The 111,642-nt window shown below is 74.7% G+C and carries 108 protein-coding genes and 2 pseudogenes (2 of these 110 cut by a window edge); 52 read left to right on the top strand and 58 right to left on the bottom strand.

Annotation, left to right across the window (positions count from 1 at the left end):
* The 5 genes from E4U92_RS15260 to E4U92_RS15240 all read right to left on the bottom strand — a co-directional run.
* Positions 1-400 carry the beginning of an elongation factor G gene (locus E4U92_RS15260; protein WP_137300913.1) on the bottom strand. The gene continues 1,580 nt to the left of window position 1, outside the view, so 400 of the gene's 1,980 nt are visible here — the first part of the coding sequence; its start codon is at positions 398-400; its stop codon lies off the left edge, out of view.
* 365 nt (positions 401-765) lie between these two features.
* Entirely contained in the window at positions 766-1,272 is a 507-nt protein-coding gene (locus tag E4U92_RS15255; protein ID WP_137300912.1) for a metallophosphoesterase family protein, read from the bottom strand.
* 138 nt (positions 1,273-1,410) lie between these two features.
* Positions 1,411-1,782, bottom strand: coding sequence for a DUF6479 family protein (locus tag E4U92_RS15250; protein ID WP_174863864.1), 372 nt, complete (start codon positions 1,780-1,782; stop codon positions 1,411-1,413).
* 91 nt (positions 1,783-1,873) lie between these two features.
* A complete protein-coding gene (locus E4U92_RS15245; RefSeq protein ID WP_168725120.1) occupies positions 1,874-4,321 on the bottom strand; it encodes a SpoIIE family protein phosphatase in 2,448 nt (815 codons plus the stop codon).
* A 307-nt stretch (positions 4,322-4,628) separates the two neighbouring features.
* A complete protein-coding gene (locus tag E4U92_RS15240; protein WP_137300911.1) occupies positions 4,629-6,002 on the bottom strand; it encodes a S1 family peptidase in 1,374 nt (457 codons plus the stop codon).
* A 192-nt stretch (positions 6,003-6,194) separates the two neighbouring features.
* On the opposite strand from E4U92_RS15240, the gene E4U92_RS15235 reads away from it, so the two are divergent.
* From E4U92_RS15235 to E4U92_RS15190, 10 genes are all read left to right on the top strand, one after another.
* Positions 6,195-6,608, top strand: coding sequence for a PaaI family thioesterase (locus E4U92_RS15235; protein WP_137300910.1), 414 nt, complete (start codon positions 6,195-6,197; stop codon positions 6,606-6,608).
* 398 nt (positions 6,609-7,006) lie between these two features.
* Positions 7,007-7,222 carry a type A2 lantipeptide gene (locus E4U92_RS15230; protein ID WP_137300909.1) on the top strand — a complete coding sequence of 72 codons (216 nt, stop codon included), beginning with the start codon at positions 7,007-7,009 and terminating at the stop codon, positions 7,220-7,222.
* A 94-nt stretch (positions 7,223-7,316) separates the two neighbouring features.
* On the top strand, positions 7,317-8,123 hold the full coding sequence (locus E4U92_RS15225; protein WP_137300908.1) for an HlyD family efflux transporter periplasmic adaptor subunit: 807 nt from the start codon (positions 7,317-7,319) through the stop codon (positions 8,121-8,123).
* Positions 8,120-10,342 carry an NHLP family bacteriocin export ABC transporter peptidase/permease/ATPase subunit gene (locus E4U92_RS15220; RefSeq protein WP_137300907.1) on the top strand — a complete coding sequence of 741 codons (2,223 nt, stop codon included), beginning with the start codon at positions 8,120-8,122 and terminating at the stop codon, positions 10,340-10,342. The genes E4U92_RS15225 and E4U92_RS15220 overlap by 4 nt, the downstream gene beginning before the upstream one ends.
* Positions 10,342-13,158: an NHLP bacteriocin export ABC transporter permease/ATPase subunit gene (locus E4U92_RS15215; protein WP_137300906.1), complete on the top strand. Its 2,817-nt coding sequence runs from the start codon at positions 10,342-10,344 to the stop codon at positions 13,156-13,158. Before E4U92_RS15220 ends, E4U92_RS15215 begins: the two co-directional genes overlap by 1 nt.
* Positions 13,159-13,248: 90 nt before the next feature.
* Positions 13,249-14,250, top strand: coding sequence for a Ppx/GppA family phosphatase (locus E4U92_RS15210; RefSeq protein WP_137300905.1), 1,002 nt, complete (start codon positions 13,249-13,251; stop codon positions 14,248-14,250).
* 40 nt (positions 14,251-14,290) lie between these two features.
* A complete protein-coding gene (locus tag E4U92_RS15205; protein ID WP_229862153.1) occupies positions 14,291-14,494 on the top strand; it encodes a hypothetical protein in 204 nt (67 codons plus the stop codon).
* Between the two features lie 79 nt (positions 14,495-14,573).
* Entirely contained in the window at positions 14,574-15,602 is a 1,029-nt protein-coding gene (locus tag E4U92_RS15200) for an iron-containing redox enzyme family protein (protein ID WP_137300903.1), read from the top strand.
* Positions 15,603-16,277, top strand: coding sequence for a HemK2/MTQ2 family protein methyltransferase (locus E4U92_RS15195; protein WP_137300902.1), 675 nt, complete (start codon positions 15,603-15,605; stop codon positions 16,275-16,277). It abuts the gene before it with no gap.
* Positions 16,258-16,455, top strand: coding sequence for a CDGSH iron-sulfur domain-containing protein (locus tag E4U92_RS15190; protein ID WP_067232900.1), 198 nt, complete (start codon positions 16,258-16,260; stop codon positions 16,453-16,455). Before E4U92_RS15195 ends, E4U92_RS15190 begins: the two co-directional genes overlap by 20 nt.
* A gap of 430 nt (positions 16,456-16,885) precedes the next feature.
* On the opposite strand, the gene E4U92_RS15180 is transcribed toward E4U92_RS15190, so the two are convergent.
* Entirely contained in the window at positions 16,886-17,317 is a 432-nt protein-coding gene (locus E4U92_RS15180; RefSeq protein ID WP_137300900.1) for a protease inhibitor, read from the bottom strand.
* Positions 17,318-17,760: 443 nt separating this feature from the next.
* Between E4U92_RS15180 and E4U92_RS15175 the strand changes: the two genes are divergently transcribed.
* Positions 17,761-18,930 (top strand): lactate 2-monooxygenase, encoded by a 1,170-nt coding sequence (locus E4U92_RS15175; protein WP_137300899.1) that lies wholly within the window; start codon positions 17,761-17,763, stop codon positions 18,928-18,930.
* A 9-nt stretch (positions 18,931-18,939) separates the two neighbouring features.
* On the opposite strand, the gene E4U92_RS15170 is transcribed toward E4U92_RS15175, so the two are convergent.
* From E4U92_RS15170 to E4U92_RS15155, 4 genes are all read right to left on the bottom strand, one after another.
* Positions 18,940-20,520, bottom strand: coding sequence for an RICIN domain-containing protein (locus E4U92_RS15170; RefSeq protein WP_137300898.1), 1,581 nt, complete (start codon positions 20,518-20,520; stop codon positions 18,940-18,942).
* A 480-nt stretch (positions 20,521-21,000) separates the two neighbouring features.
* The gene (locus tag E4U92_RS15165) at positions 21,001-21,378 is read right to left on the bottom strand and encodes a toxin Doc (RefSeq protein ID WP_137300897.1); all 378 of its coding nucleotides are present in this window, start codon (positions 21,376-21,378) and stop codon (positions 21,001-21,003) included.
* Positions 21,379-21,381: 3 nt separating this feature from the next.
* A complete protein-coding gene (locus tag E4U92_RS15160; protein ID WP_137300896.1) occupies positions 21,382-21,627 on the bottom strand; it encodes a hypothetical protein in 246 nt (81 codons plus the stop codon).
* An 85-nt stretch (positions 21,628-21,712) separates the two neighbouring features.
* Positions 21,713-23,953 (bottom strand): glycoside hydrolase family 9 protein, encoded by a 2,241-nt coding sequence (locus E4U92_RS15155; RefSeq protein ID WP_137300895.1) that lies wholly within the window; start codon positions 23,951-23,953, stop codon positions 21,713-21,715.
* 287 nt (positions 23,954-24,240) lie between these two features.
* Between E4U92_RS15155 and E4U92_RS15150 the strand changes: the two genes are divergently transcribed.
* The 3 genes from E4U92_RS15150 to E4U92_RS15140 all read left to right on the top strand — a co-directional run bounded on the left by E4U92_RS15150 (position 24,241) and on the right by E4U92_RS15140 (position 28,736).
* Entirely contained in the window at positions 24,241-26,607 is a 2,367-nt protein-coding gene (locus E4U92_RS15150) for a SpoIIE family protein phosphatase (protein ID WP_137300894.1), read from the top strand.
* A 67-nt stretch (positions 26,608-26,674) separates the two neighbouring features.
* The gene (locus E4U92_RS15145) at positions 26,675-27,316 is read left to right on the top strand and encodes a DUF4232 domain-containing protein (RefSeq protein WP_137300893.1); all 642 of its coding nucleotides are present in this window, start codon (positions 26,675-26,677) and stop codon (positions 27,314-27,316) included.
* Positions 27,317-27,419: 103 nt separating this feature from the next.
* Positions 27,420-28,736: an SLC13 family permease gene (locus tag E4U92_RS15140; protein ID WP_137300892.1), complete on the top strand. Its 1,317-nt coding sequence runs from the start codon at positions 27,420-27,422 to the stop codon at positions 28,734-28,736.
* Between the two features lie 12 nt (positions 28,737-28,748).
* Here E4U92_RS15140 and E4U92_RS15135 read toward each other — a convergent pair whose 3' ends face one another.
* From E4U92_RS15135 to E4U92_RS15120, 4 genes are all read right to left on the bottom strand, one after another.
* Positions 28,749-30,638 carry an RICIN domain-containing protein gene (locus E4U92_RS15135; protein ID WP_137300891.1) on the bottom strand — a complete coding sequence of 630 codons (1,890 nt, stop codon included), beginning with the start codon at positions 30,636-30,638 and terminating at the stop codon, positions 28,749-28,751.
* Positions 30,639-31,013: 375 nt separating this feature from the next.
* Positions 31,014-31,982, bottom strand: a complete 969-nt coding sequence (locus tag E4U92_RS15130; protein WP_137300890.1) for an aldo/keto reductase — start codon at positions 31,980-31,982, stop codon at positions 31,014-31,016.
* Between the two features lie 61 nt (positions 31,983-32,043).
* Positions 32,044-32,583: a flavoprotein gene (locus E4U92_RS15125; protein WP_137300889.1), complete on the bottom strand. Its 540-nt coding sequence runs from the start codon at positions 32,581-32,583 to the stop codon at positions 32,044-32,046.
* Positions 32,584-32,663: 80 nt separating this feature from the next.
* Positions 32,664-33,851 (bottom strand): abortive phage infection protein, encoded by a 1,188-nt coding sequence (locus E4U92_RS15120; protein WP_137300888.1) that lies wholly within the window; start codon positions 33,849-33,851, stop codon positions 32,664-32,666.
* A 206-nt stretch (positions 33,852-34,057) separates the two neighbouring features.
* Between E4U92_RS15120 and E4U92_RS15115 the strand changes: the two genes are divergently transcribed.
* Entirely contained in the window at positions 34,058-34,504 is a 447-nt protein-coding gene (locus E4U92_RS15115) for a nitroreductase family deazaflavin-dependent oxidoreductase (protein ID WP_137300887.1), read from the top strand.
* A gap of 105 nt (positions 34,505-34,609) precedes the next feature.
* Here the strand turns inward: E4U92_RS15115 and E4U92_RS15110 are convergent, their stop codons facing one another.
* Complete coding sequence (locus E4U92_RS15110; protein ID WP_229862050.1) at positions 34,610-35,617, bottom strand: cation diffusion facilitator family transporter; 1,008 nt, start codon at positions 35,615-35,617, stop codon at positions 34,610-34,612.
* 97 nt (positions 35,618-35,714) lie between these two features.
* Between E4U92_RS15110 and E4U92_RS15105 the strand changes: the two genes are divergently transcribed.
* Both E4U92_RS15105 and E4U92_RS15100 read left to right on the top strand, forming a co-directional pair.
* Entirely contained in the window at positions 35,715-36,734 is a 1,020-nt protein-coding gene (locus E4U92_RS15105; RefSeq protein ID WP_137300885.1) for a glutathione S-transferase family protein, read from the top strand.
* Between the two features lie 37 nt (positions 36,735-36,771).
* A complete protein-coding gene (locus E4U92_RS15100) occupies positions 36,772-37,071 on the top strand; it encodes a DUF4235 domain-containing protein (RefSeq protein WP_067232962.1) in 300 nt (99 codons plus the stop codon).
* 122 nt (positions 37,072-37,193) lie between these two features.
* Here the strand turns inward: E4U92_RS15100 and E4U92_RS15095 are convergent, their stop codons facing one another.
* Positions 37,194-37,586: a VOC family protein gene (locus tag E4U92_RS15095; RefSeq protein ID WP_137300884.1), complete on the bottom strand. Its 393-nt coding sequence runs from the start codon at positions 37,584-37,586 to the stop codon at positions 37,194-37,196.
* A 102-nt stretch (positions 37,587-37,688) separates the two neighbouring features.
* Positions 37,689-38,264, bottom strand: a complete 576-nt coding sequence (locus tag E4U92_RS15090; protein WP_137300883.1) for a TetR/AcrR family transcriptional regulator — start codon at positions 38,262-38,264, stop codon at positions 37,689-37,691.
* Positions 38,265-38,468: 204 nt separating this feature from the next.
* On the opposite strand from E4U92_RS15090, the gene E4U92_RS15085 reads away from it, so the two are divergent.
* The 3 genes from E4U92_RS15085 to E4U92_RS15075 all read left to right on the top strand — a co-directional run bounded on the left by E4U92_RS15085 (position 38,469) and on the right by E4U92_RS15075 (position 40,501).
* The gene (locus tag E4U92_RS15085; RefSeq protein ID WP_137300882.1) at positions 38,469-39,491 is read left to right on the top strand and encodes an aldo/keto reductase; all 1,023 of its coding nucleotides are present in this window, start codon (positions 38,469-38,471) and stop codon (positions 39,489-39,491) included.
* Between the two features lie 87 nt (positions 39,492-39,578).
* Positions 39,579-39,941, top strand: coding sequence for a DUF1304 domain-containing protein (locus E4U92_RS15080; RefSeq protein ID WP_137300881.1), 363 nt, complete (start codon positions 39,579-39,581; stop codon positions 39,939-39,941).
* Positions 39,938-40,501, top strand: coding sequence for a TetR/AcrR family transcriptional regulator (locus E4U92_RS15075; RefSeq protein ID WP_137300880.1), 564 nt, complete (start codon positions 39,938-39,940; stop codon positions 40,499-40,501). The genes E4U92_RS15080 and E4U92_RS15075 overlap by 4 nt, the downstream gene beginning before the upstream one ends.
* Positions 40,502-40,525: 24 nt before the next feature.
* On the opposite strand, the gene E4U92_RS15070 is transcribed toward E4U92_RS15075, so the two are convergent.
* Both E4U92_RS15070 and E4U92_RS15065 read right to left on the bottom strand, forming a co-directional pair.
* A complete protein-coding gene (locus E4U92_RS15070; RefSeq protein WP_308433292.1) occupies positions 40,526-41,296 on the bottom strand; it encodes a hypothetical protein in 771 nt (256 codons plus the stop codon).
* A gap of 177 nt (positions 41,297-41,473) precedes the next feature.
* Positions 41,474-42,457 (bottom strand): GlxA family transcriptional regulator, encoded by a 984-nt coding sequence (locus E4U92_RS15065; RefSeq protein ID WP_137300878.1) that lies wholly within the window; start codon positions 42,455-42,457, stop codon positions 41,474-41,476.
* A gap of 72 nt (positions 42,458-42,529) precedes the next feature.
* Here E4U92_RS15065 and E4U92_RS15060 point away from each other — a divergent pair, with 72 nt between their 5' ends.
* The 4 genes from E4U92_RS15060 to E4U92_RS15045 all read left to right on the top strand — a co-directional run bounded on the left by E4U92_RS15060 (position 42,530) and on the right by E4U92_RS15045 (position 45,572).
* Entirely contained in the window at positions 42,530-43,480 is a 951-nt protein-coding gene (locus E4U92_RS15060) for an NADP-dependent oxidoreductase (protein ID WP_137300877.1), read from the top strand.
* 218 nt (positions 43,481-43,698) lie between these two features.
* Positions 43,699-44,079: an anti-sigma factor antagonist gene (locus E4U92_RS15055; RefSeq protein ID WP_137301124.1), complete on the top strand. Its 381-nt coding sequence runs from the start codon at positions 43,699-43,701 to the stop codon at positions 44,077-44,079.
* Between the two features lie 97 nt (positions 44,080-44,176).
* The gene (locus E4U92_RS15050; protein ID WP_137300876.1) at positions 44,177-44,860 is read left to right on the top strand and encodes a DUF4230 domain-containing protein; all 684 of its coding nucleotides are present in this window, start codon (positions 44,177-44,179) and stop codon (positions 44,858-44,860) included.
* Positions 44,861-44,987: 127 nt separating this feature from the next.
* The gene (locus E4U92_RS15045) at positions 44,988-45,572 is read left to right on the top strand and encodes a VanZ family protein (protein WP_137300875.1); all 585 of its coding nucleotides are present in this window, start codon (positions 44,988-44,990) and stop codon (positions 45,570-45,572) included.
* 85 nt (positions 45,573-45,657) lie between these two features.
* Here the strand turns inward: E4U92_RS15045 and E4U92_RS15040 are convergent, their stop codons facing one another.
* Both E4U92_RS15040 and E4U92_RS15035 read right to left on the bottom strand, forming a co-directional pair.
* Complete coding sequence (locus tag E4U92_RS15040; RefSeq protein WP_137300874.1) at positions 45,658-45,894, bottom strand: hypothetical protein; 237 nt, start codon at positions 45,892-45,894, stop codon at positions 45,658-45,660.
* A gap of 58 nt (positions 45,895-45,952) precedes the next feature.
* Positions 45,953-46,978 (bottom strand): DNA topoisomerase IB, encoded by a 1,026-nt coding sequence (locus E4U92_RS15035; RefSeq protein WP_137300873.1) that lies wholly within the window; start codon positions 46,976-46,978, stop codon positions 45,953-45,955.
* Positions 46,979-47,078: 100 nt separating this feature from the next.
* On the opposite strand from E4U92_RS15035, the gene E4U92_RS15030 reads away from it, so the two are divergent.
* The 4 genes and pseudogenes from E4U92_RS15030 (at position 47,079) to E4U92_RS15015 (ending at position 50,757) form a co-directional block, all read left to right on the top strand.
* Positions 47,079-48,116 carry a PHP domain-containing protein gene (locus E4U92_RS15030; RefSeq protein ID WP_137300872.1) on the top strand — a complete coding sequence of 346 codons (1,038 nt, stop codon included), beginning with the start codon at positions 47,079-47,081 and terminating at the stop codon, positions 48,114-48,116.
* A gap of 48 nt (positions 48,117-48,164) precedes the next feature.
* Positions 48,165-48,323: pseudogene (locus E4U92_RS15025) on the top strand (HAD family hydrolase); the annotation flags it as partial.
* A gap of 296 nt (positions 48,324-48,619) precedes the next feature.
* Positions 48,620-49,624, top strand: coding sequence for an SDR family NAD(P)-dependent oxidoreductase (locus E4U92_RS15020; protein WP_229862047.1), 1,005 nt, complete (start codon positions 48,620-48,622; stop codon positions 49,622-49,624).
* A gap of 116 nt (positions 49,625-49,740) precedes the next feature.
* Positions 49,741-50,757: an SDR family oxidoreductase gene (locus E4U92_RS15015; RefSeq protein ID WP_137300871.1), complete on the top strand. Its 1,017-nt coding sequence runs from the start codon at positions 49,741-49,743 to the stop codon at positions 50,755-50,757.
* Between the two features lie 140 nt (positions 50,758-50,897).
* On the opposite strand, the gene E4U92_RS15010 is transcribed toward E4U92_RS15015, so the two are convergent.
* Both E4U92_RS15010 and E4U92_RS15005 read right to left on the bottom strand, forming a co-directional pair.
* Positions 50,898-51,182, bottom strand: a complete 285-nt coding sequence (locus tag E4U92_RS15010) for a hypothetical protein (RefSeq protein WP_137300870.1) — start codon at positions 51,180-51,182, stop codon at positions 50,898-50,900.
* 155 nt (positions 51,183-51,337) lie between these two features.
* A complete protein-coding gene (locus E4U92_RS15005; protein ID WP_137300869.1) occupies positions 51,338-52,627 on the bottom strand; it encodes an ROK family transcriptional regulator in 1,290 nt (429 codons plus the stop codon).
* Between the two features lie 283 nt (positions 52,628-52,910).
* On the opposite strand from E4U92_RS15005, the gene E4U92_RS15000 reads away from it, so the two are divergent.
* From E4U92_RS15000 to E4U92_RS14985, 4 genes are all read left to right on the top strand, one after another.
* A complete protein-coding gene (locus tag E4U92_RS15000) occupies positions 52,911-53,405 on the top strand; it encodes an FBP domain-containing protein (RefSeq protein ID WP_067233009.1) in 495 nt (164 codons plus the stop codon).
* Between the two features lie 140 nt (positions 53,406-53,545).
* Entirely contained in the window at positions 53,546-54,793 is a 1,248-nt protein-coding gene (locus tag E4U92_RS14995; RefSeq protein WP_137300868.1) for an FUSC family protein, read from the top strand.
* 77 nt (positions 54,794-54,870) lie between these two features.
* The gene (locus E4U92_RS14990; protein WP_137300867.1) at positions 54,871-55,947 is read left to right on the top strand and encodes a hypothetical protein; all 1,077 of its coding nucleotides are present in this window, start codon (positions 54,871-54,873) and stop codon (positions 55,945-55,947) included.
* 103 nt (positions 55,948-56,050) lie between these two features.
* Entirely contained in the window at positions 56,051-57,313 is a 1,263-nt protein-coding gene (locus E4U92_RS14985; RefSeq protein WP_137300866.1) for a lactonase family protein, read from the top strand.
* Here the strand turns inward: E4U92_RS14985 and E4U92_RS14980 are convergent.
* The gene (locus tag E4U92_RS14980) at positions 57,281-58,006 is read right to left on the bottom strand and encodes a DUF2470 domain-containing protein (protein ID WP_137300865.1); all 726 of its coding nucleotides are present in this window, start codon (positions 58,004-58,006) and stop codon (positions 57,281-57,283) included. The two genes, E4U92_RS14985 and E4U92_RS14980, sit on opposite strands and share 33 nt — an antisense overlap.
* A 77-nt stretch (positions 58,007-58,083) precedes the next feature.
* Entirely contained in the window at positions 58,084-58,689 is a 606-nt protein-coding gene (locus E4U92_RS14975) for a TetR/AcrR family transcriptional regulator (RefSeq protein WP_137300864.1), read from the bottom strand.
* Positions 58,690-58,819: 130 nt separating this feature from the next.
* On the opposite strand from E4U92_RS14975, the gene E4U92_RS14970 reads away from it, so the two are divergent.
* Positions 58,820-60,367, top strand: a complete 1,548-nt coding sequence (locus E4U92_RS14970; protein ID WP_137300863.1) for a cytochrome P450 — start codon at positions 58,820-58,822, stop codon at positions 60,365-60,367.
* Here the strand turns inward: E4U92_RS14970 and E4U92_RS14965 are convergent.
* The 3 genes from E4U92_RS14965 to E4U92_RS14955 are packed head-to-tail and all read right to left on the bottom strand — an operon-like array spanning position 60,329 to position 63,509.
* Positions 60,329-61,171 carry a pentapeptide repeat-containing protein gene (locus E4U92_RS14965; RefSeq protein WP_137300862.1) on the bottom strand — a complete coding sequence of 281 codons (843 nt, stop codon included), beginning with the start codon at positions 61,169-61,171 and terminating at the stop codon, positions 60,329-60,331. The genes E4U92_RS14970 and E4U92_RS14965 overlap by 39 nt on opposite strands.
* Before the next feature lie 15 nt (positions 61,172-61,186).
* Entirely contained in the window at positions 61,187-62,182 is a 996-nt protein-coding gene (locus E4U92_RS14960) for a sigma-70 family RNA polymerase sigma factor (RefSeq protein ID WP_137300861.1), read from the bottom strand.
* 22 nt (positions 62,183-62,204) lie between these two features.
* Positions 62,205-63,509 (bottom strand): alpha/beta fold hydrolase, encoded by a 1,305-nt coding sequence (locus tag E4U92_RS14955; RefSeq protein WP_137300860.1) that lies wholly within the window; start codon positions 63,507-63,509, stop codon positions 62,205-62,207.
* Between the two features lie 319 nt (positions 63,510-63,828).
* Here E4U92_RS14955 and E4U92_RS14950 point away from each other — a divergent pair, with 319 nt between their 5' ends.
* From E4U92_RS14950 to E4U92_RS14940, 3 genes are read left to right on the top strand one after another with little or no spacing between them, the layout of a single operon-like run.
* A complete protein-coding gene (locus E4U92_RS14950) occupies positions 63,829-64,584 on the top strand; it encodes a (Fe-S)-binding protein (RefSeq protein WP_137300859.1) in 756 nt (251 codons plus the stop codon).
* Positions 64,581-66,059, top strand: a complete 1,479-nt coding sequence (locus tag E4U92_RS14945; protein WP_137300858.1) for a lactate utilization protein B — start codon at positions 64,581-64,583, stop codon at positions 66,057-66,059. Before E4U92_RS14950 ends, E4U92_RS14945 begins: the two co-directional genes overlap by 4 nt.
* Positions 66,056-66,685, top strand: a complete 630-nt coding sequence (locus E4U92_RS14940) for a LutC/YkgG family protein (RefSeq protein ID WP_137300857.1) — start codon at positions 66,056-66,058, stop codon at positions 66,683-66,685. Before E4U92_RS14945 ends, E4U92_RS14940 begins: the two co-directional genes overlap by 4 nt.
* A gap of 25 nt (positions 66,686-66,710) precedes the next feature.
* Here the strand turns inward: E4U92_RS14940 and E4U92_RS14935 are convergent, their stop codons facing one another.
* Entirely contained in the window at positions 66,711-68,276 is a 1,566-nt protein-coding gene (locus E4U92_RS14935; protein WP_137300856.1) for an FAD-dependent oxidoreductase, read from the bottom strand.
* A 106-nt stretch (positions 68,277-68,382) separates the two neighbouring features.
* On the bottom strand, positions 68,383-68,802 hold the full coding sequence (locus E4U92_RS14930; protein ID WP_137300855.1) for a CBS domain-containing protein: 420 nt from the start codon (positions 68,800-68,802) through the stop codon (positions 68,383-68,385).
* 199 nt (positions 68,803-69,001) lie between these two features.
* Here E4U92_RS14930 and E4U92_RS14925 point away from each other — a divergent pair, with 199 nt between their 5' ends.
* Together E4U92_RS14925 and E4U92_RS14920 are read left to right on the top strand one after the other, a co-directional pair.
* Entirely contained in the window at positions 69,002-69,859 is an 858-nt protein-coding gene (locus E4U92_RS14925) for an AAA family ATPase (protein ID WP_137301122.1), read from the top strand.
* The gene (locus E4U92_RS14920) at positions 69,856-71,214 is read left to right on the top strand and encodes a vWA domain-containing protein (protein ID WP_137300854.1); all 1,359 of its coding nucleotides are present in this window, start codon (positions 69,856-69,858) and stop codon (positions 71,212-71,214) included. The genes E4U92_RS14925 and E4U92_RS14920 overlap by 4 nt, the downstream gene beginning before the upstream one ends.
* Before the next feature lie 109 nt (positions 71,215-71,323).
* On the opposite strand, the gene E4U92_RS14915 is transcribed toward E4U92_RS14920, so the two are convergent.
* Positions 71,324-71,686, bottom strand: a complete 363-nt coding sequence (locus E4U92_RS14915) for a cupin domain-containing protein (RefSeq protein WP_067233038.1) — start codon at positions 71,684-71,686, stop codon at positions 71,324-71,326.
* Positions 71,687-71,973: 287 nt separating this feature from the next.
* On the opposite strand from E4U92_RS14915, the gene E4U92_RS14910 reads away from it, so the two are divergent.
* Positions 71,974-72,792, top strand: a complete 819-nt coding sequence (locus tag E4U92_RS14910; protein WP_137300853.1) for an SAM-dependent methyltransferase — start codon at positions 71,974-71,976, stop codon at positions 72,790-72,792.
* A gap of 66 nt (positions 72,793-72,858) precedes the next feature.
* Here the strand turns inward: E4U92_RS14910 and E4U92_RS14905 are convergent, their stop codons facing one another.
* Both E4U92_RS14905 and E4U92_RS14900 read right to left on the bottom strand, forming a co-directional pair.
* Positions 72,859-73,773 carry a helix-turn-helix domain-containing protein gene (locus E4U92_RS14905; RefSeq protein ID WP_137300852.1) on the bottom strand — a complete coding sequence of 305 codons (915 nt, stop codon included), beginning with the start codon at positions 73,771-73,773 and terminating at the stop codon, positions 72,859-72,861.
* A gap of 138 nt (positions 73,774-73,911) precedes the next feature.
* On the bottom strand, positions 73,912-74,133 hold the full coding sequence (locus tag E4U92_RS14900; protein ID WP_067233545.1) for a DUF397 domain-containing protein: 222 nt from the start codon (positions 74,131-74,133) through the stop codon (positions 73,912-73,914).
* A gap of 138 nt (positions 74,134-74,271) precedes the next feature.
* On the opposite strand from E4U92_RS14900, the gene E4U92_RS14895 reads away from it, so the two are divergent.
* Both E4U92_RS14895 and E4U92_RS14890 read left to right on the top strand, forming a co-directional pair.
* Entirely contained in the window at positions 74,272-74,724 is a 453-nt protein-coding gene (locus E4U92_RS14895; protein WP_137300851.1) for an ATP-binding protein, read from the top strand.
* Between the two features lies 1 nt (position 74,725).
* Entirely contained in the window at positions 74,726-75,220 is a 495-nt protein-coding gene (locus E4U92_RS14890; protein WP_229862045.1) for a hypothetical protein, read from the top strand.
* A gap of 180 nt (positions 75,221-75,400) precedes the next feature.
* Here the strand turns inward: E4U92_RS14890 and argG are convergent, their stop codons facing one another.
* From argG to E4U92_RS14850, 8 genes are all read right to left on the bottom strand, one after another.
* On the bottom strand, positions 75,401-76,855 hold the full coding sequence (gene argG / locus E4U92_RS14885) for an argininosuccinate synthase (RefSeq protein ID WP_137300850.1): 1,455 nt from the start codon (positions 76,853-76,855) through the stop codon (positions 75,401-75,403).
* Positions 76,856-77,027: 172 nt separating this feature from the next.
* A complete protein-coding gene (locus tag E4U92_RS14880) occupies positions 77,028-77,384 on the bottom strand; it encodes a TcmI family type II polyketide cyclase (protein ID WP_137300849.1) in 357 nt (118 codons plus the stop codon).
* An 11-nt stretch (positions 77,385-77,395) separates the two neighbouring features.
* Positions 77,396-77,875: an SRPBCC family protein gene (locus tag E4U92_RS14875; protein ID WP_137300848.1), complete on the bottom strand. Its 480-nt coding sequence runs from the start codon at positions 77,873-77,875 to the stop codon at positions 77,396-77,398.
* Position 77,876: 1 nt separating this feature from the next.
* Entirely contained in the window at positions 77,877-78,146 is a 270-nt protein-coding gene (locus tag E4U92_RS14870; protein ID WP_067233049.1) for an acyl carrier protein, read from the bottom strand.
* Positions 78,147-78,176: 30 nt separating this feature from the next.
* Positions 78,177-79,430 (bottom strand): ketosynthase chain-length factor, encoded by a 1,254-nt coding sequence (locus E4U92_RS14865; RefSeq protein WP_137300847.1) that lies wholly within the window; start codon positions 79,428-79,430, stop codon positions 78,177-78,179.
* Between the two features lie 4 nt (positions 79,431-79,434).
* A complete protein-coding gene (locus E4U92_RS14860; RefSeq protein ID WP_137300846.1) occupies positions 79,435-80,700 on the bottom strand; it encodes a beta-ketoacyl-[acyl-carrier-protein] synthase family protein in 1,266 nt (421 codons plus the stop codon).
* On the bottom strand, positions 80,697-81,149 hold the full coding sequence (locus E4U92_RS14855; protein ID WP_137300845.1) for a cupin domain-containing protein: 453 nt from the start codon (positions 81,147-81,149) through the stop codon (positions 80,697-80,699). The genes E4U92_RS14860 and E4U92_RS14855 overlap by 4 nt, the downstream gene beginning before the upstream one ends.
* A gap of 72 nt (positions 81,150-81,221) precedes the next feature.
* Complete coding sequence (locus E4U92_RS14850; RefSeq protein WP_137301120.1) at positions 81,222-82,364, bottom strand: SchA/CurD-like domain-containing protein; 1,143 nt, start codon at positions 82,362-82,364, stop codon at positions 81,222-81,224.
* Positions 82,365-82,674: 310 nt separating this feature from the next.
* On the opposite strand from E4U92_RS14850, the gene E4U92_RS14845 reads away from it, so the two are divergent.
* Entirely contained in the window at positions 82,675-84,336 is a 1,662-nt protein-coding gene (locus E4U92_RS14845) for an FAD-dependent oxidoreductase (protein ID WP_137300844.1), read from the top strand.
* 118 nt (positions 84,337-84,454) lie between these two features.
* Here the strand turns inward: E4U92_RS14845 and E4U92_RS14840 are convergent, their stop codons facing one another.
* A complete protein-coding gene (locus E4U92_RS14840) occupies positions 84,455-84,895 on the bottom strand; it encodes a DUF7144 family membrane protein (RefSeq protein WP_137300843.1) in 441 nt (146 codons plus the stop codon).
* 200 nt (positions 84,896-85,095) lie between these two features.
* Positions 85,096-86,103, bottom strand: a complete 1,008-nt coding sequence (locus E4U92_RS14835) for a LacI family DNA-binding transcriptional regulator (RefSeq protein WP_137300842.1) — start codon at positions 86,101-86,103, stop codon at positions 85,096-85,098.
* Positions 86,104-86,266: 163 nt separating this feature from the next.
* Between E4U92_RS14835 and E4U92_RS14830 the strand changes: the two genes are divergently transcribed.
* Positions 86,267-87,421 (top strand): Gfo/Idh/MocA family protein, encoded by a 1,155-nt coding sequence (locus E4U92_RS14830; RefSeq protein ID WP_137300841.1) that lies wholly within the window; start codon positions 86,267-86,269, stop codon positions 87,419-87,421.
* Between the two features lie 7 nt (positions 87,422-87,428).
* Here E4U92_RS14830 and E4U92_RS14825 read toward each other — a convergent pair whose 3' ends face one another.
* Complete coding sequence (locus E4U92_RS14825; protein WP_137300840.1) at positions 87,429-89,612, bottom strand: ATP-binding SpoIIE family protein phosphatase; 2,184 nt, start codon at positions 89,610-89,612, stop codon at positions 87,429-87,431.
* A 51-nt stretch (positions 89,613-89,663) separates the two neighbouring features.
* Positions 89,664-91,298, bottom strand: a complete 1,635-nt coding sequence (pdxR, locus tag E4U92_RS14820; RefSeq protein ID WP_137300839.1) for a MocR-like pyridoxine biosynthesis transcription factor PdxR — start codon at positions 91,296-91,298, stop codon at positions 89,664-89,666.
* Positions 91,299-91,318: 20 nt separating this feature from the next.
* On the opposite strand from pdxR, the gene E4U92_RS14815 reads away from it, so the two are divergent.
* Both E4U92_RS14815 and E4U92_RS14810 read left to right on the top strand, forming a co-directional pair.
* Positions 91,319-92,293: a DMT family transporter gene (locus tag E4U92_RS14815; protein ID WP_137300838.1), complete on the top strand. Its 975-nt coding sequence runs from the start codon at positions 91,319-91,321 to the stop codon at positions 92,291-92,293.
* 29 nt (positions 92,294-92,322) lie between these two features.
* Positions 92,323-92,709, top strand: a complete 387-nt coding sequence (locus E4U92_RS14810) for a hypothetical protein (protein WP_137300837.1) — start codon at positions 92,323-92,325, stop codon at positions 92,707-92,709.
* A gap of 63 nt (positions 92,710-92,772) precedes the next feature.
* Here the strand turns inward: E4U92_RS14810 and E4U92_RS14805 are convergent, their stop codons facing one another.
* The 5 genes from E4U92_RS14805 to E4U92_RS14785 form a co-directional block, all read right to left on the bottom strand.
* Positions 92,773-94,176, bottom strand: coding sequence for a cellulose binding domain-containing protein (locus tag E4U92_RS14805; protein WP_137301119.1), 1,404 nt, complete (start codon positions 94,174-94,176; stop codon positions 92,773-92,775).
* A 191-nt stretch (positions 94,177-94,367) separates the two neighbouring features.
* Positions 94,368-95,993 (bottom strand): beta-N-acetylhexosaminidase, encoded by a 1,626-nt coding sequence (locus E4U92_RS14800; RefSeq protein WP_137300836.1) that lies wholly within the window; start codon positions 95,991-95,993, stop codon positions 94,368-94,370.
* 118 nt (positions 95,994-96,111) lie between these two features.
* Positions 96,112-96,930, bottom strand: a complete 819-nt coding sequence (locus tag E4U92_RS14795; protein WP_137301118.1) for a carbohydrate ABC transporter permease — start codon at positions 96,928-96,930, stop codon at positions 96,112-96,114.
* A gap of 74 nt (positions 96,931-97,004) precedes the next feature.
* Positions 97,005-97,985, bottom strand: a complete 981-nt coding sequence (locus E4U92_RS14790; protein ID WP_174863860.1) for a carbohydrate ABC transporter permease — start codon at positions 97,983-97,985, stop codon at positions 97,005-97,007.
* Positions 97,986-98,091: 106 nt separating this feature from the next.
* The gene (locus E4U92_RS14785; protein ID WP_137300835.1) at positions 98,092-99,366 is read right to left on the bottom strand and encodes an extracellular solute-binding protein; all 1,275 of its coding nucleotides are present in this window, start codon (positions 99,364-99,366) and stop codon (positions 98,092-98,094) included.
* Positions 99,367-99,686: 320 nt separating this feature from the next.
* Between E4U92_RS14785 and E4U92_RS14780 the strand changes: the two genes are divergently transcribed.
* On the top strand, positions 99,687-100,547 hold the full coding sequence (locus E4U92_RS14780) for a GntR family transcriptional regulator (protein WP_137300834.1): 861 nt from the start codon (positions 99,687-99,689) through the stop codon (positions 100,545-100,547).
* Positions 100,548-100,662: 115 nt separating this feature from the next.
* Positions 100,663-101,028 carry a gas vesicle structural protein GvpA gene (locus tag E4U92_RS14775; RefSeq protein ID WP_137300833.1) on the top strand — a complete coding sequence of 122 codons (366 nt, stop codon included), beginning with the start codon at positions 100,663-100,665 and terminating at the stop codon, positions 101,026-101,028.
* A gap of 178 nt (positions 101,029-101,206) precedes the next feature.
* Here E4U92_RS14775 and E4U92_RS36620 read toward each other — a convergent pair.
* Both E4U92_RS36620 and E4U92_RS14765 read right to left on the bottom strand, forming a co-directional pair.
* A pseudogene (locus E4U92_RS36620) lies at positions 101,207-101,425 on the bottom strand (flavodoxin family protein); the annotation flags it as partial.
* 175 nt (positions 101,426-101,600) lie between these two features.
* A complete protein-coding gene (locus E4U92_RS14765) occupies positions 101,601-101,933 on the bottom strand; it encodes a helix-turn-helix transcriptional regulator (RefSeq protein ID WP_168374604.1) in 333 nt (110 codons plus the stop codon).
* A 108-nt stretch (positions 101,934-102,041) separates the two neighbouring features.
* On the opposite strand from E4U92_RS14765, the gene E4U92_RS14760 reads away from it, so the two are divergent.
* The gene (locus E4U92_RS14760) at positions 102,042-102,443 is read left to right on the top strand and encodes an STAS domain-containing protein (RefSeq protein ID WP_137300831.1); all 402 of its coding nucleotides are present in this window, start codon (positions 102,042-102,044) and stop codon (positions 102,441-102,443) included.
* A 25-nt stretch (positions 102,444-102,468) separates the two neighbouring features.
* Here the strand turns inward: E4U92_RS14760 and E4U92_RS14755 are convergent, their stop codons facing one another.
* Positions 102,469-103,434: a pirin family protein gene (locus tag E4U92_RS14755; RefSeq protein WP_137300830.1), complete on the bottom strand. Its 966-nt coding sequence runs from the start codon at positions 103,432-103,434 to the stop codon at positions 102,469-102,471.
* Between the two features lie 184 nt (positions 103,435-103,618).
* On the opposite strand from E4U92_RS14755, the gene E4U92_RS14750 reads away from it, so the two are divergent.
* Together E4U92_RS14750 and E4U92_RS14745 are read left to right on the top strand one after the other, a co-directional pair.
* Positions 103,619-103,921, top strand: a complete 303-nt coding sequence (locus tag E4U92_RS14750) for a tetratricopeptide repeat protein (protein WP_137301116.1) — start codon at positions 103,619-103,621, stop codon at positions 103,919-103,921.
* 98 nt (positions 103,922-104,019) lie between these two features.
* The gene (locus tag E4U92_RS14745) at positions 104,020-104,664 is read left to right on the top strand and encodes a peptide deformylase (RefSeq protein ID WP_137300829.1); all 645 of its coding nucleotides are present in this window, start codon (positions 104,020-104,022) and stop codon (positions 104,662-104,664) included.
* A gap of 54 nt (positions 104,665-104,718) precedes the next feature.
* On the opposite strand, the gene E4U92_RS14740 is transcribed toward E4U92_RS14745, so the two are convergent.
* A complete protein-coding gene (locus E4U92_RS14740; RefSeq protein WP_137300828.1) occupies positions 104,719-106,137 on the bottom strand; it encodes a dihydrolipoyl dehydrogenase family protein in 1,419 nt (472 codons plus the stop codon).
* A 142-nt stretch (positions 106,138-106,279) separates the two neighbouring features.
* Here E4U92_RS14740 and trxA point away from each other — a divergent pair, with 142 nt between their 5' ends.
* The gene (trxA, locus tag E4U92_RS14735) at positions 106,280-106,663 is read left to right on the top strand and encodes a thioredoxin (protein WP_137300827.1); all 384 of its coding nucleotides are present in this window, start codon (positions 106,280-106,282) and stop codon (positions 106,661-106,663) included.
* A gap of 37 nt (positions 106,664-106,700) precedes the next feature.
* Here trxA and E4U92_RS14730 read toward each other — a convergent pair whose 3' ends face one another.
* The 3 genes from E4U92_RS14730 to E4U92_RS14720 all read right to left on the bottom strand — a co-directional run bounded on the left by E4U92_RS14730 (position 106,701) and on the right by E4U92_RS14720 (position 110,011).
* Positions 106,701-108,137, bottom strand: coding sequence for an aldehyde dehydrogenase family protein (locus E4U92_RS14730; RefSeq protein ID WP_137300826.1), 1,437 nt, complete (start codon positions 108,135-108,137; stop codon positions 106,701-106,703).
* A 68-nt stretch (positions 108,138-108,205) separates the two neighbouring features.
* Positions 108,206-109,255: a LacI family DNA-binding transcriptional regulator gene (locus E4U92_RS14725; protein ID WP_137300825.1), complete on the bottom strand. Its 1,050-nt coding sequence runs from the start codon at positions 109,253-109,255 to the stop codon at positions 108,206-108,208.
* 81 nt (positions 109,256-109,336) lie between these two features.
* Entirely contained in the window at positions 109,337-110,011 is a 675-nt protein-coding gene (locus E4U92_RS14720; RefSeq protein ID WP_137300824.1) for a TetR/AcrR family transcriptional regulator, read from the bottom strand.
* A gap of 120 nt (positions 110,012-110,131) precedes the next feature.
* Between E4U92_RS14720 and E4U92_RS14715 the strand changes: the two genes are divergently transcribed.
* Positions 110,132-110,695, top strand: a complete 564-nt coding sequence (locus tag E4U92_RS14715; protein WP_137300823.1) for an NADPH-dependent FMN reductase — start codon at positions 110,132-110,134, stop codon at positions 110,693-110,695.
* Positions 110,696-110,809: 114 nt separating this feature from the next.
* On the opposite strand, the gene E4U92_RS14710 is transcribed toward E4U92_RS14715, so the two are convergent.
* Positions 110,810-111,642, bottom strand: the 3' portion of a protein-coding gene (locus tag E4U92_RS14710) for an MFS transporter (protein ID WP_137300822.1). It continues 625 nt past the right edge of the window; 833 of the gene's 1,458 nt are visible here — the last part of the coding sequence; the start codon falls outside the window, past its right edge; the stop codon is at positions 110,810-110,812.

Here is a 111,642-nt window from a genome sequence, read left to right as displayed (position 1 = left end):
CGCGCCGGTCGATCTTGTTGACGAAGACGAGGGTGGGGATGCCCAGCCGCCTCAGGGTGCGCATCAGCACCCGGGTCTGCGCCTGGACGCCCTCGACGGCGGAGACCACCAGCACGGCGCCGTCGAGCACGCCCAGGGCGCGTTCGACCTCGGCGATGAAGTCCGGGTGGCCGGGGGTGTCGATGAGGTTGACGGTGGTGTCGCCGACGGGGAACGAGACGACGGCCGCCTTGATGGTGATGCCGCGCCGGCGCTCCAGCGCGAGGGTGTCGGTCCGGGTGGTGCCGGCGTCGACGCTGCCGACCTCGTCGGTGATCCCGACCCTGTGCAGCAGCCGTTCGGTCAGGCTGGTCTTACCGGCGTCGACGTGCGCGAGGATGCCGAGGTTGAGCAGGTGCACGGAGCGTCATGTCCTTGGGAGTGGGGTGGATTCCTTCCTGGATGGACAGCGACGCAGTGCGCACGGGGGCTCCTCGGGGGACGACGGCAAGGACTCCTGCAGTGCAGCAGAGCCGGGCGGGCGGCGGCAACGGATTAAAGAGCGCGGAACAAATCGAACAAATCGGTCGTCGAATGAGGGTTGGCCCCCTGCCGGAGGGGTAGGCGGCGCGTGACGGACGAGACATGCATGTCGGTCAGTCCTCTGTCCCCGAGCCGTGGGAAGGAGGTCCGTGACAGCGCACACTCACAGCGTCCGGGCCGTTTCCGGGGAGAACCAGCCGGGACGGCCCGGTCCGCTGCGCGGGGCGGGTCACGGCCTGCGGGTCACGGCCTGCGGGGCGGCAGACGGTGCAGGACCACGTCCGTGAGCCGGCCGTCCGTGACGGCGGCGGTCATGTACGTGCAGTGCGGCTGACGGCGGCGGTCCGTCGGTGAGCCGGGGTTGAGCAGGCGCAGCCCGGAGGGCGCGGTGGTGTCCCAGGGGATGTGGCTGTGCCCGAAGACGAGGACGTCCAGGCCGGGGAACCGGGCGGCGCAGCGGGTCTCGCGGCCCTGGGCGGGCCCGGTCTCGTGGACGACGCCGAAGCGCAGGCCGCCGAGGTCGGCGTACGCCACCTCGGGCAGCCGGGCGCGCAGCGCGGGCCCGTCGTTGTTGCCGTACACCGCGACGAGCCGGCGGCTGCGCTCCTCCAGCAGGTCGAGGGTGGCCGTGTCCACCCAGTCCCCCGCGTGCACCACGACGTCCGCGCGGGGGAGTTCGTCGAGCAGCGGGGCGGGCAGGGCCTTGGCGCGCTTGGGCAGGTGGGTGTCGGACACCAGGAGCAGACGCACGGCACCAGCCTACGGGCGGGCCCGGCGGGGCGCCGGGCCGCGAGGTGAGGGGCGTGGCGCGCGGCGTCGGCGTCCCACAGGACCGACGCCGCCGCGCGGCCGTCACGGAGGGTTCAGCGCCTCTCTGCGGTGGGCGGGTCAGCGGGCACCCGGTCCGCCACTGCCGAACCCGCCGCTGGAGCCGTCGCTCCACTGGGGCGGGGTCTGGTCGGCGCTGTCCCGGCCGCCGGTGGGGTTCAGCTCGTGCGGGGTCAGCCGGCTGCCGTCCTCGCTCCGGGGCATCTCGTTGGGTTCGCGCACCCGGCTGCTCTCCTGCACGGGGCCGTCCACGGGCCGCTGCGGCTGCTCGCTCGGCGCGGGCGGGCCCGGCTCGTTCTTGCGGACCTTGAACCCCAGGCGGAAGGCCCAGATCAGGCCGCCGACGAGCGCGAGGCCGACGACGATGAAGGCGACGGTGGCCAGGGCGGACCGGCCGGAGGCCGCCAGATAGGCAGTGGCGAAGGTGTCCATGCCCGGCGGGTACCCGGCGCGTCCGTGAGAACACGTCCCGGCGCGGGACGCGCCCCGTTCGGCGCACGGACCACCGGTGACGGGCAGCGGCTCAGCCGTCGAGCTGCAGCTCGCACCACACCTGTTTGCCGCCGCTCACGGGGACGGTCCCCCACGACTCCGCCATCGCCTCGACCAGCAGGATGCCCCGGCCTCCGGTGGCCTCCCAGCCGAGGCTGGTCGGCTTGACCGGGGTGCGCGGCGAGGAGTCGGTCACGGCGATGCGCAGCCGGTGGTTGATCAGCGTGAGGTCCAGGCGGACCCGGCCGTCGGTGTGCACGAGCGCGTTGGTGACCAGCTCGGACACCACCAGCAGGGCGGGGTCCATGACGTCCGGGCGGACGCCCCAGGCGAGCAGGGTGCGCCGGGTGAAGCGGCGGGCGTGGCGGGCGGCCTCGGGGACGCGCCACACGGTCCAGCCCTCGCGCAGCGGCCGTACGGCCATGCCGTCGTAGCGCATGAGCAGCAGTGCCACGTCGTCGCTGCGCGGGGCGTTGGCGAGCAGGGCGTCGGCGACCAGGCCGAGGTGGGAGGGGTCGGAGACGGCGAGTGCGTGGGCGAGGCGCCGCAGGCCGGTGTCGATGTCGCACTGCGCGGTCTCCACCAGACCGTCGGTGGTCAGGGCGACCACGGTGCCGGGCTGCAGGCGCAGCGGGGTCATCGGGAACTCGGCCTGGGTGAGCACGCCGAGCGGGGGGCCGCCCTCGGTCTCGGCGATGTCGGTCGAGCCGTCCGGGTACCGCAGCACCGGGGGCGGGTGCCCGGCGCGCACGCACCAGGCGGTGCCGGCCTCCATGTCGACCTGGACGTAGGCGCAGGTGGCGAACAGGTCGGTCTCCAGCTCCAGCAGGAGCCGGTTGGCGTGCGAGACCACCACGTCGGGCGGGTGGCCCTCGGCGGCGTAGGCGCGCAGCGCGGTGCGCATCTGGCCCATCAGGGTGGCGGCGGCCGTGCTGTGGCCCTGGACGTCCCCGATGACCAGGGCGACCTGGTTGTCGGGCAGCGGGATCACGTCGTACCAGTCGCCGCCGACCTCCAGGCCGGCCGTGGCGGGCAGGTAGCGGGCGACGGCGACCGCGCCGGGCAACTGGGGCAGGCGGCGCGGCAGGAGCTGGCGCTGGAGCATGCCGACCAGCTCGTGCTCGGCGTCGAAGGCGTGGGCGCGCGTCAGGGCTTGTCCGACGAGACCGGCGGAGGCGGTGAGCAGGGTGCGCTCGTCGGGCCCGAAGTCGTGCGGGGTGTCCCAGCCGATGAGGCAGGCGCCCGCCATCCGGCCGCCGGCGGGCAACGGCAGCACGGCGAGGCCGCCGGGGCCGACCTCGGCCAGCGCCGGCTCCAGCGCCGTCCCGGCGGGCCAGATCTGCGCGCGCCCCTCGCGCAGGGCGGCGGCCAGGGTGGGCATGGCCCGCACCGGCGCGTCGGGCCACTCGGTGCGCCACTCGGTCTGCCACAGCTCCGGCCACGCCTCGGCCTCCGGCGGGTCCAGGACGGTGACGACGAGCCGCTCGTTCTCCAGCTCGGCGAGCGCGATCCGGTCGGCGCGCAGCGGCACCCTGAGGGCGGCCACGACGGCCTGGCTGACGTCGCGCACGGTGCCGGCGGTGGCGAGGGTCGCCGCGAGGCGCTGCACCCGCGCCACGTCAGTGATCCCGCTGCGCAGGCTGGAGGCGTCGGCGACGGTGCCGACGAGCCGCGCCGGTCGGCCCTCCCCGCCGGGCAGCAGCCGGCCGCGCAGCCGCAGCCAGCGGGGCGGTCCGGTGGGCTGGAGCACGCGGAACTCCAGCTCGCGCTCCCCGATGGTCATGTGGTCGGCCTCCACGACCGACATCAGCGAGGGCAGGTCCTCGGGCACGGTCAGGCCGAGCAGGGTCTCCACCCGGCCGTCGAACTCCTCGCGGGTCAGGCCGAACAGGTCCAGGATCGCGTCGCCGACCTCGACCCGGCCGGTGTCCATGGCGAGGGCGAACGCGGTGCCGCGCAGCTCCTCGCCCTGCTCCACGGCGGCCCGGGCGGGGCAGGCGACGGCCCCGGCGACCAGTTCCAGGCAGTCGCGCTCCTCGGGGCCGAACCCGTCGGGGCTCTCGCTGACCGCGAGCAGACAGCCGCCGGTGCCGTCGGACACGGGCAGTGCCGCCAGATGGACGTCGCGGGAGGCCATGCGGCGCGCGTCGGCACCGTCGGCCAGGTCCTCGGGGCCCAGCCACACCGGACGCCGGGCGCGGTACGCCTCCGCCGCCGGCGAGTGCCCGTCCCTCGGATAGCTCTCGCGCAGCCCGTACACGGTGCGCGGCACGCCGGCGGACTCCACCAGGCGCAGCAGGCGCTCGCGGTCGTCGTCGGGCGTGTACACCGCGGCGAAGGACGCGCCCGCGAAGACGAGGGCCTGTTCCAGGACCCGACGCGTCCGTTCGGGTGAACGGGAGTCGGCAGCGACCGTCTTGAGGGCGACCTCGGCACGCACCGTCCTCGCTCCGCGTCCCGCAGCGCCCTGACTGACCACGTGGGTATTACAGCGCTTGTGGGGCGTCCGCGCAGCCCCTGTGACCGCCCCGCGCAGGCGGGAAGGCGATCGCGGGAGCCCCTTGCGCCCGGCGTCGCGCCCCCCGGGGCCGCGGTGTCCGTCCGTCGGGGGTCCTGGGCCGTCCGGGGCAGAGGGCGCGGGGCGCGTGCCCTCGCCGCCGCCCGCCCCCGCGCGGGGGCGGTCCGGTCCTCCCGCCGGAGGACCGGACCGTTCCACCACCGGGGCGCAGCCGCCGGTGGGGCTTCGCGGGCCCGCGGAGCGGGGAAGCGCGCGGGCCCGTGCCGGGTCAGTGGGTGTCGGTCAGCCCCGAGCGGCCGGACCGCCCGGCGTGCCCGGTGCCGGACGCCTGGCCGGTGCCGGAAGCCTGGCCGTTCGAGGCGTCCGCCCCGGACTGGTCGTCGGCCGCTCCTGAGCCGTCCGCGGAGCCGTCACCGGCGCCCGCGCCCGCCTCCTGGCCGCCGCCTGTCTGGTCGCCGCCCGCCTGCTGCCCGTTCCCGGCCTGCTGGTCGCCTCCGGCCTGCTGGCCGCCCGCGCCTGCGTCGCCCAGCGTCGCGCCCGTCGCCGCGAGGGCGGTGGTGACCGGCTGGAAGAACGTCTCACCGCCGGACGTGCAGTCGCCGCTGCCGCCGGAGGTCAGCCCGACGGCGCTGCCGTCCTGGGTGAACAGCGAGCCGCCGCTGTCGCCGGGCTCGGCGCAGACGTCGGTCTGGATGAGGCCGGTGACGGTGCCCTCGGGGTAGTTGACCGTGGCGTCGAGGCCGAGCACCTGGCCGTCGTGCAGTCCGGTGGTGCTGCCCATGCGGAACACCTGCTGCCCCACGGTCGCCTCGGCGGCCTGGAGGATCTGCACGCTCTGTCCGCCGCCGACGTTCACGTCGCTCGGCGCCTGGGTGTTCGGGTCGTCGTACTTCACGAGCGCGAAGTCACCGTTGCCGGGGAAGGTCGCCTGGTCGACGGTGGCGATCGGCGCGCCGTTCTGCGCGTCGGACCACTGCTGGGCGGCGACCCCGCAGTGACCGGCCGTCAGGAAGGCCGGGGAGCCGTCGCCGGCGGTGACGTTGAAGCCGAGGGAGCAGCGCGCGCCGCCGCCGAAGATGGCGTCGCCGCCGGAGGCGAAGGTCTTGAAGGTGCCCGCGGACTTCTTGACGGTGGCCATGCCGGAACCGAGGCCGTCGACGGTGGACTCCAGCCGGTCCCACCGGGCTCCGGTGACGGTGGAGTCGGCGGTGACGAGGATCTTGTTCGTCCGGGGGTCGACCGCCCAGGCGGTACCGGGGATGGTCGCCTTCGTCCTCAGCGTCCGCGCCGCCGCCTTCAGTTCGGCCGCGCTGTTGTCCACCTGGCGCACCTCGGCGCCGGCCTTCTTCGCCTGCACGATCACGTCGTCGTCGCCCGAGACGTCGGTGACGTCGACGACGAGCCGCCGGCTCGCGGAGTCGTAGTACGACCCGGCGAAGGCGTCACCGAGCAGTTTCGAGAGCTGTGCGGAGAGGTCGGAGGCGTCGTCCGCCTTGAGGGTCCTAGCGGTGGACGCGCCGCCCCCGCTGCCGCCGTCCTGGGACGCGTTCGCCTGGGGGAGCAGGAGGGCCGCCGCTCCGAGCGCCGCCACACCGCCGACGGCGATGGCGGCCTTGCGCTTCGGAATTCGCTTGTGACTCAACTTCTTCGACCTCCTGGGGGGGGACGGGGTCTCGTGCTGCCCGTGCGGCAGCCCGTACAGCGGCGCCTGGTTGGCCGTTGGTACGCATGCGCCGGGCGGTGCGTTCAACCCCGCCGGGGCGGCGTCCGGCGCGTGCGGCCGTTTCGGCCACGGTCCGCGTCCCGGGGTCGACACCGGGGAAGGATCGCCCCCATGACGATGACGACCGCCGAAGCCGACACGATCCTCGCCGACAACTTCGCGCCCTGGGTGCGGGCCCTGGGCCTGTCGGTCACGTCCCTGGGCCCCGACCGGGCCGTGCTGCGTCTTCCCTGGTCGGGGGCGCTGGCGCGGGAGGGCGGGGGGCTGTCGGGGCAGGCGCTGATGGCGGCCGCGGACACCGCCACGGTGATCGCCGTGTCCTCGGCCCGCGGCGCGTACGGCCCCATGACGACGGTTCAGCAGTCCACGTCGTTCCAGCGGGCGGTGACCGACTCGGACGTCCTGATCGAGGCGGTCCTGACCAAGCTGGGCCGGCGGATGGCGTTCGCGGACGTCGTGATGACCGCCGAGCGCACCGGGGAACTCGCCGCGCGGGCGAGCACCGTGTACGCACTCCTGGGCTGAGACGCACGGTGACCGGCACCTGACGCTGCGTCATGGATGGGCGCCCCACTCTTCGCTCCAGAGAATCTGCACAGCGAATGCCCAACGGGGTCACCGCGCACGGGGCTTCTGCACAACTCCCGGGCACCGCGGCACGCCTTTGGGGCGGGAGTGCCGGATTCGCGGTGCGTGTCGCCCGCGTGCCGGGGTGCCGTTGCCGCACGACCTGTGAAGGACTCGCCGGAAAGCCGTGGGCACACCGTCACCGTTTGCTGCCCCGCAGAGCCAAGTTCGCAGGTGGGGGGCCGGGTTGAGTGGCTGTGCGGGGCGCGGACCTGCTTACATCCAACGCACCGCGGGAGCACCGCTCAGCGCTCCGGCGGCCCCTTGTGAATATCCATAGGAAGGGAAGTTCCCCCATGAACTCCACCCCCCAGGTCGAGACCGTCGAGATCTCCGACGCCGAGCTCGACAACGTCTCCGGCGGCCTGTCGCTCAACACCCTGAACACCGTCACCGGTGCGGTGGACGGCATCGCCCCGGTCACCGGCCTGGTCGACACCGCCGTCTCCACGGTCGAGGGTGTCACCGGCCTGAACGTGGCCCCGGTCACCAACCTGGTCGCCGGTCTCTGATCGCACCCGGTCGCCCTGAGTCCCGGAGCCGTGCGCGGTTCCGGGACTCACGGGTGCCCCGACAGCCGTCGCCCCCCAGGGCGTGGGAAGGTCCATGCAGTTTCGTCAACAGGCCCTCGCCAAGCTCCAGTCGCCCGAGGAGCTCGACCTGCCGGTGCGCTTCGCGCGTCCGCAGGGCTGGCTCGTGCTGTGCGTGACGGTGCTCGTCGTCGCGGCCGCGTCCGTGTGGGCGGTGACCGGCTCGGTCGCCTCCACGGTGAGCGCGCCCGCCGTCCTCACCCACGGGGAGGGCAGTTACGTCCTGCAGAGTCCCGCCGCCGGGCAGGTCACGGCGGTACTGGCGAAGGAGGGCGAACGGCTCCCGGCCGGCGCCCCCGTGCTGAAGGTGCGCACGGCCGACGGCGACACGGTCGTGCGGACGGTCGCCGCGGGCCGCATCACCGCCCTCGCGGCGAGCATCGGGCAGATCATCTCCACCGGCGCAGACGTCGCAGCCGTCGAGAAGGTCGCCCACGCCGACGACCCGCTCTACGCGACGGTCTACGTGCCCGCGGAGAACGCCGCCTCGATCCCCGCGGACGCGCCCGTCGACCTGACCGTGCAGACCGTCCCCGCGCAGCGGTACGGCGTGCTGCGCGGACGGGTGAAGGCGGTGGACCGCACCGCGCAGTCGGCCCGGCAGATCGCCGCGTTCCTCGGCGACAGCCAGCTCGGCGAGCAGTTCACCCGCACCGGCCGCCCGGTCGCGGTGCTGGTCCGGCTGGACGCCTCCGCCACGACGAAGAGCGGCTACCGCTGGTCCTCGCACGACGGACCGCCGTACGCCCTGACCTCCATGACCCTGGCCACGGGCTCGATCCGGCTGGCCGACCAGCGTCCCGTCGATTGGCTGCTGCCGTGACCACCGCCCAGGAGACCCGCGGTCGCCGGCGCGCCGCACCGCCGCGGCGGTCGGTCCCCCGCAGCCGGGAGAAGACGGTCCGCACCCCGACCGTGCTGCAGATGGAGGCCGTCGAGTGCGGCGCCGCGTCCCTCGCCATGGTGCTCGCCCACTACGGCCGGCACGTCCCGCTGGAGGAGCTGCGCATCGCGTGCGGCGTCTCCCGGGACGGCTCGCGCGCGAGCAACCTGCTGAAGGCGGCGCGCAGTTACGGCCTGACCGCCAAGGGCATGCAGATGGACCTGGCCGCCCTCGCGGAGGTGCGGGCGCCGGCGATCCTGTTCTGGGAGTTCAACCACTACGTCGTCTACGACGGCATGGGCCGCCGCTTCGGGCGGCGCGGGGTGTTCGTCAACGACCCCGGCAAGGGGCGCCGGTTCGTGCCGATGGAGGACTTCGACGGCAGCTTCACCGGCGTGGTGCTGGTCCTGGAGCCGGGCGAGGGCTTCACGCGGGGCGGGCGCCGGCCGGGTGTGCTGGGGGCGTTGCCCGCCCGGCTGCGCGGCACGGCGGGCACCCTGCCGGCGGCCGTGCTGGCCAGCCTGCTGCTGGTCGTGGTGGGCGCGGCGGTGCCCGCGCTGAGCCGCACCTACATCGACCTGTTCCTGATCGACGGCCAGACCTCGCTGCTCGGCGTGCTGTTCACGTCGATGGGCGCCTGCGTGCTGCTCACCCTGGTGCTCACCTGGCTGCAGCAGGCCAACCTGCACCACGGCCGGATCATCTCCTCCACCCTGTCCAGCGCCCGCTTCCTGCGCCATCTGCTGCGGCTGCCGGTGACGTTCTTCGCCCAGCGCAGCCCGGCCGACCTGGTGCAGCGGCTGCAGTCCAACGACGCGGTGGCCGAGACACTGGCCCGCGACCTGGCCTCGGCGGGCGTGGACGCGGTGGTCGTGGTGCTGTACGCGGTGCTGCTGTACAGCTACGACCCGCAGCTCACCTTCGTCGGGGTGGGGGTGGCGCTGCTGAACGTCGTGGCCATGCGGATCGTGGTGCGGCTGCGGGCGACGCGGACGGCGAAGCTGCGCGCGGACACGGCACGGCTGACCAACACGGCGTACACCGGGCTGCAGTTGATCGAGACGATGAAGGCGACCGGCGGCGAGGACGGCTACTTCCGCAAGTGGGCGGGGCAGCACGCCACCACGCTGGAGGAGCAGCAGCGGCTCGGGGTGCCGAGCGCCTGGCTGGGTGTGGTCGCGCCGACGCTGGCCACCCTCAACAGCGCGCTGATCCTGTGGATCGGCGGGCTGCGGGCGATCGAGGGGCACCTGTCGGTGGGGCTGCTGGTGGCGTTCCAGGCCCTGGTCACCCGCTTCACGGCGCCGCTGACCCGGCTCAACGGGGTCGCGGGCCGCATCCAGGACTTCGCCGCGGACGTGGCCCGGCTCAAGGACGTCGAGAGCTTCCGTGCCGACCCGTTGTACGACCGCCCCGGCGGCGCCGACGTCACGCGCCGGCTGCGCGGGCACGTCGAGCTGGAGAACGTCACCTTCGGCTACAGCCCGCTGGACGCGCCGCTGCTGAGCGGTTTCGACCTGACGGTGGGGCCGGGCCGGCAGGTGGCGCTGGTCGGCGGCTCGGGCAGCGGCAAGTCGACCGTGTCCCGGCTCATCTCGGGGCTGTACGCGCCGTGGGAGGGCGTCATCCGCATCGACGGGCAGCGGCTGGAGGACATCCCGCGCGGGGCGCTCGCCGCCTCGGTGTCCTTCGTCGACCAGGAGGTGTTCCTCTTCGAGGGCACCGTCCGCGACAACGTGGCGCTGTGGGACCCGTCGATCCCGGACGACGCCGTGGTCGAGGCGCTGCGGGACGCGGCCCTGTACGACGTGGTGACGCGCCGGCCGGGCGGCATCCACAGCCGGGTCGAGCAGGACGGCCGCAACTTCTCCGGCGGCCAGCGGCAACGCCTGGAGATCGCCCGGGCGTTGGTGCGCCGGCCGAGCATCCTGGTGCTGGACGAGGTGACCAGCGCGCTGGACGCGGAGACCGAGCAGGTCGTGATGGACAACCTGCGCCGGCGCGGCTGCGCGTGCGTGGTGATCGCCCACCGGCTCAGCACCGTGCGGGACAGCGACGAGATCGTCGTCCTGCAGCACGGCACGGTGGTCGAGCGCGGGCGGCACGAGGAGCTGGTGGCGCGCGGCGGCGCGTACGCGGCGCTGGTCGGGGAGCGGTGATGACGGCCGTCCACGAAGGTGACCTGGTGCTCGCCGCGCTCGGGCAGCTCGGCGCGCGCGTCGACTGCTCGGGCCTGACCCGGCTGGACCTGGAAGGGCCGCAGGTGCTGTGGCTGGTGACGTCCGGCGCGCTGGACCTGTTCGCGGTGGACGCGCGGCAGGAGGGCCACTGGCACCACCTGGGCCGGCTGGAGGCGGGCTCGCTGCTGCTCGGCCCGGTCACCGGAGCGGAGCACACGCTGGTGGCCCGCCCGCTGCGCGACTGCGTGGTGCACCGGATCGGGCTGCGCGAGCTGTACCAGCCGGCGCAGACCCAGACCTGGGCGTACGACGCGTACGGCAACCCCCAGTACGTGCCGCCGGAGACGAGCCCGCTGGAGTACGCGCTCGCCCTCGGCGTCGGGCGCGGTCTGTCGGTCCTCTTCCAGGCGCCGATGGGCGCGGAGCGGCCCGCGCACACCACGGACGACGACGTGTTCTGGATGCAGGTGCCGCCCGGCAGCGTCCGGTACGGCGCGCTGTACGGCGCCGAGGCGGCCGCCGACCTGCTGATGGACCCGGCGGTGTGGCAGGGCATGGTCGAGCAGCAGTACCGCCTGCTGACCACGCTGGACCGCTGGATCGAGCAACTGGAGCGCACCCACGAGACGCGGACGGCCGCCGGCATCAAGGCCGGTGAGGCGGTCCGTGCCCAGGCCGACCGGACGCTGCTCGCGGCGATCGTGGGGCCCGCGGGACAGCGGGCCACGGCCGCCGACGCGGACGCCACGTACGCGGCGTGCAAGCTGGTGGCGCAGGCCGCGGGGATCGCGCTGGCCGCGCCGGAGCGGATGGGCGCGGGCGGCGACCGGCTGGACCCGGTGGAGCGGATCGCGCTCGCCTCGCGGGTGCGCACCCGGGCCGTCCGCCTGGACGGCCGCTGGTGGCGGGACGACGTCGGCCCCCTGGTCGGCCACCGGGCGCTGTCCGGGGCGCCGGTGGCGCTGCTGTGGCGGCGCGGCGGCTACGTCGCCGTGCACCCGGCGACCGGGCGGGAGACACCGGTCGAGAAGGCCAACGCGCCGGAGTTCGAGCCGCGCGCGGTGATGTTCTACCGGCCGCTGCCCGACCGGGCGCCGAGCCCCTTGCGGCTGCTGCGCTTCAGCATGCGCGGCACCGGCCGGGACCTGACGAACCTGCTGCTCAGCGGGCTGGTGACGGTGGCGATCGGCGCGCTGGTGCCGCTCGCGACGGGCCGGGTGCTCGGCGCGTACGTGCCGCGGGCGCAGGAGGGCCCGATCGTGCGGGTGTGCCTGGCGGTGATGGTCGCCGGTGTCGTCGCGGCCGCGTTCATGCTGTTGCAGAACCTGACGATCCTGCGCCTCGAGGGACGGGTGGAGGCGACGCTGCAGCCCGCCGTGTGGGACCGTCTGCTGCGGCTGCCGACGCGGTTCTTCGCCGAGCGGTCGACGGGTGAGCTGGCGAGCGCCGCCATGGGCGTCAGCGCGATCCGGCGGCTGCTGGCGGGGCTCGGTCCTTCGGTGGTGCAGGCGTCGACGGTCGGCGCGGTCAACCTGGGGCTGCTGCTGTGGTTCAGCGTGCCGATGGCGCTTGCGGCGGTCGGGATGCTGGTCGTCGTCGCCGGGGTGTTCCTCGTGCTCGGCCTGTGGCAGGTGCGCTGGCAGCGCCGGCTGGTGGTGCTCACCAACAAGCTCAACAACCAGGCGTTCCAGACGCTGCGCGGACTGCCGAAGCTGCGGATGGCGGCGGCCGAGAACTACGCCTACGCGGCCTGGGCGGCGCAGTTCGCGCGCAGCCGGGAGCTGCAGCAGCGCCTCGGCCGGATCAAGAATCTGAACGCGGTGCTGGGCGCGGTGTACCTGCCGCTGTGCTCGCTGCTGATGTTCATGCTGCTGGCCGGCCCGGCGCGCGGTGCGCTGTCGGCGGCGGACTTCCTCACCTTCACCACCTCGATGACGATGCTGCTGACCTCGGTCACCTCGCTGACCGGGGCGTTCGTGGCGGCGGTGGCGGCGCTGCCGCTGTTCGAGGAGATCAGGCCGGTGCTGGAGGCGACGCCCGAGGTGCGGTCCGGGAGCACCCGGCCGGGTCCGCTGTCGGGCGCGGTCGAGGCGCGGCGCCTGTCGTTCCGCTACGCCGACGACGGGCCCCTGGTGCTGGACGACGTGTCGTTCGAGGCACGGCCGGGCGAGTTCGTGGCGGTGGTCGGGCCGAGCGGCTGCGGCAAGTCGACGCTGCTGCGCCTGCTGATCGGCTTCGACCGCCCGCTCTCCGGCAGTGTCCTTTACGACGGCCAGGACCTGGCCGCCCTCGACCAGTCGGCGGTGCGCCGGCAGTGCGGGGTGGTGCTCCAGCACGCGCAGCCGTTCACCGGCTCGATCATGGACGTCATCTGCGGCACCGAGGCGTACACGCCCGAGGAGGTGATGGCGGCGGCCGAGCTGGCGGGCCTCGCGGAGGACATCCGGCGCATGCCGATGGGGCTGCACACGATCGTCTCGGGCACCGGATCGGTCTCGGGCGGTCAGCGCCAGCGCCTGATGATCGCGCAGGCGCTGATCCGCCGGCCGCGCATCCTGTTCTTCGACGAGGCGACCAGCGCGCTCGACAACGAGACCCAGCGCACGGTCATCGACAGCACCCGGAAGCTCAACGCCACCCGCATCGTCATCGCCCACCGCCTGTCGACGGTGCTGGACGCGGACCGCGTCGTGGTGATGGAGCACGGCAAGGTCGTCCAGCAGGGCACCCCGGCCGAGCTCCTCGCGGACCCGGCGGGCCGCCTGCACGAGCTGGTGCGGCGCCAGTTCACCTAGTCACGCGGCCGTCCCCACCCGCGCTTTTGGCCGATGTTCGCCCCCACGCCACAGGCATGGGACGACGTGGGGTGGGTAACCCGCCAGGCCATGAGAATCAGCGTGGTGGACGTGGGATCGAACGCGGTCCGGCTCGTGGTGGCCGACGCGGCGGGCGGGGTGCCGCTGCCGGTGCACACCGCCAAGTGGCGGTTGCGGCTGTCCGAGGAGGTCACACCCGGTCTGCCCCTGCCCGAGGAGTCGGTGGAGCGGCTGGTCCAGGCCGTGGCCGCGGCGGACCGCACCGCCGCCGAGTGGGGTGCCGCCGGTCCGCTCGCCTTCGCGACCGCGGTGGTGCGCGGCGCGCCCAACCGGGGCGAGGTGCTGCGCACCGTGCGCGACCGCACCGGCGTCGCCCTGTGCACCCTGCCCGGCGAGGTGGAGGCGGAGCTGACCTTCCTCGGGGCACGGCGCTGGATGGGCTGGCGCTCGGGGCCGCTCGCCATGCTGGACATCGGCGGGGGCTCCTTCGAGGTGGCCTTCGGCCGCGGCAGGCTGCCCGACTTCGTCGCCTCGCTCCCGCTCGGCGCGGGCCGGCTGACGCACGAGTTCCTCGCCGGCCAGGACCCGCCCCACCCCGAGGCCGTCAGGGCGCTGCGGCGCCGGGTCCGCCACCAGCTCAGGGACGCGGCGGCCCGCATCCGCTGGGAGGGACCCCGTACCGCCGTGGCCACCTCGCGCACCTTCCAGCAGCTCGGCCGGCTGTGCGGGGCGGCACCCGGACGCCACGGGCCGTTCGTCGAGCGCACCCTGCGCCGCAGCGACCTGCGCACGGCGATCGACCGGCTGGCTCCGCTCACCGTCGCCGAGCGCGCCGAACTGCCCGGCATCTCCGCCCCGCGCGCCGCGCAGAGCCTGGCCGGCGCGGTGATCGGGCACACCGCCATGAAGCTGACCGACCTCAGGTCGGTCACCGTGTGCCCGTGGGGCATCCGCGAGGGCGTGCTGCTGCGGCACATCGAGGACGGCCCGTCCTGGTGGGCGGAGATGATCCGCCGCTCGGACGGCGCCGAGCCCGAGGAGCCCGTTCCCCTGCGCGTCGCGGGGAAGTGAAAGAAACAACGACGTGATGGACCCAAGGAAGGGAGACCCCGTGTCCGACACCGACCGCGAGCAGTCGCGCGAGCCCGAGACCGCGCTGCAGGAGGTGATGCGCGAGGTCGAGGACGCCGAGACCCGCGTCACCGACCGCGACGACCGCCACGGCGACCGCCGTGCCGGGGACGGCGACACCGGTGAGGCGGGCGAGGCGATCACCCCGAACACCCGGGCGCAGGAGGAGTCGCAGGGCGAGTGAACCCGCAGGTCACCGGGCCCGGGCGCCGGTGACTCGACCGGCAGGTGCGCTCCCGGGCCGTCCGGGGTACCCGCGCCCCATGGCACACGATCATGCGGAACCGCGGCTCCCGGCCGCCCGGGGCCCCCTGTCGGCGGCCGTCCAGGAGTACCTGCTGGGCGCGGGCCCCCTGCCGGACCTGGGGCCGGTCGGGGACGCCGACCCCTACGGCGACGACCTCCAGCTCGCCCTGTACCTCTGCTACGAGCTGCACTACCGGGGCTTCGCCGGGGTCCCGGCCGACGCCGAGTGGGACCCCGACCTGCTGCGGGTGCGGGCCGCTCTGGAGGAGCGCTTCCTGGCCGCGCTGCGCGCCGACACACAGGTCCCCGACACCGTGGACGAGGCGGTGGAGGCCCTGCTCGTCGAGCCCGTGGAGGGCAACGGCGTGAGCCACTACCTGCGCGACGAGGGCGAGCTGTGGCACCTGCGCGAGTACGCGGCGCAGCGCTCGGTGTACCACCTCAAGGAGGCCGACCCGCACGGCTGGGTGCTGCCGCGGCTGTGGGGCCGGGCCAAGGCGGCGATGGCCGCGGTCGAGTTCGACGAGTGGGGCGGCGGGCGCGCCGACCGCGTGCACGCCCGGCTGTTCGCCGACCTGATGGCCGACCTGGACCTGGACACGGCGTACGGCCACTACCTGGACGCCGTCTGCGCGGAGGCCCTGGCCACCGTCAACCTGATGTCCCTGTTCGGCCTGCACCGCTCGCTGCGCGGCGCGCTGGTGGGCCACTTCGCGTCCGTGGAGATCACCTCCTCCCCCGGCTCCCGGCGGCTGGCCGAGGCACTGCGGCGCACGGGTGCCGGCCCGGCCGCCGTGCACTTCTACGACGAGCACGTCGAGGCCGACGCGGTGCACGAGCAGGTCGTGCGCAACGAGGTGATCGCCGGTCTGCTGGAGGCCGAGCCGCACCTCGCGGCGGACGTGGCCTTCGGGATCGCCGCGACCGACACGGTGGAGGACCGGCTCGCCGCGCGGCTGCTCGCGGACTGGCGGGCGGGGCGCCCCTCGCTGCGCACCCCGCTGGACGCCCCGCATCATGCGCCTCAGTCTTCCCATAGTTTCTGAATGTCCGGGTACTCAACCGGCGTGAACCCGCTGGTGCTACCGGGCGTCTACGCCCCACAGGAGGACACCGCCCTGCTGACCGGGGCGCTGTCCGAGGAATCGCTCCCGCCGCACGCCGACGTCCTGGACGTGGGCACCGGCTCCGGAGCCCTGGCGCTGGAGGCCGCCCGGCGCGGCCTGCGCGTCACCGCCGTCGACGTCTCCCGCCGGGCGGTCTGGGCGGCGCGGCTCAACGCCCGGCGCGCCGGGCTGTCCGTACGGATCCTGCGCGGCAACCTGTTCGATCCGGTGCGCGGGCGCACCTTCGACCTCGTCCTCGCCAACCCGCCCTACGTCCCCGCCCCCGACCGGGGTGCGCCGCCGCGCGGCCGGGCCCGGGCGTGGGACGCGGGGCAGGACGGGCGGCTGGTGCTGGACCGCATCTGCCACGAGGTGCCGGGGATGCTGCGTCCCGGGGGCGTCCTGCTGCTGGTGCACTCCGCCCTCAGCGATCCGGAGAGCACCGTGAGCTGTCTGCGCGAGCGCGGCCTGAAGGCCGCCGTGACCCAGCGCCGGCACATCCCGTTCGGGCCGGTCCTGCGGGAGCGGCAGAACTGGCTGCGGGCGCGGGGCCTGCTCGCCTCCGACGACAAGAAGGAAGAGCTGGTGGTCGTCCGTGCCGAACGTCCCCTCTGACCGGCCCCGCCGGATCAGCGTCCAGCGTCAGGGACCGGTGCTCGTCGAGGGCCCGGTCGAGATCGAGCTCGAGGACGGCACCACCGTCTCCTCGGACCGCTTCCGCGTCGCACTGTGCACGTGCCGGCGCAGCCGCCGCTACCCGTGGTGCGACACCAGCCACCGCAAGCGCGGTTAGGGCCTGTCGTTTGGATCAGCCCGGCTGGGCCTGCGGCACCTTGGCGCCTACCCGAGCGGGGTCCGGTGCGTGCAGCTGCAAGGCGGAGGAGGGCGGCGACGCGGTGGGGGTCCCCCCGCGCGAGCTCGGCCGAGCGTGGGGGAGTCGACAACCGACGACAACGCCGCAGATGCGCGTGCCGGACCCCGCGACGCCGGGATGATCCAAACGACAGGCCCTGGGCGCGCGGCCGGCACGTGCGACATCCCCGGCAGCTTCTCCTTCTGCCGGGGATGTCGCACGTGCTGCCGTAGATGACCCCAGGGGCCGGCGGGCGGCCCCACTCCGCCCTTCCGGCCCCTGGGCAACGAGATCGTCGCGGTCCGTGGACGGGCTCGCACTCCCCAGTCACGAGCCCTCGCGGCGGCCACGGGTCCACACGATCCCGGTCCTAGAACGCGAAGACGCTGCTTCCGCTGGCGTTCTTCACGCACTCGTTGGCGAAGGTGCGCTCGTAGGAGACGCGCTTGCCCTGCCAGACGCCGTCGACGGTGATGACGACGGGTGCGTACTGCTTGGTACACACGGTGTCCGCCGGCCCGGCGAGGGCGTCGAGGTCGCCGCCGGCCGCGCGCAGCTCGGCGCACGCGAGGGCGGGCGCGGGGTGCGTGCCCGAGGCCGACGGCGCGCAGTTCAGCGTGACGGCCCGGGCCGGGCTCACCGCGGCCGCGCTCTCGCCGTGGCCCATGGTGAGCACCAGGGCCGACGGCGCGTAGAGCGACGTGGGGGCCGACGGGGTGGCGAGGGCGGGCCCGGCCAGGGGGGCGCAGACGGCGGTGGCCGTGAGGCCGAGGGTCGCTGCCCAGCGCGCGGTGTTCCGCATTGTGTGCATCCTTCCGCTCGATTCGGGGGGTGCCGTCCAGCACCGGTGGGTGCCCGGAGCGGCGACCGCGAGTCTGCCGAGTCCGCCGCCGAAACTCACATCGACCCCACGGATTTCAGTAACCTTGCGTATTGAATCAGTGGCGTGAAGTCACGGAATTCGAACGTGCCGACGCCGGAACCAGGCCTCACCCCGGGCCTCGGATCGGCCAGGTGGCCGGTTTGCATAGGTTCGTTAATCGTCTTGAAACATTCCGCCCGCTGCCTGGTTCTGCCCTTGGTGGATCACTTCCCGACGCCTCGTGTTCATCGATCCGCACGTGGCCGCCCCGGTATCGACCCCGCCGCGGCGGCCGGAGCGGCACGTTCCCGACACCCTGTCCCCCGGTGCCGTACCCGCCGGTAGGGTCGGCGCAGGCTCGACGACGAGAGGCGGGAGGCCGGATGGCCAGGCACTGGGCGGACTTCCAGTACGAGATCTACCTCAACGGGATGTCCGGGGCGGTCCCCCGGCTGCCCACCGACCTGACCCGTCTCGAGGCGCTGGCCGAGCACCGGCTCGGCCCCGGCCCGGTCGGCTACGTGGCGGGCAGCGCCGGTGACGGCAGCACGGCGCGCGCCAACCGGGCCGCCCTGGCGCGCCGGCGGATCGTGCCGCGCATGCTGCGGGACGTCCACGAACGGGACCTGTCGGTTCAGGTGCTGGGCCGCCCGCTGCCCGCGCCGCTCGCCCTAGCCCCGGTCGGCGTGCTGTCGATCATGCACCCCGACGCCGAGCCGGCCGCCGCGCGGGCCGCCGCCGCGCACGGCGTGCCGTACGTGCTGTCGTCGGCGTCGAGCACGCCGATCGAACAGGTCGCCGAGGCGATGGGCGACGCCGAGCGCTGGTTCCAGCTCTACTGGTCCAAGGACCGCGAGGTCACCCGCAGTTTCCTGGACCGGGCGAAGGCGGCCGGGTTCACGGTGCTGGTGGTCACGCTGGACACGCCGATGCTGGCGTGGCGGCCGCGCGACCTGGACCAGGCGTACCTGCCGTTCCTGCACGGGGTCGGCACGGCCAACTACTTCACCGACCCCGCCTTCCTCGCCGGGCTGGCCAAGCCGCCGCAGGAGGACCCGAACGCGGCGGTGCTGCACTTCCTCGGCCTGTTCGCGGACCCCGGCAAGACCTGGCCGGACCTCGCGTTCCTGCGGGAGCACTGGGACGGGCCGATCGTGCTGAAGGGGGTCCTGCACCCGGACGACGCGCGGGAGGCGGCCGACGCCGGGATGGACGGCGTGGTGGTGTCGAACCACGGCGGCCGGCAGGTCGCCGGGTCGGTCGCGGCCGCCGACGCGCTGCCCGGGGTGGCGCGGGCCGTCGGCGACCGGCTGGCCGTGCTCTTCGACAGCGGGGTGCGCACCGGCGACGACGTCGTCAAGGCGCTCGCCCTGGGCGCCCGCGCCGTCCTGCTGGGCCGCCCGTACGTGTACGGGCTGGCCCTGGACGGACAGCGGGGCGTGGACCACGTGATCCGCTGCCTGCTGGCGGAGCTGGACCTCACGCTGGCCCTGTCCGGGCACGCCACCCCGTCGGCCGTGTCCGCGGCCGACCTGGTGACCGACCCGGGGTGACGGCGGCCGTCAAGCGTCGTGACCGGACGCGTGGGCCGGGCGGGCGGCCGGGCCGCCGGTGCCGCTGACCGACAGCGAGCCGCGGCGCGGCGCGCTGCCGTCCGCCAGCCACCGCTGGCCCGGTGCGCCGTCGCGGACCTTGACCACGAGGTCGGCGCCGGGGTCGCGGCCGGCCGTGGTCAGCGCCAGGTCCTGGTCCCAGCGGGGCAGGAACTCGCCCTGTGCGGTCAGGTCGTAGCGGACGTCGTCGGCGCGCGCGTCGGCGCCCTCGGTGCACGCGCCGAGCAGGACGACCCCGGCGTCGGCGTGCGAGTCCACGCACAGGTGGGGCTCGGCGACGCTGCGCAACTGCCCGTCGCTCTCGTACCGCCACTGCTGGGCGGGGTTCGCGGAGCACGCGGCGAGGGAGAGCGGGGCGCCGTCGCGGGGGGCGCCGTCGACGGCGAGGCAGAGGTCGGCGGCCGCGTTGCGCAGCCGGGTCTCCTGGGGCGCGGTGGGCAGGCGGGCGGAGCCGGGGACGGTGCCGCCGCCGTCGGCGCTGGTGGAGGCCGCGGGGTCGGCGCCGCCGTCGTCGGACCACATGCCGGTGGCGAGCAGGGTGGTCAGCAGCCCCGCCGAGGCGAGGCCGACGCCGGTCAGCAGGGTGCGCGAGGAGCGGGCGGGCACGGGCAGGCGGTCCAGCAGGCGCAGCGCGGCGCGGCGCGGGCGTCCGCCGCGGTGGCGGGCCGCGCCGCGCAGCCGCGCGGACTGCTGCCGGGAGCGGCCCGGACGGGACTCGAGGTAGCGGCCGGCGCCCCAGCCGAGGACCGCCTCGGCGAGGAGGGCGCCGAGACGTCCGTCGAAGTGGCCGAGCTGCTCGGCGGCGGCCCGGCAGTACCGGCAGGCGTCCAGGTGGCGGCGCACGTCGGGCAGGAGCTGGGCGCCGCGCCGCAGGGGGACGTCGAGGAGCCGGTTGTAGAAGCGGCACTCCCGGCTGGGTGCGAGTTCGCGGTGGGCGCGGACCAGGCCCTCGCGCAGCTTGTCACGGGCCTGGTCGAGGGCCGCGGCGGCGGTGTCGGCGTCCACGCCGAGCAGGGCGGCGGCGAGGCCCAGCGGCTCGGCCTCCACCTCGACGTGCCACAGCACGCTGCGGTCGACCGAGGGCAGGCCCTGGTAGGCGCGCTCGGCCAGGACGCGGTTCTCCGGGACGAGCGTCTTGGCCGCCCGCATCCCGCGCGCCCCGGACGGCTTGCCGAGCACGGGCAGCACGCCGGATATCCGCTCGGCGCCGGACCACAGCAGGGCGGTGTCGCGCACGGTGACCAGCAGCCGGGGACGCAGCGCGGTGCCCTGCTCGCCCAGCTTGAGCCGGTCGAAGACCTGGTGGAAGGCGGCCCCCGTGACCATGGCGGCGACGCTGCCGGACGAGGCGAGGCAGATCACCGCGTACTCGTGCACCGGCCGCCAGTGCCGGGCGATCAGCAGGGCGGTGGACTCGGCGACCTCTCCGTCCGGGCCGCCGCGCACTCCGGCGGCGAGTGACTCGTCGGACTCTCCGGAGTCCCCGCCGGGCGGCGGGTAGGGGGGACGGGGAGGACGGGGGGTGAGCACTGAGCGGTTCCTTCGGGGGCGTGACCAGGTCGGCGTGGCGGGGAGCGCGGTCGCTCCGGGCGACGTGGGCCCCCGCTCGCAGACGGATGCCCCTGGTTCCCCGTGATGCACGGTGATCCCGGCCGTCACCCCCCGCACGGGTGTTTCACCCTCGCACACCTCACGAGCGCGCAACAAGGCACAAGTACAACTTCGGCCTTATTGAAAGAAAGTCGACAGGGCGGCCCAACTCGGACCCGTCAGCGAGGTGTTCGTTTCCTCCGCGCCCCGTGTGAACCCCGCGCACGCGCCGGGGCGCGTCGCACGCTCCCCGAGGACCGGGGGCCGTAGTGCACTGGGGACGGCCCTTCCTCGGAGGCCCCGCGCGGGACGGCGGCTCCCCCGCGCGACACCGGCCGCCGGCCTTGATCCTCCCGCCCTCGGCCGGCGGCCCCGGGGGCCCCGGTGGCCGGGCTGCCGTGCGCCGGGCCGGCCGGCGCCTCAGATCTGCCAGGAGCGCAGCCGGTCGGCCGCGCCGTAGACGTCGGCCTTGCCGGACATCAGGTCGCGGGCGAGGTCGACCAGCGCGCCGTAGGGCGGGTCGATGCCGACGCCGCTGACGAACATGTAGGCGACGGCGGTGGCGCACGCGAAGCGGGCGTTGGCGGACGGCAGCGGCTTGAGCACGGCGAGGGTGTGCAGCAGGGCGGCGGCCCGCCAGGCGGGGTCGGAGTCCACGCCGAGCCGGGGCGGGTCGACCCGGTGCCGGGCGACGGCGGCGACCAGGGCCGAGAAGTCGTTGACGGTCGGCTGGTCCGGGAGTACTTCCTCGTGGCGCTGGAGCAGCCAGGGGACGTCGATGTGGATGACGGCTGTCATCGGTCAGGCGACCCGCCCCTCGCCCCGCACGGGCGCCTCGTCGTCGGGGAACGCCGCCGCGAACTCGTCGGCGTGCGAGGCGAAGAAGCGCCGGAACGCCTCCGCCCCCTCCTGCAGCGCCCGGTGGCGCGCTATGTCGGCGGCGGCCGCCTCGCGCACGAGCGCCTTCATCGACGTACCGCGTTCCTTGGCGATCTGCCGCAGGTCCTCCAGCTCGCGGTCGCTGAATTCCACATTGAGGGCTGGCATGTCCTTCACGGTACCGCTCGGGTACTGACCCGTAAATAGCGCCAGGTCAGAGGCGTACCCGAGCGGTACCCGGGGTGGTGCCGGGTCAGCCCTGGTCGGCCGCGAAGGAGGCCATGCGGGCGAGGGCCGCGTTCCAGTTGATCGCGGTCTCGTTGGTGGACCAGGACTGGATGTCGTCGATGTAGCAGAACTGGCCGACGCAGCCCGTCAGTTTCGACTGGGCATAGGGGTCCTGGATGCTGGAGTTGGGCCCGCCGGCGAGGGTGCCGGACGGCGGGTTGGGCAGGCTCGGGTCGAGCTCGTGGGCGTACCAGCGGCTGTGCTGGTTGTGGGAGCTGACCTCGCCGTAGCCGGTGACGTAGGAGATGTTCAGGGCGTTGCGGCCGAGGATGTAGTCCATGCCCTCCAGTGCCCCGTCGCGGTACTTGCGGGCGCCGGTGAGGTCGTAGGCGCCGGCGATGACCACGGCGTTGTTGAGGACCTGGTGGCTGGAGCCCCAGTCGTAGCGGTTGCCCGCGGGTGCGTACGGCATCCCGTACGGGTGGGCGGTCAGGGTGGCGAGGTAGGCGTCGGCGCCCTTGACCACCGAGCGGCGCACCTGGTCGCGGCCGGGCAGCCTGTTGGGCACGAGGGCCAGGTCGAGGCGGCCGGCGGCGGCCGTGTGGCCCCAGTCGAAGCCGGTCGGGCCGAAGATGTCGGCGGTGTGCAGCGGGGAGGCGAGGACGTGGTCGGCGAACTGCCGCTCCCCCGTGGTCAGGTAGAGCTCGGCCGCGGCCCAGTAGAACTCGTCGGTGACGTCGTCGTCGTTGTAGGCGCCGCCGCCGGTGCCGTCGTTCGGGTCGGCGTAGAGGTCGGGGTGGGCGAGGGCGGCCTGCCAGGCCGTGCGGGCGGCCGTCAGCGCCCGCGCGGCGAACGCCTTGTCGTAGGGCCGGTACAGCCGGGCGGCCTGGGCGGCCGTCGCGGCCAGGTTGAGGGTCGCCGCGGTGGTCGGCGGGTGCAGCTCCCGCTTCTGCGGGTCCTGGCTCGGCAGCAGGGGCAGACCGGTCCACTGCTCGTCGTGGACCTTGTGGTGGACCATGCCGGCCAGCGGCTGCCCGGCGGGCACCTGCATCTTCAGCAGGAACTCCAGCTCCCAGCGGGCCTCGTCGAGGACGTCCGGCACCTTGTTGCCGCTCTCGGGCAGCGCGAGGGTGCCGTCGCCGAGGGCGGCCGGGTGCCCGGTGCGGGCCAGCAGCGACCGCTCGTAGGTGCTCAGCAGTTCCCAGGTGGCGATGCCGCCGTTGACGACGTACTTGCCGTGGTCGCCGGCGTCGTACCAGCCGCCGGTGACGTCGAGGGTGTAGTCGCACACGCCCGGCTGGCAGGGGACCTTCCCGTCACCCTGGTTGGGGGCGACGTCCAGGTGGCCGGCCGCGCGGCCGTAGCCGGGCCGCAGGTCGTCACGGATCGCGATGCCGCTGCGCTGCGTGTAGTAGTACTTCACGGAGTCCAGCCGCAGCCGGCGGTAGGCCGCCGCGTCGATGTCGAACGGGTGGCTGGTCTCGCCGTCGGCGACCAGGGTGTAGCCGGTGCCGTGCCCACGGTAGGTGCCGAAGTCGATCGAGTGGACGTTCTGCCCGGAGGAGGCGTCGACCCCGCGCGGCACGGTGAGGCCCCGGGCGACCGTCGCGCCCTTGGCGTCCCTGAGCTGCCAGGGCAACCGGGCGGTGGCGTCGGTGACGAGGGTGGCGTTCTTCGGTCCGGCGGGCAGGTAGGCGACCTGGTTGACGCGCACCCGGGGCCCGGTGTCCGGCTCGTAGACCTCCGGGGGCACCCCGCCGAGCAGCGACACGTCGTCCACGCAGAACCGCCAGGCGTCGGTGCTGCCGCCGACCTGGAAGGCGACCTGCCCCTGGGTGGTGTCGACGGGTGCGGTGAAGGTGTAGGAATACGAGCCGTCGGCCTCGGTGAGCACCGGGCTCGCCTCCTGCCAGGTGTCGTACGGCGACACGGCCAGGCCCACGATCGCCCGCACGACGTGTCCCTCGGGAACTGCGGAGGCGTGGAAGGAGAACCGGTACGTCTCCCCCTTGACCAGCGTGATGTCGTTCTGGCCGATCGCGGAGTCCCAGCGGTTGGCGGTGCCGCCGGGCACGTCCGCGCACAGCCGGCCGTCGCTCAGGCCCGCGGTGACGTTGCTCGTCCACCACGGGTCGCTGGTGGTGTCGAAGGTGCCGTTCCTGACCTGCTCGGCCTCCTCGGCACCGGCCTGCTGCAGGGGCAGCGCGGTGAGCGCCGTGCCCAGCAGGGCGGTGAGGGTGAGCAAGGCGGTTGTGCGTCGTTTCACGTCTGGGCTCCTCGGGACGTGCGGGTGCGCCAGGTGCGTGGGAGCGCTCCCAAAATTCGGACGCGAGACATGCTTGCTGCGCTCATGACACCCCGTCAACGGTCAGGACACGATGGATTTGCGTCCGCGTCGCGCAGCGTCCGGTCGGCCGGAAATCGCCCTTGACCCGGGGCCGGGGCGGGGCGTTCCCGGCCCCGGGGGTTCCGGTCCGCGCCGGGACCGGACGCACTACGCTGGGACCAGGTGCGCGCCTGTTCACTGTGAGTGTCCGCGATGGAGTGGCGAGGATGAGCCCGGTCTATCCGTTCGACGAAGCCGCGACGGCGCGGGCCGTCGTCGGCGACGACGGCACCCTCGCGGACTGGGGCCCGGGCGCCCGCACGCTGCTCGGCTGGGAGCCGCACGACGTGGTCGGCACCCCCGCCGCCCACCTGCTCGCCGACGGGGCACCGCGCGTCCCCACCGGCCCCCGCTGGTCCGGAACACTCACTTTGCGCCACCGGGAGGGCCACCCGGTCACCGTGTGGCTGCTCGCCCACCACCGGCGGCCCGACGACGGCGGTCCCGGCCACTGGCTGGTGGTCGCCCCGCTGCCCGCGCCGCCCTCCCCCGCCGACGCGCTCCTCGCCGTGCAGGGTCCCCTCCAGTCGCCCTGCGCGGTCGCCGTGTACGACGACCGGCTGCGGCTGAGCCACCTCAACGACGCCATGGCCGAACTCCTCGGGCTGCCCGCCGAGCACATCCGGGGGCTGCGGCCGTCCGAGATCGGCGGGAGACCGCAGAGCGAGGCGCTGGAACGGGACATGCTGCGCGTCCTGACCACCGGCCGCGCCGAGGACGTGCGGACCCACCTGCGCACCGACGGCGAGGACGGCGCGTACGCCTGGCTGGCCCGGCTGGCGCCCGTCACCGACGACGCGGGGCGGGTGCGGGGCGTGACCATGGCCGCGCACGACTTCACCGAGCACCACCGGGCCCGCGAGCGGCTGCAACTGGTCAACGAGGCGAGCGTGCGCATCGGCACCACCCTCGACGTGACCCGCACCGCGCAGGAGCTGGCCGACGTGTGCGTGCCCGCCCTCGCCGACTTCGTCAGCGTCGACCTGCTGGACCCGCGCGGCGGCGAACCGCCCGCCCCGCTCACCGCCCCGCTGAGCCTGCGCCGGGCCGCGCACCAGTCGGTGAACCCGGGCGTGCCCGAGGCCCTCGCCGAGCCCGGCCAGGTGCTGACGTACCCGTCGGGATCGCCGCAGGCCGACTCGCTGACCAGCGGCCGCACCGTCGCCGTGACGCTGCCCCACCCCGACATGGAGCAGTGGCTGGCCGTGGACACCGAGCGCCGGGACCGGATGCGCGCGCTGGGCATCCACTCCAGCATGGCGGTGCCGCTGCGGGCCCGCGGTGTGACCCTCGGGGTGGCCGTGCTGCGGCGGTTCCGGCGGCCGGACCCGTTCAGCCCGGACGACGTGCTGCTCGCCGAGGAGGTCACCGCGCGGGCCGCCGTGTGCGTCGACAACGCGCGCCGCTTCTCCCGCGAGCGCGAGACCGCCCTCGCCCTCCAGCGCAGCCTGCTCCCCCGTTCGCTGCCGCGCACCGCCGGCGTGGACGCCGCCTCCCGCTACCTGCCGGCCGCGCGGGCCGGGGTCGGCGGCGACTGGTTCGACGTGATCCCACTGTCCGGGATGCGGGTGGCGATGGTCGTGGGCGACGTCGTCGGGCACGGCATCCAGGCGTCGGCCACGATGGGCCGGCTGCGCACCGCGGTGCGCACCCTCGCCGACATCGACCTGGCGCCCGACGAACTGCTCACCCACCTCGACGACCTGGTGGTGCGGCTGTCGGAGGAGGCGGGTGGCGAGGGCAGCCCCGGCGAGGTCGGGGCGACCTGCCTGTACGCGGTGTACGACCCCGTCTCACGCCGCTGCACGCTGGCCCGGGCCGGTCATCCCGCGCCCCTGATGCTGCCGCCCGGCGGTGCGCCCCGGACCGTCGAGCTGCCGGCCGGTCCGCCGCTGGGGCTGGGCGGGCTGCCCTTCGAGTCGGCCGAGCTGTACCTGTCCGAGGGCAGCGTGCTCGCCTTCTACACCGACGGGCTGATCGAGTCCCGGCTGCGCGACGTGGACGCGGCCCGCGACGACCTGTGCGCGGCGCTGGCCGCGCCGTCCGGCTCCCTGGACGAGACCTGCGACCGCATCCTGCGCGGGCTGCTGCCGGCCGGCGGTGCCGCCGACGACGTGGCCCTGCTGCTGGCCCGCACCCGCGGCCTGCCCGCCTCGCAGGTCGCCACCTGGGACATCCCGGCCGACCCGGCGCTGGTCGCGCCGATCCGCAAGCAAGTCCTCGCCCAGCTCGACACCTGGGAGCTGAGCGCGGTGTCGTTCACCGCCGAGCTGGTGGTCAGCGAACTGGTCACCAACGCCATCCGGTACGGCTCCCACCCGATCCGGCTGCGGCTCATCCACGACACCGCCACGCTGATCTGCGAGGTGTCCGACACCAGCCACACCGCGCCGCACCTGCGCCGCGCCAAGACCTGGGACGAGGGCGGCCGGGGGCTGCTGCTGGTCGCGCAGCTCACCCAGCGGTGGGGCAGCCGGCACACCGCCGACGGCAAGACGATCTGGGCGGAGCTCGGCCTGGTCGAGGAGGAGTGAGCCGCCCGGCGCACGGGAACACGCGGTGCCAGGGACCGCTTCGAACCACCGGGAAAGGTGGACGGACATGGTGCACGGTCGCCCCGGCCGACTGCTCGTAGGCGCTCTGGCGGTACTGGGCCTGGTCGGCGGCTGCGCCGGCGGCCACGGCTCCGGTGCCTCGTCGGCCTCCCCCGCGGGCGGGACCACCTCCGCGGCGCCCCGGACCTCGGCGTCCGCCCCCGCCCCCGGGACCCCCACGGCCGCGACCGCGACCGCTCCGGGGCGCGGGGCGTCGACCGCGGCCGGCGGCCGCTGCCACAGCTCCGAACTGCGCGCCTTCGTCGGCCGCGACGACCCGGGGGCCGGTCAGGAGAACTTCCCGGTCGTGCTCACCAACACCTCCACCCGCACCTGCACGGTGTACGGCCATCCCGGCGCCGCCTTCCTCGACGCGTCCGGCCGGCAGCTCGGCGCCGACCCCGAGCGCAGCTCCGCCACCCCGCCGGTGCGGATCACGCTGGCCCCCGGCCGCAGTGCGTGGGCCGGACTGAGCTTCTCCAGCCCGGAGGTGAGCGGCGCGCGGGCGGCGACCCCGGTGACGCTGCTGGTGACCCCGCCGGACGAGCACGACCCGCTCAGGGTGCGGTGGACGGGCGGCCCGGTACCGGTGTCGGGCAACGCCTCCGCCGTGCGGCTGACGGCGCTCGCGGCGGGGACCGGTCCCTGACGGACCCCGGCGGGCCGTTCCTGCCTCGCCGGACCGGGCGGTTCCGCGATGGAGCGGACCGAGCGATTCCGCGATGGAGCGTTTCTTACCGTGGCCTGTTTTGATGTGTTCCCTTGTCCGACTGTCCGACCGAACGCGCTCCCGAGGATCCGCCCTGAACGCCCCGCTCGCCGAAGCCCTGTCCGTCGTCCTGCTCGTCGCTTCCCTGGTGTGGGCCGTCCTGCGCCCCCAGGGCCGCCCGGAGGCACTGGTCGCCGTGCCGGCCGCCGCCGTGGCGCTCGCCGCCGGCGTGATCTCCCCGCAGCACGCGCTCGCCGAGGCCGAGCGGCTGGGGCCGGTGATCGGCTTCCTGGCCGCCGTCCTGGTGCTCGCCCACTTCTGCGCGGTCGAGGGACTCTTCACGGCGTGCGGGGCGTGGATGGCCCGGCGGGCGGCGGGGCGCCCCCGGCGGCTGCTGACGTCGGTGTTCGTACTGGCCTCGGTGATCACGGCGGTGCTCAGCCTGGACGCCACGGTGGTCCTGCTCACCCCGGTCGTCCTCGCCACCGCGGCCCGCATGGGCGTGCGGGCCAAGCCCCACTTGTACGCGTGCGCCCACCTGTCGAACACGGCCTCGCTGCTGCTGCCGGTGTCCAACCTCACCAACCTGCTGGCGTTCACGGCGAGCGGGCTCAGCTTCACCCGGTTCGCGGCGCTGATGACGCTGCCCTGGGTGGTCGCCGTGGGCGCCGAGTACCTGGTCTTCCGCCGCTTCTTCGCCGCCGACCTGCCGGCGGCCGAGCCGGAGCCGGACACCGGCCCGGCGCCGCAGGTGCCGCTGTTCGCCCTGATCACGGTGGCCTGCACGCTCGCGGGGTTCGTGGTGGCGTCGGCCGCCGGGGTGGAGCCGGCCTGGGCGGCGTTCGCCGGGGCGCTCGTCCTCGCCGTGCGGGCCATGGTGCGGCGGCAGGCGGGGCCCGTCGAGGTCGTGCGGGCCGCGGCACCGGGGTTCCTGGCGTTCGTGCTGGCGCTCGGCGTCGTGGTCCGGGCGGTCGTGGACAACGGTCTCGCCGACGCCCTGCGGCACCTCCTGCCGGAGGGCTCGGGGCTGCTCACCCTGTTCGCGGTGGCCGCCCTGGCCGCCCTGCTGGCGAACCTGATCAACAACCTGCCGGCCGTCCTGGTCCTGGTGCCCCTGACGGCCCCGGCCGGGCCCGGTGTGGTGCTGGCCGTGCTGCTGGGCGTGAACATCGGCCCGAACCTGACGTACGCCGGGTCGCTGGCGACCCTCCTCTGGCGGCGCGTGGTGCACGCCCAGGCGGACGCCTCCGACCACGCGCAGGTGGGTGAGTTCACCCGGCTCGGCCTGCTCACGGTGCCCGCGTCCCTGGGCGTGGCGGTCCTGGCGCTGTGGGGGTCGCTGCAGCTCCTGGGGACCTGACCCGGGCGCGGGTCAGCGGCGCCCGTACCCGGTGCCTCCGTGGCCGTGACCGTCGTAGCCGCCGTAGCCGCCCGGGCCGCCTGGCCGGCCGTCGCCGCCGCGGTCGCCCCACGAGCAGGCGTACCAGGTGGCGTACGAGCAGGTCGGCGTGGCGGACGCCGACGGGGCGGGCGTGCGGTCCGGCGGGGCGGTGGTCGGGGCGGGGGCCGCGGGCCGCGCCGGCCTCGGACTCGGGGACGAGCTGGGGCCGGTGCCGCCGTCGGCGCCCCAGTTGACGGTCTGCAGGTGCGGATCGGGCCCGGAGGTGTCGATCACCCAGCGCTGGACGGCGCTGTCGGCGCGGTTCTTCGCCACGAGGGTGCCGGAGCCGTCGGTCGCGGCGGGGGTCAGGGCCAGGTCCTGGTTCCAGCGCGGGACCAGCGTGCCCTGGAGGGTGAAGTCGTGGCGCAGGTCGCGGGCGGCGGTGCCGGTGCTCGCGCACGGGGTGAGCCGTACCGAGTAGGCGAGGCGGGAGTCGAGGCAGAGGGCGGGGGCGGCGCCGTTGCGCAGCAGCCCGTCGGGCTCGTAGGCCCACTGCTGTCCGGCCGCCGAGGAGCAGGGGGCGAGGCCGGTCTCCGCGCCGCTCACCGCCTTCCCCCCGATGATCCCGACACACAGCCCGGAGGCGACGTTGTGCAGCCGGCCGCGCAGGGTGCCCGCCGCCCCGGACTCACCCGCGCTCACCCAGGAGGGCCCGGACGTTCCGGCGCCCGGCCCGGTGGAGGTGGCCGGGCCGGGGCGGCGGCCCGCTCCGTCGCCGGTGCCGAGGAGGGACCACACGACCAGGGGCAGCGCGATCAGGCCGCTGACGGTGAGCGCGGCGACGGCGAGATGCCTGCGGCGGGCGCGACGGGCCGCCTTGCGCACCGACCGCGGGCGGGGCGCGGTGGATGCGCTGGTCCCGGCCGCTGCGCTGGTCCTGCCGGCTCCGGTGGCTGCGGTGGCCCCGGTCGTGAACGCCTCCCCCGCGGGCGGGGGCGTGTCCCGCGCGCCTGCGGTGTGCGGGGTCGCGTGGTCGGGCGGCGGCTCGGGGAGGGTGAGGCGCGAGGTGAGGTAGGCGCGGGCACCCCAGCCGAGCACGCCCTCGGCGAGGGCGAGGCCGAGCCCGTCGGCGCAGTGGCGCAACTGGTCGGCGGTGTGCGCGCAGTGGCGGCAGTGCCGGAGGTGGGCGCGCAGGTCGGGGTCCACGTCGGCGCCGCCGCGGCGGCAGGTGACGTCGAGCAGCCGGTGGTAGCGGTGGCAGTCCTCGTCGACGGCGAGTTCGCGGTGCAGCTGGAGGCACTCCTCGCGCAGTCGCTCGCGGGAGCGGCGCAGCTCGACCGTGGCGCCCTCGTCGTCGAGGCCGAGCAGGGCGGCGGGCGCGGACGTCGGTTCCGCCTCGACCTCGGTGTGCCAGAGCAGGCAGCGGGCCGTCTGCGGCAGCCGCTGGTAGGCGCGGGAGAGCAGGCGGCGGTTCAGCGGCGGCAGGAGCCGCGCGGCCAGCCGCTCGCCGTCGCCGCCAGCGGCGCGCAGCTCGGGGTGGAGGAGTTCGCGGCGGCCGTCGCCGTCCCACTCGGCGGCGATGCGGCGCACGGTGACCAGCAGGTGGGGGCGCCAGGCGGCGGTGGGGCCGTTCTGGCGCATCGACTCGCCGAAGACGCGGGTGAAGGCGGCCGTGGTGAGCATGCCGGCCGCGCGTTCCCCGTCGGTGCACAGCCGGGCGTAGGCGAAGGCCGCCTCCCAGTGCCGGTCGAGGAGTTCACCGACGGGGTGCAGCGCGGGTGACGCACCGGTCCAGTTCTTGAGTTCGGCACTGAGCTGTTCGTCCGTCGCAGCGGAACGGCGTGCCGAAGTCGTGGAATCGGACAGGCCGGTGTCTTTCACGACTGCATTCCTCCTGGGACACGTGTCAGAAAGTCCATACCAAACGGTATGGCGACCGGCCGACGGAGCGCCGGGCTTTTCTCGCGCAGGGTTGGGCTTCTCGCACGTCCGCCAGGGGCTGCCCGTGTGGAGCGTGGGGGGTGGACGGGAGCGGCCTCCGCGCACAGCGGGGCGAACCTCGTTGTCTGTGCGCCGACACGCACACCTTGGCACAGCCGAAGGATCAGGAACAAGCGATTCCACGGTTTTGCGCGAAGGGTGCGGTCGGCGCGATATTGACACCGGGTCAATTCGCGCGGCTATTCGAGGACGCTCCCGCTATTGGTGTCCCTTTCGCGAGGTCAGCGGTGTCCGCATTCCGCGCAATGGGGTGTTTCAGTGACCGGCGACGGGGTGCGGGGTGTAGGGCCCTTCCAGTTCTTCCCGCTCCTTTTCGGTCAGGTCCAGTTCCACCGCGGCCACCGCGTCCTCGAGGTGCCGGGGCTTCGAGGCGCCGATGATCGGAGCGGTCACGGTGTCCTGCTGCAGCAGCCAGGCCAGGGCCACCTGGGCGCGCGGGACGCCGCGCTCGTCGGCGATGCGGCCGACGGCCTCGACGACGGCGCGGTCGCCCTCCTGGTAGAGGCCGCTGCCGAAGGCGTCCGTCGTGCTGCGGTCGGTGACGGTGCCCCACTCACGGGTGAGCCGTCCCCGGGCGAGCGGGCTCCACGGCAGCACCCCGACGCCCTGGTCGGCGCAGAGCGGCAGCATCTCGCGCTCCTCCTCGCGATAGAGGAGGTTGTAGTGGTTCTGCATGGAGACGAACTTCGTCCAGCCGTGCCGCTCGGCGGTGTACTGGGCCTTGGAGAACTGCCAGGCGTACATCGAACTCGCCCCGATGTAGCGGACCTTGCCCGCCTTCACCAGGTCGTGCAGCGCCTCCATGGTCTCCTCGACCGGGGTGTGCGGGTCCCAGCGGTGGATCTGGTAGAGGTCCACGTAGTCGGTGCCCAGGCGGCGCAGGCTGTGGTCGATCTCGGTCATGATCGCCTTGCGGGAGAGCCCGGCGCCGTTGGGGCCCGGGCGCATCCTGCCGTGCACCTTCGTGGCCAGCACGATGTCGTCGCGGCGGGCGAAGTCGCGCAGCGCCCGTCCGACGATCTCCTCGCTGGTGCCGTCGGAGTAGACGTTGGCGGTGTCGAAGAAGGTGATGCCCGCCTCCAGCGCCTGCCGGATCAGCGGGCGGGAGGCGTCCTCGTCCAGGGTCCACTCGTGCGTGCCCCGGTCCGGCACGCCGTAGGTCATGCAGCCCAGGCAGATCCGCGACACGTCCAGGCCCGTCGTGCCGAGCTTCACGTACTCCATCGTTCCTGCTCCCCGCGGTCGGTGGCGTTCTCGCTCCGGCACCCTCGTCGGGCCCGGCCGGTCAGCGGCGGTCCTCGTCGAGCAGGTCGAGCACCCGCTCCCAGCCGAACTGCGGCCGGCCGCCGTCCTCCCCCGCCTGCCCACCGTAGGGGTCGGCGAACCGTACGCCCATGCCCCGCAGGCGGGCCACGCTCTCCCGGTACGCGGGGTGTGCGGCCAGCGCGTCGGCCACGCAGGGCAGCACGGCGATCGGCACCCCGAGCCCGGCCACCTCGCACAGGGTGCCCAGGGCGAGGGTGTCGGCTATCCCGGCGGCCCACTTGTTGACGGTGTTGAAGGTCGCCGGGGCGAGTACGAGGGCGTCGGGCGCGGGGAAGGGCCGTGGCTCGCCGGGACGCCGCCAGGCCGAGCGCAGGGGCCGGCCCGTCCGGGCGCGCACCGCCTCGGCGTCGAAGAAGCCGTTCATGGCGTGGGGGGTCGCGATGACGCCGACCTCCCAGTTCCGCTCCTGCGCGGCGGTGATCAGTGTGCCGACGTCGGCGGCGACCCCGGCGGCGCAGACGACGACGTAGAGGAACGGGCTGCGGTCGGGATCGGTCATCCGTGCACCCTACTGAGGCGGGCGGGCGACCTCGCGCGGCCGGGCCACGGGGAGCCGGCGGCAACGGAGTCGGGCCCTCCTCAGGCACCGGGGTGACGGCCGCCCCGGGTGCGGCGATCCGCGCGGGCGTAGCCGCGGGCCAGTGCGTGGAACGCCTCCTTCGGCTCCCAGTGCCAGTCGGAGTCCGGATCGCCCGGGCGGTCCTGGAGCGTCTTGGTGAGCGCGTAGCTCGCCAGGTCGAGGTCGTGGCGCGGGTCGCCGGGGCGGTGCGGGCTGTCGGGGGTGACGAACTCGAACGCCATCGCGGCGTACAGGCCCAGCGACGAGAAGACGTCGACCAGGTCCGCGACGTAGGCCGCCTGGGTGCGCTCGCTGCGCACGAGCCCGGCCCTGACCTCCCCCGTTGCCGGGTCGACGACGTCCCAGCCCATTCCGCCGGCCCCGGGTGCGCCGACGTAGGCGCAGGTGCCGAACTCGGTGATCGCCAGCGGCTTGCCCCAGCGCAGGTACCGGCGCAGTTCGCGGCGGTGCGCCGCGTGGTCGCGGAACGCGGCGTAGTAGTCGATGCCGACCACGTCGAACAGCCGCCAGTCGACCTCGTCGTCCTGGGCGGCGGCGTACCCGAGCCGGCCGTGGAACACGGAGCGGCCGACGGCCGCCGCCCGGGCCGTGAACGCGTCCAGCCGGCGCTGCACGGCGACGGGGTCCACGTGGCCCTCCAGCAGGTTGCGCACCCGTTCCAGGACCGTGGCGCCGGGCACGATGCCCGGCACGAACAGCCAGAACTCACAGCCCACGCCGAGGTCCACGCTCACCCCCTGCCGCCGCAGACGCTCGGCGAACCGCCCGGTCTCGGCGAGGTGGTCCAGGATGTCGCGCTGTGGCAGGTCGCCGAGCGTCGGCTGCAGCCAGACGTGCAGCCCGAGTTCGGCGGCCTCGGCGGCGGTGGCCGTCAGGCGCGCCACGCCGTCGCCGGTGACGTCGACGGTGTCGGCGTGCAGGGCGTCGCGGATCACGCGGAGGTCCGCGCGCATCCGGGCCGCGCTGAAGCCGGTGGCCGGCGTCCCGCCGGCGCCGACGGTGTACACGACACCCCGGTGGCGCAGGCCGCGCCGCGGCCCGCCGGCCCCCGCGGCGGCGGCCCGAGCGGCTCCCGCGGTCTGCGCGGCCCCCACGGCCCGGCCGGTGGGCAGCAGCGCCGCCGACACTCCGGCGGCCGCCGCTCCGGCGAGGAACCGTGCCCTGCTCGTCCCGTTGCTCTTCTCCATGCCGCCACTCTCCGGGCGCGCCGGGCCCGGCGCCGTCGCCCGAAGGTCTACGGCACCGCGACCGAGGGATGACGTCCCGGGCCGAAAGCCGCCCCGCAGTGCGTGTCGGTACGCGATCCTGGCGGAACCCGGTGCGGATGATCCGTAGGCGTACCGGTGTTGACGCACGGTGCGAGTCAGTCCGTGACGCGAGGAAAGGACATGCCATGCCCCTCGAAGGCGAGTACGAGCCGAGCCCCGAGCAGTGGGTGCGCGACCAGGTGGAGCTGTACGAGAGCTCCGGCGGCACCGAGGGAACGACGCTCCGGGACACCGGGCTGCCGGTGATCGTGCTGACGACCCGGGGAGCGAAGAGCGGGAAGATCCGCAAGACGCCGCTGATGCGGGTGGAGCACGAGGGCCGTTACGCGGTGGTCGCCTCCCAGGGCGGTGCGCCGAAGCACCCGGTCTGGTACCACAACATCAAGGCCGACCCGCACGTCGAGCTGCAGGACGGGCCCGACCGGCGGGACTACCGGGCCCGTGAGGTGACGGGTGCGGAGAAGGCCGACTGGTGGGAGCGGGCCGTCGCGGCGTACCCGCCCTACGCCGAGTACCAGACGAAGACCGACCGGGAGATCCCGGTGTTCGTGCTGGAGCCGCTGTCGGACTGAGGCACCGGATCCCGCGGCGGGTGCGGTACGGGCAGACCCGTCCGCACCCGCCGAGGAAGTCCCTGCCCGGGGCGCATGAAGGACCGCGCCCCGGGCACGCGGAGGTCAGGCCCCGCCGCGCTCCCCCGTCGCGGCGGGGCTTTCGTGCGTCTCCCGCGTGCCGCGGTCGGTGACGTCGAGGAAGATCTCCCCCGCGTCGGGGACCGCCTCGGCGACGGAGCGCTTGATGCGGTCGGCGACCTCCTCGACCTGTTCGCTGTCGAGGCCGGGCATCAGGTCGATACGGGCGGCGACCAGGATCGAGTCCAGGCCCGTCTTCATGGTGAACAGGGCCTCCACGCTGTCGATCTCCGGCTGCGCGGCCAGCAGGTCCCGGATGCGGTCGCTGGCCTCGGGGTCGGCCGCCTCGCCGATGAGCTGGTCGCGCGCCTCGCGGCCCAGGCGGTAGGCGACGTAGACGAGCAGCGCGCCGATCGCGATCGAGGCGGACGCCTCCCACACGACCTGCCCGGTCACCATGTGCAGCGCCATGCCGACGGCTGCCAGGGTGACGCCGAGCACCGCGGTGCCGTCCTCCGCGACGACGGTGCGCAGCGCGGGGTCGCGCAGTCCGGCCTTGCCGCCCTGGCGGCGGACCTGCTGCAGGGCGCGGAACAGCGAGGCGCCCTCGGCGAGGAAGGCGACGCCGAGCACGATCAGGCCGGCGATGTAGCCGCTCAACTCCTCCTCGGCACCGTTCCTCAGGGCCTCGACGCCCTGGAAGACGGAGAAGCAGCCGCCCATGACGAAGATCCCGACGGCGGCGAGCAGCGACCAGAAGAAGCGCTCCTTGCCGTAGCCGAAGGGATGACGCCGGTCGGCCGGGCGCCTGCTGCGCCGCAGGGCCGCCAGCAGGAAGACCTCGTTCAGGCTGTCCGCCACGGAGTGCGCGGCCTCCGACAACAGGGCCGGGGAGCCGGCCAGCAGGCCGCCCACGGCCTTGGCGGCCGCGATGACCAGGTTGGCGGCGAGCGCCACCAGCACGGTGACCCGTGTGCGGCGGTCCGCCCCCTCCTCGGTGTGCTCGTCCGTCCGGTCCGTCTCTGTCTGCGTCTGCGTCGCTGTCCCGCTCACCCTGGGCGACTGCCCCGGCCGGATGCGCTCACACCGTGCCGTCGGCCGAAAACGGGGAACGCGTAGCGCAGGAGACGCACGAGCGACGGGAGGCGGCATGAGGGGTGGCGGCGACGGCAACCAGGCGTACGGCCACCGGGCGTTCAAGCGGTCCCGGAGCCACTTCGCGGACCGGATCACCGCGGACGGCCGGGACGGCTGGCCGGTGGAGGCCGGGCGCTACCGGCTGGTCGTCAGCCGGGCCTGCCCCTGGGCGAGCCGGGCGGTGATCTCCCGGCGGCTGCTGGGCCTGGAGGAGGCGCTGTCCCTCGCCGTCACCGACCCCGTGCAGGACGACCGGAGCTGGCGGTTCACCCTGGACCCCGACAGCCGCGACCCGGTGCTCGGCATCCGCTACCTGGCGGAGGCCTACGAACGGCGCGAGCCCGGCCACCCCGGCGGGGTGAGCGTGCCGGCGGTCGTCGACGTGCCGAGCGGCCGGCTGGTCACCAACGACTACCAGCAGCTCACGCTGGACCTCGCCACCGAGTGGACGGCGCTGCACCGGCCGGGCGCGCCCGACCTGTACCCGGAGAAGCTGCGCGACGAGATCGACGCGGTGATGGCCGACGTGTACGAGGACGTGAACAACGGGGTGTACCGGGCCGGGTTCGCGCACGAGCAGGCGGGGTACGAGGCGGCCTGCACGGGCGTCTTCCGGCGCCTGGAGCTGCTGTCGGAGCGACTGGCCGGGCAGCGCTACCTGGTGGGTGACACGATCACCGAGGCGGACATCCGGCTGTTCACCACACTGGTCCGTTTCGACGCGGTCTATCACGGTCACTTCAAGTGCAACCGCTGGAAGCTGACGGAGGACCCGGTGCTGTGGGCGTACGCGCGTGACCTGTTCCAGACGCCCGGCTTCGGCGACACCGTCGACTTCGACCACATCAAGCGGCACTACTACCAGGTCCACACCGGCATCAACCCGACCCGGATCGTGCCCCTCGGCCCGGACCTGTCCGGCTGGCTCGCCCCGCACCGCCGGGAGGAGCTGGGCGGGCGGCCGTTCGGCGACGGCACCCCGCCCGGGCCGGTGCCGGCCGGCGAGCAGGTCCCGGCGCGGGGACGGCCCTGACCCGACGACCGACCGTACGTACAACAAGGAGGCGCACGTGGCCAAGAAGAAGCGGAAACTCCCCCTGGTCTACCAGCCCGTCGGATTCGTGTTCAGCTGGGCGAGCGGCGCCCTGGCGGGATACGCCTTCCAGCAGGTGTGGAAGGCCGTGCGGCACGAGGACGACGCTCCGGACGCACTGGACCGTGAGCGCGGCTGGGGTGAGATCCTGCTGGCCGCGGCGATCCAGGGCGCGATCTTCGCGGCGGTCCGCAGCGCGGCCGACCGCACCGGTGCGAAGGCGATCGAGCGGTCCACCGGGACGTGGCCGGCGAAGGACAAGAAGGGCCGCGACTGAGCGGCGGGGTGTCACGGGCCGGAGACGCCAGGGACGCGGACACCGGCCGGTACGACGTCGAGAGGGGCTGGGCCGTGCGGCCCAGCCCCTCTCGTGCGTCGCCCTCGCCCCGCGCTGTGCGGTCAGCCCTGCTTGGGCGCGGGTGCCGGGACCTTGCGCAGGGTGAAGGAGTGGCCCGCCGGGTCGGAGCAGGCACGCTCCTCGTACGGGCCGGGAGCGGACTTGGCCTCCAGGGGACGGCCGCCGAGGGACACGACCCGGCGCTCCGCCTCGTCGAGGTCCGTGACCACGAAGTCCAGGTGCGCCTGGAGCGAGTTCTCCGGGCGCGGCCAGCTCGGCGGGGTCGCGTTGACGTCCCGGCGGAAGGCGAGCCGGGTGCCGCCCGCGCCGGTGATCTCCACCCGGTTGGCGTTGACGTAGGTCTCCTCGCCGTCCAGCAGCGCCTTGTAGAACTCCGCGAGCTGCTCGGGCTCCGCGCAGTCGAGCACGACGACGCCCGCTTCCACCAGTGCCATGACTCCTCCGTGTCTCCGGTCGGACCCTTCTGATACCCCGGATTCAGGCCCCCACCGGCCGCCCGCCGTCCCCGGCCGGCCGCCCCCGGCCCGCCGGCGCGCTCACCCCGCCCGGCGCAGTCCCGCGACCAGGAGGGCCGCCAGGCGGCGCGCGTCGTAGCGGGGGTCGTTGTCGGCGCCGATGCAGAGGTTGCCGACGCCCCGCATGAGCGCGTACGGCTCGATGTCGGCGCGGATCTCGCCGGCGGCGGCGTCGAGCAGATGGCCGCACACCGGCACCAGGCGGTCGAGGAAGTAGGCGTGCAGCGCGTCGAAGCCGGCGCCGGGCTGGAGGACGGCGGCCAGGCCGTGCTTGGTGACCAGGAAGTCGACGAACAGGTCGATCCACCGCTCCAGCGCGGTGTGCGGGCTGGGGCTCTCGGCCAGCAGGCGGGGGCCCGCCTCGGCGCAGGCGTCCACCTGGTGCCGGTAGACGGCCACGATGAGGTCCGCGCGGGTCGGGAAGTGGCGGTAGATCGTGCCCACGCCGACCCCGGCCCGGGCCGCGATCTCGCGCACGGGCGCGTCGACGCCCTGCACGACGAAGACCGCGGCGGCCGCCTCCAGCAGGTTCGCCTTGTTGCGCCGCGCGTCCTTGCGCCGGCCGGCCGGCCCGGCTCCCTCGTCGCCGTCGTGCACGGTGCCGCTCCTCTCTCCTGTCGCCGGGTCGTGGCTGACGCCGGACCTGCGTCGCTGGCAAAACGGAACGATGTTCCGTATGGTCGTAACGGAACGCGGTTCCGCTTGCTCATGATGCCAGAGCGCGGGCCACCGCGGCCACGTCCCGCGCTGCCCCCGTCCCTCGGTGGCAGCCGCCTTCCCTCGCAGTGGAGGAACACGGTCATGCAGTACCGCACCCTTGGCCGCACCGGTGTGCAGGTCAGCTCGCTGGCGCTCGGCGCCATGAACTTCGGCCGGATCGGCCGCACCACCCAGGAGGAGGCCACCGCGCTCGTCGACGCGGCCCTGGAGGCGGGGATCAACCTCATCGACACCGCCGACGTGTACGGCGCGGGCGAGTCGGAGGAGATGGTCGGCAAGGCCCTCGCCGGCCGCCGCGACGACGTCGTCCTTGCCACCAAGGCCGCCCTGCCGATGAGCGACGAGCCCAACCACCGCGGCAGCTCGCGCCGTTGGCTGGTCCGGGCGCTGGACGACAGCCTGCGCCGGCTCGGCGTCGACCACGTGGACCTCTACCAGATCCACCGCTGGGACCCGGCGACCAGCGACGAGGAGACGCTGTCGGCCCTGACCGACCTCCGACGGGCGGGCAAGATCCGCGCGTTCGGCTCCTCCACCTTCCCCGCCCACCGCATCGTGCAGGCCCAATGGGCGGCCCGCGAGCACCACCTGGGCCGGTACGTCACCGAACAGCCCAGTTACTCGATCCTCCAGCGCGGGATCGAGGCCCACGTCCTCCCGGTGACCGAGGAGTACGGGCTCGGGGTGCTGGCGTGGAGCCCCCTGGCCTCGGGGTGGCTGTCGGGCGCGGTCCGCCGGGGCCGGGAGGTCACCACCCACCGCTCGGCGTTCCTGCCCGACCGCTTCGACCTCTCGGTGCCCGCCAACCGGGCCCGGCTCGACGCCGTCGAGAAGCTGGCGGAGATCGCCGAGGAGGCGGGCCTGACCCTGATCCAGCTCGCCCTCGGCTTCGTGACCGCGCACCCGGCGGTGACGAGCGCGCTCGTCGGTCCCCGCACGGTCGGTCACCTGCGCGACCAACTGGCCGCCGCGGACACCGTGTTGTCGGCCGACGTCCTCGACGCGATCGACGCGGTCGTCCCGCCCGGCACCGATCTCGCACCCGGCGAGAAGCACGACACCCCGCCCTCCCTGCTCGAGGCGTCCCTGCGCCGCCGCCGGTGACCCGGGAGTTCCTGGACAGGTGTCCGGCTATGATGGACACCTGTCCAGGAAGCGGCCCCGTGGGGGCCCGGAGGGAAGAGGCCGTCGATGGGGATCGTCGCGAACGTGCTGGTGGCGCTGGTCGCCGCTGAGCACGTGTACATCCTGGTGCTGGAGATGTTCCTCTGGCAGCGCCGTCCGGGGAGGTCCCTGCACGGCTTCGACCGGGAGACCGCGCGCACCACCGCACCGCTGGCCGCCAACCAGGGCCTGTACAACGGGTTCCTCGCGGCCGGACTGGTCTGGGGCCTGCTCGCCGGCGACCCGACCGGCCCCGAGGCCCAGGTGTTCTTCCTGTGCTGCGTGGTCGTCGCGGGCGTCTACGGCGCCGCCACCGCCAACCGGCGCATCCTGGTCGCCCAGGCCCTGCCCGGCGCCCTCGCCCTGGCCGCCGTCCTCCTCGCGCGATGACGCGCCCGGCCCCCGGCGACCCCCGCTCCGCCCGCACCCGGGAACGGCTGCGCGCCGCCCTGCTCGCGGAGTGCGCCGAGCGCCCCCTCCAGGAGGTGGGGGTGGCCGCGCTGGTGCGCCGGGCGGGCGTCGGACGCGCCACGTTCTACGTGCACTACGCCGACCTGGAGGCGCTGGCCGTGGACGCGTGCGCCGATGTCGTACGGGAGGCCGTCGAGGCGCTGCACGCCTGGCGGGGGCGACCCGATCCGGTGCGGGCACCGCAGGCGCTGGCCGGCTTCTTCGCCTCCCTCGCCCCGCACGCCGGCCTGTACCGCGCGCTCCTCGCCCCCGGCGGGGGCGGACCGCTCGGGCGGGTGCTGCACCGGGACCTGCGGGAGTACAGCCTGCGCGAGCGCACGCGGGCGGGCGCGGCGGACGCCCCACTGGTGGCCTCCGCGGTCGCCGCCACGTTCGCCGGGGTGCTGGCCGACTGGCTGCACGGCCTGCTGGAGGCCTCCCCCGCCGAGATCGCCGACCAGGTCTGGCAGTTGCTGGTGGCGCTGCACGCGAGCCGGTGACGCCCGCCGACCGCGTTCCGTGCCTCACAGGCACCCCACCCCGCCCCGCAGCGCGGGCCACACCTCCACGCCGTGCGGGGTGCGGACGTAGACCTTCGTCCGGTCCGCGGTGAGCCACACCTCCCGTTCCCCGTAGCGGCGTCCGGTGTCCCTCGCGGCCGGCGGCAGACGCACGCCGACGCGGTACGGGGCCGTCAGCATGTCCGGGCCGAGAACGCCGTCGGGATCGCGGGCGTACGTGCGCGCGTCCTCGTCGCGGCCGAGGGTCAGGAAGTGCGCCCGCTGCCAGCCGCAGTGCTCGGGGCCGGCGGCGCTGCTGATCTCGGCGACCGGCAGCCGGCGGCCCGCGCGGTCCGTCCAGACCTCGTAGCCCCGGGTGACGCTCGCCGGGAGTTCCGACGGGTCGCAGGCGGCGGTCGTCTCGGGGCCCCAGCCGGGCCGGTGATCCTGGTCCTCGGCGACGACGACGGCCACCTTGGTGCGACCCGCGACGTCGAAGGAGTAGAGCACGCGGTGGGCCTCACGGCGCTCCACCCGGTAGCCGTGCCGCGGGAGTTCGGGTTCGTCCCGGTCGAAGTACAGCCGCAGCCCGTCCTCGGGGGTGTGGCCCCCGTCGCGCCGGCTCCAGCCGTCCGGTCCGGTGCCCGCGTAGGGGCGGCCGTCGCACTCCAGTGCGCGGCCCGCGGCGCCGGACGCCAGGACCAGGTCGCGGACGGTGTGCCCGTCCACCTCCCGGGTGGGCACGAGCAGCGGACCGGCGTACGGGGTCGCGGGCGGGGTGCCGTCGACGACCACGTCCGGATCGTGTCCGCCGGCACCGCACCCGGCGGTTCCCGCCGCGAGCACCGCGTCACGATCGCCACGACCGCCACCGCGCCCGTGCGCATACCGACCCACCCCCGTTCCCTCGACCGTCGTCGTGTGCCTACGACGCCGGCCGGCGCGGAAACGTTCGGTCGCCGCAGGACCGGATCAGCGGGCCTGCTGGAAGGTGCGCCGGTAGGTCTTCGGGGAAACGCCGATGGCCGCGTGCAGGTGCTGGCGCAGGGAGGCCCCGGTGGCGAAGCCGACCTGGCCGGCGATCTGGTCGACGGACAGGTCGCTGGCCTCCAGCAGGTGCCGGGCCCGGACGACGCGCTGCTGGATGAGCCAGCGGCCGGGGCTCAGGCCCACCTCGTCCTGGAAGCGGCGGGCGAAGGTGCGCCGGCTCATCCGCGCGTGGGCGGCCAGGTCGGCCAGGGCGAGGGGCTCCGCCAGGCGTTCCAGGGCCCAGGCCCGGGTGGCGGCCGTGCTCGCGGCCCCCTGCTGCGGGACGGGCTGCTCGATGTACTGGGCCTGGCCGCCGTCCCGGAAGGGGGGCACGACACAGCGCCGGGCGACCTTGTTGGCGAGTTCGCTGCCGTGGTCCTGGCGCACCAGGTGCAGGCAGATGTCCACGCCGGAGGCCGCGCCCGCCGAGGTCAGCATCGGGCCGTCCTCCACGAACAGCACGTCCGGGTCGAGCTCGACGCGCGGGAACATCCGGCGGAAGGCGTCCGCGACCTGCCAGTGGGTGGTGGCCCGGCGGCCGTCCAGCAGTCCGGCCGCGGCCAGCACGAAGGCGCCGGTGCAGATGGACACCAGCCGCGTGCCCGGCCGGATGCGGGCCAGGGCGGCGGCCACGGCGTCCGGCAGGTCCCCGCTCACCCGACCGGGCGAGACGGCCGCGACCACGACCGTGTCGGCGCTCTCCAGCACCTCGGGCCCGTGCTCCACGGTGATGCCGAAGTCGGCGCTGGTGCGCACCGGACCGCCGTCGACGCTGCACGTCAGCACCTCGTAGCGGCCGTCGGCGGCGCCCAGGATGCGGCTGGGCATGCCCAGCTCGAAGGGGTAGACGCCGTCGAGGGCGAGGACGACGACGCGCTCGGGGCGCCGGGCGCCGTGCTCGGCGCCGGTGCGCTGGGGAGAGGTCATGGCACGATCCTATCGAAGGGTGACCATCATGCCATTGTCCCGGGCGCGCGGGCCCCGGCAGGCTGGGTCACCATGAGCACTGTGAACACGATGCGCGCCATCCGCCAGGACGTCCTGGGCGGCCCCGAGGTCCTGCGAGCGGTGGAGGTGGAGCGGCCCGCTCCGCGTCCCAACGAGGTACTGGTGCGGGTGCGCGCCGCCGGCGTCAACCCGACCGACTGGAAGCACCGCGCCACCGGCGGCTTCCTGGGCGAGCCGCCCTTCGTCCTGGGCTGGGACCTGTCCGGGACCGTCGAGGCGGTCGGCGTCGGCGTCGCCACCTTCGCGCCCGGCGACGAGGTCTTCGGCATGCTGCCGTACCCGTGGGGTAACGGCTCGCACGCCGAGTACGCCATCGCCCCGGTCCGCGCCCTGTGGCACAAGCCCGCCGCCCTGGACCACGTCCAGGCGGGCGCGCTGCCGCTGGTGTCCCTCACCGCCTGGCAGGCGCTGGTGGAGACGGCCGGCCTGGAGGCGGGGCAGCGGGTGCTGATCCACGCGGCGGCCGGCGGGGTCGGCCACGTGGCCGTCCAGATCGCCAAGGCGCGCGGCGCCCACGTCATCGGCACCGCGAGCACGGCCAAGCACGACTTCCTGCGCGACCTGGGCGCCGACGAGGTGATCGACTACCGGGAGACCGACGTCACCGAGGCGGTCAAGGACGTCGACGTGGTGCTGGACACCCTGGGCGGCGACACCTCCACGGCGTCGCTGCGGGTGCTGCGTCCGGGCGGGGTCGTGGTGTCGATCCTGCCCGTGGGTTCGCCGGAGTTCTTCACGGAGGCCGAGCGGCTGGGCGTGCGGGCGGTGCGGATGCTGGTGGACGCCGACCGCGCCGGGATGCGCGCGATCGCCGAGCTGGTCGAGGCGGGCCGGCTGCGGCCGACGATCGCCGGGACGTTCCCGCTGGCCGACGCCGCCGAGGCGCACCGCATGGGCGACACCGGCCGCACGACGGGCAAGCTGGTGCTGGTCGTCGACTGACCGGGCCACGGCGACGGGCGGTGCGGGGTGACCCCGCACCGCCCGTCGCCGGTTCGGGGCCGGGACGCCGCCCCGCCGCGCATGACTTCGCTCACGTCACGAGAAAACTCCGGCGCGTTTCCAAGACATATGTCAATCGAACATGCTGGAATTCACTCGATCGAGGGTAACTTGCTGGGGTGGGGCCTGAGTTGGAGCCGACGGGAGGCGATGTCGTGGTGCAGCGGGAGCCCGCGGCGGAGTCCCGGTACCTGCGCCTCCGTCGCGAACGCGGGTACACGGTGCTGGAGTTCCACGGCGAGATCGACATCGCCGCGGCCGCGGAGATCGCCCCCCTCCTCGACGCCGCCACCGAGGAGCCCGGCGCCCGCGTGGTGATCGACCTCGGCCGGATCGAGTTCTTCGACTGCTCCGGGCTGCGCCTGCTGTACCGGGCGCGCGCCCGGGTCCTGGACCGCGGCGGGGAGCTGCGCCTGGTGTGCACCCACCGGCTCACGCTGCGCGTGCTGCGGGTCACCGGACTGTCCCGGCTGCTGCCCCCTTCCCCCAGCCTGGAGACGGCCCTGAGCCGGCGGCAGGCCGCTTCCGGCTCCCTGTGACCCGGCTCCGGCTGTCACGGAACGCCGACAACTCCAACGGGACGGTCTGCCACGACATTTGACGGGCATCCGTCCGGTAGGAAGGAGGACCGTCGACATGACGACTTCCGTCAGGACGCCATCGAAGAAGCAGGTCCCGCCCCGGCGCGTGCCCGGCTGGGCCAAGGCGCTCATCGCCGTCGTGGTGGTACTGGTGGTGATGTTCGCGGGGATCCGGCTGAGCCTGCTGCCCGGACTGCGCGACCTCTTCGGCACCGAGACGCACGACCGGACGGGCCCGGCCCTGCTGGAGTCCATCCAGGACATGAGCCGCTACGAGGCGGCGTCCGGCAACTTCCAGGTCGTCGTGGACCTGGAGAAGGACGCCAAGTTCCTCCCGGACGCCATCCGCGGCACCCGGACCCTCTACGTCGGCGCGGGCACCGTGGACGCCTACGTCGACCTCGGCAAGGTCGGCGAGAAGGACGTGGTGGTCAACGACGACCGCACCGTGGCCACGATCCGGCTGCCCCACGCCCGGCTCGGCACCCCCGCCCTGGACCCCGACCGCTCCTACGCGGTCTCCAAGCAGCGCGGTCTGTTCGACCGGCTCGGCGACCTGTTCTCGGGCAACCCCAACAGCGAACAGGCCGTCCAGAAGCTCGCCGTGCGGCACATCGGCGACGCCGCGAAGGAGAGCGGCCTGACCGGGCGGGCGGAGACCAACACCACCGGCATGCTCAAGGGCCTGCTGCGCTCCCTCGGCTTCAAGGAGGTGCACGTGTCGTACGGGACCCGGTGACGAGGCGCCCGGCCGTCCCGGCCGGGCCCGGCGGGCCTCGCTGCGACTGGCCGAACGGCGCCGCATCCCAGCTGCTTCTCGGGGTAACCGCTCGGGGACGCAGGTAAGTTGAGAACTGGAGGACCGCATGGCCCGGCTGGCACTGAGCCCGCGCACCGCTTTCCGCCTGCGCACGAGCAAGTCCGAGGAGCCGGACGCGGTGGACAGGACCGCCGACGCCCGGCCGGACCGGTCCGCGCCCGCGGAGCGGGCCGACCGGCGGCGGCCGCTGCGGGCCCTGGTCCGGTGGACGGCGATGCTCTGCGCCTTCGTGTTCATGGTGGCGTTCGCCGTGGTGCTCGCCCGGCTCACGCTGGAGCCGTCTCCCGCGTCGAAGGCGCTGGTGCACACCAACCTCACGCCCGGCCACTCGCTGCGGGCCTACCTCGACCAGCCCGAGCTGCGCGACGCGGTCAAGCAGATCGGCGGCAACATCCTGCTCGGCGTGCCGTTCGGCATCCTGCTGCCGATCGTGGCGCCGGGCACCCGCGGCTTCCTGCGCATCCTGCTGCTGACGGCGGTCGTGATGCTGCTGGTGGAGTTCGCGCAGGGCGCGCTGGTCACCGGGCGCGCCTTCGACGTCGACGACGTCATCCTCAACACCACGGGCGCGCTCATCGGTTACCTGCTGCTCGGGCGGCGCCTGAGCCGCGCGGTGCACAAGCGCGCCTGAACCGGGCGCGGCCGGCCGCCCCGCGGTCCGCGCCGCGCCCACGATCCCGCCCGGGCCCGGGTGGGCGCCCCGCGCCCGCCCGGGCTCAGTGCACGGTCCAGGTGTAGCGGTCCCCGCCGACCCAGCGCACCACGTCGGGATCGTCCAGGTCGTGGACCGTGATGCCGAACGCGGCGGCTGTCTCCAGGACGTCCGTGACGCCCCGCGCCTCGCCGACCACTTCGCCATCGATTTCCACGATGCGGAACGGCGGGTGGCCCGGCTGCACCCCGAGCACCATGATCCGCGGCTGGGAGATGTAAGGGCTCGCGATTTCGGTCATGTCTTAGAGCGTAGATCGGCCGGCTCCCCGAGGGGCAGGCGGAACGGGCCCGCGGCGGTCAGCCGCGGCGCCCGTCGAGCAGGTCCAGGACGGCCCGTTCCACGGCGCCCTGGGTGGCCGGGCGCCCGAAGTCCCCGTGCTCGCCCAGCCGGGTGAGCGCGGGCGCGATCGTGATCCCCTGGTCGAACAGCTCGAAGACCATCGGGTCGATGTAGGAGGCCCGGCACACGGCCGGCGTGTTGCCGAGGTAGTGGCTGACCTCCCGCACCGCGCGCGCCACCTGGCGGCGCCGGGCCGCCGCGGTGGCGCGGGCCTCCTCGGCGGTGACGGACAGGGCGACCGCCGCGAACACGGTGGCGTGCCAGGTGCGGAAGTCCTTGGCGGTGATGTCCGTGCCGGACAGCCGGCGCATCGCCTCGTTCAGGTCGGCACCGTGCAGCTCGTGCCAGGACCCGCCCTCCCAGAACGCCAGCAGCCGCGGACCGCCGCGCCGACGGCGCAGCAGCGCCCGGACGACGGCGTGCGCGTCCTCGTCGACGAGCGCCCGCACCAGCTCGATGCCGCCCTTGGCCGGGTAGTCGAAGGCGATCTCGCCCTGCCCGCAGTGCACGTGCTCGCGCAGCATCGTGGTCAGGCCGTAGGTGCCGTTGGCCTCGGTGTGCCGGTCGCTGCCGATCCGGAAGAAGCCGAGGTCGAGCAACCGGACCGCGCAGGCCGTGACCCGGGCGCGGCTCAGCCCGCGCCCCGCGAGGTCGGCGGCCACCGCCTTGCGCAGGTCGGGCAGGGCCCGGGCGACCTCGCGCACGTGCTCGTGCTTGGCCTGGTCCTGCCGGGCGCGGAACTCGTCGTGGTACCGGTACTGGCGTCGCCCGGCGTCGTCGGTGCCGACGGCCTGGAGGTGGCCGTTGGGCCAGGGGCAGATCCACACGTCCCGCCAGGCGGGCGGGATGACCAGCGCACGGATGCGGGCGAGCTGCTCCGGGTCGGTGAGCGGCTCGCCGTGCTGGTCCTCGTAGCGGAAGCCGCGACCGCACCGGATCCGGCGGTACCCCGGGCCGTCGCAGGAACTCGTTCGTAGTCTCATGGCTGGTGACTGCCGGTACCCCCGCGACGACGGCACAAACGCGGGTGCGCGCCGGGGGGTCCTGGGGAACCCTGGGGGCAGGAGTGACCAGGAGGTGGCGATGGACCCCGTGGAGGCGCTGGACCGGATCGCCTTCCTGCTGGAGCGGTCGCTGGCGCCGACGTACCGCGTGCGCGCCTTCCGCACGGCGGCCCGCGTGCTCGCCGCGCTGCCGCACGACGAGGTCGCCGGGCGTGCCGCCGCCGGGACGCTGGAGAGCCTGAAGGGCGTGGGCCCCAAGACGGCCCAGGTGGCCCGGGAGGCGCTGGCCGGGGAGGTGCCGGCGTACCTGGAGAAGCTGGAGGGCGAGGCCGGCCGGCCGCTCACCGAGGGCGGGCAGGAGCTGCGGGCGCTGCTGCGCGGCGACTGCCACGTGCACTCGGACTGGTCCGACGGCGGCAGCCCGATCGAGGAGATGGGCCGCGCGGCGGCCGCGCTGGGACACGAGTGGGCGGTCCTCACCGACCACTCCCCCCGGCTGACGGTGGCGCGGGGGCTGTCCCCGGAGCGGCTGCGCCGGCAGCTCGACGTGGTGGCGGAGCTGAACGCGACCTGGGCGCCGTTCCGGCTGCTGACCGGGATCGAGTGCGACATCCTCGACGACGGCTCACTCGACCAGGAGCCGGAGCTGCTGGACCGGCTCGACGTGGTCGTGGTGTCCGTGCACTCCAAGCTGCGCATGGACGCCCGCTCGATGACCCGGCGCATGGTGGCCGCCGTGCGCAACCCGCACGCCGACGTGCTGGGGCACTGCACGGGGCGCCTGGTCACGGGGCGGGGGCGGCCGGAGTCGGCGTTCGACGCGGACGAGGTGTTCGCCGCGTGCGCCGAATCGGGGACCGCGGTGGAGATCAACAGCCGTCCGGAGCGGCTGGACCCGCCGCGCCGGCTGCTGCGCCGGGCCGTGGACGCGGGGGTGCTGTTCTCCGTCGACACCGACGCGCACGCGCCCGGCCAGCTCGACTGGCAGGTGCTCGGCTGCGCGAGGGCGCAGGAGTGCGGGGTGCCGCCGGAGCGGGTGGTGACCACCTGGTCGGCCGAGGAGCTGCTCGACTGGACCCGGGAGGGCCGGGTGCCGGCCGGCGTGGGCGGCGGCTGACGTGGTACCCGCGCCCGGCGGCGCCCCGCGCCGCGGGAGAGAGGATCATGGGACATGCGGGCCGGGAGCCGGGCCGGCGTGCGGTGCGTGGGGGTGCTGTGCGGGGGCATCCCGCGCGCGGACCTGGAGGAGGCGGGCGCGCAGGCGGTGTACGACGATCCGGCGCACCTGCTGGCCTCGCTGGCGGAGAGCCCGTTCGGCCCGTGACGCGGGACCGGCGGGCCGCGCGGTGACGCACGTCACCCCCGGTCGGCGCCGGCCGGGGAACACCATCGGGTGGTTCTCCGTTGAACAAGCCGTGGGTGCGGACGGGACAGTGTCCCCGGGCCTCACCTTTTGCCCACAGGGACGATCGTCCGGCTGAAGCCCTGTGGAGCGTCTCGCCGAGAGGCGACCGCCGTCCGCGCCCACCACGAACCGCCCCGACCGCGGCACCCCCCCCCGCCCGGTCGGGGCTTCTCCATGTTGACTTCGAGAGCACTCGAATCCGTAGCGTTCAGGACATGGACAACAGCGTCATGAACACCAGCGGCACGGACGACGACTTCACCCCCCAGCGCCGGATCGGTTCCGGCTTCGGCGCCACCAGCACCGCCGAGGACGTCCTGCGGGGCATCGACCTCACCGGGAAGCTGGCGGTCGTCACCGGCGGCTACTCGGGCCTCGGCCTGGAGACCACCCGGGCGCTCGCCGCGGCCGGCGCCCGCGTCGTCGTCCCGGCCCGCCGTCCGGACGCCGCCCGGGAGAGCCTCGCGGGCGTCGAGGGCACCGTCGAGGTGGACGAGCTCGACCTCGGCGACCTGGCGAGCGTACGGGGCTTCGCCGAGCGGTTCCTCGCCACCGGCCGCACCGTGGACATCGTCATCGACAGCGCCGCGATCATGGCGTGCCCCGAGACCCGGGTCGGACCGGGCTGGGAGGCGCAGTTCGCGACCAACCACCTGGGGCACTTCGCCCTGGTCAACCACCTGTGGCCCGCGATCGAGCCGGGCGGCGCCCGCGTCGTGTCGGTCTCCTCGCGCGCCCACCACTTCTGCGGCATCCGCTGGGACGACGTGCACTGGCGGCGGGACTACGACAAGTGGGGGGCGTACGGCCAGGCCAAGACGGCGAACGCGCTCTTCGCGCTGCACCTGGACCGGCTGGGCCGGGACCGGGGCGTACGGGCGTTCTCACTGCACCCGGGCGGCATCCTCACCCCGTTGCAACGGCACCTGCCCCAGCAGGAGATGGTCGACCGGGGCTGGATCGACGAGGACGGCACCCCGCTGAACCCGAAGGGCTTCAAGACCCCCGAGCAGGGCGCGGCGACCCAGGTGTGGGCGGCGACGTCCCCCCGGCTCGACGGCATGGGCGGGGTCTACCTGGAGGACTGCGACGTGGCCGAGCCGGCCGTCGACGGCGACACGAGCGGCGGGGTGCGCGACTGGGCGACCGACCCGGAGCAGGCGGCCCGGCTGTGGGCGCTGTCGGCGGAGCAGACGGGGGTGGACGCCTTCGCCGGGTAGCCGTGTGCCGCGTTCCGTCCGGTACGTGCGGTGACCGGCGGCCGGGGTACTCGGTCGGCTCCGCAGGGGCGACCGGGGCGGCCCCGGTCGCCGGGGAGCAACGGGAGGAGACCGACGTGAGCGGCAAGGTGGTCGTCACGGGCGCCACCGGCAACGTGGGCACGAGTGTGGTGCGCCTGCTGGCGGAGGACCCCGACGTGGAGTCGGTACTGGGACTGGCGCGGCGGGTGCCCGACTGGTCGCCCCCGAAGACCGAGTGGGCGGCGGTGGACCTGTCGTCCGAGCAGACGCAGCTCGCCGGGCTGCTGGCCGGTGCCGACGCGGTGGTGCACCTGGCGTGGGCGTTCCAGCCGACGCACGACCCGGCGGCGACCTGGCGCACCAACGTGCTCGGCAGCATCCGGCTGTTCGAGGCGGTCGCGGCGGCCGGTGTGCCGGTGCTCGTGCACGCCTCGTCGGTCGGCGCGTACTCGCCGGGACCCAAGGACCACGCGGTGGACGAGTCGTGGCCGACGCACGGCTGGCCGGACGCCGCGTACTGCCGGGAGAAGGCGTACCTGGAGCGGGCGCTGGACACCCTCGAGCGCGAGCACCCCGAGGTGCGGGTGGTGCGGATGCGGCCGGCGTTCCTGTTCAAGCGGGAGTCGGCCAGTGAGCAGCGGCGGATCTTCGGCGGCCGTTTCCTGCCGGGCCCGCTGGCGCGTCCCGAGCTGCTGCCCTTCCTGCCCGACATCCCGGGCCTGCGGGTGCAGGCCCTGCACACCGACGACGCGGCCGAGGCGTACCGGCTGGCCGTGCACACCGACGTGCGCGGCCCGTTCAACCTGGCCGCCGAGCCGCCGGTGGACGCCCGGCTCCTCGGCGAACTGCTCGACGCCCGCCCCGTCCGCCTGCCCCGCAGCGCGGCCCGCTCGGCGATCGCCGCCGCCTGGGGCCTGCACCTGCTCCCGGCGTCCCCGCACCTCTTCGACGCGGTCCTGCGCCTGCCCCTGATGGACTGCACCCGCGCCCGCGTCGACCTCGGCTGGAGCCCCCAGCACGAGGCGACGGACGTCCTGAAGGAGTTCCTGGACGGCTTCCGCTCGGGGGCGGGGGCGCAGACGGCGCCCCTGCAGGGGCACAAGGTGGGCTGAGCCGACGCCCGTTACGCGGCGCGTCGACTTCCTGCGGACGGACGTGTCCGGACGCGCCGCTGCCGGTGGCTGTGGAAGAAGCCACCGGCAGCGGCGCGTGCGACGTGTCGTCCCGGAGCGCCCGGCGCGTCCGGGGTCCCTCAGTCGGCGGGCTCGTCCGGGGTGGGGTGCTCCGGGTGGGCGGTGGCCGACTGCGGGGCGCCCTGGCGGCCGGTGCCGGCCTCGTCGGTGTCGGGGACACCGGTGTCGGCGCCGGTCTCGTCGTCGCCGGCCGGCTGTCCTGAGGTGGTGCGCTCGGCGTGTTCCTGGGCCCGGGCGGGGCTGCCCTCCCAGGGGTCCTCGCCCGCGTCCGCCTGCTGGTCGGGCAGGTCGCGCGGCACCGGGGTGCCGTTCTCACCGGGACCTTCGAGGCGGTGGTCGACCACGGCCGGCTCCCTTCGCGTCGTCCGCACGCCGTGCGCGGCACGGCGACCCGGGGCGGAGATCGCCCGGGCGCGACGCGAGTACCGCACCGCCGACGGGCGAAACCCGGCGGCCGGCGGGGGCCCGCCGGCGGGGCGGGCGGCCCGGACGCGCCCGCTCAGTGCGTGGCGCGTTCCTCCAGGACCGTCCGCCACACCGGGACCGGGCCGGTGGGGGCGGGGTCCGGGCGGCGGCCGCCGCGGGCGAAGAAGTCGGCGAGCGGCAGGATCGCGGCGCCGACGGTGACGGCGTCCGGTCCCAGCCGGCCGAGGTCGACGGTGACCTTCTCCGCCGGGTGGTGCAGCGCGTACGACCGCGCGTACCGCCGCACGGCCGGCAGGAAGCGGGTGCCGAGCTGGAGCCCGGCCCAGCCGCCGATCAGGATGCGCTCGGGCTGGAACAGGTTGATCAGGTCGGACAGGCCCGCGCCCAGGTACTCGGCCGTCTCCTCCAGCACGGCGAGGGCCACGGGGTCGGGCGCGCCGCCGTCGGCCGGGTAGGCGGCGGCGAGCATCGCGGTGAGCGCCGTCTCCTCGTCGGCGTCGCGCGGCGGCCGTCCGCCCTCCTCCCGCCAGCGGTCCAGCAGCGCCTCGGCGCCGGCGTACGCCTCCAGGCAGCCGAGCGCGCCGCAGCGGCAGCGCCGGCCGCGGACGCGGACGGTGAGGTGGCCCCACTCCACGGCCCGGCCGTGCTCCACCTCGGGGGTGACCAGGCAGGCGCCGACGCCGGAGCCGAACAGGACGACCACCGCGTTGCGGGCGCCGCGGCCGCCGCCGAACCACATCTCGGCCTGGCCGAGCGTCTTGGCGCCGTTGTCGATGAAGTACGGCACGGTGTCCGGCAGCTCGGACCCCTCGCGCAGCAGCGCCTCCAGCGGGACGGCGTCCCAGCCGATGGTCTGGCCGTGCACGACCGCGCCGCGCTCGGGGGTGCGCTCCACGATGCCGGGGACGCCGATGCCGACGCCCAGCAGCCGCTCGGGGGCGACGCCCGCGACGGCCAGCACCTCGGCGATGCCGCCGCGGATGTGGCCGACGATGCCCTCGACCTCGTAGCGGCGCTGCTCCAGGGGGCGCTCGGCGCGCGCCAGTTCGGTCAGGGTGAGGTCGAACAGCTCGATCCGGACCCGGGTCTCGCCGACGTCCACACCGATCAGGTGGCCGCTGCCGGGGGCGACGCGCAGGAGCGTGCGGGGGCGTCCGCCGTCGGAGTCGACGCTGCCGGCCTCCTCCACCAGTCCGTCCCCGACCAGGTCGGCGACCACGTTGCTGACGGATCCCGAGCTCAGGCCGGTGGCCGGGCCCAGCTCGAAGCGACTGAGGGGGCCGTCGAAGTAGAGCCGCTGGAGGACGGCTGTGCGGTTGGCCCGCCTGAGATCGCGTACCGTACGCCCGTTCCGCCCCGCCATGTGGCTCCCTTCCGCACCCGCCCGACCTGCAACATACCGCCCCGGAGGCGGTCCGCGCGACTTTCTTCCAACCCTTAGTTCACGATGTGAGCTAAGCGGGTGGGGCGGAACGGCCAGTTCACCGCCCTGATCGGGGGCACCCGGACCGGCAACCGGGGGCACCCGGGGCCGCGCACGGACGGAAATTCGGTGGCTCCGAGCGGCCCGGCTCCCTAGCCTGAAACCGAAACCTAGACCCCCTAGGTTTCGGACGACGACCCCGGCGACGACTTCGGAGGCCCCCGTGCGCCCGCTCACCGAGCAGGAGATCCGTGACTCCTTCATCAACTGTTCCAAGGGGGAGGCCAAACGCCTGGCGGTGCCGCGCGACCTGGACGAGCGCCCCTGGGACGACCTGGACTTCCTCGGCTGGCGCGATCCGGGCGCGCCCGACCGCAGCTACCTGGTGACCGAGCGGCAGGGCCGGCGCGTCGGTGTGACCCTGCGCTTCCCCGCCTCCCAGCGCGGCTTCCTGCACCGCAGCATGTGCTCGCTGTGCCTGACCACCCACCCGGGCGGCGGCGTGTCGCTGATGACGGCCCGCAAGGCCGGCGCGGCGGGGCGCGAGGGCAACTCCGTCGGCCTGTACATGTGCACGGACCTGGCCTGCTCGCTGTACGTGCGCGGCAAGAAGGTCCCCGAGAGCGGCGGGCGCTTCGAGGAGAGCCTCACCCTGGAGGAGCAGATCGCCCGCACCACGGGCAACCTGGCGGCGTTCGTCGAGAAGTTGTACGCCTGACCCGCCGGCTCACCCCGCTGACGGACCCCACCGCGGTGCGCCGCCGCGCGGCGCGCCCGGACGGCTCCCCCGCTGGTGCGAGCGGGTTCGAACCCCGCTGTCACGTTCGAGCCACCTGATGAGCGGGAACAGGCCAAGGGATGTCCGATGCACGTGAGGAAACCCCACCGCTGGAGCGGCTGCTGAAACGGCGCCGGGACCCGGTGGTGGTCCAAGCCCTGCGGTCCGCCGCGGCGGCCACGGTCGCCTATGTCGTGGCGCTGCGGCTCAGCCCCGAGGCCGCCCCGCTGACCGCTCCCCTGACCGCCCTGCTGGTCGTCCAGGTCACCCTCTACGCCACGCTCACCAACGGCATCCGCCGGGTGAACGCGGTCGTGGCGGGCGTCCTCGTGGCGATCGCCTTCAGCCTGCTGGTGGGGCTCACCTGGTGGAGCCTCGCCCTGCTCATCGTGGCCGCGCTGGGCGTGGGCCACCTGGTCCGCGTCGACGAGTACGTGCCCGAGGTCGCGATCAGCGCGATGCTGGTCCTCGGCGTGACCGCCGTCGGCGACTACGCCTGGGCGCGGGTCGTGGAGACCCTGATCGGCGCGGTCGTGGGGCTGAGCTGCAACCTGCTGCTGCCGCCCCCCGTGTGGGTGGACGAGGCCGGTGAGTCGATCGAGGGGCTGGCCCGGCGGGTGCGGCAACTGATGCTGCGGATCGGCGAACAGGCCGCGGGCCGCACTCCGCCCGAGGTGGCCGCCGCCCGGCTGCACGAGGCGCGCCGGCTCGACCACGACATCGCCGAGGTGGACGCGGCGCTGCGGCAGGCCGAGGACAGCCTGCGGCTCAACCCGCGCGTCCGGGAGGGCGTGCTGCACCGCGTGGTGCTGCGCACCGGCCTGGACACGCTGGAGATCTGCACGGTCGTGCTGCGGGTGCTGGCCCGCTCGCTCACCGACCTCGCCAAGGAGCGCGAGCCCGAACCGCTGTTCCCGCGCGAGACCGGTGAGGTGGTGGAGGCCCTGCTGTCCGAGGTGGCCGACGCGGTGGTCAGCTTCGCGGTGCTGGTCACCACGTCCGTCAGCCTGAACGCCGACGCCGCCGAGGCCCGGCTGGCCAACGAGCTGCACCAGGCCGCCGCCACCCGCGACAAGCTGGCGCAGCTCCTGCTCGACCAGCTCCAGCACGACGCCCGCCAGTGGCAGTTGCACGGCGCGGTGCTCACCGAGGTCAACCGCATCATCGACGAGCTCGACACCGAGCACCGCTCGCAGCGCCTGCTGGAGGAGCTGGACCGCTCCACCCGCGAGCAGCGCGAGCGCCTGCCGCGGCTGACCGCGCTGCAGGGGCGTCTTTCCGGCCGGCCCTGGCGGAACCGGCGGCGGTCCGCGCATCGTTCTAGGTGAGGAGCCGTCCGCCGACCGCCGGCGGCGCGGACGGACACGCCACGGCACCGGCCATGCGGGACGACGAGGGGACGCGGATGACCGACAGCACCGTACGCATCGACGGGAACACGCTCCGGCTGCCGGGCGGGGTGGCGGTGCGGTTCGTGCGTACCCTGCGCCTGCCCGAGACGGGCACCCACCCGCTGCCCCCGGGCCTGGGCGAGTTCCCCGTCCGCCGCGTCACGGACTACCCCGGCACCGCGCCGGCCGACTGGCTCGCGCGCGGGGGCGTGATGCTGCCGGTGTACCTGCGCGAGGCGATGTGGCTCAGCTTCGCCGGGAGCACCGAGCCCGCCGCGCTCCAGGTCGGCGTCGGCAAGGTCTGCGCGGTCTCCGGCAAGCCCTGGAGCGACCGGCTCTCGCGACGCCCCCAGAACTACGTGGTGCTGCCCCGCCAGCCCTGGCTGGACGGCATCAACTCCGGCAGGGGCACGGTGCGCCAGTTCGTGGCGGTGCCGCTCGGCCTCGGCGCGACCGTCGAGGGCCAGGTCACCGGCGAGGAGGTCTGGGGCGGCGTCCAGCTCCAGACGTTCCCGCTGAACGAGGCACGGCTCGCCGAGTGGCGCGAGGCCCAGCGGCGGCTGGAGGAGCAGCGGCGCCGGTCGGCCTCCCGGTTCACCGGCCACGGCGGCCCGCCCGTGCCCGGCGCGATGCCCGCCCCGATGGCCGCCGCCGGGGGGCCGCCCATGGCCGCACCCGGAGCAGCGCCGGGGGCCGCGCCCCGGGCCGCCGCGGCGATGGGGCTGGGGGTGGGCGGTTCGATGCGCCAGGAGGTCTACCAGGACGACCGGTCGCTGAAGGACTGGGCGAAGGAGCCCGCCGGGCGGGTCTTCGTGCACCTGGTGACGCCGCCGGAGTGGCGCCGCATCACCGGCGAGGCGCCGCCGCCCTCCCCGGTCGACCGCGCGGCGTACACCCGGGCGGGCCTGCCCTGGTTCGACTACTACGACGAGGACGGCCAGGACCTCGCCCCCGGCGACACCCTGGGCACGGTCAAGCCGGTCGGCGACTGGCTGGGCGACGACCTCGACCCCTGGGCGCCGCCCGCGCCGCCCCAGGTGAAGCCGCTGAAGGACGCGCCGGGCGCGCCGGTGACGGACGGGGACTGGTAGCCGCCCCGGCACCCCCCGGCGCGGCGCGCGCTTTGCCTCCGGCGCCCCGGCCGGGTCAAGGTGGTCGTCACACGAGCGAGCGGCGACGACCCGAGGTGCGGACATGAGCGGTGGGACCGGGGCGGCGCGCGCCCGGTGGAGCAGGCGCGGCTTCGTCGGGGCACTCGGTGCCGTGGCGGCGGGCGGCGCGCTGGCCGCCTGCGGCGACGGCTCGCCCGGGCCGGGGCCGGCCTCCCCGTCCGGCTCCTCGGCGTCCGCCGGCCGGGACGGCTCCGCCGGGTCCTCGCCCGCCGCCACGCCCGCTGCGTCGTCGACGGGGACGCCCGCCGCACGGCCGCTCTTCCTCGGCACCTACACCTCCGCCGAGGGCGGCGGCCGGGGCATCGGCCTGGCCGCCTACGACCCGGTGTCGGGGCGGATCACCGGCGCCGGCACGCTCACCGGGGTCGACGACCCGTCGTACCTGGCGGTGCACCCGGACGGCCGGACGCTGTACGCGGTGAACGAGCGGGAGCGCGGCTCGGTGACCGCCGTACGGATCGCCGACCGGAAGATCCTCGGCAGCCGCCCGACCGGCGGCGCGCAGCCGTGCCACCTGTCGGTGCACCCGAGCGGCCGCTGGCTGCTGAGCGCCGACTACGGCTCGGGCACGGTGGCCGTGCATCGCGTCGGCGCCTCCGGCGCGCTGGGCGAGCGCACCGCGCTGGTCCGGCACACGCGGCCCGCTCCCGGGCCGGGGCAGCAGGGGCCGCACGCCCACCAGGTCGTCACCGCGCCGGACGGCGGGCACGTCCTCGCCGTGGACCTCGGCACGGACACCGTCTACAGCTACCGCCTGGACGACGGGGCCGGCACGCTCACCGAGGTCGCGCAGGCGCGCACTAGGCCGGGGGCGGGGCCGCGGCACCTGACGTTCCACCCGGGCGGGCGGTACGCCTACCTGGCCGACGAACTCGACGACACGGTCGCGGTCTGCGCCTACGACCCGGTGACGGGGCGGCTGACGGTCGGCGCCCCGCAGTCGACGGGGTCGGGCACGAGGAAGGGGGCGGGCGCCAACTACCCGGCACAGTTCGCGGTGTCGCCGGACGGCGCGCACGCCTTCCTGGCCAACCGGGGGGCGAACACCCTCGCCCGGTACGCGGTGGAGGCGGACGGGGCCCGGCTGCGGCTGCTCGGGACGGTGCCGGTGGCCGGGGACTTCCCGCGGCAGATCGCCCTGGCGCCCGGCGGGCGGCTGCTGTTCGCGGCGAACCAGCGCAGCGGCACCGTCAGCGTCTTCCACGTGGACCCGGCGGACGGTGGACTGCGGCGCGCGGGTGAGCCGTTCGCGTCACCCGTCGCGGTCTGTGCGCTGCCGCTGTAGGGCCCGCGGGCAGGAGGCGGCGCTCGCCTGGTTCAGCAGGACGTGCATCCGCTCGGTGAGCTGACCGGTGTCGTCGGCGGGCCGGTGGAAGGGCAGGCGTACGTCGCCGTGGCCGCGCACGCGCTCGATGCGCAGGGTGAGGCCGTGCCGGTCGACGGCGAGCGGGCGGACCCGGACGGCGCCGTGCAGGCTGTCCGGCCCGACGAGCCGGGTCAGGCGCTCGACGGCGTCGGGATGGGCGTCGGCGAGGTGGGTGAGCAGGTGCGCCTCGGCGCCGACGTGCGGGTCGGGCGCGGCCGCGGCGAACTCCTCGGGGTCGACGACGACGGCGCCGGAGGGCTCCTCGAGCACGACGCGGGTGGGGTGCAGCGCGAGGCGGCCGTCCTCGGAGGTGAACCAGCCGGCCAGCCGGAGGCGGGCCCGCACCCGGTGGCGCACGGGGACGGGGGCCACGTCGGCGAACTCCAGCACGGCGTGCGGCTCGCCGCGCGGGGCGCAGAGCGCGGCGGCGTGCAGGGCGCCGTCCTGCTCCGCGGTGAGCAGCACGCGGCCGTCGTCGGTGACGGTGTGCGCGCCGACGAACTCCGCGCGTGCGCCGTCGGCGGTGACCGCGCAGGTCCACGCGGCGGCGAGCACCGACCGGGCCCGTTCGGCCGCGGCAGGCGTGGCCGTCCAGCTCTGAGGGACACCCATCCCGTTCCTCCTTAGGTAAGGCTCACCTAACCTATCGGAGATCGGGGTGCGCGCCAACCACGCGGGTACGGGGCCGCCTACGCCAGGACACCCAGCAGCGCCCGCGCGCACAGGTCCCGCACCTGCTCCCGCGTCAGGTCCCCGCCCCGCAGCCACTCCAGGCTCACCGCGGTGGTGAACGCCAGCCAGCCGCGCACCGCCAGGCGCACCTCGGGGCGCCCCTCCGCGTCCGGCCCGAACTCGGGGTCGGCGGCCAGGGCGGCGAGCACCTGGCGCTCCTGGGCGGCGAGCGCCCGCTGGTAGACGCGCCGCACCGCGCTGTCCCCCGCCGCGTCGGCGCGGTGGAAGGCGCGGTAGCCGTGGGCGTGCGCCCGCACGTACTCCAGGTAGGCGTCCAGGCCGGCGGCGAGCTGGGCGCGCACCGGGACGCCGGGCACCGGTGCCGTCATGGCGAGCATCCGCTCGCTCTCGCGCTCCACGACCGCCGCGAAGAAGTCCCGCTTGGTCGGGAAGTAGTGGTAGAGCAGCCCGCGCGAGACTCCCGCGATCTCGGCGACCTGCTCGATCCACACGTCGTCGTAGGGGCTCTCGGAGAACAGCCGCGCGCCGACCCCCAGGAGTTGTTCCCTGCGCTCCCCGGTGCTCAGCCGACGGCGCACGCGCTCCCCGTGGTTGGCGGTCATGGCCGCACTTTACTTGACGCCGGTTCAGCAACGGGACGAGACTGGGCGCGCTGTTGAACCCACGTACAACACCGTGGGTGACAGCACGTGCGCGACCGCAACGGGCCGCTGGAGCGAGGGAGTTCGCGTCATGGCAGGGACGACGACCGGGCACGCGCCGACCGGTGACGTGCGGCCGGGGGGCTTTCGCAGCGCGGAGCACGGCTGGCCGGAACTGCACCGGATCCCGCACCCGCCGTACCGGCTGCCGCTGCTGGGCGACGTGGTCGGCGCCGGACGGACCACCCCCCTGCAGGACTCCCTGCGGTTCGCCCGCCGGCTGGGCCCGGTCTTCCGGCGACGGGCCTTCGGCAAGGAGTTCGTGTTCGTGTGGGGCGCCGGCCTGGTGGCCGACCTCGCGGACGAGACGCGGTTCGCCAAGCACGTGGGCCTCGGCATCGCCAACCTGCGCCCGGTGGTCGGCGACGGGCTGTTCACCGCGTACAACCACGAGCCCAACTGGCAGCTCGCCCACGACGTCCTCGCCCCGGCCTTCAGCCGCGAGGCGATGGCCGGCTACCACCCGATGATGCTGGACGCGGCCGCGCGGCTCACCGACCACTGGGACCGCGCGGCCGGCGGCGGGCGCGAGGTGGACGTGCCCGGGGACATGACCAAGCTGACGCTGGAGACGATCGCGCGCACCGGGTTCGGGTACGACTTCGGCTCCTTCGAGCGGGCCCGGCAGCACCCCTTCGTCTCGGCGATGGTCGGCACCCTCACCCACGCCCAGCGGCTGAACACCGTGCCCGCCCCGGCGCTCGCGCTGCTGCGCGGCGCGCGGCGGCGCAACGAGGCCGACATCGCCCGGCTGCACCGCACCGTGGACGACCTGGTGCGCGCCCGGCGGGCCTCGGGCGGCGGCGCGGGCGACCTGCTGGACCGGATGCTGGAGACCGGCCACCCGGACACCGGCGAGAAGCTGTCCGACCAGAACGTGCGGCGCCAGGTCATCACCTTCCTGGTCGCCGGGCACGAGACCACCTCGGGCGCGCTGTCCTTCGCCCTGTACTACCTCGCCCGCCACCCGGACGTCGCCGCCCGCGCCCGGGCGGAGGTCGACCGGGTCTGGGGCGACGGCGTCCCCGGCTACGACCAGGTGGCCCGGCTGCGGTACGTCCGCCGGGTGCTGGACGAGTCGCTGCGGCTGTGGCCCACGGCGCCGGCGTACGCCCGGGAGGCCCGCGAGGACACCGTGCTGGCCGGGGAGCACCCGATGCGGCGCGGGGCGTGGGCGCTGGTGCTGACGCCGATGCTGCACCGCGACCCCGCGGTGTGGGGACCGGACGCGGAGCGGTTCGACCCGGACCGGTTCGACGCCGGGGCGGTGCGCGCCCGGCCCCCGCACACGTTCAAGCCGTTCGGGACGGGCGCGCGGGCCTGCATCGGCCGGCAGTTCGCGCTGCACGAGGCCACGCTGGTGCTCGGCCTGCTGCTGCGCCGCTACGACCTGGTGGACGACCCGGCCTACCGGCTGCGGGTCACCGAGCGGCTGACGCTGATGCCGGAGGGGCTGCGGCTGCGCCTGGAGAGGCGCACCCCCGCCCCGGCGGCCGCGGACACCGGGGCCGGCGGCGGCACGGGGGCGGAGGACAGTCCCTCAGCGGCGCGCTGCCCAGTGCGCCGGACGCGTGACTGAGTCCGGCAGCCGGGTGCCCTCGCTCCCCCGGGCCGCGTTCACCTGCGGCTGGGTCAGGAAGAACGCGCCGGTCAGGTCGGCGTCGGTGAGGTCGGTGTCGCGCAGGTCCGCCCCGATGAGGTCGGCGCCGCGCAGGTCGGCGCCGGTCAGGTCGGCCGCGATCAGGTAGGCCCCGCGCAGGTCGGCGCCGCGCAGGTCGGCACCCCTGAGCCGGGCGCCGATCAGGTCGGCACCCCGGCGTTTCGCCCTGCGGCCCGGGAGCCCGGCGCGCACCAGTTCGCTGGTGCGCAGCAGCAGGACGTTGACCTCCTGGCGGTGGGCGCCGACGTCCAGGGCGGCCAGCTCCTCGGCGCCGGCGAGGGTCAGCGCCTCGGTCCGCTCCCGCGCGCGGCGCAGGTCGCCGTGGATGGGGCCGGCCGCGGGCAGGGCGAGGGCCTCGGTCAGGTGGGCGAGCAACTCCTGGAGCTGGCGGACCACCGGGAACACCTCGACCATGCGGCGGGCGTGCTCGGGCGGTCCCGTGCGCCAGTCCCGGCCGCCGAAGGTGATCTGCGAGACCTTCTGGCCGGCGCCGAAGCAGTCGTAGACCGTGCAGCCGGTGAAGCCCCGCTGCCGCAGCCGCGCGTGAATGCCGCAGCGGTGGTCGTCGCCGAGGTTCGGGCAGGGGGTGCCGGCGTCCTTGTCGAACGCGAAGTCCGCCGACCGCGCGAAGGGCAGGGCCACGCAGCACAGCCCGAAGCACCGGGTGCAGTCGCCCCGCAGGTCGGCTCGCTCGTCCGTTCGGTCTGCCATGGCGTCCAGCATAGGCTCGGCCCTGGCTCAGGCTCCGCGTCCGTCGAGGTCACCGGGGTCGCCCGGGGCGTCCGCGGCGGCGGGGTGCGCCGGTTCCAGGGAGGCCAGGTCCGGGACGTCGAGGGCGGCGACCCGCTCCTCGTCGGCGAGGATGTCCAGCGCCACGACGCGCCCGTCGACGACCGTGACCGCCATGACCGACACCAGCCGGCCGTCGACCACGTTGACCACGCCCACGGCGTCCCCGACCAGCGCCACGCGCGCGTAGGGGGCGAAGTGGCGGAAGAGCAGCGACTGCCCGGCGACCTCGCGGGCCCCGCGCACCAGCTTGGAGGCGGCCAGGCCGCGCACCTTGGTCCCGGCGTCGGCGCGCAGCACCACGTCCGGGGCGAGCACCGCGACCAGCGCCTCGAAGTCACCGGCGCGGCTGGCCGCCAGGAACGCCTCGACGACCGCGCGCTGCCGGGCGAGGTCGCGCTCGGCGGACGGGGTGGCGCCCCGCACCCGGCGCCGGGCCCGGCTGGCGAGCTGCCGTGCGGCGGCCGGGCTGCGCTCGACGATCGCCGCGATGTCCTCGAAGGGCACGGCGAACAGGTCGTGCAGCACGAACGCGAGCCGTTCGGCGGGCTCCAGCGTCTCCAGGACGACCAGCAGGGCGAGCGCCACCGCGTCGGACCGCAGCGCCTCCTGCTCGGGGTCGACGGCCGACAGGGGCCGTACGACGGGGTCGGGCACGAAGGTCGAGTCGTCCCCGATCGGCTGCTCGCGGCGCGCCGTCCGGGAGCGGAGCAGGTCGAGGCAGATCCGTCCGGTCACCGTGGTCAGCCAGCCGCCCAGGTTGCGCACGTCGGCGGTGTCGGACCGGCCGAGCCGCAGCCAGGTCTCCTGGACGGCGTCCTCGGCCTCGGCCAGCGAGCCGAGCATGCGGTAGGCCACCGCCCGGAGGTGGGGCCGGTGTTGCTCGAACCGGTCCGCCAGTGCCTCGTCCGTGCTGCGCACCCGTCCCCCGTGGTCGTCGGTCATGGCCGCAGCGTACGCGGGCGCGTCAGACCTCGTCGCGGGCCAGGGCGAGCAGGCGGTCCAGGACGCGCGGGCCGCCCGCGCGGACGCCGTCGTGCTCGAACTCGTCGGTGACCCAGGTGCGCAGGCCCCGGATGCGCCGCGCGGTGGTGAGGGCGTGCCCGGTGTCGACGTACATGTCGTCGTGGTAGACCGCGGCGGCCACCGGGACCTCGTTGGCGGCGAGCCGGGCGGGGTCGTACAGGGGCGGCCAGCCGGTGCGGGCGGCCAGCAGTTCGGCCGTCTCGCGCAGCGGGCGCAGCGCCGGGTCGCCGTCGAACATCCAGGGGTGAATCGATTCTCCGGTGAACAGCAGCGGCCCGTCGCCCGCCAGCGCCTTGGCCGCGTCGAACTGCGGGAACTCGGCGCGGACGCGTTCGGCGGCCCAGTCGGTGGGGCGGTCGCCCTGACCGTAGGCCGCCTCGTGGACGAGGGCGTACAGCGGGTGCGCGGCGAACGACAGCAGGCCCCGCACCTCCTCCTGGAAGGCGTCCGACAGCTCGGGGCCGTGCGGGGTGCGCACGAAGGCGTCCTCGAGGAGGTGGTGCAGCCGGTGGCTGCCCTCACCGCCGCCGAGCAGGATGCCGAGCGACTGGAACGCCTCGACGGTCAGCAGGTGGCCGCCCGGCAGGGTGACCTCGTGGGTCAGCAGGTGGTCGGCGATGCGGCGGGCCCGCTCGACGTCCTGCGGGTAACGGGCGTAGTGCGCGGCGACCTTGCGCTCGATGCGCGGGTAGGCGGCGCGGTAGACGTCGTCGGCGTGGGCGTCGAGGGAGGGCAGGCCCCCGGTGATCAGGGCGGCGGCCAGGCCCTCGGGAGCGAGGGAGAGGTAGGTGACGGTGCAGAAGCCGCCGAAGCTCTGCCCGAGGACCGTCCAGGGGGCGCCGCCGGTCACCCGGCGGCGGACCAGCTCGCAGTCGCGGACGATGGAGTCGGCGCGGAAGTGCGCCAGGTACGCGGCCTGTTCGGCGGGGCCGCCGCGCAGCGGGAGCGTCTGGCGGTTGGCGGGCGTGGAGGCGCCGGTGCCGCGCTGGTCCAGGAGCAGCACGCGGTACTCCTCCAGGGCGCGGCCGAGCCAGGCGGGGCGGCCGATGAAACGGTTCGCCCCGAAGCCGGGGCCGCCCTGCAGGTACACCAGCCACGGCAGGTCGTCCCGGTCGGCCTTCTCGCTCGCGACTACCTCGCGCGCGTACAGCTCGATCGTCTCCCCGGCCGGGTCGGCGTGGTCGAGGGGGACGGTGAAGCGGTGGTCGGTGAGGACGACACCGGGCTGGCGGTAGGTCGTGGTCAACGGGGCTCCCGGGACGGAAGGGGTGCGGGCCGCGTCCCAGTTCAGCACACGCGCGGTGGCAGGTCGCGCCCGGGGACGGCACACCCGCGCCCACCTGCTGCTGAACGGCCGGTCAGCGCGACGCGGAGCCGTTGAGCACCGGACGACCAACTCCGGCCGGAGCACACCCGCCGGTGCTCGTGCGGCCGCGCACGCGCACCGTCCGCCGATCAGGCCGTCCTTGCCGTGTACGGGGAGTGCCCCCGCCCACGGCCTCCTGCCCGACCGGCGGGTCACCGCCTAGGCTTGACCCCTGCCGAAGATCGCCGAAGGAGCCGCGATGCGTGTCGCCCTGTTCCTGACCTGTGTCAACGACACGCTCTGTCCGGACACCGGCCGCGCCGTGGTGAGACTCCTGACCCGGCTGGGTGTCGACGTCGACTTCCCGATGGCGCAGACCTGCTGCGGCCAGGCGCACTACAACACCGGTTACCGCCACGAGGCCGAACCGCTGGCCCGGCACTTCGCCGAGGTCTTCGGAGAGTACGAGGCCGTCGTGACGCCCTCCGGGTCCTGCGGGGCGATGGTGCGGGAGCTGTACCCGCGCATGGGCGAGCGGGCCCGGGCCGAGGGCCGGGGCGACTTTCTCGCCCGGACGCTGGCGCCGGTGGTGCCGAAGACGTACGAGCTGACGGAGTTCCTGGTCGACGTGCTCGGCGTGACGGACGTGGGCGCCTTCTACCCGCACACGGTCACCTACCACCCGACCTGCCACGGCCTGCGCGCCCTGGGCCTCGGCGACCGGCCGCGCCGGCTGCTCGAGCCCGTGCGGGGCCTCGAACTGGTCGAGCTGCCCGGCGCCGACGAGTGCTGCGGCTTCGGCGGCACGTTCGCGGTGAAGAACGCCGACGTCTCGGCCGCGATGGGCGCCGACAAGGTGCGCAACGCCGCCTCGACCGGCGCGGAGGTGCTGTGCGCGGCGGACAACTCCTGCCTGATGCACCTCGGCGGGACCATGACCCGGCTGCGCAGCGGGATGCGGCCGGTGCACCTCGCGGAGATCCTGGCCAGCACGGAGGAGGAACCGGCCGTATGAGCGGGACGTTCGTCGGGATGCCGGCGTTCCCGGAGGCGGCGCGGGACGCCGTCCGCGACACGACGCTGCGGGGCACCCTGCGGCACGCCACGCACACCATCCGCGCCAAGCGGGCCAAGGCCGTCGCCGAGGTGTCCGACTGGGCGGCGCTGCGCGAGGCGGGCAAGCGCATCAAGGACCACACGCTGCGCCATCTGGACCGCTACCTGGAGCAGTTGGAGGCCGCGGTCACCGCGGCGGGCGGCACCGTCCACTGGGCGGCCGACGCCGACGAGGCCAACCGGATCGTGGCCCGGCTGGTCCAGGAGACCGGCGAGTCCGAAGTGGTCAAGGTCAAGTCCATGGCCACCCAGGAGATCGGGCTGAACGAGGCGCTGGAGGCCGAGGGCATCCGCGCCTACGAGACCGACCTCGCCGAACTCATCGTGCAGCTCGGCGAGGACCGGCCCTCGCACATCCTCGTCCCCGCGATCCACCGCAACCGGGGCGAGATCCGGGACATCTTCCGCTCCGAGATGGGCAGGTGGGGCCGCCCCGCGCCGGAGGGCCTGACCGACACCCCGGCCGAACTCGCCGAGGCGGCCCGGCTCCACCTGCGGGAGAAGTTCCTGCGCGCCGGGGTCGGTGTCTCCGGCGCCAACTTCATGGTCGCCGAGACCGGCACCCTGGTGGTCGTGGAGTCCGAGGGCAACGGCCGGATGTGCCTGACCCTGCCGGAGACGCTGATCTCGGTCGTCGGCATCGAGAAGGTCGTTCCGTCCTGGCGGGACCTGGAGGTGTTCCTGCAGACGCTGCCGCGCTCCTCCACGGCCGAGCGCATGAACCCCTACACGTCCACCTGGACCGGCACCACGGACGGGGACGGACCCCGGGTGTTCCACCTGGTCCTGCTCGACAACGGCCGCACCGACACCCTCGCCGACGAGGTCGGCCGCCAGGCGCTGCGCTGCATCCGCTGCTCGGCCTGCCTCAACGTCTGCCCGGTGTACGAGCGGGCCGGCGGCCACGCCTACGGCTCGGTCTACCCGGGGCCGATCGGCGCGATCCTCAGCCCCCAGCTGCGCGGCACGGCGAGCGACATCGACGCCTCGCTGCCGTACGCGTCCAGCCTGTGCGGCGCCTGCTACGAGGTGTGCCCGGTGGCCATCGACATCCCCGAGGTGCTGGTGCACCTGCGCGAACGGGTCGCGCAGGGCGGCCCGGTCACCCGGGACGGCAACAAGGTCGTGCTCCGGCCGGCCCGGGGACACGGCGCCGAGCGGGCGGCGATGCGCGCGGCGCGCTGGGCGTTCCGCCACCCCGGGGCCCTGCGCGCCGGGCAGCGGCTCGCCTCGCGCACCCGGCGCTTCCATCCGCGTACGCTGCCCGGCCCCGGCCGGGCGTGGACGGGCAGCCGGGACCTGCCGCCCGTCCCCGCGGAGCCCTTCCGGGACTGGTGGCAGCGCACGCACGGCGGGAAGGACGGTGGCAGGTGAACAGCAGGGAACGGATCCTGGGCCGGGTGCGGCGGGCGCTCGCCGACGTCCCGCGTGACGACTCCCCGATCGAGCGCGGCTACCTGCGCCGGCACGGGGAGCGCACCGCGGAGGAGACGGTCGCCCTGCTCGCCGAGAACCTGGCGGACTACCGGGCCCTCGTCCACCGCTGCGCCCCGGACGAACTGCCGTCCCTGATCGGCCGGTTGCTCACCGAGCGGGGGTCGGCGTCGGTGCTGGTGCCGCCGGGCCTGGACGCGTCCTGGCTGGCGGGGACGGACGCCGCCCGCGTCGCCGACCGCGCCGGGAGCACCGCGCACGAGCTGGACCGGGTCGACAGCGTGGTCACCGGGTGCGCGGTCGCCGTGGCGGAGACCGGCACCGTCGTGCTGGACGGCTCCCCCGACCAGGGCCGCCGGCGGATCACCCTGGTCCCGGACCACCACATCTGCGTGGTCCGGGTGCCCGACCAGGTGGTCTCCTCGGTCCCCGAGGCCCTCGAACGGCTCGACCCCCTACGCCCGTCGACGTGGATCTCGGGCCCGTCGGCCACCAGCGACATCGAACTGGACCGGGTGGAGGGCGTGCACGGACCGCGCACCCTGGAGGTCGTCCTGCTGGGCTGAGCCGGCCGGCGCCCCGCCCGGTGGCTCACAGGTCCCGGCGCTCCAGCGGGCGCACGGCCGGCCCCTGGACGACCTTGCCGTCGGGGGCGAACCGGGAGCCGTGGCAGGGGCACTCCCAGGCGCCCTCGGCCCGGTTGAACGCGACCAGGCAGCCCAGGTGGGTGCAGCGGGCCGACACCGCGTGGAGCTGTCCCTCCGCGTCCCGGTGCACCGCGCACCGCTCGCCGTTCACCCGGACGACGGCGCCGTCACCCGGGGCGATCTGCTCCACCGAGGAGGCGCCCGGCGTGGACAGGCGGTCGCCGACGAAGTGCCGTGCCACCTCGGCCTGGGTCTTGAGGAAGGTCCCGCCCTCACGGACCACGGAGGCGAGGCGGCGGGGGTCGTACAGCTCGCTCCACGGGCACTCGTGGCCGGTGATCTGCTCGGACAGCAGCCGGCCGGCCATGATGCCGGTCGCCATGCCCCACCCCGCGAACCCGGTGGCGACGTAGGCGTGGTGAGCGCGCGGGTGGAGGAGCCCGACCAGGGGGACCGAGTCGGTGGGGTCGTTGTCCTGGGTGGCCCAGCGGTGCGAGAAGGCCAGGGGGCCGAACCGCTCCGTCGCCCAGCCGGCGAGACGGTCGAAGCGCTCCTCGACGTCACCGCCGGCGCCCGGCGTGAAGTGCTCACCGGTGACGATCAGCAGCCGCCGGCCGTCCGGCAGGGGCGCGGTGCGCACCGAGCGGGTGTTCTGCTCGGGCGTGATGTACATGCCGCGCGGCGCGCGGGACGCCTCGACGGGCGCGGCGAGGACCAGTTCGCGGCGCGGGGACAGCCGGGTGAAGAGCAGGGCCCGGTCGAACACCGGGTAGTGGGTGGCGACGACCACGTCACGGGCGGTGATCTGCGGCCCGTCGCCGCCGCCGCTGCCGGCGCGCCCGCCGTGCAGCAGTTCCGTCCGCAGCACGCACGGCTCGCCCTCGGTGAGGCCGGTCACGCGGGTGTGCTCGTGGATCATTCCTCCGAGCCGGCGGATGTCCTCGGCCAGCGCCAGGAGGTACTTGCGGGGGTGGAACTGCGCCTGGTCGGCGACCTTCACGGCGCCCGCGACCGGGAACGGCAGGTCCGTCTCGGTGACGAACTCCGCCTCGAGCCCGGCCTCCCGTGCCGCGCTCGCCTCCGCACGCAGCTCCTGCACGCGCCCGGGGTCCTCGGCGTAGGTGAACGACTCGGTGTCCTCCCAGTCGCAGTCGATGCCCAGCTCCCCGGCCGTCCCGGCGGCGTGCCGGATGGCGTCCATCTGCGACTGGGCGTACAGGCGGGCACCCTCGGGGCCGCGGGTGCGGCGCAGCTGGTCGTAGATGAGGGTGTGCTGCGCGCTGAGCTTGGCGGTGGTGTGCCCGGTGACGCCGGCCGCGATCCGGTCCGCCTCCAGCACGGCCACGCTGCGGCCGCGGCGGGCCAGTTCCCAGGCCGTGCTCAGACCCGCGATACCGCCGCCGACGACGGCCACGTCGACGGTCAGCGGGCCCTCGGGCGGGGGTGCGGGATCCGCCGGCGGGGCGGTCTCGAGCCAGTACGACCCGTGGATGTACGCCTGATCGTCCATGCGGGCCGAGTGCCCGCGGCCGGGCGGATCACACGACGGGGGTGGGAGGGGGCGGGCCCTGGTGGCGACGGTCCTCGCCACCAGGGCCCGCCCTCCCCCTGCGCACCTACTGGTTCGGCCGGGCCACGCTGATGTCGCCCAGCGCCGACTCCGGGTCGCGTTCCATCGCCAGGTCGGCCAGGGCGACGATGCCGACCGGGTGACCGCCCTCGACGACGGGCAGGCGGCGCACGGCGTGCTCCCGCATCAGCCCGACGGCCCGGTCCAGGTCGTCGTCGGGGGTGACCGTGACCAGGTCGTCGCTGCACGCGTCGGCCACGGTCGTCTGCTCGGGGTCCCAGCCCTCGGCGAGGGCGCGCACCACGAGGTCCCGGTCGCTGACCAGGCCGCGCAGTTCGTTGTGGTCGGTGACCAGGACGGCCCCGATGTGCTCGTCCCGCATCAGCCGGGCGACGGCCGTCAGCGAGGTCTGCGGCTCCACCGTCACGGGCTCACCGGTCATGATGTCCCGTACGTGCTGTGCCACGGCGTGTCCTCCTCCCGGTGTCCGGCGGTGCGGCTCACCGCCGCTCGGCGGCCGGGTACCCCGCGCGGGCGCAGCATCCCGGTCCCGGTCCCCCTGCGGCGCACCTCGTGACAGCGGCGGTGAACAAGCGCTTAGATAGGTGCCTGGCCGCACCACCGAGCACACCCGTACGACCCACCGCACCCGCCGGGAGGCCCCGTTGTTCACGTCCGTCGACGACGTCTCCGCCCGTCTCGCCGAGACCGGCTATCTGGCCTCCCCCGCCGTGGCCACCACCGTGTTCCTCGCCGACCGGCTCGGCAAGCCGCTCCTCGTCGAGGGCCCGGCGGGGGTCGGCAAGACGGAGCTGGCCAAGGCCGTCGCCCAGGTCGCGGGGGCCCGGCTCGTGCGCCTGCAGTGCTACGAGGGCGTGGACGAGTCCCGCGCGCTGTACGAGTGGAACCACGCCAAGCAGCTGCTGCGGATCAGCGCGGGCCGCGACGAGACCTGGGACGAGACGCGCACCGACATCTTCAGCGAGGAGTTCCTGCTCCCCCGCCCGCTGCTCACGGCGATCCGCGGCGACGACCCGAAGGTCCTGCTGATCGACGAGACCGACAAGGCCGACGTCGAGGTGGAGGGCCTGCTCCTGGAGGTGCTCAGCGACTTCCAGGTGACGGTCCCCGAGCTGGGCACGATCACCGCGGCCCGGCGCCCCTTCGTGGTGCTCACCTCGAACGCGAGCCGGGAGCTGTCCGAGGCGTTGCGGCGCCGCTGCCTGTTCCTGCACATCGGCTTCCCCGACGAGGAACTGGAGCGGCGGATCGTACGGCTGAAGGTGCCCGGCGTCGACGAGGCACTGGCCGCGTCCGTGGTGCGGGTGGTCGGCGCGCTGCGGGCCATGGACCTGCGCAAGGCGCCGTCGGTCGCCGAGACCGTCGACTGGGCGCGCACGCTGCTGGCGCTGGGCGCGGACACGCTGGACGAGACGGTCGTGCGGGACAGCCTCGGCGTGATCCTCAAGCACCAGGAGGACGTCCTGAAGGCGTCGGCCAAGCTGGACCTGGACGCGCTGTGACCGCGACCGCGGACCTGGCGGCGCGGCTGACGGACTTCGTCGCCGCGCTGCGGACGCACGGGGTGCGGATCGGCACCGGCGAGACGGTGGACGCCGCCCGGGCCGTGGCGGTGCTGGGGCTGGCCGACCGGGCGGTGCTGCGCGAGGGGCTGGCCGCGACCCTGCTGCACGAGACGGGTCAGCGGCAGGTGTTCGACGCGGTCTTCGACCTGTACTTCCCGCACGCCGTGGGCGGCCCGGTGACGGAGGCCGCCGGCCGGGAGGAGCTGCGCGACCGGCTCGCCGACGCGCTCACGGCGGACGACCGGGCGATGCTGGCCCGGCTGGCCGTCGAGGCGGTGGACGGGCTCGGCGGCTACGGGAGTGCGCCCGGGTCGGACGGCTGGTCGTCGTACCAGACGCTGGACCGGCTGCGCCCCCAGACCCTGTTGGCCAGGGTGCGGGACGAGCTGCGGGCGCGGGGCGCCGGCACGGGGTTCACCGACCGGCTGCTGGAGGACGAGATCCGGCGCCGCATCGAGGCCTTCCGCGCGCTGGTGGCCGTGGAGGCGCGGCGGCGGGTGGCGGAGCGGCGGGGCCCGGAGGAGATCGCCCGCCGGGCCGTGGCGCCCACCGCGGACCGGGTCGACTTCCTGTACGCGGGCAAGGACCGGCTGGCCGAACTGCGCCGCACCGTGCAGCCGTTGGCCCGCAAGCTCGCCACCCGGCTGGCCGCACGGCGGCGGCGGGCCGCCCGGGGCGCCGTCGACCTGCGCCGCACCCTGCGCGGCTCCCTGTCCACCGGGGGCGTGCCCATGCGGCCGGTGCTGCGCCGGCGCCGGCCGGGCCGTCCCGAACTGGTGCTGCTGTGCGACGTGTCGGGCTCGGTGTCCGGGTTCTCCGACTTCACGATGCTGCTGGTGCAGGCGCTGCACGACCAGTTCACCAAGGTGCGCGTGTTCGCGTTCGTCAACCGAGTCGACGAGGTGACCGGGCTGCTCGTGCACGGCGCCGCCGACCCCGGGGGGTTGAGCGCCCGCATCCACACCGAGGCCGCCGTCGCCGCCTGGCACGGCAGCAGCGACTACGGCGTGGCGCTCGGCGAGTTCGCCGAGCGCCACGCCAGGACGCTCACCCCCCGCACCACCGTGTTCGTCCTGGGCGACGCCCGGACCAACCGCAGCGACCCGAACCTGCCCGCCGTCCGCGAGATCGCCCGTCGCTGCCGCCGCGTCCACTGGCTGAACCCGGAGCCGCGCGCCCAGTGGGGCACCGGGGACTCGGCGGCGCTCGCCTACGCCGACCTGGTCCCCATGCACGAGTGCCGCACCGCCCGCCAGCTCGGCACCCTCGTCGAGCGCCTCCTGCCGGTCTGACCCGCCGGGCAGGCGCCGGGCACGCCGCGGGGCGGGAGAGGGTGTGCCCTCCCCCGCCCCGGTCGGTCGGGGTGGTGCGCCACGGCCGTGGCGCCCTGGCGCCCTGGGGTCAGTCCCCGGCCTTCGCGTAGTCCCGGGCCATGGCGCCGGCGAAGTCGTACACCACGACCTGCTCGTCCCCGACGACCCAGGCGTCGTGGCCGGGCGTGCAGACGAACACGTCGCCGGGGCCGACCTCGCTCTCGCCGCCGTCGTCCATGTGCAGGTGCATGCGTCCCTGGACGACGTAGCCGTTGTGGTGGACCTGGCAGGTCTCGGTGCCCGCGATGGGCGCCACGGACTCCGACCAGCGCCAGCCGGGCTCGAAGGTGGCCACGGCGAAGTCCAGCCCGCTCAGGTGGACGGCTTCGAGGTGACCGCGGGGGAAATCGCGCCGCTCGTCCGGCTTGTCGAGCGTCTTCACTTCCAGCATGACGCTCCTCCCTTCCGGCCGTGCCTCACGGCCGGGGCCGGTCTCCCCGGCGGCCCTGGACGTCACCGATGGGGGACCGCACCCCATCCCCTCATCGTCCGCCCGTCCCGGTCCGGCCGCCATTCGACGGCCCGGGACGGGCGGACGGTCGCCGGAGGGCGGGTGGAGCGGGGCGCGGGGCAGGTGGCGGGAGGATGGCACGTCATCTGCCTGGTGCCGCCAAGTCCCGCTTCCCTACGATGTATTGTCGGTCCCGCCGGTCCGCGGCGCGGTGTCTGGGGGAAGAGATGCAGCCTGGAGAGCAACTGTCCACGAAGATCGACGCGTCGGTTCCCACGGCCGCGCGCATGTACGACTACTACCTGGGCGGCAAGGACAACTACGCCGCCGACCGCGCGGCCGTCGAGGAGCTGGACAAGGTCGTCCCCAGCACCCGCGCCCTCGCGCTGAACAACCGCCGCTTCCTCCAGCGGGTCGTGCGCACGCTGACCCAGGAGTACGGCATCCGGCAGTTCCTGGACCACGGGTCCGGCCTGCCCACCCAGGACAACATCCACCAGGTCGCCCAGCGCATCGACCCGGGCGTCCACGTGGTCTACGTCGACAACGACCCGATGGTCATGGTCCACGGCCGGGCCCTGCTGGAGCAGGACGAGCGGACCACGGTCATACACGCCGACCTGCGCGACACCGACGCGATCTTCGGCCACGAGGACACCCGGCGCCTGATCGACTTCGACCGGCCGGTGGCCGTGCTGTTCAACTCGGTGTTCCACTGCATCCCGGACAGCGAGACCGACGGCCCGCCGGCCGTGGTCCGCCGCGTCGTCGAGCGACTCGCGCCGGGCAGCTGCCTGGTGATGTGCCAGCTGGTCAGCGCCGACCCGGCGGTCCGGGAGTTCGTCACCGACTTCATGGACAAGGCGACCCAGGGCCACTGGGGCCGGGTGCGGGAGGAGAAGGACGTCGAGGCCTGGTTCGACGGGCTCGACATCCTCGAACCGGGACTGGTCGAGGTCTCCACGTGGCGCCCGGACAGTGAGGTGTCCCCCCGCCAACTCACGCAGGAGTGGATCGAGTTCGGCGGCGTCGGCCGCCTGGGGTGACGCGGTCCGGGGGCGCTGCCGTGCGGCGCCCCCGCCCCGCCTCGTGACGGCCGGCCGGCGGCGCTCCTACGCGTAGCGCTGCTTCATGGTGTCGCGCAGCCGGTCCAGGGACTCCCGCGGGTTGAGCGCCTCGTCGGCCAGCCGGTCGAGGACGACCCGGTACTCCTCGGTCTCGTCCCGGTCCTCCAGGAAGGTCGCGCTGCGGATCTGCTCCAGGTACACCACGTCGGGCAGGTCGGAGCCGCCGAAGCGCAGGTAGGTCACGGGGATCACCGGCGCGGAGGCGTGCGTCACGTCCAACGGGACGATCTGCAGGGTGACGTGGGGCTTCTGCGCCATGGTCACCAGGTGCTCGAGCTGTTCGCGCATGACCTCGCGGCCGCCCAGCACGCGCAGCAGCACCGACTCGTCGACGACCGCCCAGAGCTGCGGGGCGTCCGGGCGCTCCAGGAGTTCGCGGCGGCGCATGCGCAGCTCCACGCGCCGCTCGACCTCCCGGGCCGGCGCGGCGGGCAGACCGCGCTCGACGACGGCGCGGGCGTAGGCGGAGGTCTGGAGCAGGCCCGGCACGTACTGGATCTCGAAGGTACGGATCGCGGTGGCCGCCTCCTGGAGTCCGACCAGCCGGTCGAACCACTCGGGCATCAGCCGTTTGTCGTAGCGCTGCCACCAGCCGGGCTCGTTGGCCCGCCGCAGGAGCTGCAGGATCAGCGACGTCTCGTGCTCACCGGTGCCGTACAGCCCGAGCAGGGCGCGCACGTCGGTCTCGGTCGGGGGCTTGCGGCCCTTGCCCGCCTCGATGCGCGACAGCTTCGCGGGGCTGAAGCCCAACTGCCGCACGGCGTGGTCCTGGGAGTAGCCGGCGTCCTCGCGGATGCCGGCGAGCTGCACGCCGACCAGCATCTTCAGCAGGGTCGGGGCCGGTTCGGGCCGGCTCAGATACGGTTCGAGACGGGAGACCCTAGGCTTCTCGACAGACATCCTGACTCCCGCTGGTCCGGCAGACGACACCCGCATTATCGCATCCGGCCGCCGTCCACCGCACGGGGTACGGAAGCTGAAACCGCCTCAGTTCGCCCCGCTGGGTGGCCTCTTGGGCTGTACGGCCGAACCGCGAGGTCACACCAGGTGGTCGAACTCACCGTCCTTGGCGCCCGCCAGGAACGCGGCGACCTCGGCCGGCGTGTAGACCAGGGCGGGGCCCTCGGGATCGCGCGAGTTGCGCAGCGCGACGCCGCCGCCGTCCAGCGCGGCCACCTCGACGCAGTTGCCCTCGGCGGCGCTGTGGGTGCTCTTGATCCAGCGGACGCCCAGCGAGCTCGCCCGCACTCCGTTCCGTATCGACGCCACGGCACTCTCCTCGTTCTTGCGTGCGCAATTTCCCGTGAAATTGCACGAGGCCATCCTCAGCGTGGATAATAGCCGTGCCGTCAACCGCCGTTCCGGCGCCCCGTCCTGACGTCGCTTCAGGGAGATGCCGTGTCATCACCTGCACAGTTCCGGAGTCGAGAGTCCGTGCACGACTCGGCCCGAACAGCCACCTTCCGCATCACCGGCAGCCGGGAGGGGTTCGCCGAAGCGCGCGCGTTCACCCACCGCATGCTGGACCGGTGGGAGGTGGCCCAGTGTGCCGACGACGCGGTCACGGTCGTCACCGAGCTCGCCGCCAACGCGGTGCTGCACGCCGGTCCCGACGTGCCGGGCTGCGCGGACGTACGGCTGCGGCTGACCCTGCGCCGGGCCCACCTGGTCTGCGCGGTCAGCGACCAGTGCGACACCCCGCCGGTGTACCCGACCCCCGGGGAGTCGCTGCTGGAGCACGGCCGGGGGCTGCACATCGTGGAGGCCCTGTCGGCGCACTGGGGCTGGACCCGCCGCGCGCCCCTGGGCAAGACCGTCTGGGCGATGCTGCCGACGCGAGCGCAGGCCTGACATGACCACGGTGAAGAGAACCCTCGACGACCTGGCCCTGGTGCCGTGGCCCGAGATCAAGGACTGCGCGGGACCGGCCTCGGGGATCCCCTCCCTGCTCACCACCCTTGCCCGGGGCGACGAACCGGCCGCCACCTCGGCGCTCGCCCAGCTCCGCGACCGCGTCTGCCGCTACGGCTTCGTCGTCGACCAGGCCACGGCTCCGACGGTGCCCTTCCTGTGGGACCTGGTCCAGTTGCCCCACCTCGGCTGCCGGGCCCGCATCCTGCGCCTGCTGGACGAGATCGCCCACGCCCGCCAGTGGGAGACCACGGCCGCGACCTACCCCAAGCTGCTGCACTACCCGGAGGACTACGTCGGCTGGGAGCGCGCGGCCCGCGAGGCGGTGCGCGCCGGACGTGCTGTTCTCGACGCCCTCCTCGCCGACCCCACCACCGCCGCGGACCCGGACCTCGCCCGGGCCGCCACGGACCTCGCCACGACCCTGTCCGACTGAAGGCCGGGTTCCGCCGCTCCGGCCCCGGGGACCCGGCCACCGCTCGACGGCCCCTCCCCCGCCGTCGCCGCCCGACGTGGCCCCCGCGGCGCCGGCAGGCACGCCGTGCGCGAGCCGGAGGGCCGGCTCGGCGGGTGTCCCGTCGAGCCGGCCCTCCGGTGGTGGACCGGGCGGAGCCCGTCAGTCCGTGCCGGACTCCATCGCCGCGCGGTCGAGCAGCGCGTCCTCCTCGGAGACCTCGCCCCGCGAGGCGATGGCCTCGGCGCCGCCCTCGGGCAGCTCGGGCATGGTGCCGATGAGCCCGGTCGCGGCGGCCTGGGAGGCCCCGATGGTCGGGGTGGCGGTGCCGATCAGGCCGAGGCCGACGTACTGCTCCAGCTTGGCGCGGGAGTCGGCGATGTCCAGGTTGCGCATGGTGAGCTGGCCGATCCGGTCGACCGGGCCGAACGCGGAGTCCTCGGTGCGCTCCATGGACAGCTTGTCGGGGTGGTAGCTGAACGCCGGGCCGGTGGTGTCGAGGAGCGAGTAGTCCTCGCCGCGCCGCAGCCGCAGGGTGACCTCGCCGGTGATCGCCGAGCCGACCCAGCGCTGCAGCGACTCGCGGATCATCAGCGCCTGCGGGTCCAGCCAGCGGCCCTCGTACATCAGGCGGCCCAGGCGCCGGCCCTCGGTGTGGTACTGGGCGAGCGTGTCCTCGTTGTGGATCGCGTTGACCAAGCGCTCGTAGGCCGCGTGCAGCAGGGCCATGCCGGGGGCCTCGTAGATGCCGCGGCTCTTGGCCTCGATGATGCGGTTCTCGATCTGGTCGGACATGCCCAGGCCGTGGCGGCCGCCGATGGCGTTGGCCTCCATCACCAGGTCGACGGCGGAGGCGAACTCCTTGCCGTTGATCGTGACGGGGCGGCCCTGGTCGAAGCCGATCGTCACGTCCTCGGTGGGGACCTCGACGGCCGGGTCCCAGAACCGGACGCCCATGATCGGCTCGACCGTCTCGACGCCGGTGTCCAGGTGCTCCAGGGTCTTGGCCTCGTGGGTGGCGCCCCAGATGTTGGCGTCGGTGGAGTAGGCCTTCTCCGTGCTGGCGCGGTAGGGGAGGTCGTGGGCGAGGAGCCACTCCGACATCTCCTTGCGGCCGCCGAGCTCGGTCACGAAGTCCGCGTCCAGCCAGGGCTTGTAGATCCGCAGGTTGGGGTTGGCGAGCAGGCCGTAGCGGTAGAACCGCTCGATGTCGTTGCCCTTGTACGTCGAGCCGTCGCCCCAGATCTGGACGTCGTCCTCGAGCATCGCGCGCACCAGCAGCGTGCCGGTGACGGCGCGGCCCAGCGGCGTGGTGTTGAAGTACGCGCGCCCGCCGGAGCGGATGTGGAACGCGCCGCAGGTGAGCGCGGCCAGGCCCTCCTCGACCAGTGCGGCGCGGCAGTCGACCAGGCGGGCGATCTCCGCGCCGTAGGTCTCCGCGCGGCCGGGCACCGAGGCGATGTCGGGCTCGTCGTACTGGCCGATGTCGGCGGTGTAGGTGCAGGGGACGGCGCCCTTTTCGCGCATCCACGCGACCGCGACCGAGGTGTCGAGGCCGCCCGAGAAGGCGATGCCGACGCGCTCGCCGACGGGGAGGGAGGTGAGGACCTTGGACATAGGAAGAGTATGCACCCTGTCGCATGGTCATGCAAAGCGGGCTGCACGGGCCCGTGCCGTCCGGGTGCTCGGACGCCCTCCCGCCTCGTCCCGCCGCGCCCGCCGGACACACACGCGCACGGGGCCCGGCCCGACGGCCGTGCCCCGTGCGTCTGCGGTGGGCGTGTGCGGGTCAGCCGGACACCGCGGCGTCACCGGACACCGCGGCGTCGCTCTCCCAGCGGTAGAAGCACTGCGCCATGGCGTCCTTCGGGCCCCGCCAGGTCGCCGGGTCGTAGGCGGACACGAACGGCGTCAGCCGCTCGCTGACCTCGCGGAACTCGGGGTGGTCGGCGAGGCGGGCGATGGCCGGACCCGGGTCGTTCTCGCTCTCGATGAGGTGCAGGTACACATCACCGAACTGGAAGAGGCTGCGCCGGGTGACGCCCACCAGGTGGGGCAGGTCACCGCTGTCGGACTCGGCGAAGACCCGTGCGATGTCGTCGGCCGCGCCGGGCTTCATCCGGGCGACGATCAGGGTGTGGTGCATCGGTGTGCCCTTCACTCGCTCAGTACGCCGGCGGGACGCCGCTCGCCCGCGGCCTGCTCGATGCGGTCGCGGATGAGGGCGAGCTGGGTGCGGGAGTTGCGGTTGATCATCTCCTCCATGCCGGCGTCGTCCACCGGGGCCTCGGGCTTCATCGAGAAGTCCTGGACCCAGCGCATCCGCGTGCCGGCCGGGGTCTCCTCGTACTCCCAGTGGATCCGCATGAACGCGAACGGCCCGGTCTCCACGCGGTGGGCGTCGACCTTGCGGGCCGCGCGGTCGGCGGTGCGCTCGGACACCCAGCTCCACACCCGGCCCTGCTCGTCCGGGTGCATGGTGAGCCGGAAGGTGGTGCGGTCGCCCTCGCGGTCGAGGATCTCGACCGAGGCGTACTCGCTGAAGAGCTGCGGCCAGTTCTCGATGTCGTTGGTCATGTCCCAGACGAGATCGAAGGGCGCGTCGATGACGATCTCGTTGTCGGTGTGCGCGGGCATCTCAGACTCCTGTCGTCAGCGCGCTGTTGATGAGCGCGAGGAACTCCGCGGGCGACTTGCAGCGCTCGGCGTCCGGCGGCATCGACAGGCCGTAGCGCTTCTCCAGCTCGGCGACGATGCCGAGCAGGCCCAGCGAGTCCAGGCCGAAGGTGTCGAAGCCGGCGTCGGCCTGCCGGGCGAACTGGTCGGGGTCGACGGAGACGCCGGCGGTGCGCTTCATCAGCGCGGCCAGGTCCTCCAGGGTGACCTCGTAGGAGACTTGGTCGGTCATGGGGTGCGCTCCTTCGGTGGTGCGGATCGGTTACTGGTGCGGGCCCTGGGCGCCGCCCTTGCGCAGGACGAGCGCCGCGTTGCAGCCCATGAGCCCCCGGCTGAGGACCAGGGCCGTGCGGGCCTCCACGGCACGGGCGGAGCCGGTCACCAGGTCCAGGTCGTGGCGGGGGTCGGTCACGTGCGGCGTGGGCGGGATCAGCCCGTGCTGCAGGCCGAGCACCGCGGCCGTCACGTCCAGCACCGGCGCGGCGCAGTAGGCGCGGCCGGTGCCCGTCTTCGGGGCGGTGACGGGGACGCGCCGGGCGTGCGGCCCGAGGGCGTCGGAGAGCGCCCCCGCCTCGGCCCGGTCGGCCTCGGGCACGCCGAGGGCGTCGGCGTAGACCACGTCGACGTCCTCGGGGCGGCAGTCGGCCTCGCGCAGCGCGATGTCGATGGCGTGGGCGAGCCCGTCGCGGGACTCGGCCCAGCGGGAGGCGCCGGTGAACGTCGCACCGTGTCCGGCGACGGTGGCCCGGACCTCGGCCCCGCGGGCGCGTGCCGCGCGCTCCTCCTCCAGCACCAGCACCGCGCCGCCCTCGGCGGGGGTGAAGCCGCATGCCTCGTCGGTGAAGGGGAGGTAGGCGCGGTCGGGCCGGGTGGCCCGGCTCAGCTCGGGGTAGCCGAGCTGGCAGACGATCGAGTACGGCGCGAGGGGTGCCTCGGCCGCGCCGACGACCACCGTGTCGGTGCCGTGCCGCACGGTCCGCGCGGCCTGTGCGAGGGCGTCGAGTCCGCCGGCCTCGTCGCTGGCCACCACCCCGCACGGCCCCTTGAAGCCGTGCCGGATGGAGATCTGGCCGGTGCTGGCCGCGTAGAACCAGGCGATCGACTGGTAGGGGCCGACGTACTTGGACCCCTGCCCCCACAGGTTCTGCAGTTCGCGCTGGCCGAACTCGCCGCCGCCGGAGCCGGCGGCCGTGACCACGCCCACCGAGTACGGCGAGTCGAAGTCGGCGTCCGCGAGCAGGGCGTCCTCCAGGGCCAGCCGGGCGGCGGCCATCGCGAAGTGGGTGAACCGGTCGGTCTGCACGAGGAAGGTCTCCTCGACCAGCGCCGCCGGGTCGAAGCCGCGCACCTGGCCGGCGACGCGCAGCGCGTAGCCCTCGCAGCCGCCGCGGTCCAGGGCGGCGAGGCTGCTGCCGCCGCTCACGGTGGTCTTCCAGAACACCTCGGTCCCGATGCCGTGCGGGGTCACCGCGCCGATGCCGGTGACGACCGCCCTCCGGGGTTCTCGTCCGCTCATCGCCTCACGCCTTCCGCTCGGGGCCGGTCAGGACGACCGCCGACTGGAACCCGCCGAACCCGCTGCCCACGGACAGCACACCGCGCAGCCGGCGTTCGCGTGCCTCGCGCGGGACGTAGTCGAGGTCGCACTCGGGGTCGGGGGTCTCGTAGTTGGCCGTGGGCGGCACCACCTGGTGCGTCAGCGCCAGGACGCACGCGACCAGTTCGATGGAGCCGATCGCGCCGAGCGAGTGGCCCACCATCGACTTGATGGAGCTCATCGGCGTCGCGTACGCGTGCTGGCCCAGGGCGCGCTTGACGGCCGCGGTCTCATGGCGGTCGTTCTGCTTGGTGCCCGAGCCGTGCGCGTTGACGTAGTCGATGACCGTGGGGTCGAGGCGGGCCTCGTCCAGGGCGGTCTCGATGGCCCGCGCCATCTCCAGGCCGTCCTTGGTCAGCCCGGTCATGTGGTGGGCGTTGCCGAAGGTGGCGTAGCCGGCGACCTCGCAGAGGATCCGGGCCCCGCGGGCGCGGGCGTGTTCCAGTTCCTCCAGGACGAGGACGGCGGCGCCCTCGCCCATGACGAACCCGTCGCGGTGGGCGTCGAACGGGCGCGACGCGTGGGCCGGGTCGTCGTTGTTCGGCGAGGTGGCCTTGATCGCGTCGAAGCAGGCCATGGTGATCGGGGAGATCGGCGAGTCCGACGCGCCGGCTATGCACACGTCGACCCGGCCGTCGGCGACCGCCTGGTGGGCGTAGCCGACCGCGTCCAGGCCCGAGGTGCAGCCGGTGGAGACGGTCTGCACGGGCCCGTGGGCGCCGAACTCCTCGGCCACGGCGGAGGCCAGGGTGCTGGGCGAGAAGGCCCGCTCCAGGGCCGGGCCCGCCTTGCGCGCGTCGACGTCCCAGCGCGCGCCGCGCTCGCTGACCAGGACGTAGTCCTGCTCCAGCCGGGTGGTGCCGCCGACCGCCGTGCCGAGGCTGACGCCCGTGCGCCAGGGGTCCTCGCGCGCCATGTCCAGCCCGGCGTGCTGCACCGCCTCGCGCGCGGCGACCAGCGCGAACTGCACGTAGCGGTCGCAGCGTTCGACGGTCGTCGGGTCCAGTCCGTGCGCCGCCGGGTCGAAGTCGCACTCGGCGGCGATCTGCGAGCGCAGCCCGGCCGGGTCGAACAGGGAGATGCGTCGCGTCGCCGTGCGCCCGTGGGACAGCAGGTCCCAGAACCGGGTCACGCCCGTGCCGCCGGGGGCGACGACGCCTATGCCGGTGACCGCGACCCGCCGGCTCATGAGACCGCCTCGGACGCGAGGCCCTCGGCCGTGACGTCGCGCGGGCCCTCCTCGGTGTCGACGTGCCCGAGGTCGGGGCGGGGCGCCAGCGGGCCCAGGTGGAAGACGAGCCGGGCGTCGCGGTCGCCGACGTTGCGGAACCGGTGCCGGACGTCCTTGGGGATGAGCAGGCCCTGCTCGGCGCGCAGGGGCTGCGGCTCGCCGTCGAGGTCCACCTCGAAGGCGCCCTCGATGACGTAGACGAACTCCTCGGAGTACGGGTGGTAGTGCTCGGCGATGCTCTCGCCCGGCCGGACGATGGCGACGCCCATGAAGCCGCTCGTCGAACCCACCGTGGAGGGCGTGAGCAGGGCGCGCACGTCCCCGCCGCGGCGGCGGTTGGGTGCGATGGAGCTTAGGTCGACGATGCCGGTGCCGATGCCGGTGCCTGCCTGCTGCTGTGGTGTCATGTCGGTCACTCCGGAGACGGTCGCTGGTGGGGACGGTGGGGACAGGAGGGTGGTCCGGTGTCCGGCGGTGGGTCAGGAGGCCGGGGCCCGGCGGTCGGTGAGCGGCTGCATCCGGGCGTGGGCGAGCAGCCGCCGCAGCGCCCGTTCGTCCGTCGGGGGGCCGTCCAGCCCGAGGGCGGCCGCGTCGAGCAGGCGCCCGGCCTCGGCGGCCGACGCGGCGTCCGGCAGCGCCAGGACCGGCCCGGGGGCGTCCTCCGGGTCGCCGTTCACGTCGACCAGGCGTACGACGATGTCGTCCCGGTGGAAGACGGTGGCCGCCAGGACGGGGCCGTCCGGGTGGGCGGCGACGGCTTCGTCCTGCCGGGACAGCAGCCGGGCCAGCTCCTCCCCGCGGCCGGGGACGGCCGGGAGGAACAGCGCGCACCGCCGGACGTCGGTGCCCTCGGCACGCCCGGAGGCCGTGTGGTGCACGGCGGGCAGGGCGGCGCGGGTGAAGAACACCCGGGCGGACTTCGGGTCGGTGAGGTCCCGTTCCTGTTCCAGGTACGGGTCGATCGCCTGCTCCACGGCCCGCACCTCGGGCTGGCGGGAGACGTGCCGCAGGGCGTCCTGGAGGTCGCCGCGCACCTCGACCGCCCGCACCACGCGGTTGCCGTGCAGGAACAGCGAGGTGCGCAGCAGCCGTGTGGTGTCGTTGACGACCGGCTGCGGTGAGGCGTAGCCGGAGAGGATCTCGGCGACCTTGGACTCGCTGCCGGGGGTGACGGTGAACGTCAGGGCGTGCCGGACGACGTTGTCACCGGTGCGGGGCGCGGACTGCAGCGCGACGGCCCCGGGGGCCGGGGCGGTGTCCGTGCCGCCGGTCTCGCGCAGGATCGTGTAGCGCAGCGAGCGGGTGTCGCGCACGCAGTCGGCCAGCGGCTCGACCATGTCGATGTGCTCCTCGCTGTTGACCCAGGCGAGGAAGGGCGGTGCGCTCTCCCACTCGCTGGTCAGCAGCCACTGGGTGGGGTTCTCCAGGGACTGGCACAGCTGGTCGCTCAGGTGGCCCGGCACGGCGGCGACCCGGTGACGCATCCGCTCGTAGGCGTCCAGGAACTGCTGCTGGGCTCCGTCGTGGACGTCCAGCATGAGCAGGACCCGCACGCGGGACCCGTCGAAGGCGGTGCTGGACACACCGCCCGGGACCGTCGGCGGATCGGGGGAGACCGTCATCCGGCACACCTCTTCCTTGTGGTCTTCCACGTGGCTTCCTCGCGGTACGTCGACGTCTGTCGCGGACCTGTGGGACGGACGCGGCCCCCCGTGGCCTTTGGGGGCCCCGCGGACCGGGACGGTGGTCCCGGAGCGCGTGCCGGGCGGCGTCGGTCGCGTCGTCAGGTCGATCGTGGGTGCTGCCGTGCGTCACCGCGAACCGGGCGGGTTAAGCGGGTGAAGCCTGAGCCGTGGGGCGTGCCGCGGGGCATGGATGAAGGCCCCGGCCGGATTCGCCCGAGCCGGTGGTCACGACGCGTGTGGAGGCGAGATGAACGCACAAGCCGGGCGGCCCGACCTGGAGGTCCCGGTACTCATCGTCGGAGGTTCCCTGGTCGGCCTGTCGACCTCGCTGTTCCTCGGCCGGCTCGGCGTACGGCACACCCTGGTGGAGAAGCACGCGGGGACGTCGATCCACCCGCGGGGCCGGGGCAACAACGTCCGCACGATGGAGCTGTTCCGGGTGGCGGGCGCGGAGGACGGGATCCGCCGGGCGGCGGCCACGCTGGCCGACAACCACGGCATCCTGCAGACCCCGTCGCTGGTCGGCGGCGAGGGCGAGTGGCTGTTCCGGGAGATCGACCCGGGCGGCGGGCTGGCCCGGTTCAGCCCGGCCTCGTGGTGCCTGTGCAGCCAGAACGACCTGGAGCCGGTGCTGCTGGACCGGGCCGTGGAACTCGGCGGGGACCTGCGGTTCTCGACCGAGCTGCAGTCGTTCGACGCCGACCCGGACGGCGTCACCGCGTACCTGAAGAGCCGGGAGACGGGCGAGCACACCGTCGTCCGGGCGCAGTACCTGGTCGCCGCCGACGGTCCGCGCAGCCCCGTGCGCGAGCAGCTCGGCATCGGGCAGAGCGGCCCGGGCGACCTGTTCCACAACATCAGCCTCACGTTCCGCTCGCGCCGGCTGGCCGACGTGGTGGGCGAGCGCCGGTTCATCGTCTGCTACCTCACCCGTCCCGACGCGGACGGGGCGCTGCTGCCCGTGGACAACCGGGAGCACTGGGTCTTCCACGCGCCGTGGCACCCCGAACGGGGCGAGACGCTCGAGGACTTCACCGAGGAGCGGTGCGCCGAGCACATCCGCCGCGCGGTCGGCGACCCGGACCTCGACGTGGAGATCACCGGGCGTGCGGCCTGGCACGCGGCCCAGCGGGTCGCCGAGCACTACCGCGCCGGCCGGGTCCTGCTCGCCGGTGACTCCGCGCACGAGATGTCCCCCACCGGGGCGTTCGGCTCCAACACCGGCATCCAGGACGCCCACAACCTGGCGTGGAAGCTGGCCGCGGTGCTCGGCGGCTGGGCGGGCGACGGGCTGCTGGACACCTACGACAGCGAGCGCCGCCCCGTCGCGGAGGCCACCAGCGCCCGCGCCGCCGCGCGTTCGGTCGAGCACAGCCACCCGGGCTACGCCCCGGCGCCCGAGGCGGGCGGGGGCGGCCGTGCCGGCGGCATCCTCAACGTCGCCCTGGGCTACCGCTACCCCCGTGGTGCCGTCGTCGGCACCGACCCGGCGGCCGAGGTCGTCCCGGAGAAGCTGGCCCTGACCGGCGAGCCGGGCAGCAGGGCACCGCACCTGTGGGTCCGGCACCGGGGCGACCGGGTGTCCACCCTGGACCTGTTCGAGACGTCGCCGGTGCTGTTGTCGGGCGGCCCGGGGCCGGGCCCGGCCGGCGTGCACTGCGACTGGCACGGGGCGGCCGTGCGCCTGGCCGAGAAGCTGTCCGTGCCGCTGGTGTCCCTGCGCCTGGGTCCCGGCGCGGAGCTGGTCCCCGACGACGACACCGACTGGGCCGGCCGGCTGGGCATCTCCCCCGCCGGGGCGATGCTGGTCCGGCCCGACGGCTTCGTGGCCTGGCGCTCGCCGGAGCCGGCCGCGGACCCGGAGGCGACCCTGCACGAGGTCCTCTCCACGGTGCTGTCGCTGTCCTGACGCACCGGCGGCACGGCGCGGGTCCCCGCCCGGCGGCAGAAGTCCGCGGGCGGGGACCCGTCGTGCGCGCGGGCGGGTCCGCGCGGGGCGCCGGCTCGCGACGGCCGGCCGGGCCGGCTCAGGCCACCGCCTCCTGGCGGCCGGCCAGTGCCCAGATGACGAACACGTCGATCGCCATCATCACGACGGACCAGACCGGCGCGTACGGCAGGAACAGGAACTGGGCGATCAGGCTCAGCGAGGCCAGGAAGACGCCGGCGAGGCGGGCCCATGCCTGGTCCATGAGCAGGGCGTAGCCCGTCGCGGCGACCAGGGCGCCGACGACGATGTGCACGACGCCCCACCCGGTCAGGTCCAGTGCGTAGACGTACGCGCCGACGCGGGCGTAGACGTCGTCCGCGGCCACGGCGGAGATGCCCTGCAGGACGGCGAGGACACCGCCGCACACCATGAGGACGGCCGCGAACACCACGCCGCCGCCCACCCGGCCGGCGCTCCGGCCGGCGGTGCGCGGCGGCGCCGGGCCGTCGGGCCGGTCCGGCTGCGCTGCCTGGCTCATGAGCGGTTCCCTTCTCTGCCCGGGCCGCCCGCCGTGGTCCGGCGGGCGGGATCGGCCAGGGGCGGCGCGGCCCCGCGGGGTCCGGCGGGGGCCCTGGCCCTGCGAGCCTCGGACCGGGCGGGGCGTACGACCATCCGGGGTGGGCCGACCGGGTGAGCCCGGCCCCGCGTGCCGGTCCGGCCGTGCGGGCGCCCGGCCGGTCAGGTGCCGGGGGCGGGGGATGCCGTGGTCCCGCGCACCTCCAGGACCGGGGCGGCGAGGTCCACCGCGCCGGGGCGGTGCGGGTCCTGGATGCGGTCCAGCAGGCGCTGGGCGGCCCGCCGCCCGACGTCGTGGCCGGCGTGGTCGACGGTGGTCAGCCACAGGTGGCGCAGCCGGGCGAGGGAGGTGTTGTCGTAGCCGACGAGGGAGAGGTCCCGGGGCACGCGCAGGCCACTCTCCTCGGCGGCCGACAGGGCGCCGACGCAGGTCACGTCGTTGACCGCGAAGACGGCGGTGGGGCGCCGGGGGCGGCCCAGGAGCCGCACGGTGGCCCGGTAGCCGCCCTCCTCGGTGAGGTCGCCCTGCTCCACGGTGGCCGTCGCGGCCAGGCCGTGCTCGCGCATGGTGGCCTCGAAGCTGCGGCGGCGCAGCTCACCGACCGCGCCGCGGCCGGCGATGTGGGCGATGTGCCGGTGGCCGAGGCCGATGAGGTGCTCGGTGGCCAGCCGGGCGCCCAGCTCGTCGTCCCCGGCGACGATGTCCACGCCGGGCAGGACGGGTTCGCGGGTGCCGGCGACGACGGTGGGGACCCGGCCGGCGGCGGTGCGCAGCGCCTCGGGGTCGTGCAGGGTGCCGACGGCGACCAGACCGTCGACGCGCAGGTCGGTGAAGGTGCGGGTCAGGTCCTCCCCCAGGCGCCGGTTGAGGTGGCCGTCGGCGAGCAGCACGTGCAGACCGCTGTCGTACAGCCGCGTGTTCAGCCCATCCAGGAGCTCGACGTACCAGGGGTTGCGCAGGTCGTTCAGGAGGACACCGACGGTGCGGGTGCGGCGTTCGCTGAGGCTGCGGGCGGCGGCGTTGGGCCGGTAGCCGAGTTCCTCGACGGCGGCGAGGACGGCCGCCCGCTTCTCCGGGCGCACGCTGTCCGACCCCCGCAGCACCAGGGAGACCAGGGACTTCGACACGCCGGCGCGCGCGGCGACGTCGCGGATGGTCGGGGCGGTCATGGCTGGACCGTTCCACAGCCCTACCGGTGCTGTAAAGGCCCTTGACACCTGGTGGGGGCGCCGCTCATGGTGTGCCGCAGGTTTTGGATCGGTCCAAGAGCGGGTCCGGCCCGGCGGTCGTGAGCGGCCGCCGGGGCTGTCGGCCGTCGACGAAGGGGCTGTCATGGGGAACACGCTGGGCGTCGCCGTCGTGGGCTTCGGCTGGATGGGACGCGTCCACACGCAGGCGTACGGCCGTCTGCCCCACCACTTCCCGGGGCTCCCGGTGCGGCCGGAGCTGGTCGTCGTCGCGGACGAGGTGCCGGGGCGGGCCGAGGAGGCGGCCGGGCGGTACGGCTTCGCGTCCGCGACCCGCGACTGGCGCGAGGTGGCCGCCGACCCGCGGGTGGGGGCGGTGAGCGTCACCGCGCCCAACTTCCTGCACCGCGAGATCGGTGTCGCGATGGCCGAGGCCGGCAAGCACCTGTGGATCGAGAAGCCGGTGGGCCTGACCGCCGAGGACGCCCGCGCGGTCGCCGACGCCGTCCGCGCGGCGGGCGTCCAGGGCACGGTCGGCTTCAACTACCGCAACGCGCCCGCCGTCGAGACCGCCCGCCGGATGGTCGCCGACGGGGACATCGGCACCGTCACGCACGTCCGCATCCGCCTGTTCAGCGACTACGCGGCCCACCCGGACGGCGCGCTCACGTGGCGCTACGAACGTGGGCGCGGCGGCAGCGGGGTGCTGGGCGACCTGGCCTCGCACGGCGTGGACCTGGCGCGCTTCCTGCTCGGTGAGATCGCGGCGCTGACCGCCGACACCGCGGTGTTCGTGCCGGAGCGGGCCCGCCCGGCGGCCGCCACCGCGGGACACACCCGGGCGACCGGCGGCGCCCCGGGCCCGGTGGAGAACGACGACTACGTGAGCTGCCTGCTGCGCTTCGCGTCCGGCGCCCGCGGCGTGCTGGAGGCCAGCCGCGTCTCGGTCGGCGAGCAGAACGCGTACGGCTTCGAGATCCACGGCACCACGGGCGCGCTGTTCTGGGACTACCGGCGCATGGGCGAGCTCGGCGTCAGCCGCGGCACCGCCTACCAGGACCAGCCGGTCAGCACCGTGTTCGTCGGGCCGGGGCACGGCGAGTACGCGGCCTTCCAGCCGGGCGCGGCCAACAGCATGGGCTACGACGACCTGAAGGTGATCGAGGCGTACCACTTCCTGCGCTCGATCAGCGAGGGCACGCCGTACGGGCCGACGCTCGCCGACGCCGTGGCGAGCGCGACGGCGCTGGACGCCATGACCCGCTCGGCGCAGCGGCGGGCGTGGGTGGACCTGCGGTGAGGGGCGGTCAGACCGCGCTGAGGCCGCCGAAGTCGGGGAACGCGCCCGCGGTGTCGCTGAGTTCGGCCCAGACCGTCTTGCCGACGCGGGTCTGGCGGGTGCCCCAGCGCTCGGCGAGCTGGGCCACCAGGTGCAGGCCCCGGCCGCCCTCGTCGTACCTGCGGGCCCGGCGCTGGTGCGGTGCGGTGCTGCTCGCGTCGCGGACCTCGCACAGCACGGACCGGCCGTGGCCGGCGCCCGGACCGTCGGGCGGCTCGGGGTCGGGCAGGACGAGGCGCAGGTGGATGGGGGGCCGGCCGTAGCGGATGGCGTTGGTGACCAGTTCGCTGACGACCAGCTCGGCGGTGAACTCCAGGTCCTCCATGCCCCACCGCCGCAACTGCGCGGCGACCCGGGCGCGCACCCGGGACACCTCCGCGGGGTCGGCGGCCAGGTCCCAGCCGGCCACCCGGCGGTCCCCCAGGGCGCGGGTGCGGGCGAGGAGCAGGGCGACGTCGTCGGCGGGCCGCTCGGGCAGCAGGGTGTCCAGCACCGTGTCGCAGACGGCGTCCAGGGTGCGGGCGGGTCGGGTGAGCGCCTGCCGCAGGCGGGTCAGACCGGCCTCGACGTCGTGGTCGCGGGCCTCGATCAGGCCGTCGGTGTACAGGGCGAGCAGGCTGCCCTCGGGCAGGTGGACGTCCACCGCCTCGAACGGCAGGCCGCCCAGCCCGAGGGGCGGTCCCGCGGGCAGGTCGAGGGTGCGGTGGACGCCGTCGGGGGTGACGACGGCGGGCAGGACGTGACCCGCGCGGGCCAGGGTGCAGCAGCAGCTCACGGGGTCGTAGACCGCGTAGAGACAGGTCGCGCCGATCTCCGCGGCGTCCTCGTCGGGGTCGGTCGCGGCTTCGGCCGACAGCCGCAGGACCACGTCGTCCAGGTGGGTGAGCAGCTCGTCGGGCGGCAGGTCGATGTCGGCCAGGGTGCGCACCGCGGTGCGCAGCCGGCCCATGGTGGCGGCGGCTCGGACACCGTGCCCGACGACGTCGCCCACCACCAGCGCGACCCGCGCCCCCGACAGCGGGATGACGTCGTACCAGTCGCCGCCCACGCCGAGCCGGTCGCCGGCCGGGAGGTAGCGGTAGGCGACGTCCACGGCGGACTGCGCGGGGGTGTGGGCCGGCAGCAGGCTGCGCTGCAGGCCCAGGGCGGTGGCGCGGGCGTGGGTGTAGCGGCAGGCGTTGTCGACGGCCACGGCCGCCCGCGCGGCGATCTCCTGCGCGAGGAGCAGGTCCTCGTCGTCGTACGGCTCGGGGCCGCCGTCCCGGGAGAACCGGGCGACGCCGAGGGTGGCGCCGCGGGCGCGCAGCGGCACGAGGAGGGTGGAGTGGCCGGCCTGCGGGGACCCGTCGGCGGAGAGCCGCGCGGGCTGCCCGGTGGCGAGGACCCGGGCCGGCGTCGAACCGTCCGGGTAGGTGTGGAGCTGCTGGGGGGCGACGGCCGGGCACGGGGGGCCGTCGTCCGGGTGGGCGCCCTTCTTCGCGCGCTGGGCGATGCGGCGCAGGACGAGCGGCCGGCGGGCCGGGTCGTGGCCGTGCAGGAGGGCGTCGAGGAGGTCGACGCAGGCGCGGTCGGCGAAGTGCTCGGTGGCGAAGTCGGCCAGCTCCTGGGTGGTGCGGGCGATGTCCAGGGTGGTGCCGATGCGCATCCCGGCGTCGTTCACCAGACACAGCCGCCACCGCAGCCGCCGGTCCCGCTCCTCCTGGTAGGCGACGACGCCGCGTTCGGAGCTGCGGTCCACGTAGCCCGTGGTCACCTCGGTCAGCCGGCGGGCCGCGGCGCTGATCAGCTCCGGGTCGCCGGTCAGGCGGGGCAGGGCGGCCAGCACCCGGTCCAGGGCGATGGCCTGGGCGAGCCGGTGGGCGCGCAGGACGGCGGTGACGGAGACCCCGCCGCGGGCGAGCCGGCGGGCCCGGTCGAGGTCGGCCGCGGGCGGGGGGATGCGGTCCGCCTCGACGCCGTGTTCCAGGCCGGCGAGCGCCGCGGCGATGTGCTCGGCGATGTTCCGCGTGGTCACCCGGGCGATCTCCGGGTCGGCCCACAGCTCGGGGACCTCCCGGCGCAGGCCCCGCTCCACGTCGGCGACCAGCTCGTCCGCGTCGGCGCTCAGCTCGCGCGCGGCCCGGGCCACCAGGCTGTCCGCGGTGACGTCCACAAGAACGACGGTACGCCGATCGCCGGGGCGGGCCAGGCGGGGGCGGCGGGGTCAGGCGGCGGGCAGGGTGCGCAGCGCCTCCCCGAGTTGGGCGACGCCCTCCTCGATCTCGTGGGCGGCGCCCGCCGCGTAGCCGAGGACCAGCCCGGGCGGGCCGGGAGTGATCCGGTGCCAGGACAGGGGGTGGGCCTTCACGCCCCGGGCGAGCGCGGCCGCGGCGAGGTCGGTGTCGCGGACCCGGCTGCCGGGCCCGTCGGCGAGGGTGACCATGAGGTGCAGGCCGGCGGCCGCCCCGTGGACGCGGGCGCCGGGCAGGTGTGCCTCGACGGCCCGCAGCATGGCGTCCCGGCGCCTGCGGTGGCGGCGCCGGACGTGCCGCAGGCCGAGTTCGCCGGAGTCCATCAGCCGGGCCAGGACCAGTTGGGTGAGGACGCCGTTGCCGAGGTCCGCGTACCGCTTGGCGGTGACCAGGGCGTCGCGCAGGTGGGGCGGGACCAGCAGCCAGCCGACCCGCAGGGCGGGGGCGAGGAGCTTGGAGACGCTGCCCGCGTAGCAGACCCCGTCGGGCAGGAGGGAGCGCAGCGCGGGTACGGGGGGCCGGTCGTAGCGGTGCTCGGCGTCGTAGTCGTCCTCGATCACCACGCCGCCCCCGGCCGCCCAGCGCAGCAGCTCGCGCCTGCGTTCCCCGTCGAGGACCACGCCGGTGGGGAACTGGTGCGCCGGGGTCATCAGCACCGCCCGGGCCCCGCAGGCCCGCAGCGCGCCGACGTCCAGGCCGCCGGCGTCGACGGGGACGGGGACGGTCGTGTGGCCGCCGTACTCGAGCTGCTGGCGTGCGCCGAGCGAGCCGGGGTCCTCGACGGCGACGCGGTCGATGCCGTCGGCGCGCAGCAACTGCGCGAGCAGCCCCAGGGCCTGCGCCACACCGGCGACCACCACGACCTCGTCCGGTTCGGCGCGGATGCCGCGGTTGCGGGCGAGCCAGCCGACGACGGCCCGCCGCAGCGCGGGCGCGCCCTGGGGGCTGCCGTAGCCGAAGTCGGCCGGGGTGACGGCGGCGAGGACGGCGCGTTCGGCGCGCAGCCAGGCGGCCCGGGGGAAGGCGGCGAGGTCGGGCACGCCCGGGGAGAGGTCGATCCGGCAGGGCAGCCCGCGCAGCGCGTCGACGAGGCCGTCGCGGTGCGGGGAGGCGAAGAAGACGTCCGGGGCGGGGGCGGCGGGGGTCCGGCGGCGGGAGGCTCGGGGCCCGTCGGCCGGGGGCTCGGGGCGGGCGGAGGCGGCGGGAGCCGTGGGGGGCGTCGAGGACGACGCCGGGGGTGCCGGGGCGGCGACGACCACCGTGCCGCGCCGTCCCCGCCCGGCGACCTGGCCGGACTCGGACAGGCGCCGGTAGGCCTCGGTGACCACGCCCCGGGTGACGCGCAGCTCCTCGGCGAGCACGCGGCTGGCCGGGAGCCGCGCCCCGACCGGCAGCCGGCCGTCGGCGATGGCCGACCGCAGCCGGTCGGCGAGCCAGGCGGTCCGCCCGCCCGGGGGTGCGTCGGCGATGTCGAGCTGGAGGAAGTCGGAGCCGAGCGAGGCGCCGGGCGGTGCCGGACGCGCGTCGGCCGCGGCGGCCGGGGCGGCCGGTGCCGCTGTTTTGGACCCCTCGACCGACGGTTCTGTGGACCTGCCCATGGCGTCCATTGTGCGGCCAGGGTGGAGGCATGGACACCCCTTCCGCTTCCTTCACGCCCCTGGTCCCCGGCATGGTCGGGATGGTGCTGGTCGGCAGCAGCGTCAGCGTCTCGCACGCGCTCGTCGACGCCCCGCTGTTCACCGCCCAGGCCGTGCGCTACGCCGCCGCGACCGTGATCCTGCTGCTCCTCGCCCGGCTCGCCGGTGCCCGCCCGGTGTGGCCCCGCGGCCGGGAGTGGCTGTGGCTGGCCGGGCTCGCGGTGACGGGGCTGGTGCTGTTCAACGTGGCCGTGGTGCGGGGGGTCGCCCACGCGGAACCCGCGGTGATCGCGGTCGCGGTGGCGTCGGTGCCGGTGGTCCTCGGGGTCCTGGGCCCGCTGCTGGAACGGCGTGCCCCCAGCCGGCAGGTGCTGCTGGCGGCGCCCGTGGTGGTGGCGGGCGCGGTCCTGGTGGAGGGCACGGGCCGTACCGACGTGGCCGGGGTGGCCTGGGCGGCCCTGGCCCTGGGCTGCGAGGCGGCGTTCACGCTGCTGGCGGTGCCGGTGCTCGGCCGGCACACGCCGTGGGGGGTGTCGGTGCACGCGTCGTGGCTGGGCGCGGTGCTGTTCGCCGTCCTCGGCGTGACGTGCGAAGGGCCCACGGCCGCACGGGAGGTGACGGGGGCGCAGTGGGCGGCCGTGGCGTACCTGGCACTGCTGGTCACGGCGGTCGCCTTCGTGCTGTGGTACTCGACCGTGCGCACCGTCGGCGCCGGCCGAGCGGGCCTGCTCACGGGTCTCGCCCCGCTCGCGGCGGCAGCGGCGGGCACGGCGACGGGCGCCGGGGTGCCGGGCACCACGGTGTGGGTGGGGATCGCGGTGGTGATCGCAGGGCTGGTCGGGGGGCTGCGGGCGCGCCGTGCCCCAGCCCTCGGTACGCCGTCCGGCCGGGCACCGTCCGCCGACGCGCCCTCCACGACACCGACCCGGCCCGACCCCTCGCGCCGCGGCTCACGCCTGTCGTGACGGACGGTGATCACGACGAGGGAGTCGATGTGAGCGAGAAGGAGCCGGACACCGCGCCCGGGCCCGAGGAACCCGCGTCGGTGCTGAGCGAGCGCCTCAAAGAACGCATCTACGCCTCCCTCACTCTGCTGGCCGTCCTCATCGGCCTCGTCGAGGGGCGGCACGTCGACCACACCGGGGCCGTCCTGTCGGTCGCCGTGACCGCGCTCGCCTGTGGTCCCCAGGCGGCCAGCGCGGCGACCTCGGTGCCGATCGCGACCCACAGCGCGGTGCGCAGCGCGAGCACATCGGCCGCGGACAGGTACCTGGGAGGCCGGCGCATCGGCTCGGGCCCGCTGCGCGCCGCGGTCACCGCGGCGCTGAACACGGGCATCGGGCTCGTCGTGGTCGGGGTGAAGCTGCTCGCCGGTCACTGAGCGCGCCGCGTGCCGGAGGCGGGCGTGGCCGTCGCACGCCCGCCCCGGGTCACGTGCCGTCCGTCAGGGGGCCGGCACCGTGTCCTCGAACGCCTTCCCCGTCGAGCGGTACGCCGCGACCTTGGCGTCCACCTGAGCCGGGGTCAGCACCTGGTCCTTGACGTGGAGGACGTAGTCGACCTGCTGCTCGTAGGCCCGCGGGGTGGTCGACGTCTGGCCGTCGAGGTCGATCAGCCACTGGTTGAAGTTGAGGGACATGGGGCGCTCGGGCAGGTAGGCGGCGTCGTGGGTGCCGAAGAGCCGGCCGTCGATGTAGTACGTGATGGACGAGCCGTCGATGGTGAGGACGAGGTCGTGCCAGCCGGCGTAGCTCTGGCGGCTCTCGGTGTGCTGGTTGACGGCTTGCCAGGGGTCGGGGTTGTAGGTCTCCCAGGAGGTCGTGTAGAGGATGTTGGACGGCTCGCCCCAGCCGCCGTTGGGGAGGTACTCGAAGTCGTACTCCGCGTAGTCGTCGGCCATCGGGGCCTTGAGGTCGTTGATGGTGAAGAAGGTCTGCACGAGGTGGTCGCCGTCGGGGCCGGAGCGGGGCGCGTCGTTGAACCGGACGCGGGCGGCGTAGGTGCCGTTCTGGAACTTGGTGGCCTTGGTGAGGACTTCGGCCTGCTCGGTGGTGCCGGCGGTGCCCGCGGTGGACGTCTCCAGCGTCATGACGGTGTTGCCCGCGCTGGTGGCGAAGGTGACGTTGGAGGGGTCCCAGGTGGCGCCGGGCACGCCGGGGCCGCCGGAGTTGGAGCGCACGGACCAGCCGTTGGCGGAGATCTTCGGGTCGGTGGAGGACGTGTAGCTGAAGTCGTCCCACAGCGTGCCCGATCCGCCGGGCGGGGGTGTGGTGGGCGGCGGGGTGGTCGGCGGGTCGGTCGGGGTGTTGCCGGCCGGGGCCGTGCCCCACACCAGGCTGCCGGCGCGGGTCGCGGTGACCTTGGGCCAGTCGCCGTACGCGGTCCGGCTCGCGTCGAAGGAGTAGTCGTCGCTCTGCCGCAGCGGCTGCCAGGTGGACTGGTAGAACCGCAGTTGCATGTCGCCGGTGTCGGTGCCGGGCGCGAGGGAGCCCGCACCGGAGGTGAAGCCGACCTCGAGGTAGCGGTCGGCGGTGTCGGTGGGACTGGCGAGGGTGCCGAAGGTGCCGGTGATGTTGGCACAGCCCTTGGTCGCCCAGGAGCAGGCGAACCGGTACGTGGCGGTGGGCGAGTCGGCCTTGAAGTAGTAGCGCAGCTTGACCTCGCTGAGCGGCAGCGCGGTGCCGGCGGTGTTCTTCACCTTGAACCAAGGTTCGCTCTGGTCGGCCGTGGCGCCGGTGGCGCTGGTGCGGTACTGCACCGTCAGCCCGCCGGCCGCGTCGGCGGTCGCGGGCAGGGCCGCGAGGGTGGCGGCGCCGAGGGCGGTGACGGCGGCCGTAGCGAGGAGCATGCGCAGCCGGCTGCTGCGGCGCTGCGGCGCCGGGTGGTCATGACTGGTCACGGGCGGTTCCTCTCCGTGGTGGGGTCATCCAGGGGGTCGGCCGGCGGTTCGTCCGGGGAGGGTGGTTCCGGCCGGGGGATGTCGGGGGGAGGGTGCTGTACGGGCCGTCGTCCGGGGGCGCTGGTGCCGTCCCGGGGAGGTCAGGCGGAGGGTGCCGTGCGGGCCGCGGTCGGCTCGGACGGTGCCGCGGTCGTGGGGTGGTGGCGTACGCCGAGGGCGTCCAGGCGTCGCGTGTGCGCGGCCAGCCGGCGGGCGAAGTCGGGCCAGGGCGTGGGCCCCGACCAGGCCCGGTCCGCCAGGGCGCACAGCCGGGGGTAGGCGAGGCGGTCGAGGTCGGCGGCGGTGGGGGCGAACTCGGTCCACAGCTGTGCCTGGGTGCCGAGGACGCGTCCGGCGCCGGGCGCGGACGCCGCGGGGTCGGGGTCGCCGCGGTGGACGGTGCGCAGGTCGACGACGGGCCCGGGCTGGACGGGCGGGCCGCCGGGCTCCTCGTCCTGGGCGTAGTCGAGGTAGGTGGTGCGGTGGTGGGTGAGGACGACGTCGTGCCCGCGGGCCAGGGCCTCGGCCGCGTGGCTGGTCGCCCGCCAGCTCATCGCGGTGAAGCCCGGCGGGAGGACGGTGCCCGTCTCGGCCCAGGCGACGGGGTGGCGGCCGCGCTCCCGGAGGTGCGCGCCGGCCCGTCCGAGGAGCCAGCCGCGCAGGTCGGCCGGCCCGGACAGGCCCTCCGCCGCGACCCGCGCGCGGGCGGTGGCGCTCTGCTCCCACTCGGTGGTGGGGCACTCGTCGCCGCCGAGGTGGACGTACGGCGAGGGGAAGACGTCCATCACCTCGTCGAGGACGGCGCGCACGAAGTCGAGTACGGCGTCGTGGACGCCGAGCACGGTGTCGCACACGCCCCAGCGCGTCCACACGTCGAGGGCGCGGCCGGGGTGGTTGCCGAGGTGCGGGTAGGCGGCGAGGGCGGCGCGCACGTGGCCGGGCATCTCGATCTCGGGGACGACGGTGACGCCCCGGCGCGCCGCGTAGGCGACCAGGCCGGTGAGGTCGGCGCGGGTGTAGGCGCCGGCGTGCGGGCGCGGGCCGCGCGGCGAGGTGCCGGGGCTGTGTGCGGTGTCCGGGCCGGTCCGGCGGGCGCCGACCGTCGTCAGGCGGGGGTAGGCGGCGACGGGCATCCGCCAGCCCTGGTCGTCGGTGAGGTGGAGGTGCAGGACGTTCAGCTTGTGCAGGGCGAGCAGGTCGACGTGGCGGCGCAGGGTGTCGACGGGGTGGAAGTGGCGCGCCACGTCGATCATCAGACCGCGCCAGGAGCGGTGCGGGACGTCGGTGATCTCGGTGCAGGGCAGGTCCCAGCGGTCCGGAAGGTCCCGCTCCCGCCCCGGCCCCGTCGGGAGCCCGGGGTGGCCGCCGCCCGCCGCCACCAGGGCCTGCTCGGGCAGGAGTTGGCGAAGGGTCTGCACCCCGCGCAGCAGCCCCGTCGGGTGGGCCGCGCGGAGCAGGACGGAGTGCGGGGAGACGGTCAGGCCGTACCCCTCGCGGCCGAGTCCGCGCAGCCCGGCGTCGACGGCGAGGGTGACCGTCCCGGACGGCGAGGGCGGTAAGGGCAGACCGGTGGCGGGCGTGAGCAGGTCGCGCAGCAGGTCGGCGGCGGCTTCGGCGCCGGGTGTGGCGTGCACGCCGGTGGTGGCGTCGAGCGTGAAGTGGCCGGAACGCAGGGAGACTCGGGTGGGCCGGGGCAGCAGGGCCTGGTCGCGGCGGAGTGCGGGCACGGGAGGGCCTTCCGGGAGGGGCGCCGGGGGGCGTGCGGGGGGCGCGGGGGCGGTGGGTGAGCGCAGGGTGGTCGGTGGGCGCGGGTGCGGGGCCCCGACCGCCACGCGCGGGGCGGGGTCAGCCCTTGACCGCGCCCGACGCGAGTCCTGACGTGACGTGGCGCTGGAGGAGGAGGAAGACGGCGAGGGCGGGCAGGGCGAAGAGGGTGGAGGCGGCCATGGTGGCGCCCCAGTCGGTGCCGAAGGTGTTCTGGAAGGACGACAGCCAGACGGGCAGGGTGCGCTGGTCCTGGTTCTTGATGATGAGGAAGTTGGCGTAGGCGAACTCGTTCCAGGCGGTGATGAAGCCGAACAGCGAGGTGGCCATCAGTCCGGGGGCGAGCAGCGGCAGCGCCACGCGGCGGAACGCGCCGGGCCGGGTGCAGCCGTCGACCTGTGCCGCCTCCTCCAGTTCGGGCGGGACGGTGGCGATGAACCCGCGCAGCACGATCACGGTGAAGGGCAGGGTGATCATGAAGTAGACCAGCGTCAGCGTGGTGAGCCGGTCCAGCATGTCGGTGTCGCGGGCGATGATGTAGACCGGGATGATCAGCGACTCCCACGGCGCCATCTGGGCGATGAAGACGGCGAGGACGAACTGCCGGCGGCCCCGCCAGCGCATCCGGGCGACGGCGAAGGCCGCCGCGAGGGCGACGAACAGGGACAGCAGCACGGCACCGGCGGTGACCAGCAGGCTGTTGCGCCAGAACTGGGCGAAGCCCGGCGCGTCCACCGCGGTCCTGAAGTGCTCCAGCGTCCAGGAGTGCGGGAAGAGTCGGGGCTCGGACGACTGGATGTCACGGGACGGCTTGAGCGCGGTCGTGACCATCCAGTACACGGGGAAGAGACACACCAGCACGGTCAGGGCGGCACCGGCGTGCAGGGGCAGCCGCCGCAGGCGGGGGGCGCGGAAGCCGGGGACACGGCCGCGGCCGCGGGGCGGGCGGACGCGTCCGCCGCGGACGGTGCTGCTCACCGCTCGTCCTCCTGTCGGAACATCTGGCGGAAGTACAGGACGAGCACGCCCGACATCAGCACGACCGTGATCATCGAGGCGGCCGAGCCGAGGTCGTAGCGCTGCTGGGAGAGGGCGGTCTGCACGGCGTAGACCGGCAGGATGGTGGTCGCGTCGCCGGGGCCGCCCTTGGTCATCACCCAGATCTGCACGAACGCCTTGAAGGTCCAGATGACCTCGAGGCAGAGCACCAGCATCACGATGGGGCGGATCAGCGGCAGGGTGACCGAGCGCAGGACCCGGAAGGCGCCCGCTCCGTCGAGGCGTGCGGACTCCTGGAGTTCGGCGGGGACGGTGGTGAGCGCGGAGTAGAGGGTGATGGCGGCGAACGGCACGGACTGCCACACCACCAGTACGACGAGGATGACGAACGCGGCGGTGCCGTGGGCGAACCACGGGTACCGCTCGAAGCAGTGGGCGCCGAGCGAGGTCAGGGTCCAGTTGACGATGCCGAACTCGGAGTGGAACAGCCACTGGAAGACGGTGGTCGCGGCGACCACCGGCATCGCCCAGGCGAGGACGAGCGAGCTGAGGACGAGGCCGCGCCACACCCGGCCGAGCCGTTCCGTCATCAGCGCGACCAGCAGCGCGATCACCATGATCAGGACGACGTCGACCGCCATGAACAGGAAGGTGCGGCGTACGACCGTCCAGAACCGCGGGTCGGTGAGCAGGGTCCGGTAGTTCGCCAGGCCGACGAACTCGGCGTCCCCGGAGATGAGTTGGCGCAGCCGGAAGTCCTGGAAGGAGATCAGGACGGCGCGGGCCAGCGGGTAGAGCAGCAGGTAGGCCATGCCGAGGACGGTCGGCGCGATCAGCAGGTAGGGCCAGGGGCCGGAGCGGGCGCCGGAGCGGTCACCGCCGCGGCGGCGGGGCGTCGGTGCGGGGGCCCGGACCGGCCGGGGCCGCGGCCGGGCCCGTTCCTCGGTGGTCGGCACGGCTCCTCCTCTCGTACGGGACGTGCGGGACTGCGGTACCTGCGGGACGTGCGGGGCTGCGGGCCGGCGGTGCCCAGGGGCGGGGGCCGGCGGCACGGGCGCCGGATCACGAGGCGGTGTTCATCGCCCGGGTGATCTCCGCGGACGCCTCGGCCGCCGCCTGCCGCATGTCCCGGCCGGTGAGCGCGGCCGTCATGTAGTCCTTGATCGGGTTCTCCGCCTCGACCGCCGCCCAGCCCGGCGTGTTGGGCGTGGCGCGGCCCTCGGCGGCGCCGACGGCCATGGTGGCCGCGCCGGGGTCGGCGGCGACGGCGGAGGCGAGGGACGTCTTGTTCGGCACGTAGCTCATGGCGAGGGCGAGCTTCTTCTGCCAGGTGTCACCGGTGAGTTCCTTGATGAACGTGTAGGCGGCGTCCTGGTGCTGCGAGGCGGCCGGGACGACGAGGTCGGAGCCCCCGGTGAAGACCGCGCCGGGCTTGTCGGCCGTCTTGCCCGGGACGGGGAAGAAGCCGAGCTTCCCCTTCAGGCCGGGGTTGTGCTGGGCGATGACGTTCGCGCCGCCGGGCACGGAGATGATCTGGGCGACCTTGCCCCCGGCCATCACCTCGGCCTGCGGCGGGTTGGCCTCGTCCGCGTCCTTGGGGCCCTTGCCGAGCGCCTGGAGTTCCTTGTAGAACCGCATGCCGGCCAGCGCCTGGGGGGTGTCCAGGGCGCCCTTCCACCGGCCGCCGTCCTGGACGGCGAGGTCGCCGCCCTCGTCCCAGATGAAGCCGGCGAGGGCGTACCAGGTCTGACCGGTGAGGTAGATGCCCTGCTGGTCCCCCGTGTTGAGCTTCCGGGTGGCGGCGAGCCACTGCTGTCGGGTCCTGATCGTGGCGGGGTCGACGCCGGCCCGCTGGAAGAGGTCCTTGCGGTAGACGACGACGCGGTTGGCGGCGTAGTACGGGATGCCGTACTGCCTGCCCTCCCAGGCGCCGGGCTCGGCCAGCCCCTTGAGCCAGGTGGCGCCGCCGAGGTCGCTCTTCTTGCCGGTGAGGTCGACCAGTCCGCCGCTCTGGGCGTACTGCGCGACCTGGGTGTTGCCGACCTCGATGACGTCGGGGGCGTCGTTGCTCGCCAGGGCGGCGGTGACCTTCTGGCCGATGCCGTCCCACTCCTGGATCTGCACCTTCAGGCGGATGTCGGGGTGCGCGGCGGTGAAGGCGTCCGTGAACTCCTTCTGGAAGGCCGCGGAGACGCTGTCCCGCATGAGCCAGACGGTCAGTTCGGAGGTGCCCTCGCCGTCACTCCCGCCGGAGCCGGAGCCGGAGGAGCAGGCGGTGAGGAGGGCGGTCAGCAGGAGGAGGGAGGACGACGCACCGGCGAGCAGGCGGAACTTCACGGTTCACCTCGAAGACGCTCAGGGATGGCGCGGGGCAGGGTGGGACGACGCCCCGGATACTTGACCAGTTGCCTCACGGGCCGCCACTGGACAGATAACCTGTTGGTGGTGGAAGAAAATGGCATGGACCAATAAGGCCGTCAACCCCCCACGCACGCCCGGGAATTACCGGGTGAGGGGAACGGAACGTTCTCCTGTCTGGGCAACTGCGTCGTAAACTGGTCCTTTACCAGTGGTCTCTTGTGGTCGCATCACGGAACTGGTCAGATGCATCCGCACGGGAAAGGCACGGGGGAACGCGGGGGAAGGGGACGGTACGGATGGCCGAGAAGGAACCAGGGGCGGGCGCGGCGGCGCGGTCGACGGGCGGGGTCCTCAAGCGGGAGCGGGTCCGCGACGCGGTGCTGACCATGGCGGAGGAGCGCAGTCCCGGCGACGCCATCCCGTCCGAGCGTTCCCTGTGCGCCCAACTCGGGGTGTCCCGGCCGACGTTGCGCGCGGCGGTCGACGAACTGGTCACCGCCGGCATCCTGGTGCGCGAGCACGGCCGGGGCGTCTTCGTGGCACCGGAGAAGATCACCCAGGAGCTGGTGCAGGACCGGCAGTCGCTCAGCGTGCCGCAGGCCTCGGGGACCTGGACGAGCCGGCTGCTGGAGTTCACCACGATGCCGGCGGGCGCCCGGGTGGGCCGCAAACTGCGCCTCTCCCCCGCCGCCGAGATCTTCTACGTGGCCCGGCTGCGGCTGGTCGACGGCGCCCCCATCGCCATCGAGCACCTGCACATCCCCGCCGCCACGGTGCCCGGCCTCACCGCCCGCGAACTGGAGCAGGGCGACCTCTACCAGCACCTGCGCACCCACCACGGCGTGCACGTGAGCGAGGCGACGCAGGCGATCGAGCCGACGGTGGTCACCCGGGCGGAGGCGGAGGTGCTGGACGTGCCGGAGCTGTTCCCGGCCCTGCTCTTCGAGCGCCTCACCAGCGACTCCACGGGCCGGCCCGTGGAGTACGTCCACTCGGTGTACCGCGGGGACCGCTACCGCATCGTCTCCCGCCTGCGGCTGACCGCAGACGCGGAGACCGCGGAACCCTCCGCCGGGCACCACCCCGGCATCCCCCCGGGCGACTTCGCCGACGGCGCGCCGGTCACGGCGTCCACGCTCGGGGACGTCCAGGGCTAGGGGGTGGTCTCGTCGGCGCCTGCCCCGGCCGGCACTGCACGAGGCGGATATCCCGGCCGTCCGAGGGAAGCCGCCCCTACAGGGTGGCTGACACGACGGCAGGAGGCTGATCGAGATGACCGTGGCACGGCAGCAGGGCGGCGGCGGGGGCTCCAGTGGCCTCTACGACGTCCTGGAACTGATCCTCGACCGGGGCCTGGTGATCGACGCCTTCGTGCGGGTCTCCCTGGTGGGCATCGAGATTCTCAAGATCGACATCCGGATCGTGGTCGCCAGCGTCGACACGTACCTGCGCTTCGCCGAGGCGTGCAACCGCCTCGACCTCGAAGCGGGGCCGCGCAAGCCGGCCGGGCTGACCGAACTGCCGGAGAAGCTGATGGAGGGCGGCGCCCGGGGCAAGACCAAGGGGGCCCTCTCGGGCGCCGCGCAGACCATTTCTGACGCGTTCCACCAGGTGCGCGACGAGAAGCGCTCCTCGTAGGGGCGCCACCCGCCGGCGAGCCCGTCCTTCCACCGCTCCCCCGCCGGGACAGTTCCCGGCCGGGCGGGAAGGACGGGCTCGCCCGTGTCCGGTCGGGCCCCGTGCCGACCGGAACGGCGGGGCCCCGGAGGCCGTGCGGGCGCGGTGCCGTGCCGCCCGTCGGGACCGCCGCAGACCAGGAGGGCGGGGCGCCCAGCGGGTTCGCGGCCAGTGCCCGTGCGGTGCCGTACAGGTTGGCGGCCATCGCGCGGCCGGTCCTGTGGGCCCAGTCGTGGCCGCGCTCGTCGTCGAAGCAGTCCGGGCCCGGGCCGGGGCCGAGGTGCCAGTAGGTCCACGACTGGCGGGGGATGGTGTAGCCGAGGTCGCACAGGGCGCCGTTGATCACTGTGATCACGTGGCGGTCGTCAGCGCGCTGGGCTGGGCCGCCGTGACGGTGGCGGGCTTGGCGGCGGGACGGGACGGCCGGTGAGCCGGAGAACGAGCGGTGACCGGTAGGGGTCTCGGATGACGGCACCGGCCGGTGGACGCCGGCGCCGGCCCGCCACGGAGTGGGTGCGGTCGGGCCGCGCGCCTCAGAGGTGGGCGGCCGGCTCTCCCGTGCGCTCGGACTCGTCCTGCACCAGCAGGGAGAGCAGCGACGCCACCGTGAGCCCGGCTTCCGCCGGGTGCCGCAGGACCTTGTCCGGATCGATGCTGTAGGTGTTCGTGCGCCCCTGGCGGGTGTGCGAGAGGTACCCGTCCTGCTCGAGGTCCGAGATGATCCGCGCGACGGCCCGTTCGGTGAGCCGGCAGCGCGCGGCGATGTCGCGGACGCGGACGTTCGGATTGTCGGCGATGGCAGCCAGGACGCGCGCGTGGCTGGTGATGAACGTCCATCCGGTGTGTGATGCGGGCACTCCAACCATGACCGGCATTCTAGGGGACAGAGGTTGCCAGAATCGATTTACATGACATAGATTTCATGCAATCGACGACTGGCGCTCCCGCGAGGGAGCCACAGGGAGGAGCCGACGGTGCCCTGGGACGAGGCCGCGGTGCCCACCCTCACGAGTCCCGCGGGTGGGACGCCACGGCTGGAGCGGACCGGCGGACACGGACCGCACGGGTCCGGCGTGCCGCAGTACGGGCGGCGCGGGGCGTGGGTGATCGCCCCGCGCGGCGCCTACGACATGGACTCGGTCGCGCCCCTGGCGCAGGCGCTGGACAGCGCGGTGCGGGAGCACCCCGTCGTCGTCCTCGACGCCTCCGGCGTCACCTTCGCCGACTCGACGTTCCTGACCCTGCTGATCCGCGCCCACCGGTCGGGCAGGCTGCGCCTGGTCGCGCCGTCCCCGCAGGTCCGGCAGATCTGCGAGATCACCGGCGTGGACGGCTACCTGGACATCCGGGACACCGTCGACGACGCCGTGGCGTGACGGGTCCCCGCGCGCGGCGGGCGGGTCAGCGCACCCGGCCCCGCGGCTTGAGCGGGGTCACCGGCAGCTCCGGGGCCCGCAGCGGGGCGCCGTCGTAGCCCTCGACCTCGCCGAAGCGCGTGCCCGTCATCCAGTCCCGGCGGGCCTGCTCGATCTCCTTCTGGGTGCGGCCGATCCAGTTCCAGAACATGATCAGTTCCTCCTCGAACGGCTCACCGCCCAGGAGCATCAGGCTCGCGTCCGACTCTGCGCGGACCGGGAGTCCGGTGCGGCCGCAGCCGAGGTAGAGCATCGAGCCGGGCAGCACCGGGACGCCGTCGACGTGCGCCTCGCCCGCCATGGACAGCACCGCGTACTCGAAGTCCGGCTCCAGCGGCAGCCGTACGTCCGCCCCGCGGGCCAGCGTCAGGTCGGCGCCCACGATCGGGGTGTACGTCGTGCCGGGCGAGGTGGCCCCGTCCAGCGAGCCCAGGACGAGCGTGGCCTCGAGGCCCGGCGCCGTGACGACCGGCAGGTCGTCGTGGTGCTCGAAGTGCGGGTCGGTGTGCCGGTGGCTGTCCGGCAGCGCGACCCACAGCTGCGCGCCGTGCAGGAAGCGGGCGTGCGGCCTCGGGCTCTCCTCGGAGTGGCTGATCGCCCGGCCCGAGGTCATCAGACCCAGCTCGCGCGGGCGGATCGTCTGGAGGCTGCCGGTGGAGTCGCGGTGCAGCACCTCGCCCTGGTGCAGCCAGCTCACGGTCTGCAGGCCCATGTGCGGGTGCGGGGGAACCTGCATCCCGGGCTCGTCGGCGATGTCGTCGGGGCCGTAGTGGTCGACGAAGCACCAGGCGCCCACCATCCTGCGGCCCAGGTTGGGCAGCAGCCGGCGGACCTCCGTCGACTCGCCGAGCTGGACCGTGCGGGGGCTGAGGAGCTCGCGCACGGGCTCCGCGACGACGAATCCGCGGCCGCCGCACGCGGCGGGCACCGGCTGCCGGTCAAGGTTGCTCATGTCCACAACCTAGCCCCGCCGCACGCCGCCCGTCAGTTCCGTAGCCGGCCGCCCGCCCGAGGCTGTGGAATTTTCAACTACCTGCCCGGGTTGAGGGCGTCGAAGGAGGTCACGAGTGGACACGACATACGACACCACGTACTACGCCCACGGGGAGCCGGCGGAGCGCTGGGAGCGGGCCCGGATGTTCTTCGACGCCAAGGACTACACCGCCGCCGCGCGCGTCCTGGACGGGCTGGTCGCCGAGGTGCCGGGGCAGACCGGGCCGCGGCTGCTGCTGGCCCGCGCCTACTACCACTCGGCCCAACTGCGCCGCGCCGAGGCCGAGCTGCGCGTCCTCGTCGAGCGCGACCCGGTCGAGCACTACGCCCGGCTGCTGCTCGGCCGCACCCTGGAGCGCCAGGGGCGCGCCGAGGAGGCGGAGTCGCACCTGCGCATCGCCGCCGCGCTGGCGGGCGAGTTCGACACCGCGTCCGCGCGGGTGTGAGCGCGGCCGGACGAGCGAGGCGTACGGGCCCGGTTCCCCGCGGGGAGCCGGGCCCGTGGTTCGTCCGCCCCGCCCCGCCGCCGTGGCATCCTGACCGGATGGCATCTCCCCCCAGTCGCCCGCCCCTTGCCGAGCGCGTGGAGGAACTCCTCTCCGCCGGTGGCCCGTTGCCCATCGTCGCGGCCGGCGACCCCGTGCTGCGCGCTGGCACGGTGCGCTACGACGGCCAGTTGGGCCCCGCGCTCCTGGCCCGCTTCGTCGAGGCCCTGCGCGTGACCATGCGCGCCGCCCCCGGCGTCGGCCTCGCCGCGCCTCAGGTCGGCGTGGAGCTGCGGATCGCGGTCGTCGAGGACCCGGCACCGGTGCCTCAGGAGGTGCGGGTGGCCCGTGGCCGGGTGCCGCTGCCCTTCCGGGTCCTGGTCAACCCCTCGTACGAGCCCGTCGGGACCGATCGTGCCGCGTTCTTCGAGGGCTGTCTGAGCGTGCCGGGGTGGCAGGCCGTGGTGGCCCGGCCCGCCCGGGTGCGGCTGACCGGCGAAGACGAACACGGCCGCCCGCTGGACGAGGTGGTCACCGGGTGGCCCGCCCGGATCGTCCAGCACGAGACGGACCACCTGGACGGCACCCTCTACCTCGACCGCGCCGAGACGCGCTCGCTGTCGTCGCAGGACGCCGTGGTGGAGCGCTGGGCCCAGCCGACGCCCGAGCGCGCCGCCCGCGAACTGGGCTTCGACCTGCCGTGAGACGCGCCCCGGACCCCCGGCGGGGCCCGGGGCGGTTCCCGGCCCGGCAGCGGGCTACCCCCGGTACGCCTCCAGCAGCCGCAGCCACACCTCGCTGATCGTCGGGTACGACGGGACCGCGTGCCACAGGCGGCTGACCGGGACGCGGCCGGCGACCGCGACGGTGGCGGAGTGGATCAGTTCGCCGACGCCGGGACCGACCAGCGTCACCCCGCGGACGATCTCCTCCTCCAGGTCGACGACCATCCGGGCGCGGCCCTTGTAGCCGTCGGCGTACAGGCCCGCGCCGGCCACCGACGCCAGGTCGACGTCCACGGCGCGCACCCGGTGGCCGGCCTCCTCGGCCTCCGCCAGCGACAGGCCCACGGCCGCCGCCTCGGGGTCGGTGAAGACGACCTGCGGTACGGCGTGGTGGTCGGCGGTGGCCGCGTGGGCGCCCCAGGGGTCCGTCTCCAGCAGCGGCACGCCCGAGGCGCGGGCGGCGATGGCGGCGCCCGCGATGCGGGCCTGGTACTTGCCCTGGTGGGTGAGCAGGGCACGGTGGTTGACGTCGCCGACCGCGTAGAGCCAGTCGGTGCCGGTGACGCGCAGGCTGTCGTCGACGTCCAGCCAGGAGCCCGGCTCCAGGCCCACCGTCTCCAGGCCGATGTCGTCGGTGCGCGGGGCGCGGCCGGTGGCGAAGAGGATCTCGTCGGTCTCGATCCGCTCGCCGCCGTCGGTGGTGACGACGACCGAGCCGTCGTCCGCGCGGGCGACGGAGGCGACGGAGGTGCCGGTGCGCACGTCCGCCCCGGCCTCGGTGAGCGCCTCGGCGACGAGTTCCCCGGCGAAGGGCTCCATCCGCGGCAGCAGGCCCTTGCCGCGGACCAGGAGGGTCACCCGTGAGCCGAGGGCCTGCCAGGCGGTGGCCATCTCGACGGCGACGACACCGCCGCCGACCACGACGAGCCGGCCCGGCACGGCCTGGGAGCTGGTCGCCTCGCGGCTGGTCCAGGGGGTGATGTCGGCGAGGCCGGGCAGGTCGGGGAGGGCGGCGCGGCTGCCGGTGCAGACGGCGACGGCGTGGCGGGCGGTGAGGACCTTGTCGCCGACGCTCACCGTACGGGGGCCCGTCAGCCGGCCCTGGCCGCGGTAGAGGTCGGCGCCGACGCCCTCCAGCCACTGGACCTGGCCGTCGTCCTTCCAGTGGGAGGTCTCGTAGTCCCGGTGGGCGAGGACCGCGGCGGCGTCCAGGGGGCCCTGGACCGCCTGGCCGAGGCCCGGGACGCGGCGGGCGTCGGCGCGGGCGATCGCCGGGCGCAGCAGCGCCTTGCTGGGCATGCAGGCCCAGTAGGAGCACTCGCCGCCGACCAGTTCGCTCTCCACGACCGCGGTGGACAGACCGGCCGCGCGGGTGCGGTCGGCGACGTTCTCGCCCACGGGGCCGGCGCCGAGCACCACGACGTCGTAAGCGATGGTTTCCGTTTCCGTCATGGGGTCAGTCTGGAGGGTGAGTGTGCTGCCCGGCCACACGGGTAGGGGCGCGGAATACGCGTTCCGCCGGCCGTGTTGTGCGGACGGCTTCGCCCTGCCAGGACGCACCTGGCAGGAAGCACCGGGAAGAGGGAATCACGTCATGAGCAGCACCGTGGAGCTCACCAAGGAGAACTTCGACCAGACCGTCACGGACAACGAGTTCGTCCTGATCGACTTCTGGGCGGCCTGGTGCGGGCCGTGCCGTCAGTTCGCGCCGGTCTACGAGAAGGCCGCCGAGGACAACCCCGACCTGGTGTTCGGCAAGGTGGACACCGAGGCGCAGCCGGAGCTGGCCGCGGCCTTCGGCATCCAGTCGATCCCGACGCTGATGATCGTGCGCGACCAGGTCGCGATCTTCGCCCAGCCGGGCGCGCTGCCGGAGGCCGCACTCACGGACGTCATCGGGCAGGCCCGCAAGCTGGACATGGACGAGGTCCGCAAGCAGATCGCCGAGCAGCAGGCGGAGTCGGGGTCCGCCGAGTAGGGACCGCCGCGGCGCCTCCGGTCAGAAGGGGCCCCGGTCAGAAGGGGTACGTCGCCACGTCCCCGCGCACCGTCGTCCAGCGCACGTCGGTGAAGGCCTGCAGGTTGGCCTCGCCGCCGAAGCGGGCGCCGGTGCCGGAGGCGGCGACCCCGCCGAAGGGCGCCACGGGTTCGTCGTTGACCGTCTGGTCGTTGATGTGGACGATCCCGGTCGGGACGCGCTCGGCGAGGTCGAGGGCGCGGGCGGTGTCGCGGGTGACGATGCCGAGGGCCAGTCCGTGGCCGCTGCGCGCGGCGAGCGCCGCCGCCTCCTCGGGGGTGCGGAAGGCCCGTACGGGCGCCACGGGACCGAAGACCTCCTCGGCGTAGGCCGGGGTGTCGTCGTCCACGCCGGCGAGCACCGTCGGCCGGTAGAACAGCCGCTCGTGGGTGCCGCCGGCCACGATTTTCGCGCCGGCCGCCGCGCTGGACTCCACCAGGGCGTGCACCCTGGCGAGCTGGCGGTCGTCGATGAGCGGTCCGAGGTGGACCGGGTCGCGGTACGGGTCGCCGACGGTGAGCGCGTCGGCCTTCGCGGCCAGCCGGTCCACGTACTCCTCGTAGAGGGAGGCGTGCACCAGGTGGCGGCCGGTGGTCATGCAGATCTGGCCCTGGTGGAAGAACGAGCCCCAGGCGGCCGTGGAGACCACCGCGTCGAGGTCGGCGTCCTCCAGCACCACCAGCGCGGAGTTCCCGCCGAGTTCGAGGTGGGCGCGCTTGAGGTGGCGTCCGGCGGCCTCGCCGACGGCCCGGCCGGCCGCGGTGGAGCCGGTGAAGGACAGCACCGGGACGCGCGGGTCCGCGACGAGCGCGGCTCCGGTGCGCGGGCCGCCGGGCAGGACGTGCAGCAGACCGTCGGGCAGGCCCGCCGCCGCGAGAACCGCCGCGAGCGAGAGGCCGCCGCACACGGCGGTGCGCGGGTCGGGCTTGAGGACGACGGCGTTGCCCAGGGCCAGCGCGGGCGCGACCGACCGGATCGACAGGATCAGCGGGAAGTTGAACGGCGCGATCACCCCGACGACCCCCACGGGCACCCGGCGGGTGTACGACAGCCGGGGCGCCTCGCTGGGCAGGACGTGCCCGGCCGGCCGGGAGGCGAGCGCGGCGGCCTCGTAGCACTCCTGGGCCGCGACGTGCAGCTCGAAGTCGGCCTTGCCGGGGACCGAGCCGGACTCCCGGACGAGCCAGTCGCGCAGTTCACCGGCGTGTTCGGTGAACAGGTCGCCCGCCTTGCGCAGGACCGCCGCGCGCACGGGGTGCGGGGCGCGGGCCCACGCCCGCTGGGCGGCCAGGGCTGCCTCGGCGGCCGGCCCAACGTCCTCGGCGGTGGCCGCGGTGACCATGCCGAGCGCCTCGCCGGTGGCGGGCTCGGTGACGGTGGACGCGGATCCGGTGAGGGGGCCGGGTTGCCAGGTGGCGCGGTCGAGCAACGGCATGCGGCTCTCCGTTCGGTTCCCACGGGTCGAGCCCGCACCATGCTAGTCGCGCCCCGCGGGGCGCGTTCCTAGCTGGACTCCCGTCCCACGACCGCGGCCGCGAGCAGTTCGCGGGACTCGGGCGGGGCGCCGGGGTGGCGGACCGCGCGGTCGACCAGTTCGGCGAGTTCACGGCCGGAGGGCAGCCGGATGTGGACGGTGCTGAGCCGGGGCCGGACCAGCCGGCCGAGGAGGAGGTCGTCGGCGCCGATGACCGCCGTGTCCCCGGGGACGCGGACGCCCTGGTCGGCGAGGGCGCTCAGCACCAGCACGGCGTACTCGTCGTTGAACGCGAACACGGCGTCGAGGCCGAGGTCGCGCCAGCGGGCCGCGAGGGCGCGCGCGGACTCCTCGGTGTAGGCGAGGGGCAGCTCGGTGACGGTGGCGTCCGTGCCGTCCAGGGCCGCGCGGGCCCCGGCCAGCCGGGGCCGGGAGAACATGTCCAGGCCCCGCTCCCGGGGCACCACGACGCCGATGCGCCGCCGGCCGCGGGCGTACAGGTGCCGGGCGGCGGCCCGGCCGACGGTCTCGTGGTCCAGCAGCAGGGCGTGGGCGCCCTCGACCCGGTCGCAGCCCAGCGTGACCACCGCGCGGGCGCCGGACCGCTTGAGGACGGCGACGCCCTCCGGGCCGATGCCGGGGCCCGGCACCAGGACGGCGACCGGCCGCAGCTCGGCCCAGGCGCGGGCGGCCTCGTCGCCGCGCAGTCCGCTGGCGCCGTACTGGACGACGGTGTAGTCGAGCCGGCCGAGGGCCTGCTGGAAGTCGTGCACGAACTGGCTGTAGAGCGGGCCGGCGGGCACGGGCGGGGCGGGCATCAGGACCATGCGGCTGTGGCCGGCGCGCAGGCTGCGGGCGGCGGCGTGCGGGACGTAGCCGAGTTCGCGGGCGGCCTCGTGGACGCGGCGGCGGGTGGGCTCACTGATCCGTACGGCGCTGGCGTTGTTCAGCACGTAGGAGACGGTGGCGCGCGAGACGCCGGCCAGGCGGGCCACGTCGGCGCTCGTGGGCACGGGGCGCGACGCCGGCGACGACGGCGGCGCGGGCGGGTCGGGGATCTGCACCATGACGTACCGCATCTTGGCAGAAGCCCGCCGTGCCCCACCGCCCGGGGGCCGTCAACCCCCTTCCGCAGGTCAGGAGTTGGAGCCTGTGACCGGTCAGCCGGCGGTGTCCGGGGCCGTTGCCGTCACCCGGTCGACCAGGTCCCTCCAGCCGGCCTCCAGCCGCTCCAGCGGCATCCCGCACTGACGGGTGAGGTGGTGGATGAGCACGGGGTTGAGGTAGCCCATGAGCGTGTGCGCGACCAGTTCGGTGTCCGCGTCCGGCACCGCCTGGCGCAGCAGCAGGGCGACGTGGCCGTGCAGCACCCGCAGCGGGGGCGAGGCGAAGCGGCGGTCCGCGCTGGGTTCGGCCGCCAGTTGCAGGTCGAGCTGTTCGGCCGAGCGCCGCAGCATGGCGCAGCCGAACGCGCGCAGCCGCTCCACGGGCGGCGCGCCGGGCCCGAGCGGGGGCGGTCCGCCGAGGAAGGCGGCCTGGAACTTCTTCTCGGAGTGGTCCAGCAGCGCGGTCAGCAGACCGGTACGGTCACCGAAGCGGCGGAAGACGGTGCCCTTGCCGACGTTCGCCGCGGCGGCCACCGCCTCCATCGTGACCCCGGCCGCGCCGTGTTCCGCGACCAGCCGGGCGGCGGCGTCCAGCAGCCGGGCCCGGTTGCGGGCGGCGTCGGCCCGCAGGCACGCGTCGGGTTCGTGGGCGGTGGTGTCGAGCTGGAGCAACTCGGTTCGGCCGAAGGGCTCCTCGGTGTGCGGGAAGGGCGGCAGCGCGGCGGACATGAAGACAGCGTAAAGCACCGGGAATCAAACTGGACCGCGGTCCGGTTACAGTGCTAGAAATTAAACGGACCTCGGTCCGGATCGTTACCGCAATGTTTCAGCCTCCCTGGGAGTACCCCCATGTCTGTTCGCATCCTCGCGCTCGTCGGCAGCCTCCGCGCCGGTTCGCACAACCGCCAGCTCGCCGAGGCGGCCGTCAAGCTCGCTCCGGAGGGCGCCGAGGTGGTGCTCTTCGAGGGTCTGGCCGAGATCCCCTTCTACAACGAGGACCTGGACGTCGAGGGCGCCGTGCCGGCCCCCGCCGCCAAGCTGCGTGAGGCCGCCCAGGCCGCCGACGCCTTCCTGTTCTTCTCGCCCGAGTACAACGGCACCATCCCGGCCGTGCTGAAGAACGCCATCGACTGGCTGTCCCGCCCCTACGGCGCCGGCGCCTTCGGCGGCAAGCCGGTCGCCGTGGTCGGCACCGCCTTCGGCCAGTACGGCGGCGTGTGGGCGCAGGACGAGACCCGCAAGGCCGTGGGCATCGCCGGCGGCCGGGTCATCGAGGACATCAAGCTCTCGATCCCCGGCTCCGTGACCCGCTTCGCCGAGGTCCACCCGGTCGACGACGCCGAGGTCGCCGCGCAGCTCACCGAGGTCGTCGCGCGCCTGCACGGCCACGCGGGCGAGACCGTCGCCGCCTGACCGCCGCCGACGCAGTGAGGAGGAGGGTGCCGCAGGACGGCACCCTCCTCCTTCCGCTCACGGGGAAGTCCGAGTCTCCCGAACGACCCCACGGGCCGCCGCCCCCGGGGCGGGTCAGGCCCGTGCCGCCGGGGTGTCGCCGGACTCGGCCGCCGGAGCCCGCGTGGGGCGCGGCGGCTCCGCGCGTACGGCGGGGATGACGGCCGCGATCGCCGCGGAGACCAGCGCCAGGCCGCCGCCGACGAGCAGCGCGGTGCGGAAGCCGGCCTCGGAGGCGAAGGTGTGCCCGCCCATGGTCGTGGTCATCTGGGCCAGGATCACGCCGATGACGGCCGAGCCGATCGACGTGCCCAGCGAGCGCATCAGGGTGTTGAAGCCGTTGGCGGCGGCGGTCTCGGACAGCGGGACCGACCCCATGATCAGGGCGGGCATCGCCCCGTACGCCAGACCCACGCCGCCGCTGGTGACCATGGTGACGAGCATGACGCCCCAGGCCGTGCCGATCAGGGCCTGCGCCAGCGCGTAGCCGGCGGCGAGCACGAGCGCGCCGCAGACCAGGGTGAACTTGGGCCCGCGGGCGTCGGTGAGCTTCCCGCCCAGCGGGGAGACCACCATCATCATGATGCCGCCGGGGGCCATCCACAGGCCGGCCGCGAGCATCGACTGGCCCAGGCCGTAACCGGTGGCCTCGGGGAACTGCAGCAACTGCGGCATCACCAGCATGCTCGCGTACATGCCGAAGCCGATGAACACCGAGGCGACGTCGGTGAGCAGCACCCGGGGGCGGGCCGTGGTGCGCAGGTCGATGAGCGGGTCGGTGGTGCGCACCTCCCACAGGCCCCAGGCGAGCAGGACGACCACGGAGGCGGCGAACAGGCCGAGCGTGGTGGCCGAACCCCAGCCCCAGTCGGCGCCCTTGGACACCGCGAGCAGCAGGCTCACCAGAC

Origin of the sequence: Streptomyces galbus (assembly GCF_005280195.1) — a bacterium.
GTDB classification, from domain to species: Bacteria; Actinomycetota; Actinomycetes; order Streptomycetales; family Streptomycetaceae; genus Streptomyces; species Streptomyces galbus.
This window is presented reverse-complemented; position numbering and strand designations above follow the sequence as displayed.

Bases quoted from the DNA above. Each gene is read 5' to 3' on its own strand.
- E4U92_RS15250 (WP_174863864.1), bottom strand. From the start codon at position 1,782: ATGGACACCTTCGCCACTGCCTATCTGGCGGCCTCCGGCCGGTCCGCC.
- E4U92_RS15235 (WP_137300910.1), top strand. From the start codon at position 6,195: ATGACGATGACGACCGCCGAAGCCGACACGATCCTCGCCGACAACTTC.
- E4U92_RS15230 (WP_137300909.1), top strand. From the start codon at position 7,007: ATGAACTCCACCCCCCAGGTCGAGACCGTCGAGATCTCCGACGCCGAG.
- E4U92_RS15225 (WP_137300908.1), top strand. From the start codon at position 7,317: ATGCAGTTTCGTCAACAGGCCCTCGCCAAGCTCCAGTCGCCCGAGGAG.
- E4U92_RS15215 (WP_137300906.1), top strand. From the start codon at position 10,342: ATGACGGCCGTCCACGAAGGTGACCTGGTGCTCGCCGCGCTCGGGCAG.
- E4U92_RS15210 (WP_137300905.1), top strand. From the start codon at position 13,249: ATGAGAATCAGCGTGGTGGACGTGGGATCGAACGCGGTCCGGCTCGTG.
- E4U92_RS15200 (WP_137300903.1), top strand. From the start codon at position 14,574: ATGGCACACGATCATGCGGAACCGCGGCTCCCGGCCGCCCGGGGCCCC.
- E4U92_RS15195 (WP_137300902.1), top strand. From the start codon at position 15,603: ATGTCCGGGTACTCAACCGGCGTGAACCCGCTGGTGCTACCGGGCGTC.
- E4U92_RS15180 (WP_137300900.1), bottom strand. From the start codon at position 17,317: ATGCGGAACACCGCGCGCTGGGCAGCGACCCTCGGCCTCACGGCCACC.
- E4U92_RS15175 (WP_137300899.1), top strand. From the start codon at position 17,761: ATGGCCAGGCACTGGGCGGACTTCCAGTACGAGATCTACCTCAACGGG.
- E4U92_RS15165 (WP_137300897.1), bottom strand. From the start codon at position 21,378: ATGACAGCCGTCATCCACATCGACGTCCCCTGGCTGCTCCAGCGCCAC.
- E4U92_RS15160 (WP_137300896.1), bottom strand. From the start codon at position 21,627: ATGCCAGCCCTCAATGTGGAATTCAGCGACCGCGAGCTGGAGGACCTG.
- E4U92_RS15150 (WP_137300894.1), top strand. From the start codon at position 24,241: ATGAGCCCGGTCTATCCGTTCGACGAAGCCGCGACGGCGCGGGCCGTC.
- E4U92_RS15145 (WP_137300893.1), top strand. From the start codon at position 26,675: ATGGTGCACGGTCGCCCCGGCCGACTGCTCGTAGGCGCTCTGGCGGTA.
- E4U92_RS15140 (WP_137300892.1), top strand. From the start codon at position 27,420: ATGTGTTCCCTTGTCCGACTGTCCGACCGAACGCGCTCCCGAGGATCC.
- E4U92_RS15130 (WP_137300890.1), bottom strand. From the start codon at position 31,982: ATGGAGTACGTGAAGCTCGGCACGACGGGCCTGGACGTGTCGCGGATC.
- E4U92_RS15125 (WP_137300889.1), bottom strand. From the start codon at position 32,583: ATGACCGATCCCGACCGCAGCCCGTTCCTCTACGTCGTCGTCTGCGCC.
- E4U92_RS15120 (WP_137300888.1), bottom strand. From the start codon at position 33,851: ATGGAGAAGAGCAACGGGACGAGCAGGGCACGGTTCCTCGCCGGAGCG.
- E4U92_RS15115 (WP_137300887.1), top strand. From the start codon at position 34,058: ATGCCCCTCGAAGGCGAGTACGAGCCGAGCCCCGAGCAGTGGGTGCGC.
- E4U92_RS15105 (WP_137300885.1), top strand. From the start codon at position 35,715: ATGAGGGGTGGCGGCGACGGCAACCAGGCGTACGGCCACCGGGCGTTC.
- E4U92_RS15095 (WP_137300884.1), bottom strand. From the start codon at position 37,586: ATGGCACTGGTGGAAGCGGGCGTCGTCGTGCTCGACTGCGCGGAGCCC.
- E4U92_RS15085 (WP_137300882.1), top strand. From the start codon at position 38,469: ATGCAGTACCGCACCCTTGGCCGCACCGGTGTGCAGGTCAGCTCGCTG.
- E4U92_RS15080 (WP_137300881.1), top strand. From the start codon at position 39,579: ATGGGGATCGTCGCGAACGTGCTGGTGGCGCTGGTCGCCGCTGAGCAC.
- E4U92_RS15075 (WP_137300880.1), top strand. From the start codon at position 39,938: ATGACGCGCCCGGCCCCCGGCGACCCCCGCTCCGCCCGCACCCGGGAA.
- E4U92_RS15065 (WP_137300878.1), bottom strand. From the start codon at position 42,457: ATGACCTCTCCCCAGCGCACCGGCGCCGAGCACGGCGCCCGGCGCCCC.
- E4U92_RS15060 (WP_137300877.1), top strand. From the start codon at position 42,530: ATGAGCACTGTGAACACGATGCGCGCCATCCGCCAGGACGTCCTGGGC.
- E4U92_RS15050 (WP_137300876.1), top strand. From the start codon at position 44,177: ATGACGACTTCCGTCAGGACGCCATCGAAGAAGCAGGTCCCGCCCCGG.
- E4U92_RS15045 (WP_137300875.1), top strand. From the start codon at position 44,988: ATGGCCCGGCTGGCACTGAGCCCGCGCACCGCTTTCCGCCTGCGCACG.
- E4U92_RS15040 (WP_137300874.1), bottom strand. From the start codon at position 45,894: ATGACCGAAATCGCGAGCCCTTACATCTCCCAGCCGCGGATCATGGTG.
- E4U92_RS15035 (WP_137300873.1), bottom strand. From the start codon at position 46,978: ATGAGACTACGAACGAGTTCCTGCGACGGCCCGGGGTACCGCCGGATC.
- E4U92_RS15030 (WP_137300872.1), top strand. From the start codon at position 47,079: ATGGACCCCGTGGAGGCGCTGGACCGGATCGCCTTCCTGCTGGAGCGG.
- E4U92_RS15020 (WP_229862047.1), top strand. From the start codon at position 48,620: ATGGACAACAGCGTCATGAACACCAGCGGCACGGACGACGACTTCACC.
- E4U92_RS15005 (WP_137300869.1), bottom strand. From the start codon at position 52,627: ATGGCGGGGCGGAACGGGCGTACGGTACGCGATCTCAGGCGGGCCAAC.
- E4U92_RS14995 (WP_137300868.1), top strand. From the start codon at position 53,546: ATGTCCGATGCACGTGAGGAAACCCCACCGCTGGAGCGGCTGCTGAAA.
- E4U92_RS14990 (WP_137300867.1), top strand. From the start codon at position 54,871: ATGACCGACAGCACCGTACGCATCGACGGGAACACGCTCCGGCTGCCG.
- E4U92_RS14985 (WP_137300866.1), top strand. From the start codon at position 56,051: ATGAGCGGTGGGACCGGGGCGGCGCGCGCCCGGTGGAGCAGGCGCGGC.
- E4U92_RS14980 (WP_137300865.1), bottom strand. From the start codon at position 58,006: ATGGGTGTCCCTCAGAGCTGGACGGCCACGCCTGCCGCGGCCGAACGG.
- E4U92_RS14975 (WP_137300864.1), bottom strand. From the start codon at position 58,689: ATGACCGCCAACCACGGGGAGCGCGTGCGCCGTCGGCTGAGCACCGGG.
- E4U92_RS14970 (WP_137300863.1), top strand. From the start codon at position 58,820: ATGGCAGGGACGACGACCGGGCACGCGCCGACCGGTGACGTGCGGCCG.
- E4U92_RS14965 (WP_137300862.1), bottom strand. From the start codon at position 61,171: ATGCTGGACGCCATGGCAGACCGAACGGACGAGCGAGCCGACCTGCGG.
- E4U92_RS14960 (WP_137300861.1), bottom strand. From the start codon at position 62,182: ATGACCGACGACCACGGGGGACGGGTGCGCAGCACGGACGAGGCACTG.
- E4U92_RS14950 (WP_137300859.1), top strand. From the start codon at position 63,829: ATGCGTGTCGCCCTGTTCCTGACCTGTGTCAACGACACGCTCTGTCCG.
- E4U92_RS14945 (WP_137300858.1), top strand. From the start codon at position 64,581: ATGAGCGGGACGTTCGTCGGGATGCCGGCGTTCCCGGAGGCGGCGCGG.
- E4U92_RS14935 (WP_137300856.1), bottom strand. From the start codon at position 68,276: ATGGACGATCAGGCGTACATCCACGGGTCGTACTGGCTCGAGACCGCC.
- E4U92_RS14915 (WP_067233038.1), bottom strand. From the start codon at position 71,686: ATGCTGGAAGTGAAGACGCTCGACAAGCCGGACGAGCGGCGCGATTTC.
- E4U92_RS14910 (WP_137300853.1), top strand. From the start codon at position 71,974: ATGCAGCCTGGAGAGCAACTGTCCACGAAGATCGACGCGTCGGTTCCC.
- E4U92_RS14905 (WP_137300852.1), bottom strand. From the start codon at position 73,773: ATGTCTGTCGAGAAGCCTAGGGTCTCCCGTCTCGAACCGTATCTGAGC.
- E4U92_RS14890 (WP_229862045.1), top strand. From the start codon at position 74,726: ATGACCACGGTGAAGAGAACCCTCGACGACCTGGCCCTGGTGCCGTGG.
- argG (WP_137300850.1), bottom strand. From the start codon at position 76,855: ATGTCCAAGGTCCTCACCTCCCTCCCCGTCGGCGAGCGCGTCGGCATC.
- E4U92_RS14880 (WP_137300849.1), bottom strand. From the start codon at position 77,384: ATGCACCACACCCTGATCGTCGCCCGGATGAAGCCCGGCGCGGCCGAC.
- E4U92_RS14875 (WP_137300848.1), bottom strand. From the start codon at position 77,875: ATGCCCGCGCACACCGACAACGAGATCGTCATCGACGCGCCCTTCGAT.
- E4U92_RS14870 (WP_067233049.1), bottom strand. From the start codon at position 78,146: ATGACCGACCAAGTCTCCTACGAGGTCACCCTGGAGGACCTGGCCGCG.
- E4U92_RS14865 (WP_137300847.1), bottom strand. From the start codon at position 79,430: ATGAGCGGACGAGAACCCCGGAGGGCGGTCGTCACCGGCATCGGCGCG.
- E4U92_RS14860 (WP_137300846.1), bottom strand. From the start codon at position 80,700: ATGAGCCGGCGGGTCGCGGTCACCGGCATAGGCGTCGTCGCCCCCGGC.
- E4U92_RS14855 (WP_137300845.1), bottom strand. From the start codon at position 81,149: ATGACACCACAGCAGCAGGCAGGCACCGGCATCGGCACCGGCATCGTC.
- E4U92_RS14850 (WP_137301120.1), bottom strand. From the start codon at position 82,364: ATGACGGTCTCCCCCGATCCGCCGACGGTCCCGGGCGGTGTGTCCAGC.
- E4U92_RS14845 (WP_137300844.1), top strand. From the start codon at position 82,675: ATGAACGCACAAGCCGGGCGGCCCGACCTGGAGGTCCCGGTACTCATC.
- E4U92_RS14840 (WP_137300843.1), bottom strand. From the start codon at position 84,895: ATGAGCCAGGCAGCGCAGCCGGACCGGCCCGACGGCCCGGCGCCGCCG.
- E4U92_RS14835 (WP_137300842.1), bottom strand. From the start codon at position 86,103: ATGACCGCCCCGACCATCCGCGACGTCGCCGCGCGCGCCGGCGTGTCG.
- E4U92_RS14830 (WP_137300841.1), top strand. From the start codon at position 86,267: ATGGGGAACACGCTGGGCGTCGCCGTCGTGGGCTTCGGCTGGATGGGA.
- pdxR (WP_137300839.1), bottom strand. From the start codon at position 91,298: ATGGACGCCATGGGCAGGTCCACAGAACCGTCGGTCGAGGGGTCCAAA.
- E4U92_RS14815 (WP_137300838.1), top strand. From the start codon at position 91,319: ATGGACACCCCTTCCGCTTCCTTCACGCCCCTGGTCCCCGGCATGGTC.
- E4U92_RS14805 (WP_137301119.1), bottom strand. From the start codon at position 94,176: ATGCTCCTCGCTACGGCCGCCGTCACCGCCCTCGGCGCCGCCACCCTC.
- E4U92_RS14780 (WP_137300834.1), top strand. From the start codon at position 99,687: ATGGCCGAGAAGGAACCAGGGGCGGGCGCGGCGGCGCGGTCGACGGGC.
- E4U92_RS14775 (WP_137300833.1), top strand. From the start codon at position 100,663: ATGACCGTGGCACGGCAGCAGGGCGGCGGCGGGGGCTCCAGTGGCCTC.
- E4U92_RS14765 (WP_168374604.1), bottom strand. From the start codon at position 101,933: ATGGTTGGAGTGCCCGCATCACACACCGGATGGACGTTCATCACCAGC.
- E4U92_RS14755 (WP_137300830.1), bottom strand. From the start codon at position 103,434: ATGAGCAACCTTGACCGGCAGCCGGTGCCCGCCGCGTGCGGCGGCCGC.
- E4U92_RS14750 (WP_137301116.1), top strand. From the start codon at position 103,619: ATGTTCTTCGACGCCAAGGACTACACCGCCGCCGCGCGCGTCCTGGAC.
- E4U92_RS14745 (WP_137300829.1), top strand. From the start codon at position 104,020: ATGGCATCTCCCCCCAGTCGCCCGCCCCTTGCCGAGCGCGTGGAGGAA.
- E4U92_RS14740 (WP_137300828.1), bottom strand. From the start codon at position 106,137: ATGACGGAAACGGAAACCATCGCTTACGACGTCGTGGTGCTCGGCGCC.
- trxA (WP_137300827.1), top strand. From the start codon at position 106,280: ATGAGCAGCACCGTGGAGCTCACCAAGGAGAACTTCGACCAGACCGTC.
- E4U92_RS14730 (WP_137300826.1), bottom strand. From the start codon at position 108,137: ATGCCGTTGCTCGACCGCGCCACCTGGCAACCCGGCCCCCTCACCGGA.
- E4U92_RS14725 (WP_137300825.1), bottom strand. From the start codon at position 109,255: ATGCGGTACGTCATGGTGCAGATCCCCGACCCGCCCGCGCCGCCGTCG.
- E4U92_RS14720 (WP_137300824.1), bottom strand. From the start codon at position 110,011: ATGTCCGCCGCGCTGCCGCCCTTCCCGCACACCGAGGAGCCCTTCGGC.
- E4U92_RS14715 (WP_137300823.1), top strand. From the start codon at position 110,132: ATGTCTGTTCGCATCCTCGCGCTCGTCGGCAGCCTCCGCGCCGGTTCG.